This is a genomic window from Oceanospirillum sediminis, assembly GCF_014164585.1.
Taxonomy (GTDB): domain Bacteria; phylum Pseudomonadota; class Gammaproteobacteria; order Pseudomonadales; family Halomonadaceae; genus Oceanospirillum; species Oceanospirillum sediminis.
Genome location: NZ_JACJFM010000018.1, coordinates 1 through 100,212, shown reverse-complemented (window position 1 = coordinate 100,212; position 100,212 = coordinate 1). Strand labels below are relative to the sequence as shown.

Here is a 100,212-nt window from a genome sequence, read left to right as displayed (position 1 = left end):
ACAGCTTACCGCTCCTGGTCGAAATGATCCATGCCTGAATAGCTAATTTGTTTTAAAAACAGTCTATTAAGGGCTTTTCAGGGCTGACTAATTATGAGAAGTAGAGCATAATCGTTTTTTCCGACAAAACATCTCAGGATATAGCCATCCCGGCACTTATCTGTATATTTCTGATGAGAAAGAAATCTATCAAGATCCGGGGTTCTGGTTTCGTTTTATGGATTATATCGATGGTGCAATTGATATCACCGGAGATATAAGAGTCGATGGTATTGAAGGCCATTCTATGAATGATTGCCTGGAAGCTATTCTACACTGGTCCTTTAAGAGCTGACTTGCACTGTCGCCTGACACTTTGATAACTTCTGCTAAGAAATTGCAGAATATCAGATTAACCCCTGAACAAAAGTGCTTCTGCTCACAAAGAACGTACTATTCAGTTGCTGGCTGAGGAGCACCAGAATACCTTTGTTCAGGTATGAACAGAAAAAATGCTTTCAGAGTTTCAGAATAAAGTATCCTTGGCAGTTCATTGACCCCGGATATCCCGCTGCAATTTTATCAATTCAAACAAACTCATGATGAAACCCGGATACTGTAAATACCCGATATGCCTGAGCAATCTTTTGTTCTGTTTCTTCCAGAGTCATGAGCCCTTGTCTGAATAACCATTGGAACTTTTTTATTTCAAACTCCAGGTCGCTATCCGGATCAACATCACTATACCAGTGCAACAGCTGCTGCTTCCTTTTACATGCTAATAAGTGGATAATCTGATCATGTTGATGATCGTGCATAACCTGAATACAGCCGTGTTCAGTTGTAAAAACAGAATACTCTTTACGTGAAAGCTGGGCTGAAATAATGCAGCCAATGCCAGCAAGCAGCCAGCTATTCAGTTCAGAAAATGACACATCCATATTAATAGCGTAAATCATCTCAACAACACTGATCAGACAACAGAAATAACCAAAATTTCTCAACCATTCATTTTGTTCAGTATAAATTGAGACCTTATCCGGAAGCTCAGCATATGGAATCTCAACATAACCAAAGCCGGACCTCCCTAACCAGGAAAATCCAAGAAAATCATCATGAAACGTGAAACTATGTTTACGGGATTTGCATTTTTGAGTTAACTCCATAACCCCTCCCTGGCTTTACAGCATTACTGTCTGAGCAGATAGTTACATTATCGTCCGAGGAATATAAAGCCTAAACATTATCTGCTAATGATAATGACAATGGCCCACATGTTTACAATATCTTTACAGTTTATTAGTGAAAAACACGCCTTCATATCAGAAAAACGTAACTTTATGTATCTTGCGATAATACATGACAATATACGTCTAACTATTTTTTGATAAACCATCAGACAATTACTGTAATGCTTTTCCTTCTCTGAAAATAAACAATCGATCAGCCATTTCAAGAAAAGAAAACAACAAGTATGCCTGATGAAGCCATGAAAATACTAAGTATCTGAATATAGCTTCTTATGTAAATAATGACTTTTTCTCCAGCCAACAACCGGAGAATGTAGAAAGAATTCTGTTTATGCCAGTAATACTAAACCGGTCAAGTACTGGATTAAACTGCCCTTCAGTATCAGCTTCTTTTATCAGACAAGGACAATCCCTGTCTGATTTCCAGATCGTCGAATTTACTCAGGCCATGCCGTGGCTTGCGAGCAAGCTTCAACCCACAGTCTGTTTTCCCTGGTATCATTGCTGATATAGACCTGATTTACCGCGGACTGGTCAAAGGTAAACTTCTTGCACCGGGCACTCTGACCAGGACCAACGACGACTCTGGCACCCACTTTAATATCACAGTGAGTCATCACATCCAGGCTGCTCCAGGATGGGCAAATACCATTGTCCTTTCGGTATTTATCCTTAGGGCCAACGGGCTGCTCAAAAGACCACCAGCGACCATACTTTGTATAGTCCTTTTCGCTATTCCAGACCCGATACACCCTGACAGGCTGAGTCGCTTCAAATACCTGACCTGTACATAACTTTCCTTTACCCGGCTCACCTGATGCTTCTGCCAGCAGAGCCGGATCAGAAACAGGTGTCAGTCCATCAGGAATATTGTCAATCTGCCCCGTGCAAATATCGCCTTTTGTATAACCAATGGCAGATATCTCAGGAGAATCGTTAACCGAGGCACAACCCGAGATCAGCGTTACGGCCAGTACAGGTAACAGAATGAATTGTTTTTTCAGCATATAAATTCCTTTTACTGATAGTGTACTCATTTTACGAAACAGCCAGCTGTCAACCCGAGAGCTGAAACCGGACTGCCCAGAAAGCATAAAAAAACTGATTTGTCATAGGGAAGCATGCCTCTGAGGATATTAAGACATCAGATGAAGCAGAAAAAATGACATGCAAATCTGATGTGGAAACTGTTCCCCTTGCAGCAGATAAGTTTATTGCTGCAAGAGGTTATTTCGGGCGAGGAGTAAGTTCGACAGCTCTGAGATCTGTTTATCCAGGTCAGAATAAGCCTCTGGACGGCGTCAAAGCAGCTATCAGAATAAATCGACTTCTTCATTCACACGGGATTTACCACGTTTTTTTGTACTCCAGTCATTATCAGACACTTTAAAGTTACTAACCATGCTCTGAAGTTTCATGCTCATTTTTTTCATATCCTCTCCAAAACTGAATGTTAGCTGACCTGATTCAAGAGTTTCACGGAAATACTCATCCATCACATCAAAATTCTGCTCAACTTTAGAGAAGTTTTCACCCTGTAGCTGAATTGCATCCAGAATCTCCTCTGAACAAGAGCGAATATGCAAAATAGCGTCATTAATTTCATTCAGGCTACTCTGGCTAGCTTCAACAAGCTCCTTGCTTTCTCCTGCTGCATCAGCACTTTCCTGCATGATGCGGACAACCTCATGGGTTTCTGAACGAATGGCTTCAACCATAGACTGGACTTCAACCGTCGATTCATGGGTTTTACCCGCCAAACTACGAACTTCATCTGCTACAACGGCAAAACCTCTCCCGGCTTCACCTGCTCGGGCTGCTTCAATTGCTGCGTTTAATGCCAGTAAATTGGTTTGTTCTGCAATATTACTGATGACATCAATCACGCCTTCAATCCGCTCACTACTTTCCCGCAACCGGGATATCGCGGTTTCAGCACTGCCCACTTTTATTGACAGCTGCTCCATGGTCTGACTTGATTTCACCACAATATCAACACCATGACTGACTCTTTCATAGCCCTGTGTACTGGCTGAAGAGATACGCTCAACCGCTCCGGAAACAGAATCTGCTGCATTTTTCGTCGTCATCATACATTCATGAACACGCTTACTCTGCTCATTCTGTTTCATGACTCTGTCCTGAACATGAGTATTGGTATCAGATAGCTCTTCTGCCATCGGAATCAGACGCACTACAGATTTCATAATACTGGAAACAGTATGATCTGTTTTATCAATAAAGTGGTTAAACGAACGAGCCAGATCACCAATTTCATCTTTACGATCTTCAGGCAAACGCTGAGAAAGATCTCCATCTCCTTTGCCCAGCTCTTCAACCAGCCTGTGGACTCGATTAACAGGCTTAAGAACAAAGAACCACAGACCTGAGATCAGAGAAAAGATCAGCACGCCCAGAACAGAAGTAAACATTATACTGCTCTGCTCTGCCTGTTTTGCAGTAGCAATAGCTGCCGCCAGTGCCCGTTCAGTGCCCGATTGATGCTTATCCATCAGAGTGTCGATTCGACTGTAAATAGCCTCTGCTGATTTATCAAAGTCATCCATCATCAAATTGCCCGAAGATGGTCCACCGGCAATATAGCCCTCAGCCATCATCTGCCCGGCCATATAGTAATCTTCAAAGACAGGCAGAAGTGCTTTATAAAAATCAGCATTAGCTTTATCCAGCTGAATCATCTCCTCTGTCCTTTGACGGAACAGCTCAGCATTAGCTTCAGCTTCATCAAAGCCATCATTCAGTCCATCCAGACCTCGGGTAGCACTGATATCCGTCAGCCATTGCTGAACCTGTACCACTGCCATCTGCATATCACGGGCTTTTTCCAGTTGGGGTAGTTGTTCTTTAGCCAGCGCTTCAATTTCTCCGATAACCTCTTGAGTATCCCCTTTCAGGAAAAATATCTGGGTTAGCAGAAAAACAACTGAAGCTACTGCGAAAAAAAATGCTTTACTTTTCAGGGTCGACAGCATACGTCGTTCCAAACCTTTATTTTTCAGTTACAAACTGGTCAGATTATGACACATTAATCTGAATCCATACAAAATATGTCAAGCCGCATACCGGCAGTCATTAGCTATCCACCAGAATCCATAGATTGTATAGAATCTCATCAGGGTTTCAGCTTAATAGTGTAAAAGCTCAACTTTTTATCCGTTTTATCTGGCTTGCAGGAAAGAAGTCGGTCACCCAGGCCTGCTTCAGCAAATATAAACCTCCAGGACCGAATGCGACTCTGTCTGATATCAAGTAATGCCTGTTGCAGCTTTTCTTTATCACCTTCAAGCCTGGTCAATAACTCTTCTTCTTCAACTGAACTGTGTTTTTCACAGGTTTCCAGACTCAAACCTTTTTTATTGCGCATCAACGCTATCAGCTTTTCAGCATAATTTCTGTCTTCCGTCGTTAATTCTGATACACCAATTGGAAACTCAACCGGTTCAAGCATCATCCCTTTTCCCTTCAACAGACCACTACCCAGATCAGCCAGAGTTAACAAAGTACCATAGGGTTGAAGCATATATTTAAGATATGCCAATGCCCCCTTTTTACTCGCACTCATCATAAACTCAGTAATCAACGCGCCTGTCCCCACACTCAGTTCATCATGGCTCTTGTTAATCGACACGGGTAAACGAATATTATCATTACCATCTCGTAGTACAGATAGCGCCATCTGTAGTGGTGCGTTTTTGACTGACAGAGGGCCACCAAGCGACATATCGAGTCTACGCAGAACAAAATCCACTTTTCCTTTTAATCGATTTTCCTGCCATGACAAAGCAACTTTGGAATCCATTACACCTTGTTGGAATTCGATATCAGCATAGTGTTGGCTATACCCACTGATTGCAGGCAAATTTAAACTTTTCTGGGTACCATTCGCAGTTACCATAAGAGGAGATGGTATAAAGTCACCACTAAACAGCCATTGGCTCTGACCATCCAGCCACGCATTCAGAGACCAGGTTGCAGCATCCTGACCTGCCGTATTCAGCCGTTCCAAAGCAACCTGCTCAATAAGCAATTCTGTCTGAACAGGCTCCTTCAGATTATTATCCTGAAAAATAATCGTGTGTCTGGAAATATTCACTTTACCAAGTTGCAGTTTAGCCGGAAGACCTGATGTTCCTGCAGACGTACTAATATCCTGAGACACAGGAAGATGCTCAGGTGATGCTTTTCCCGTCACAGATGATTTACTATCAGTACGGATGGCTGATGTATCAGTTTGTTTTGGAATCAGAAAATTCAATCGTCCCTTGCCAACATTCAGCTCTTCCAACAGAATTTCAGGCTTGTCCAGCATCGCTACACTAAACTGCTGCAATGCCATTTGATCCAGCTGATAAGTCAGGTCTGCTGCCTTTAAATCAAAATGCTTTAATCCGAGTTGCGCAATACTGATCTGGTCAGAGTTTTCCGGACTGATGACTGAATCCGATTTAGCCGGGCTAATCGCTAAGCCTTCCATGCTGAAAGCATTAAGACTGGCTTCCGCGACCATTTTCTCTGCAGAACCTGAAGATATGCCGATTTGATGTCGGTTTAACTGGAAACTTTTCAGGGAAAGATCGACAGGTAACGTCTGTTTATTCTCAACTATATCGTTTGCTTCTGCATCTTGCTCAGAACCTGTCCCGACATTAGCAACTGACGCATTTTCAGTACTCCCCTGATGAACAGATACCGGATCGGTCGGGTATAATACCCCCTGGCCACCACTCAAAGTTAATGAATCAACGGCCACTTTCCACGGAGCACTACCTTCTGTGTTCACACTCAGGTTTTCAGACAATAACTGTTCCAGCTGATATGACAGCCGTTCATGCCTGATATTCAATTTTTCCAGCTGTAGGGAAGCCAGATCAAATTGCTCATCCAGTATCAGCTTATCGGCGGCAAAAATATCCAGCTGAACGCTATTATCCTGATCGATTAAAGACAGCCCGCCAGCTTTGACTGAAGCCTGAACAGATACAGGCAAACCGAAAACATGACGTTTATCTTTTGGCAACCTGAGTTTAACGGATGAAATATTCAGACTTTCTAAATTCAGTTGTTTTTTATCAGAAGTATCACCCTGCAATACTTTTAAAACAGATGCCTGAAGATTTGTATTCAGGCTTACCTCAGGAGCACTTTGTTGTGCTGAAAGCTGCTGCTTAAAATCAAGCTCCGTATTATCCAGAATCAAACGCTCCAGAGAGCCTTCTCCTACAGAATCAGACCAGGCAAGCATATTCGCTAACATACTCCCTTTGACCTTCAATACCAGATCATCCTGTTTATTCTGCAATAAACTAAGTCTGAGTGCAGATACGTCCAGCTTGTTCAGATCCAGCTGCATCTTGTCCGCAGAGCCCTCCTGCGATACTTTTAATACAGAAGCCAGAAGATTCCCACTCAGTTTTATCGCCGAGTCTTCCTTCTGATCTGAAAGGGGCTGTTTAATATTAAGCACCATGTTATTCAGGGCAAAACGGTTCAAAGAGGCTTTCAGCACCGGATCGGACCAGGCAAACTCATTCACCGAAATATCACCCTCAGTCTGTAGTGTCAGATCAGACGCCACAGATGCAGCGATTTTCAGCTCAGCCGACAACACACCCTGATAACTCTCAGGTACATAATGCAACCAGTTATGGCTTGGGCGAACACGTTTCAATTTCAAAGCGACGCTTTGTGTTTGATCCAGTTTAAATGGCATGATATCAGCAGAAAGTTTAATCTCCCCCCCTGCTGTTTTTAATAACAAACCGGCTTTTGCTGCTTGATTCGGGTTACTCAGATCAAGGTCAGTTAAAGAAATATCGTGAAAATCCAGTTCCGGCCAGCCAGATTGCTCGGGCTTCAGATGTGCCCGCTGAATTCTGAGAGAATTCAGTACAAACGCCAGAGGCTCGGACGTTTCCGCTGGTGTCGAAGGACTATCTGTATCCGCCGTATTTTTTTCATCTTCGGTACTGGCAAACAAGCTCTGCCATTGGGCCACTGTTTTTCCGGCTATTGCAGGCTTATGGCCGTCATATCCGACACGGACAGTACCGATAACCATATCAGCAGATGCTGGTTTGCCTTGTAAAAAACGCCAGTCTGAATCCAGACTCACGTTATCAATGGCTAAAACACTGTCTCCCTCTCCGGCAGATATACCTTTGATATCCGCTTTTAAAGACCAGAAATGAAATCTCAGCTCTTCCACTGAAACAGAGTAAGGTTCCGCCAGATAATTAACCAGAGGAGTAAGCACCCAACGACTGGTTATAAGGCTGCTGAGTAAAACAATCAGCACTAAACTGATAAGAAATCGTTTCATTCTGATATAAATCCTTGCCAGAAAGGCTATCATATTGAAATATAAACAAGTTATGACAAACCATGTTAATGGCTACGTCGGCTATCACACACATCTGAACAGAAATATTTTGATGTTTCCAGTCAGCTGGAAAATACAGCAACACTTAACAGAGAAATTTTGTTCAGGTGCTTACCAGGATATCCATTATGAGTATATCACCTAAAGGAATTATACCCGGCATTGCCATCGCCGCTTTATTGGCAGCCTGGCTTCCTGTTAATACCGGCAATACCGTACAGACTCAGTTAGAACAGGCAATCACAATAAATAATCAACAGGAAAATACTTTCCGGGTTGAGATACTGGAGTACGATAAGTCTCTCTGGTCCAGTGAGCTGATTACCCGTTTGACGCTGAACACGCCAGCAGAATCAGATAATGAAGCCTCATATATTGATATACGACATTTCATTGATCATGGTTTCATTTCAGCTGCTTTTAAATCAGAAGTCATTATTACTGAAGAGATCAGAGACACCCTGAAATTGACTGACGATCATCGTCCTCCGCTGCGCTTTGACGGTGAAATATCTTCCTCTGCAGCGTTGATCAATACTTACCTGGATAGAGTCAGCTTCCTGCCTGACTCAGGCGATGGCTCCATTGTGATAAATCCAGCAATGATTCGTCTGAACTATGATATCGAGCACAACGATTATCAGTTAGACGGCAGCTGGAATGGTGCTCAACTGGCAGCAGGGCAGGACAATCTGAACATAAAACCCTTATCGCTGACGGTTGAAGGAAAACAGGAAACCGATCTGTTGTGGAAATACCAGAGCCAGCTCAGGGCAGAAGGCTTTGCTTTTGGCAATCAGAACTTCAGCCTGAACAGTGAGAGCATTCGGGTATCTGACCAGTTTGATATTCACAGGGATAATCAGGGTAAAGATTCTATTTTCTATGACAGTACTCTGGAATTCAGCCACATCAATGCTTCCCAGAATCAGCTGTCTCTGCTGGATATGTCTCCGGCCACGCTGTCATATAACCTGAGCGGTCCGGATATTATGGCGACAGAAAGCCTGATTGCGGCCAGTCAGCGTATAAACTCTGAGACCATGACCCAGCAGGATATTGATACTCTGATGCCGCTATTCTCAGAATTTATTCGTCTGTTGAAGCTGGATATTTATCAGATAAACCTGGTGACGCAAGAAGGCAGTATTCGGGGCAATCTGAATATGAGCCTGGATGCCAGTCAACAGGATGTTATGCATGCTGTCAGTTTCCCACCGCTGCTGCTGAATATACTTGTTCTGGATAGTGATCTGACCATCAGTAAATCCCTGTTAGGCTCTATGTTACCTTTACAGATACTGGCCACTCAGCTTGACCAGAAAGATGCTTATCTGGAAACCGAAGACGATATGATTGTTAAAACAAAGATGCGTGACGGGCAGCTGACTCTGAACGACGTACCGTTTTAACCCGGACTGTATTAAAATACTCAGCCCTGAAATTCACCCGGACTGGAACAGATATGAAAACACCCCATATTGATGATCCGATGACCCCTGAGCTGGAAACGGGTCAGACAAAAAATGGTTTCCTGTGCCTGGTTTCCAAAATGGTATTTGACGAGCGTTTACCTCTGCGCTTTATGTATAAAACAGTACCAGACCATCTGAATGACACCGGATGGCGTATGTTCACAGGTTATGAAACCGAAGAGTTCCTGGCGGATGAAGTAACCAATATGATGCCAGTTCCTCTGGAAAGCATGTGTACTATCGACCCGACTATTATCGAGCTGGTTAAATACAATGCTGGCACGGTCTGGGAGCGCGTTCCAGGCAATGATGAAGATGGCTGGGAAAGAGTACATGATTATGTGATTCCATCACCACAGGTTGATGTTGAGATCACCAATAATCCGGATGAATTTAACGCAAAAAGCTGACACAGGACAGATTGAATGAGTCTTGCTGACAAAGTTCTGGCGGTCAATAATGACCTGCCAATTCGTACAGAAGCCCCGGTTCATAGTGGTAAAGTACGCTCCGTATACTGGCTGACAGAGGAAGACAGCCGTCGCCTGATCAAAGAGAAAGGCTACAACGTTACTTCGGATGCCCCGCTGGCTATTATGGTCATCAGTGATCGAATCTCTGCTTTTGAGTGCATCTGGCAGGGTGAAGGTGGTATGCAGGGTATTCCCGGTAAAGGTGCCGCACTGAATGCCATTTCTAATCACTGGTTCCGTTTGTTCAGAGAAAGTGGTCTGGCTGATAGCCATATTCTGGATATCCCGCACCCGTTTGTCTGGATTGTACAGAAAGCTCGTCCGGTCATGATCGAAGCGATCTGTCGACAGTACATTACAGGATCTATGTGGCGCTCTTACGAAAAAGGTGAACGTGAGTTCTGCGGTATTCAGCTGGATGAAGGTCTGCAAAAAGATCAGAAGCTGCCTGAGCTGTTGGTAACACCGTCTACCAAAGGCATTATTCAGGGTGTCGAAGGCATACCTGAAGTGGATGATGTTAATATCACACGTGATGATATCGTTAACAATTATGAAGCATTTAACTTCAGATCTGTTGACGATGTCAGCCATTATGAGAACCTGCTGAAAGAAGGCTTTAATGTGATCAGCCAGGCTCTGGGTGAGCTGGATCAGATTTTCGTTGATACGAAATTTGAGTTTGGCTATGTCACAGATGCCAGTGGTCAGGAAAAACTGATCTACATGGACGAAGTAGGTACACCGGATTCTTCTCGTATCTGGGATGGCCCTTCTTATCGTGAAGGCACTGTGATCGAGAAGTCCAAAGAAGAATTTCGCCAGGCACTACTGAATCACTTCCCCGATCCGGATATTTTGCTGAATAAAAACCGGATGGATGAGCGTTATGCTCTGGCGAACGATAACCTTCTGCCTGAGTCCCTGATGATGAAAGTATCAGAAACGTATGTGGGTATCGCTGAAAAAATTACAGGTGAGAAACTGGTTTTATCCGATAACCCTAAGGCAGAGATTGTGCAAATTCTGCGTGATGAGTACGATCTGATCGTGGATTAACAGAAAAGACTGATTGATTCTGAAAATGGCAGAGCCGGGGTATTCCCCGGCTTTATTTACATCCAGCGTATATGAGTATCCATCAGACATCTGCTGTCTGGCACATGCCCCCTTCCGGTATAATACTCCTCTATGGTGGGTCATATCAGGCTATTATTTAAGGATGACAAGATTCATAACCGCTAGCAGGGCCATTGCTCTGATCAACCAGCGAAACTGGTTCAGATTCATTTTAGCCATTAACCATCCTCCCGCCAGTCCCCCGACAATCAGCCCAGGAATTCCCATTATGCCCAATGTGAGCGTTTCCTGATTCAAAAAGCCCAGCATAAAAAGCACCGGCACTTTCGCCAGATTAATGAGCATAAAGGCCCATGCCCTGGTCGCGACACAGGCCTCTTTACTCAGTTTTTGCTCCATCAGATACAAACTCAGCAGAGGCCCGGCAGAGTTAGCGATGGTACTGACCAGCCCGGATACCAGCCCGGTCAACTGCCCGACAACCGGAAACTGCATCCATCTGGCTGGGTAGTACTCCAGCCAGACGCTCAGAGCCAGCATAAGAGCAATCAATACCGCCAGCATCCACGTGAATGCTGCCGGGTCAGTGCCACTCAGAATCCAGCCACCCAGTACAATTCCGGCCAGAGTCAAAGGAATCATATGAATCAGCACCTGATAATTAATTCCCTTCCGATACCTTGATGCAGACATCAGATCAGTCAGTACATACATCGGAATAATTACCCCCAGAGCCTCTGGCCCTGGTACAGCCACCATCACCAGAGGAAGAATTAACATCCCCATTCCTCCGGTTGAAAACTTAGATACGCCTGTTACAAAGGCCGCCAGAATAATCCATATCAGTTCACTATCCAGCATATTTATCTCCAGCATCAAACTTTATCATACGAATTGACTGATCCCAGTCAGAGAACGATGCAAGAATAAATACTTCAACAATCGAAAAATAACGATATATTTAAATCAATATAATCGTAAAAAACGATTATCTAAGATATAAATAGGATTTGACAAGCAAGCCAGACGTGTTTGCGCAAGGTATACTGACAAAGATACCAGGAGACCGATATGACATTCGAGCAACTCAGAGCCTTCGCTGCCGTTGTGCAATGCGGTACTTTCCGTGCAGCAGCGGAACATATCCACAAAACTCAGTCCACGGTCAGTGCTGCCATTCAATCACTGGAGAGGGAGTTTGACATTCAGTTACTGGACAGAAGCCAGTATCGACCTGTACTCACATCAGAAGGGAAAGCTTTCTATAAACAAGCCAGACAGTTGCTGGTCAGCTCATCTGATCTGGAACAGCTGGGCCATCAGCTTACCGCTGGTACACCACAACAACTGAACATTGCTCTGAGCGCTATGGGAACGGTTCCTGCAGAACTGAAGGCGATAAAAGAGTTTGCAGAACAAACACCCGATGTCAGTCTGAACATTACTACCCAGCATCTGTCCGGGTTGCCAGAGCAGTTGGATACAGATAAAGCGGACCTGGCCATCGGCCCTTATACCGGTCTGACCCAGGATTATGAGTTTAAAGAGCTTTTTTCAGTCAGATTAATATGTGTCGCTGCTCCGGGCTATATCAGAGAACAGACCCCTGATGGAGTACTTACACATAAAGTTATGCGCCAGTACCCTCATATACTGATTGCGGACAGCGGCACACGCCGGGCCTATGATCATGTCAATGTTATCCCAGGAGGCTTACGCTGGTATGCCGATGATTACCTGGTTAAAAAAGCCTTGCTGCTAAGCCGGAGTGGCTGGGCAAGAATTCCCTTGCATATGGTAAACCACGAACTCAAACAGGGTGACCTGGTGCCATTACAGGTAGAAAACTTTGCCAATCAGAGTGATGTGCCTATGTGCCTGATAAGGAAAAGAGATAAAGCTCATAGCCAACTGGCAATTGACCTTTGGGAAAGGTTTATTGCCCTTCGGGTCTGAAGACCAATCGAATAAATAACAATCCGCACAAATTTCTGAGCGAAGGGCTTCCGGTGATAGACTGCTGCAAATAAAAATCAGAAAAACAAGCTACCAGAAACCAGCAATGGCAGGAGATGATTCATAAAAAAGACACCAGGAGCCGGATAAAATCCAGCTCCGAAAAATAAGGCTTATTCTGCCTTTTCCAACCAAGGGTTAATTTCCCCTTTCAGCACTTTTGGGTGACTCAGATAAGCAAATGCTGTAGTAAAAGCTGTTTCCTGATACTGCTTCAGGCCAGTCTCACTAAAATCGACCGGCATAGGAGTATGTTTCAACTGTTCTTTAATATGGGATGGTGTCATAACCAATACGTCAAGATCTGCCAGTGCCTGCAAAGCACCTTCCATTTTAAAGCCCGCGGCACTGCCTGCAAATTTACCTTTATGAGGGCGCTGACGAATGACAACACGATCAACCTTGTAATCCTGCATCAGCTTCAAAAAAGACTGCTGAAAGTACCTCACTTGCTGCTGATCATCAATATGCTTAATGCTGAAACGGACCTGACGGCAGTCAGGAATATCAAACAGATCATCCGATCTGGCCAACAAACAAATTAAAGCTTCACTGCCTTTCAGTTCTACGCCACAAACTCTCATAACACACCTGTTAATTTAATGAACGGATATTATGCACTATTATCTTGTTTTCTCGTACCAATAAAGCAGAAAGATAATGACAACAATTCGACACTGCCAGACACATCAGTTACCGACTGACAGTCTGCTGATTATTTTCATTCATCATGATCTTATTACGGGTCAATCATCACAGGTACTGCATTCCGCTCGCGAACTGGCTCAGTTACTACCCGATGTCAGCTGGCGATATGTCAGTGATTTTGATGATCAACCGGTTTATACCAGCCGGGAGCACTCCTGGAGTGAGTGGCTACAACAATCCGATGTACTGCAGAAAAGTTTTTCTACAGCCAGCTTCCGATCTTTACTGATGGAGATGAAAAGCCAGGTTTTTGAACTGATCGCCAGTGCCAGTCAGTTGCTGACCTGGGAACAGGAACATAACTTTTGCAGCCGATGTGGCAGTAAGACCCGTATGCACTCTCATGAAAATGCCATGTGTTGCGATGCCTGTCACTATCGTCAGTATCCAAGAATCAACCCTTGCATCATAGCCCTGATCTATAAAGATAACGAAATTCTGCTGGCGCACAATGCCAGTTTTAAAGCAGGCTATTTCAGTTGTATCGCAGGCTTTATTGATCCAGGAGAAAGTGTTGAACAAGCAGTACACAGGGAAATATTTGAAGAAGTGGGTATTAAAGTTAAGCCCCCTCGTTATTTCTCCAGTCAGAGCTGGCCTTTTCCCCACTCTTTAATGCTGGGTTTTCTGTGTGAATATGATAGCGGCGATATTTGCGTTGATGGCCATGAAATTACCGAAGCTCGCTGGGGTACACCGGATGAATTTCCTCTTCGTCCGGGAACTGCCACAATTTCCGGTCAATTGATACAGGCTTTTATCGACGCCAGAGTGTAGAGTTATCAAACAGGCGGAGCAGCCTTTACATCATATCCAGCATCAGATGCTGAACCTGACCAGCCAGGAAATTGCCAGGGGTACTCAGGAACAGCATCAAGCACTGCTCACGGTTGATAGCAGTGCCCAACAAGTCCGGCCATTAGCCGATAATGTACAACGACATGCGCCTGTCTCTGAATCGGTTAATCAGCAACTGGATTCTATGGCCGAACACCTGAAACAGTTTTTATTAAGTTTTTGCCATTGACGCCTGAGTCATACGAACTCTCTGCTGTCATTATACGAATGCTATTCAGGTATTACATAAAGGAGGCAAAACGGCCTCCTTTATGCTGGACGCTTACAAGAAACGGGCATGGAACTCCAGATGATCATCAATAAAACTGCTGATGAAGTAATAGCTGTGGTCATAGCCTTTATGGCGATGTACTTCAACCGGATAATCCGCTTCTTTAGCAGCCTGTTCCAATGCTTCAGGCATTAGTTGCTGCTGAAGGAAATCATCATCTTCACCCTGATCAACACGGATATTCAGCCTATCAGATGCCTGGTTAACCGTTTGCCTGATCAGCTCACAGGAATCGTATTCCGCCCATAATGCCTGTTCACCAGCACCCAGATACGCCGAGAAGGCTTTCTGTCCCCATGGTGCTTTAACAGGGTGACAAATAGGACTGAATGCAGAAATTGAACTGTAACGTTCCGGATTTTTAAGGCCGATGGTAATAGCGCCATGCCCTCCCATAGAGTGACCGGCAATCGCTCTTTGCTGAGTCACAGGGAAGGTTTGCTCAACCAGCTCAGGCAGTTCTTTTACGATGTAGTCATACATCCGATAGTGCTTATCCCAGGGAGCCTGGGTCGCATTAAGATAAAAACCGGCACCTTTACCCAGGTCATAGCCTTCATCATCAGCGACATCATCCCCTCTTGGGCTGGTATCCGGTGCGACAATGGCAATGCCCAGCTCTGCAGCCTTACGAAACGCACCTGCTTTCTGCATAAAGTTTTCGTCGGTACAGGTTAGCCCTGACAGCCAGTACAGTACCGGTACAGGTTTTTCATTCGCCGCAGGAGGCAGATAAATAGCAAAACGCATTTCACAATTCAGTACACTGGATACATGACTATACTGCTTGTGCCAGCCACCGAAGCTTTTATTTTTACTGATATTTTCCACAGCGTATTCCTTCTCACATCAGAGTAAGTCCGATAAGAATCATCGAATAAACAGGCAAAATAAAAGCGCCATAACCGACGGCTATGGCGCTTCCTTATTACTTATCGTAGTGAATAACGCTACGGATACTCTTACCTTCATGCATCAGATCAAAGGCTTCATTGATCTCATCCAGTCCCATTGTATGGGTAATGAAATCATCCAGTCGGAAATCACCCCGCATGTATTGCTCAACAATTTCAGGCAACTCAGAACGACCTTTAACACCACCAAACGCAGTACCACGCCATACACGACCAGTTACCAGCTGGAATGGGCGTGTTGAAATCTCCTGACCGGCACCGGCCACACCGATAATAACCGACTCACCCCAACCTTTGTGGCAGCATTCCAGAGCAGAACGCATCACATTAACATTACCGATACATTCAAATGAGTAATCCACGCCACCATCGGTCAGCTCAACGATAACTTCCTGAATCGGTTTGTCATAGTCTTTTGGATTGATGCAATCAGTTGCACCCAGTTTACGGGCCAGTTCAAATTTACTTTCGTTAATATCAACCGCAATGATACGACTGGCTTTAGCCATAGTTGCACCAATCACTGCCGACAGACCAATACCGCCCATACCAAAGATGGCAACAGTTGCACCCTCTTCGACTTTGGCAGTATTCATGACTGCACCCATACCGGTTGTTACACCACAACCCAGCAGGCAGATCTCTTCCAGAGGCGCTTCTTTATTTACTTTTGCCAGTGAGATTTCTGGCAGCACCGTATACTCAGCAAATGTAGAACAGCCCATGTAGTGATAAATTGGCTGGCCATCTTTAGAGAAACGCGTGGTGCCATCTGGCATCAGGCCTTTACCCTGAGTTTCACGAATCTTCTGGCACAGGTTAGTTTTACCCGATTTACAGAACTTACACTCACCACATTCAGGGGTATACAGAGGAATAACGTGATCGCCGACAGCAACACTGGTGACACCTTCACCAATCGATTCAACAATACCGCCACCTTCGTGACCCAGAATCGCCGGAAAAATACCTTCAGGATCTTCACCAGATAACGTAAATGCATCAGTATGGCAAACACCCGTAGCCGTGATACGGATACGCACTTCGCCAGCCTGTGGTGGCATTACATCAACTTCTTCAATTGACAGTGGCTTACCCGCTTCCCACGCGATAGCAGCACGGCACTTGATCACTTCTGCACTCATTTTGATTCCTCATCAGAAATTTATTATCAACTCACCTTCAGTTTAGTTATTAAGCAGAGAAAGATAATCCCGATTTTTATAAAATGACTTTTTCCGTATTGTAATAATCAAACTGATAAACAGGGTTTCTGTCATTTTATGCAACAGTGGGAAGGATTAGCTGAATTTGTCGCTGTCGTTGAAACAGGAAGTTTTACCAAAGCTTCCCGACGACTCAATATATCAACCGCGCAGGTCAGTCGTCAGATTAGCCAGCTTGAACAGCGCATGGCCGTTAAGCTACTGTACAGGACAACACGTAAAGTCTCTGTTACCGAAGCTGGCCAGCTGTATTATCAGCATTGCCGCCCGTTACTGGATGGTCTTGAGGAAGCAGAACGTGCTGTTACCCAACTGCAATCCACACCTAAAGGAAAGTTAAATCTGACCGCCCCCATTATTTATGGTGAACAGATTATAGCGCCTCTGATCAATGATTTTGCCTGCCTTTATCCTGAACTGGATATTCGCTTACAACTGACAAATCAACAGCTGGATCTTGTTGAGAGTGGAACCGACCTGGCAATCCGCCTGGGGAGATTGCATGATTCCAGTATGATGGCCCGAAGGCTAACAGGTCGTCAGCTACACCTGTGTGCCAGCCCGGATTACATTGAAAGTCATGGAGAGCCCCATACTTTATCCGAACTCAATCAGCATAACTGCCTGCTGGGTACTCTGGATTACTGGCGTTTTAATGATATGGGACAAGAACGGCAGATGAAACTGACAGGCAGTATTCGCTGCAATAGCGGCAATGCGTTACTGGACGCCGCATTGAAACATATCGGAATTGTACAATTACCTGACTTTTATGTGCAGCAGGTGCTGGAGGAAGGCAGCTTAAAAGAGTTACTCAAAAAACATCGGCCATCAGCAGAAGGAGTCTGGGCGCTTTACCCACACAATCGACAGCTTTCACCTAAGGTCAGGCTACTCACTGACTTTCTGGCTGAGGCCCTGAAAAGTAATGAATCAGGTTGTTAAACACGAAAATATCTGTTGCCATAGTATTCCCTGATCAAGCCTTAATATCCCTTCAGATGATGAAGACTTACACTGTACGTTTGTAACTGGACATACGAACCATCTGTTCAAAACGAGCCCTGGCAACATCATCCTGTTCAGCATCCGCAAAAGGCATTCTGGACTGAATTTCAGCAAAAGATGAAGCCTGTACGCTGTACTCCTGAATCATGCGACGCAAATCAGGACTTTGTTCAAAGGCCTGTTTCATCTGATAGGCATATGGATAATCTGCAGGCAGAATCAGGTTGCCTTCAGCATCAAATGACAGCTCTTCTGGTGGTAACGGAATACCATACTGCAGCCGCACCTGATAAAACTTGCGTGCAGCATCCAGTGGTAAATCCTGTACCCCAATTGAGGTAAAAGACAGTTCACGACTATCTTTGAACTTTCGTTGGGAGATAACATCCTGTGCTCTGTCTTTGTATCTGTCAGACTCCCCCTGACGTCCCTGCCCGGCAACAGAGTGAGTGTAAATCTGTGAAAAATCTGTTCCGGCAGAACGGTCCACTGACATAGATCGACTGTCAGCAGCCATTTTACTTCTGGTATAAATTCTGAGATCCATAACCTGCCCCCTTACACAACACTGTGTGACCCGTATAAGGATATTTAGTTCGGAAAAAAAGATATTAACTATAGCCACGGACCATAGAGAAATTCTGGAACCGGAATAAAACACCGGTAATATGCACTATACCCTTTGAAAGATATATCGGAAAACATACGGCAGAACTTTAATACAAAGCTGTTTGTTTTTGTCACTTATATTGCATCACAGGGTAACAACATGTACAAACTATACCTGAAAAGAGAACTGGTTCTCAAAATATAAAGAAGCAAAAACAATATACCAATATATCAGACATGAAGTTTCAGAACAGGTTATGAATTTAAAGAAGGGTATAAATAATACATTTAAAAAATCACTACTTACTCGCATAACCATAAGATAAGTAGTGATTTATACATATCCGAAAACTATTTCATGACACTGAAGTCTTGTAAATAAGGTTTCCAAATATAGCACGAGCAATCAGGCGATAAATGCCATATCTTCCAGCTGATAAGTGAAAACATGCCAGGCATGATTCAGCAGTGCTTCAGCCTGTTCTGCAACCCAGGTATCATCCGGCACTAGCCAGCCACCAAAGTCTGCCCTGTCATCAACGCCTTCCAGCCAGTAAGTTTCACCATACTGACGTTGTTCAACCACAATGCCTGCCAGCTCTGATCCCAGAGTAGAATTGTCCATCAGACCGTTGTGATCACTCAGGAAATCACCTTTAACATTAAAATTGGTTACCGCCGTGGCGTTTGCAATATCAAGATTCAGGTTTGCGATTGTGCTGGCCGACAGGCCTGCAGCATCAAACACTATCGCTTCTTCTCCGGTAGCCAGTGCCGCAGCAGTGGCTAGTCCACCACCCAGACTATGTCCAGTGAAAGACAGCTCAATGGCATCCTCTCCCTGTAACCCATTATCCTGGTTATACTGAATCACACCGGCCTGCAGCTCTTTAGCCAGGTCTACAGCCTGTTCATATTGTTCAGACTGACCAAAAGCCTGCTCAACATCCTCTACCCAGTCAACAGCAGACAACGGCTCCGTTCCTCTGAAAGCAAGCACCAGATCTCCGTCATCTTCTTCAAACAGCACGTAATCCAACCCTTCACCACCAATCCAGTCGATATAACCTCCGCCATTTTCGATTCTGTGATAGTTATCTGTTGTGAAGTCCTGAGCTTTAATATCAGAGATTCCACTGAATACGTTTAATGCTACATTGACAACCAGGTAATCATCCCAGTCATAAGTCTGAGAAGCCAGACGGGCAAAGTCCAATGATTGTTGGTATTTTTCCTGGGAAAGGCCAGAAGGTAAGGTATTTGTGGTCATTAGTACTAACTCCTTGTCTGCATACGCAGTATTGGCCAGGCAACAGAACATCCAGGCAAAGGCTAACCAGATGAACGATAAACCTGATATTGTTTTTATTCTGCCAGCAACGTTATTCGAGCATTATTTGGAGATCAATACAGAAACATGTCATTTAAAGGCTAAAACCGACAATTTAACAGCATATTTGTTTTAAACATTTTAAAACTGTTACTGCAATCAGGCTGTTAGCCGTCAAAAAACAAAACAACTGTTTAAGATAAAATAATTAAACAAATGCATAATTAATTATATCCGACAGCTGACTACTTTTTTGTTCTGCAGGCAAGATAATGTGCAGGAGAGTCAGCAAAGACTCTGCGAAACATAGCAATAAAATTTGCCGGAGATGCATACCCGCAGGCCTCTGACACCTCAGTAACAGACACACCTCTGGAAAGCATTTCCAATGCATGGGCTAATCTTGCCTGCTGCCTCCATTGTGAAAAACTCATACCGGTTTCAGACAGCATCAACCTGCGTAGCGTCCGCGCAGAAACAGCGCCTATTGTCGCCCATTGCTCAACAGTACGGGCACTGCCCGGTTCTTTAAGCACCGCTCTGGTGATACATTCCAGACGACGATCCTGAGGTATTGGTAAATGTAATGACTCATGAGGAGATAAGCGAATCTCATCAAGAATGACATCCACAATCCGTTTCTGCTCCGGGATCAGTGGCATTGACTTCTCCCATCCTGATGCCCTCAACATCAATGCTCCAAGCACCTCGCTGATACTAATGACACAGGGGATATCAGGTAGCAGATCACACAGCTCAGGCCTGAACAGAAGGGAACGACCACTCAGATGGCTGGCAAAATGAACACTGTGCATGGCCCCTGGCGGTATCCAGCCCGCTCTTTGTGGTGGAAGTATCCAGCTCCCCTGCCCGGTTCTTACCTGAATCAGACCTGAATCAATACATAACAATTGCCCGCGCAGGTGTTGGTGCCAGTGGCTATGACGCCTGGCCGATTGCTCTGACAGACTCCCTTTATGCTCCCAGCATCGCACGATCAGTTCAGGGCCTTCCAGACATTCGCTGTAATCGGAATCATGAATCTCTTTAACTACATCAACCATGGCCACTTCTCATTACTTTATGTCAGAAGCACATTATACGGCCATTACTACAACTGAATACAATGGGGTCATCTATTTCCAGACATTGAGAAGGAAGACAAAATGATTGAACCTGTATTTATGCTCTATTACATAATAACCGGCATGGGAGTAGGGTTTCTTGCCGGCCTGGCAGGTGTTGGCGGCGGCGGTATGACAGTCCCTATTTTTACGATGTTATTTGCCATGCAGGGGGTTGACAGTGATCAGATTGTCCATCTCGCTCTGGGAAGCTCAATGGCCGGTATGGTGTTCACAACCTTTGGCAGTATGAAAGCTCATTATCAGAACCAGAATGTGGACACAGTGATTGCTGTCAGAATGATCACAGGTGTATTAGCAGGGACCTTTCTGGCCACATTTATTGCATCGTGGGTTCAAGGGGTATATCTGGCATTATTTTTCAGCATATTTATGATGTACGTTGCCTGGAAGATGTTCAGTAAACGGGGACAATCCCATAATGTCTCTCCTCATGGCACAAAGGGGAATTTACTGGCAGGCTCTGCAATCGGTTCGGTATCTGCCTTAGTATCTATCAGCGGTGCAGGACTGAGCGTTCCTTATCTGATTCAGCAGAATATGGAAGCTAAACGAGCCATAGGCACATCAGCAGCAATAGGGTTTCCCATTGCTCTATCCGGCACACTGGGCTATCTGATTAATGGCTGGGACAATACCAGTCAGGAGCAACTAATATTTGGCTATATTTACCTGCCTGCTGTTGTACTCTTTGCTGCCAGCAGCTACATCACTACAAGCTGGGGAGTTAAATACGCTACTCAGATGCCAGCAGAGAGGCTGAAAAAGATAGTAGGTATACTTTGTGTCATACTCAGCGTCAAAATGCTGATTGGTGTGCTCTGACAACTCGTTCCAGTATCATCAATAACTAACAGAGGCATCAGCCGATGCCTCTGCATACCTGAGTTAACCTTTCGTCTTCAGATGCTGATCAGTAATAGCATCTCTGGCTTCGCTTAACTGACCAAACGCTTCTCTTAAGTTATCGTTTTTAAAAGAAAACACCTTATCTTTGAATTTAATATTCGTGATATCGTTATCATCCAGTTCGTTGAAAATATAGTTGATCGACTTTGGTGTTCTGATAAGAAAAGCGGAACGTTTGGTATTTGTGCACACGTACCCATTAAATAAATCTATTGAGGTATAAACAGACAAGGTAAACGAGAGTCGGCCCAGTCACATGGACCGCCCCTTATTCAGATATCAGTCATCACTAAAAGAGATCGTTGGCGCAACTTGCACTGCGCCTTCAAGCTGCTCATTCATATTATCGGCAATCTGGCTGAAGAAGCCTGCAATATCGCCATCTGGTTCAGCAATAACAGAAGGAACGCCACTATCAGCCTGTTCCCGTACTTTTAAAGCCAGAGGAAGCTGCCCTAACAGCGCAGTATCATATTCTCTGGCAATACGGTCACCGCCGCCTTCACCAAATACAGGCTCGGAATGTCCACAATTACTACATGTGTGCAGACTCATATTTTCAACCACGCCCAGTACAGGGATTTTTACTTTGCGGAACATCTCGACACCTTTTTTGGCATCAAGCAAAGCGATATCCTGAGGTGTCGTCACAATAACGGCGCCAGCGACCTTAACTTTCTGGGACAGAGTCAGCTGGATATCGCCGGTTCCTGGCGGCATATCAATAAACAGATAATCCAGGTCAGGCCAATCTGTCTGAGTCAGAATCTGCTGAAACGCTCCACTCACCATAGGACCACGCCATACCATGGGGGTTTTTTCTGTGACCAGATAAGCCATAGACATAGTGTGCAGACCATGAGCCTCTACCGGCAAAAAGGTAGTTCCATCTTTCATCTGCGGGCGCACATCATCAGAAACACCCAGCATCAATGCCTGACTGGGGCCATATATATCCGCATCCAGAACACCTACTTTAAATCCCTTCTGAGACATCGCAAGCGCAAGATTAGCCGTCACGGTGGATTTACCAACACCGCCTTTCCCAGAAGCAACCGCAATCACATGTTTTACCGATTCCAGCATCTGTTTATCTCTCTTTCATCTAAGCAGAATATTCTTTATAGCTTACCACACTCAATAACCAAGTACATTACCAGGGTATTTTTCCTTCTTAAAACCGCAATCGACGGATGAAAAAAATCCTTTCTCTCGCTATAGTTAGCGAATTAACTTTTTATCAGGCAGAGGGTTATCCATCGGGAGCAGGCATCTGGCCAACTCCCTGGAAATCAGATGGAACTGCCTGAATTGTTTAACCTGGACCAGTTAAAGAGACACTATGTCATCAGCACGTAAAATTCTTGTTACCAGCGCACTACCCTATGCCAATGGCTCCATTCACCTGGGCCACCTGCTGGAGTATATCCAGACGGACATCTGGGTTCGTTTTCAGAAACAACGCGGTCATCAGTGCTCATATGTTTGTGCCGATGATGCTCACGGTACAGCAATCATGCTGCGCGCTGAGCAGGAAGGCATTACCTCTCAGCAGCTGATTGACAAAGTTAATGAAGAACATCGCGCAGACTTTGCAAAGTTCCTGGTGAACTTTGACAACTACTACTCAACTCACTCTGAGGAAAACCGTGAATTCTCAGAGCTGATCTATAAGCGCCTGCGTGAAAAGGGTCACATCGCTACCCGCAGCATCACTCAGATGTACGACCCCGATAAAGGCATGTTCCTGGCAGATCGCTTTATTAAAGGCACCTGCCCTAAATGTAAAGCAGATGACCAGTACGGTGATAACTGTGAATCCTGTGGTGCAACCTATAGCCCGGCAGAACTGATCGATCCGAAATCGGCTATCTCCGGCGCTACTCCGGTTGAAAAGGATTCTGAACACTACTTCTTCAAGTTGCCTGATTTCCAGAATATGCTGGAGGAATGGACACAAAGCGGCACTCTGCATGAGCAGATTGCCAACAAACTGAAGGAATGGCTGGACGTTGGTCTGCAAGAATGGGATATCAGCCGTGATGCACCTTACTTCGGTTTTGAAATTCCGGATGCTCCAGGCAAATATTTCTATGTCTGGCTGGACGCACCTATTGGTTATATGGCCAGCTTCAAAAATCTGTGCAGCCGTCAGGATGACCTGGAGTTTGATGAGTACTGGAAAGAAGGCTCTGATGCAGAGCTGTACCACTTTATCGGCAAGGATATCATCAACTTCCACGCGCTGTTCTGGCCAGCCATGCTGGAAGGCTCCGGCTTCCGTAAACCGAGTGCGGTTAATGCTCATGGCTTCCTGACAGTTAATGGTCAGAAGATGTCTAAGTCTCGTGGCACCTTTATTAAGGCACAGACTTACGCCGAGTTCCTGAACCCTGAATACCTGCGTTATTACTTTGCAGCAAAACTGACCAGTCGCCCTGAAGATCTGGACCTGAACCTGGAAGATTTTACCGCCCGCGTAAACTCTGATCTGATCGGCAAAGTGGTTAATATTGCCAGCCGCTGTGCCGGTTTTGTGAAAAAATCCGGCGGTAAACTGTCCGACAACTGCGCAGAGCAGGCAATGCTGGATGAAGCGATTGCTCTGGGCGACCAGATCGCTGAACACTACGAAAATCGCGAATTTGGCCGTGCAATCCGCCTGATTATGGAAATTGCCGATAAAGCCAACCAGTACATCGCAGATAAAGCCCCCTGGTCTCTGGCAAAAGAAGAAGGCAAAGATCAGGAAGTGCTGGACATCTGCTCTGTAGGTATCAATCTGTTCCGCCAGCTGGTAACTTACCTGGCACCAGTGCTGCCCGAGTTATCTGCTAAAGCAGCCGAATTCCTGAATCTGGATAACCTGGACTGGGATGCACGTAAAGAACTGCTGCTGGGTCATGAGATTCAGAAATTCAAACCCCTGATGACCCGTATCGAAAGCGATAAGATCGAAGCCATGATCGAAGCATCAAAAGAGGTTCTGGCAGAAGAAGAGAAACTGAAAAAAGGCCCTGTAGCTACAGGCCCTCTGGCAGATGATCCTATCAGCCCGGAAATCGAGTTTGATGATTTTGCCAAACTGGATCTGCGAGTCGCGACTATTGTTGAAGCGAATCATGTTAAAGGGGCTGATAAGCTGATTCAGCTGACCCTGGATCTGGGTGGCGAAACCCGCAACGTATTTGCGGGTATTAAGTCAGCGTACAACCCGGAAGATCTGGTAGGTCGTCAGACAGTTATGGTCGCAAACCTGAAACCACGCAAGATGCGCTTTGGCATGTCTGAGGGCATGGTCATGGCGGCAGGCCCTGGTGGTGAAGAAATCTTCCTGCTGACACCGGATGAAGGCGCTGTTAACGGTATGCGAGTTAAATAAAGGCACAGTCAAAACAGCACTGTGTGATTTGTAAAACACCATAAAAAACGGGGGCTTAGCCTCCGTTTTTTTATTCTTCATTAAGAAACCATTCTCACTTACTTATAACTAAAGCATATAAAATACCCTTTCTTTTTTCTTGTATGGAATAATTGAAAAAAAGATAATAGGCGCCTGCATGATGCGAATAGGTTTGACAACTTAAACATCTGAGCAAAAGTAACGACAACGCCACAACAGACGTTGCCGTATTCTCCGGCTATTGGCTGAACTACCCGGAAACGCTTTTGGCTCGGGTATATCGTACTCATGAAACCGTAAAACCTGAAACAGTTTTAACTCCGGGGTCTTATAACTAAAGACTGACCTCGTCGCAGTCGCTGCACTGATCTGTATCAGGAAAACATTTAATACTACTGATACAGTATTTGCCCACTGAAAAGTGAATCAGTATCAAAACATGCAAGAGCACCTAATGACAGATCGAATTTCTGGCATTCTGCGACAAATTGCCACAGGACGTCAGGTAACAAACGGGTAAAATCTCAGCCATCGGTGATGCTTCACCTTGCTAAAACACCGGGTTGATAAAAACCTTTGACAATTAAAACAGCTATGTAAGAAATCAGATGACTGAATATATTTTGCTGCTGGTCAGCACGATTCTGGTAAACAACTTTGTTCTGGTACAGTTCCTGGGACTATGTCCGTTTATGGGCGTATCCAACAAGCTGGAATCGGCTATGGGTATGTCCCTGGCAACGACATTTGTCCTGACGCTGTCATCTTCAAGCAGTTATCTGGTTTACCATTTCATCCTTGAACCTCTTGGTATTGAGTACCTGAAAACCATCGCTTTCATCATGATGATTGCCGTTGTGGTTCAATTCACTGAAATGGTTGTTCGGAAAACCAGTCCCCTGCTATACCGGGTACTGGGAATCTTCCTTCCTCTGATTACCACAAACTGCGCTGTTTTGGGTGTTGCCCTGCTCAGCCTGAACAGAAACAGTGGTTTTGTCGAAGCTACAATTTACGGTTTTGGTGCCTCTGTTGGCTTCTCTCTGGTACTGGTGCTTTTTGCAGCGATGCGTGAACGTATCGCCGTATCTGATGTACCGACACCATTCCAGGGGTCATCTATAGCCATGATTACAGCAGGCTTGATGTCTCTGGCCTTTCTGGGCTTCAGTGGACTGGTGCAGTTATAACACTTTGCCCTGTTCCGTAACCCATAACCCTGCTTATTCTGATATTGCAGGTTACCCGGACAGTTTTTTCGATTACGCGAATAGTCACCCTGTTATCTTCGCGTAATCTTGTTTATCAGACAGGATCAGGTAATAGAGCTGGATCAATGACGGAATTTTTTCTCAATCATCCTGTACTGGCTGCGGTTATAGGCCTTCTGGCATTAGCCGCCGCCTTTGGTGCTATGCTGGGCTACGCTTCCATTAAATTTAAGGTGGAAGGTAATCCTATTGTTGAGCAAATTGATAACCTGCTGCCCCAGACTCAATGTGGTCAGTGTGGTCATCCTGGTTGCCGCCCCTACGCAGAAGCTATAGCCAATGGCGATGACATTAATAAATGCCCACCAGGTGGTGAAAGCACGATGGAAGCACTGGCTGAGCTAATGGGCCGTGACCCTATGCCTCTGGATGCAGACCCGGAAGATATTGGCGTGAAAAAAGTCGCCTATATTCGTGAGGACGAGTGCATTGGCTGTACTAAATGTATTCAGGCCTGCCCGGTGGACGCTATCATTGGTGCCACTAAACTGATGCATACCGTAATTGAAAAAGAATGCACAGGCTGTGACCTGTGCGTGGAACCCTGTCCTGTAGATTGTATTGATATGCTGCCTGTTGAAACCACCATTAAAACCTGGAGCTGGGCATTGCCTGAAGGTCCTAACGCCCGATTCAAAGGCCAGGTCATCGCTACTGATGGAGGTCAGGCCTGATGCGTACAGTATGGGATTTTCATGGCGGTATTCACCCGGAAGAAAATAAACAGCAATCGACGCAATTTCCGATTGTTGATGCTCCTCTGCCAAAAAAGGTGATTCTGCCGCTACAGCAACATATTGGCGCCCCGGCAGAACCGGTTGTGCTGATAGGTGAAAAAGTCAGAACCGGGCAATTAATCGCTAAAGCTGACGGCTTTATCAGCGCTAATATCCACGCCACTATTTCTGGTACGGTTGTCGCGATTGAAGATCATGCCATTCCTCACGCCTCGGGTATGACAGATGAATGCATCATTATCGAATCCGACGGTCAGGATGAATGGATTGATCTGCATCCGGTAAAAGACTGGGAAAATGCCGATGTAGAGACTCTGCTCAATAAAATTGCAGAAGCCGGTATTGTTGGTATGGGCGGTGCTGGCTTCCCCACTGCGGTAAAAGCCAGAACCCGTGAGCGCCATGATATTGATACCCTGGTGATCAATGCAGCGGAGTGCGAGCCTTATATCACCTCTGATGATATGGCGATGCGTACCTATCCGGAACAGGTTATCGAAGGTGCTAAGATTCTTTGCCAGCTGGTAAACCCCAGTAGCTGTCTGATTGGTATTGAAGATAACAAACCAGAAGCCATTGCAGCTCTGGAAGCAGCGGCCAAAGGCACCCATATTGAAGTGGTGGTGGTTCCGACTAAATATCCATCTGGTGGTGAAAAGCAGCTGATCCGCATTCTGACCGGTCGTGAAGTACCTTCAGGTGGCCTGCCAGCAGATATTGGCGTGGTATGTCAGAACGTGGGCACCACTATAGCTATCTATAAGGCGATTGCCAAAGGAGAACCCCTGATCAGCCGTATCACTACACTGACCGGTAGTGCCTTTACCCGCCTGCAGAATTTTGAAGTACGCCTGGGAACGCCGATTAATGAGCTTCTGGAGCTGGGTGGCTTTAAAAACTCGCTTGCCAGTCGTCTGATCATGGGTGGTCCTATGATGGGTTTCTCACTTCAGGGTGATGAACTCCCCGTTGTAAAAACCACTAACTGCCTGCTGGCACCAACCCATCAGGAGTTTCCTGATCCTGAAATGGAAAATCCCTGCATCCGTTGCGGTATGTGCGAACAGGCCTGCCCGGCTGAACTGCTACCTCAACAGCTGCACTGGTTCTCTAAAGCTCAGGAGTTTGAAAAAGCTCAGTTATTCAATCTGTTCGACTGTATCGAATGTGGTGCCTGTGCTTTTGTCTGCCCGAGTCATATTCCCCTGGTACAGTATTACCGCTACGCGAAATCCGAGATTCGCCGGGAAGATGAGGAAGCGAAAAAAGCCGAACGGGCGAAGATTCGTTTCGAGCAGCGTCAGGCTCGCCTGGAACGTCAGGAAGCAGAAGCCGCAGCGCGCCGTAAAGCGCGTATGAGTGCATCGGCTAAACCTGCAGCGAAGCCAGCAGCAAAAGCCAATGAGGCCGCTACTACAGCAGTCGATGAGGCCGAGCAGAAGAAACTGAAGATTCAGCGGGCAGCTGCTGCAGTATCGGTTAAGAAAGCCGAAAAAGCACTGGCAGAAGCCAAAGAAAACAATACGGATAATCTGACTGAACTGGAACAGAATCTGAAGGGTGCTCAGCAGAAACTGGCAGATATTGATAGCAAGCTGGGCTCAGCGAAGCCTGCGGCCAAACCTGCCGCTTCAGCCAGTGGTCAGGTCACTGAAGAACATGAAAAAGCTCTGAAGCAGGCTAAAATTGCTGCCGCGGCCAGCAAAGCAGCCATTAAGAAAGCGGAAAAGGCACTGGCCACTGCTCAGGAAGCCGGTGATACCGATGAGATCAAAGCCAAAGAAAGCGATCTGGCCACCGCCAAAGCGAACGCTGAAAAAGCGGCGGATAAACTGAAACAATTGCAATCCACACCGCCTGCTGCACCACAGACCAACGCAGCCGCTTCAGAAGAACACGAGAAAGCACTGAAGCAGGCTAAAATCGCCGCTGCAGCCAGCAAAGCAGCTATTAAAAAAGCAGAAAAAGCACTGGCTACTGCCCAGGAAGCTGGCGACGCCGACGAGATCAAAGCCAAAGAAGAGACTCTGACTATAGCGAAGGCCAATGCAGAAAAAGCAGCAGATAAGCTGAAGCAACTACAGGCAGCTCCAGCCTCTGCGGTACAGCCAACAAGTGATTCTGCACAGCAAGCTTATGAAACCGCTAAAGCGGAACATGAAAAATCACTGAAACAAGCCAAAATTGCTGCCGCTGCCAGCAAAGCCGCCATCAAAAAAGCGGAAAAAGCACTGACGGCCGCTCAGGAAGCCGGCGATGCTGATGAGATCAAAGCGAAAGAAGACATTCTGAACACAGCACAAAGCAAAGCGGAAGCAGCAGCAAAAAAACTGGAGGAGTTGAAAAATAATCCTCCAGCGGCACCAGCTCCACAAACAGCAGCAAATGCGCAGACGCCTGAAGGTTCGCAGGCCGCTTCATCTACAGAAGACGATGTCGCAGCTCGTGAGAAAGCCCTTAAGCAGGCTAAAATCGCCGCAGCTGCCAGCAAAGCAGCGGTTAAAAAAGCGGAAAAAGCACTTCAGGCCGCTCAGGATAGCGGTGATGCTGCAACCATCAGTGAATGTGAGCAGACTCTGAGCCAGGCTCAGACAAAAGCTCAGACAGCCGCTGATAAGCTGGAAGCCGTAAAAGCATCTCAGGCTGTTGAAGCCTGATACGGACAGATACCGGATCAGATAACATTATCTGATCCGGAGAATACGATCTGACAGAACGATCTGAATAAGGTACTGAACAGTTATGGCGTTTACCCGAGTTTCATCGCCTCATCTACATCGCCCGCTAAGCACCCATCAGGTGATGCGATATGTTATCCTGGCGACCTTGCCAGGTCTGGCAGCACTGACCTGGGTGTTTGGCTGGGGTTCACTGATCAATGTCGTTATTGCCAGTCTGGCAGGCCTGGCGTTCGAAGCCGCGGTACTGATGCTGAGAAAGCGTAATCCGGTACCCGCTTTGAAAGATAACAGTGCCCTGCTGACCTGTGTCTTACTGGGCTTAGCCCTGCCACCACTGGCACCCTGGTGGCTATTGATTACCGGCAGCTTTGTCGCGATTGTGATAGCAAAACAGCTATATGGTGGCCTGGGGAATAACCCATTTAATCCGGCGATGATTGCCTATGCCCTGTTGCTGATCTCCTTCCCGGTGGAAATGACTCAGTGGATGATGCCTGCAGAACTACTGGAGAAACGGGTATCACTGGGGGCCAGCTTACAGGCTGTCTTTGCCGGACATCAGCAAGTAGCTGATGCCTTTACCATGGCAACACCTCTGGATGGTTTTAAACATAAAGGCGAACTGATGGCCGATGAGTACTGGCGTCAGAATGCATTTGTTGCTGAAAAAGTCTGGGGGAGCTGGGCCTTTGTTTCTGTCGGCTTTATGCTGGGCGGCCTGTTCCTGCTTTGGAAAAAGATCTTTACCTGGCATATTCCGGCCGCCATGCTAGGAAGCCTTGCGTTACTGTCAGCGATATTCTACGGCGGTGATCCAAGTAATTATGCCTCCCCTATGGTTCATCTGTTGTCTGGCGCGACTATGCTGGGCGCTTTCTTTATCGCTACCGACCCGGTAACAGCAGCGACCAGTAACAAAGGTAAGCTATGGTTTGGCGCTGGTATCGGTGTGCTGGTATATGTGATTCGTACCTGGGGTAACTATCCGGATGCCGTCGCATTTTCGGTGCTGCTGATGAACTTTGCAGCTCCTTTTATCGATTACTACACCCAGCCGCGTACATTCGGCCATAACAAAGCCCGTAAAGGCATTAAGCGTGACGCCTGAGCAACAGGCATAAACCGTTAAGGATTTTCAGATGCACGGTAACCCCAATCCTGACAACGCAGCAGCCACTGATCAGGCAGAAGAGAAAGAACAGACACTGATTGAGTCCATTCGACGCAGCAGTATTGGCCTGGGTATTTTCGCCGTCGTCACTGCAGGTATTATCGCAGTGACTCAGCTGGGCACAAAAGATGTGATCAGTGATAATATTCGCCAGGCACAGAGTCAGAGTCTGTTCGAGCTGATACCAGCCAGTGAAGTAGATAATGATCTGTTAAATGACACCTATGTGATTCAGCCGGACGATATTCTGGGTAATAAAGATCCGATTACAGTGAACATCGCCCGTAAAGACAATCAGATCCAGGCTATTTTCTTCCCGGTAACTACCCCTCATGGCTATAGTGGCAATATCAATATGCTGGTGGGCGTTAAGCGTAACGGTGAGATGGCTGGTGTTCGGGTACTCAGTCATAAAGAAACACCAGGGTTGGGTGATAAAGTGGAAACCAAAAAATCAGACTGGATTCACAGCCTGAGCGGTTTATCACTGGAAAATCCGGGCACAGAAAAGCTCAGAGTAAAAAAAGACGGCGGTATTATCGACCAGTTTACCGGAGCAACGATTACACCAAGGGCCATCGTGAATCAGAGTCGCTATGTACTGCAATACTTCAATAAGCATAAAGATGTACTGCTGGCGATTCCGGTACCGGAACAACAGAATCAGTAACTCAGACCTGCAAACGAGAAAACAGTATGAAAAGTTATCAGGAAATCTCTCTGGACGGTCTGTGGCATAATAACCCGGCGTTGGTCCAGTTATTAGGGCTCTGCCCACTACTGGCCGTGACGGGCTCTGTGGTGAATGCACTGGGCCTGGGCATCGCAACAATTCTGGTTCTGGTGGGCTCTAACCTGTCCGTATCTCTGATCAGAAACTATGTACCTGAGCAGGTACGCCTACCGGCTTTTGTGATGATTATCGCCAGTTTTGTAACCTGTGCCGAGCTTCTGATGCAAGCTTTCACCTATGAGCTGTATCAGATTCTGGGGATCTTTATTCCTCTGATCGTAACCAACTGTGCCATTCTGGGACGCGCAGATGCCTTTGCCAGTAAAAATCCACTGCTACCCTCTTTGGTGGATGGCATTATGATGGGGCTGGGTTTTACTGCTGTTCTGGTATTGCTGGGTGCAATGCGTGAGCTGCTGGGCCAGGGCACACTATTTGAAAATATGCAGCTGCTGTTTGGCCCTATGGCTGAGAACTGGAAAATCGTGGTTTTTGAAGACTACAGTTTCCTGTTTGCGATTCTGCCACCAGGGGCTTTTGTCGGCATGGGCATTCTGATTGCAATTAAGAATATGGTGGATAAGCAGCTGAAAGACAAAGCGGAAAAAGCGAAGAATAACCAGCCCAAAGAAAAGGTTGACCGCCGAATACGTGTGACAGGCTAATTTCATACGATTCATAACCTTTCTGAAACACAAAGAGCAGGCACTGCACCTGCTCTTTCTCGTTTTGCTTAGCTTTTTAGGTCCATTCAACCCTTAGCCGATCAATTCGAGCTGAGCTAACCCCCTCCACGGTGAGGCCCATCAGATTAGCTCTGCAATATTAATCCTGATCGTCTTCCCTGCGGCTATCATCATCCCTTTCCTGATCATTATCCTGACTTAATTGCACGTGACGTACATACATGCGGTAGGCAAAGATAGTAAACAAGGTGTAACACACGCCGAAGAAGACTCTTAACACGGCATCCATCACCACGCCCAGCGTATTATCTCCGAACAGCATAGATAGTCCTGACTCCAGGGTGAACAGAGTCATATAGATCACTCCAGCCCCGGTCAGAATCAGCCAGAAATCTGCTTTGGTATCCTGCCAGCTGAGTTTAAAAGCCGTAACAGGTTTTTTCTGCTCCAGCACACAGTAAAACTCAGCAAAGGTCATTCTGACCATCAGTATTAAACCTGGAATAATCAGCAACAATAAACCAGCCAGAATCGAGAAACCTATCATCAGATTCAGAATCAGAAGCGGTAACCAGAGACGCAACGCAGAGAAATAATAGGCTCCGGCCCCGGCAATCTGATGACCATTGATACGATCATGCATAAAACGGATCAGAGCTGCGTGATATAAGGGATAAGTCAGTGCATTAACAAAGGCTATGCTGGCATAAACCTGTGCCGCATTTGAGTTATCCTCCACGATCCACGCCTGTTCAGCAAACAGGCCAAAAATAGTAACAGGTAATAAAACAGGAAGAATAAGGGAAAGGATAACTGTAAAATTAGCAAAGAAAAACTCAAACGAATCCTTCAGCAAGCGGTTCAGGTCCTGAAACATATACGACTTCCGATCATGTTTATAATCAATTCAGGAAGGATTCTACTAAAAAGGCCGGATGACAGTCACCTCAACTCAGACACATTTGTTCAGATATGCTCGTTCAGGCCAGATCTGAATTAGTATCAATTAACTCCTAACCCATTTTTTTCTCAATCTGCTTTGCTACTACCTTAGGTAACTGCTCATTCAACTGATCAACCGCCTGACGTAATTTACCGAGAATAAGCTGTTTATTTTCCTGACTGGAAATCAGGGCTTCAGCTTTTGTCTGGCGTTTATCCAACTGTTCTTTCAGCGTTGCCATTTCCGCTGGTAGTTCAGCAAGATGCTCCAGTTCAGACTGAAAGTACTGGTCAAACTGGTTAATGGTTTCCTGCACTTCCTTTGCCAGCTGCTCAAACTGACTTTTTAACTCTCTGTTGACCATAATGGCTGAATCACCACCACTCTCTTCAATCAGCAGCCGATTCTGGAAATCCCGCAACTGCCCCTCAAAGTGCTCCAGTCGAAAGCGCATACCATCAATATTTTCATTGCACTCATCCTGAAAAGTATCCGCTTCAATGCCGAATGTTCGGTAGATTTCATCGTAATGGGAAAATTTTTCAAAAATAGCCGTGATTTGCAGCATCACCATATTAAGGGTCAGAGGCTCAGTCGCCTCTTCCTCATCGTCAGGAATTCCCACATACTTTTCATCAATATAAGCCACAAGCTCTGCTTTCAGGTCAGCGATGCCAGTATCAATCATCTGGCGAATCTGAAGCTCCAGTTCAGGAGAAATTGTCTGATTGTCACTCATATTTGACGTTAGCCTTATGTCAGATTTTGCAGCTTTTCGCTTCCTGCTCTTAGCATACAAACATTTTGTCTGTTTTTCCATGTCAGAACTCTGACGGAAAGTTTTTTAACTATCTGAAATAAAAAGAATAAAAAATATCTAAAAAAATACAGACTGCCAGAACAGTAATAATCTGACACATCAGGTATCCCATAAGAGCCTCAATGCAAACTTCCTGCATATTCGGTGTATGGCAGGTCAGACATTGCATGAAATGTGTACAGAAAAACAGAAAGAAACTGTCCGAAAAGACAGACTCATCAGACCATAAAAACAGAATTCAGATTAAATCACTATAAAAATCAGTGCAAAAGGAGAACTGGCACAGAATTTTCTAATCTCTCCTCGCCATACAATAAATCTAACAAGGAGCATGACCATGCATACGATCTTTCGACGTAAGTTGTTTTTACTCTCACTGTGTCTGGTTTCGGTTTTTATCTCATCAACTCACAGTTATGCCGGACAGACCTTATCCTACACTCTGCCCCAACAAGCTTATCCTGATTCTCGTAGTCGCCAGTACAAAGTTTATCTGCCCGATAATCTGACTTCACCTGCTCCTATGGTGATGACACTTCATGGGTGCAAACAAACTCATAATGATGTACTGAATGACTGGGGGATGAAAGAAGCTGCCGATCGTTACGGTTTCATTCTGGTAGCCCCATTCATTACCAGCTATGACGGGTTGAGAAATGAGAACTGCTGGGGTTTCTGGTTTGAACAGCACCGGCATGAAGGCGGCGGAGAGGTTGAAGACCTGCATCAGATCGCGTTACAGGTCGAAGCCGATCATAATATTGATCCGGCTCGTCGCTTTATTACCGGCTTGTCTTCCGGCGGCGCCATGACAATAGTAGCAGCCACCACACATAATGAGTACTGGACGGCTGCGGCCCCGGCTGCAGGCCTGCCTTATGGAGAAGATTCATCCTCTGTTTCTTTATCAGGACAATGTCCCGGTTATGCGTCTTTTCATAGCATCAGCCGTGTTGTCAGCGATATGCAGAGCGAACTGAACAGCACAACAGCGATTCCTATGCTGATTTTGCAGAATGAAAATGATTGTACCGTGCTGAAAACCGCAGCGGATAATACCCGTGATGCTCACCTGAAAGTATGGGGAGATAGCAGCCACGATACTCCTGCAGAAGCTTATGCCTCACAAAACAGCTGTACACCTTATTATCAGAATAACTTCTCCTGCACTCATACTCGCTACACTCGGGATGGTACTCTGAACACCCCATCCATTGTTGAAACAGTATATCTGGATGGCCCTTTAAGCACTCCCAATACTCAGGATACTGATCACGGCCACTACTGGGTAAGCGGTGAGCATGGCAATAATGGTAAATGGGCGATTCGTACCGGTCCCAGTTACCCGGATATCATCTGGGACTTTTTCAGTCGCCATAGTAATAGCTCTGGCGGGACACCGGTAATTACTCTGACAGGCGATAATCCGCTGTCTATTGCTCTGAATACAGCCTATACCGATCCAGGGGCAACCGCGAATGATGCTGAAGATGGCTCTCTGATTGTCGTAACAGACTGCCAGAACGTTAATACAACTGCCGTTGGTGACTATAGTTGCAGCTACTCGGCAACAGACAGCGATGGGAATTCTGGCTATGCCAGTCGAACGGTTTCTGTTTTTGACCCGAATGCTCCCGTTGAAACCTGTGATGAACAAACTGCATCGCCTTATGGCCACATTAATGCAGGCCGCGCTTATGCGGGTGGTACTTCCAACCTGAGAGCGCTGGCTAATGCTGATAATCAGGATATTGGTGGCTCTTTCGATAGCTGGAGTTCAGTGACTTTGTACGAAGGAGAGCCAGGTCAGTGGTACGCTGTAAAGCCTGCGGCTTGCTCCGGGAGTGGCGGCGGAGGTAACACCGGTTGCCAGGATTGGAATACAACCAACCTGTCCCATCAGGTTGCAGGGCGTGCTTATTATCAACTGGGTTACTACACCACAGGTGGCAATGAGTATCTGGGGGCTTTATCCGGCAGCACCAGCTGGATTAAAGAAGAAACAGCCGGTGTATTCCAGACAGGTCAGTGCCCATAACCTTCACTTCAATAGGTCAGATATCAATAAGTAAGTCAGATAAGCAGCAGTGTCTTACAGCTAGCTTATAACAGATACAGAGTCGATTTATTCGACTTTGTATTCTGCCCAACCAGTAGCAATCAGATCTCTTTGCTTATCTTCCACAGCAAACTCTCCTCTGGCACAACGTTCACTGGCTTCAATAATAAACTCTTTCACGGCATGGATAGCAGGTAAGCGGCGGTTATCTTTATGACTGGCAATCCAGACTGAAACATTTCTATGAGGCGGAATATTCAGCATACGAAGCCCGGAAATTTGCATACCATATTGTTGCTGAAGACTAATAATACCCAACCCCTGCCGGCAAGCATCAATTAGCAAGTCAGCATGATTACTGCGCATTATAATTTCATTGTTGTCAAAGTCCTGCAGTTGCTGAGAGTTATAACGGTACTTAATATGTTCAAATTTTAAGATCCGATGCCCTTGAAGCGGGACGGATTCATCTACCGGGTACTTATCCAGATAATCCGGGCTGGCAAAATAACTGTATTGAAATGTAATCAACTTACGCTGCACAATATCCAGCTGTTCAGAACGAATATATCTAAGCGCAATATCAGCCTCCATATGAGATAGACTGACCACCTCATCATTGCTGAGAAGAACCAGCTCTATGCCAGGGTAGCGCTGGCGAAATTCAGATAAAACAGGAGCAATCATATACCTGAGCACCATATCCGTTGAACTGACGACCACCTGTCCTTTCAATTCACTGCGCCGGTCATTAGCCTGCGCCCGTGCAATTTCTAACATATGAGCTTCCATCTTTCTGGCCTGCTCAATCAACAGATTTGCCTCATCAGTAAAAACATAACCTTTACGCTGCCGTTGCAACAACGGCTGACCATAATTCTGCTCCAGCTGACGCAGGCGTCTGGAAATAGTGGTCTGATTGATTCCTAAATGATCAGCAGCAGCAGACTGACTTCCGGTATTGGACACTGCCAGCAAAATCCGCAGATCATCCCAGTTCATATTATGCATATTTGCAGCTTCTTCCTGCTTTTATTGGGCTTTTAATGCGTAAGCGCATAAATTACATTGCTCATCGTGACAGAGCAAGCGCGCCTGCTCCTGACCTTGCATACCTTCAGGAGATGAAATATGTTGAAAACTATCTGGAAATGGCTGACCCGGCCGGGTCGGAAAGAGTGGGATAATCTTAGTGACCGACTGAAGCGGGATTGCTGGCCTGATTGATCGTATAAATACTGATGAAAATCCCGTCTGGTTATGCTGGGATATATCGGAGTGATCCAGTATGAGTAAATCACCGTAAACAAATATGTTTATTGTAACAGCCCCGTGCGGTGTCTGTTAAACACATTGCGGATTTTTGCATTGAATCCGGAAGTAACTCGCCCTGTTCATGGTTTGCTGACGAATGAACAGGGCTTTTTTATCCTTCAAATGATCCGTGTTAACGACTGGGTTCAGGATGATTAATGCTTACGCAGACGTATATTCCACTTCCCGTCATGTTCCCCTTTACATGCCTCCTCAGTATCAAAAAGTACATGTTTTCTGATATCTGTTAGCAGAATATCTGCCGCTTTTAGCTCACAATAGATCAACTCATATAAGGTGTCAGTACTGCCAGACAAGGTCGCTTTTTCAAGGATATCTACCGATTCAAAAATACAGATAATCGATAGTGAATCCGGGAAACTGTTGAAATTAGTCCGGTGTGTTAACCATTGAAAGCCTTCGACTCGATCAAGCGCCAAATCACAGACATGGGTTAACGCTGAGATCAGCTTCTTTTCAATTTTTTTATCTGTTTTCTTCATGCTTTTATCCATTGAGTATGCTGTGTACAAGCAGAAATTGGCCTCTGTCTGCTCAGGATTATTTTAGCCCCGTAGTGAAGTGTAAATCAGGTTCCACTGAATATATAAAGAGATAGCAGACCTGGATATGACCTTTTTTAGTCAGATTGAAGTATCCGCCAAGGCAGCAAATAGTTGAGAAGGGGGCTGAATAGTTACCATACAAAAACAATAAAGGATTAAGATACGTGGGATTAATGCAGGGGATACCTGTTAAAGATAAAACGTTTTTGCACCTGAACAGAATTCACTTATTACAACATCATGCAGTACCGTTTTTCAATTTCGACCTGTTACTGTTACTGTCTAAACGCATCTCCAACAATAAACACATGCAACCCTTTATTTTCACTATATTTTTCTTCTGACACCCAGTATCCTTAGCCGCTTTTTCAGGCAATGAATGCCTTTTCACTAATACACTGCGGAACACACCCAACCTGATATGTTGTACGAAAAAGAGTTACCTGTCAGATACCCGAAATCATCATTTGCGATGAATGTGGTTTATCTGCTGACCAGCGCATCGGTGCTAACATCCATTTTTTTCTCTCTGCTGCTTTTTCTTTCTATTGATGATGACTGGGTGATGATGGCCTTATTCGGCAGTCTGGCCATTATTTTTGAATTAGGTAAGTTTTTTGCCTGGTTTGAATTTGGTGAACGCCGTGCCCGTCGTAATTTTTCCGGAGCTCTGTCTGCACTGATTTTTTATGCCATTCTGGCAGCCATTTCAATTGGTGGTTCTATCGGCGGTATTAACAGTGCCACCAACACAGCCCAGAATCATGTGAATATTCAGCAGAGCAAAATCGATTCCTTTAATCGGGAAATTGAAGCGATTGAAGAACAGATTGAACTGAATAATGAGGCCGGACGACGCTATATCGAAATGAACCGTATCGCCATTGGTCTGGCCCGGATTCAGAAAGAAAATAGCGCTCTGCGTGACAAACAGAGACAACTGGCAGAACAAAGAGACAGCCTGCCGGTAGTGACTCAGGGATCGGTTCTGGGACTGATTGACAGCATGGCCCGAGCTCTGGGTACAGATTCTCAGACAGCCAAACTCTGGCTGGTTGTTTTTCTATCTGTCCTGCTGGACTTCTTTGCCGCTTTTTTTATTGGCCTGATTGGTGAAGAAAAGCGCTTCTGTCAGCAATTCCGTCACCAGCGTCCTGTGACCATTGAGCCTGAAATGCCAAAACTGCTGACTCACCAGCCTCAGCCAGAAACAGAGAGTAAATCCGATACAGGTGTTACTACGGCTGCAGACATCGTCGATCAGATACCTGTTAATTCTGATGCTGACAAAAATATACTGTCTGAGCAGGAACAAGCATTAATCGATAAAGTTTCTGATGCTCTGGATAACAAGCAGGTCAATTGCACCAAAAAGGCAGTGATGTCTTTTCTGAAAATTACTCAGGAAGAAACCGATGCTTTGTTTGCGTTACTCATGGAGCAAAATCTGGTCAGTCAAAAACCCAACAACCATTATCGATGGCATGGTAATAGCTGATTGCTTTTAAACCGTTCCAGGCAAAATAGCCCAGACCTTCTGAACACAGCCCTGATCAAGGTATCAGGGCTTTTAGTTTCATCCCCATAAAATTTCTTTTCATCAGTTCTCATTTCTACGTTTTTCCACACTTTATTACCTCCGGTGCCATTAGAGGACAAAACAACACTGACGTGTGAAATTTTCCCGCCTAGGATATTTTTAAAGAGTGATTTTTTCCCACAAAACATAACAACAAACACTCTTCCTATTGGTGGTTATCTTCACATGATGAGGTTTAATGATGAGTAAAATATCTCTTTCCCCAGTGATCAGATGGAGTTTGCCAGGAGTTATCTCTCTGGTGGTATTATCTGCAGACCCTGTACATGCCAGGGGCAAGCAAGGTAACCCTCCTGCTGCTTCGGACAATAATCAGCAAACGCAGCTGCACATTGAGCAAAGCGAACTGAATGCCCTGGCTCAATTCAGTCCATCAGAAGCGTTTGATACGGCGTTCGAGGTCGGAGATGGGCTATTTGAGCACAGATTCAAAGCTGACGAAGGTGTAGGCGCTAATGTTGGCAACGGCCAGCGCTTTACTCTGGTTCCCCGCGCCGATCTTACAGGCCATCAACAGTGGGCGACACACACACCTCGCCGCTTCACAGGACCCAATGCCCAGAGCTGTAATATCTGTCATGGCAAGCCTTTTGGGGATGGCGCCGGTCCGGTAGTAATGAATAATATCCAGGACCCTCTGCATATGGGGCTACCGGCATTTTTTATTAATCGCCAGACACCTCATCTGTTTGGTATAGGCGCATTGCAAAGGCTGGCGGAGGAGATGACCAGCGAACTGCATACATTAAGAGATGAAGCGATCAGCCAGGCCAGCATAACCGGAACGGATATTACTCAGCCTTTACAAACCAAAGAGGTCAGTTTTGGCAGTATCACTGTCTCCCCCGATGGCAGTATTGATACCAATGACCTGGACGGTATTGATGATGATCTGATCGTAAAACCTTTTGAGTGGAAAGGCATGGTCAGCCATGTCCGTGATTTTGTCAGGGGCGCAGCGCATAACGAACTTGGACTGCAAGCCACGGAAATGACCGGTCATAATATTGATGGCGATGGTGATGGCGTTGTAAATGAACTGAGCACCGGAGATATCACCGCACTGGTGATCTATCAGGCCGCTCAGCCTCGCCCGGTCACAAAGCTGGAGCTGTCACAACTGGGCCAACTCGACCCGTTGTCAGCACGACAGACCAATCAAATTGCTCTGGGTGAGCAATTATTCTCCGAGGCCGGTTGTGCCAGCTGCCATAAACCACAAATGACACTGAATGATCCTGTGTATTCTGAACCCAGTCTGCATACAAGCTATCGGGATTCCGTATTTCCTTCAGGACAATTTCCGGAAGATGAAGGCGTATCGGTCCAGACAGCGATCCAGTTTGATTTAACAGAAGACCTGCCAGACAACCCGATTCAGACCGGTAATAATACGCTGGGAAATTTTGAAAAAGATGGCAATGGCGGTGCCATTGTTCGCCTTTACGGCGACCTGAAACGCCATGATATGGGACAGGAACTTGCAGAATCAATTGATGCGGGAGGGATCAGTGCTTCAGTATTTCTTACCAAAGAACTCTGGGGAGCAGGCTCTACTGCGCCTTATCTGCATGATGGCCGAGCAACAACTCTGGAAGAGGCAATCGCATTTCATGGGGGAGAAAGCGCTTCATCCAGAGACAACTTCAACGCTTTATCGGCTAATGATCAGAGAGCAGTGATCGCGTTTCTGAAAAGCCTTGTGCTGTATAAAACAGAAGAGGAATAATCTGCCTCACTCTTGCCTGCCTTTAACTGATACAAGCGATCAGTTAAAGGCTAAACAATATAAAGGTAACCCGAAGCGGTATCGAATCAGAAATCCTCTGTGGCCTCTTCCTGTTCTATCTTTTCAGCCTCAGTAAAATCAGCATGCAGGCCTTTCAACTCATTCGCGGTCAGTTCGCGCCATTGCCCCGGTAACAGCTTACTATCCAGTGCCAGACTCCCCATAGAAAGCCGGTGTAGTGCCGTAACCCGATTGCGAAAATAGCCAAACATTCTTTTTACCTGATGATAACGTCCTTCCGTCAGAGTCATAATGCACTGATAAGGACTCAGGATCTCCAGCTCAGCAGGACGCGTTATCGTGTCCTCGTAGGCAAAATAGATACCTTGCTGAAAAACACGGGTATATTCATCGGTGACCGGATCGGCCAGCGTAACCAGATATCTCTTGCAGATATGGTAATCAGGATGGGTTAGCAACCGGGAAAAACGACCATCATTCGTCAGCAGCAGCAACCCGGAGGTATTCAAATCCAGGCGTCCCGCATGATGCAGGGAATCGCGGTGCGGATGATCGATCAGATCCATAACCGTCTGATGCTCATCATCTTTGACCGCCGTCACCACATCGACAGGCTTATTCAGCATGATATAAAGTGGCTGAGTATCAGCTAATACCTGACCATCCAGCTCAATGCGATTAAAGCCATCAACCACCTGATTAATACTACTGGCTGCGACGCCATCAATCAGAATACGTTGCTGAGCCAGTAACAGGCGAATATCTTTGCGATTAAAGCGGCTGTGCTGGCTGATAAAGCGATCCAACCGGTATCGACGAGCGGACATCAGAGGTTCATTTCCGAAAACAGGCATCAGATAAAAGAAAAGGTCCCGGCATAATACCAGAGACCTTTTCAAAACACAGAGAAAAGCCACTTCTATGTGTCGTTACAGCTTACAACATGGAGCTCAGGCTGGTTTATTCCACACCCTGACTCTTCAGATACTCTTCATAAGAGCCTTTGAAGTCGACCACTTCATCTTTTTTCAGCTCAATGACACGGGTTGCAATAGAGGATACGAACTCACGGTCATGGCTGACGAAAATCAGTGTGCCTTCGTAGTTTTCCAAAGCCAGGTTCAGAGACTCGATAGATTCCATATCCAGGTGGTTGGTTGGCTCATCCATCACCAGGATATTAGGGCGCTGCAGCATCATCTTACCGAACAGCATACGGCCCTGCTCTCCCCCTGAGATCACGGTGACCGACTTATCAATCTCTTTTTGTGAGAATAACAAGCGGCCCAGGGTACCACGAATAACCTGTTCATCATCCCCTTCCTGGCCCCATTGACTCATCCAGTCCAGTAGCGTCTTATCTTCTTCAAAATCAGCGGCATGATCCTGGGCATAGTAAGCCAGTTTATGATTCTCAGACCATTTCACTGTACCTGCATTCAGCTCTGTATCACCCACCAGACATTTAAGCAGCGTGGATTTACCAATACCGTTCTCACCGATTACCGCAATGCGCTCACCCACTTCAATCATGAGGTTCAGGCCAGACAGAATCGGCTCTTCATAGCTTTTGGATAAACCTTCCACCTCCAGTGCCAGACGGTGCAGCTTTTTCTCCTGCTCAAAGCGGATATAAGGGTTCTGACGGCTGGATGGTTTAATTTCATCCAGTTGGATTTTATCAATCTGCTTCGCCCGTGATGTTGCCTGTTTTGACTTAGAGGCATTAGCAGAGAAACGACTAACGAACGCTTTCAGTTCAGCAATCTGAGCTTTTTTCTTGGCATTGTCTGCCAACTGACGCTCTCTTACCTGAGTCGCCGCAGTCATGTATTCATCGTAGTTACCCGGGAACAGACGGAGTTCACCGTAATCCAGGTCTGCCATATGAGTACAGACACTGTTCAGGAAGTGCCGGTCGTGCGAGATGATGATCATGGTACAGTTGCGCTCACTGAGCACGCCTTCCAGCCAGCGGATAGTATTAATATCCAGGTTGTTGGTTGGCTCATCCAACAGCATGATATCAGGATCAGAGAACAGCACCTGGGCCAGCAGCACCCTCAGTTTCCAGCCAGGGGCCACTTCACTCATAGGGCCATAATGCTGCTCAATCGGAATACCCACACCCAGCAACAGCTCACCGGCACGGGATTCAGCGGTATAACCATCCATCTCCGCAAACTCACCTTCCAGCTCACCGGCACGGATACCATCCGCTTCAGTCATCTCCGCTTTTGCGTAAATAGCATCACGCTCAGCTTTAACTTTCCAGAGTTCGTCATGTCCCATAATAACGGTATCAATGACACTGAAAGCTTCATAGGCAAACTGATCCTGTTTCAGTTTACCGATACGTTCATTCGGGTCTTTCGACACGTTACCGCCGGTAGGCTCCAGGTCTCCACCCAGAATTTTCATAAAAGTTGACTTACCGCAACCGTTTGCCCCGATCAGGCCGTAACGATTACCCTGGCCAAACTTAACGGACACATTTTCAAATAGCGGCTTAGCGCCAAATTGCATTGTAATATTTGCAGTGGTCAGCAAGAGCGTATACCTGTAATAAAAGTCATGTCAGAAGAAAAATTTGAAGGAACATCAAAAATAAAAGCGGCAATTATGCCAGAACAGTGACACAGAGTGACAGACACTTTCTCCAGAGTAGCCAATCAATAGCAAAATATCTGAATATCGACTGCAATTACCAGATGAAACAGAGATTATTTCACTCTGTCTGCTGTTTTTCATTATGATAAAGGTGCTCTATATTAAGCATATCCGATACAATAGGAGCATTCATCAGAATTATTGACGCATTATCTGAATCACAATTGTCGATATTCTGCAGAAACACCAGATCATAGAGTTTGTCGGTATTAATGAGATCCGACACCAGGGAAAAAGGGAACTACTTGATGCCTCTCCGATCAGGCTTTCTATCTTTTCTGTTCTTCTCTGCCATGCTGCTGAGTTCATTATCTCAGGCTGCAGAGAAAGTAGTATTACAACTATCCTGGACTCATCAGTATGAGTTTGCCGGCTTTTATGCTGCATTGGAAAAAGGCTTTTATCGCCATGAAGGCCTGGATGTTACGATACGTCCTGGCGGTTTTAATGTGCGTTCATCTCTGGAAGAGGTACTCAGTGGCAAGGCCACTTTTGGCGTGACAGGTTCAGAACTGTTACTGGCCCGAACCAGCGGCCAGCCAGTGGTCGCGCTGGGAGTGATATTCCAGCACTCGGCAGCAGGTATCGCTACCCTGGCTGAATCAGGCATACTCACTCCTCAGGATTTTTCTGGAAAGCGTCTGGAAATCGGGGAGCTGACTAACGACGCCGAAACCTACGCCGTTCTTCTGGCTGAAGGTATCACCGACAAGCAGTATGAACACATCCCAAGCTCATTCAGTACTGCACAGCTGATCAGTCAAAAGTCAGATGCAGTATCGGTTTACACCACCAATCAACCCTATGAACTGGAAAAAGCAGGTATTCCTTACCGGCTGATTCTTCCCCGTTCCTATGGTATCGACTTTTATGGCGATACCATGTTTACCAGTGAGGACATGATTAATCAGAAACCCGAACTGGTAAAAGCCTTCGTCCGTGCCAGCCTTCGTGGCTGGAAATATGCCTTTGATCGTCCCGATGAAATTATTGATCTGATTCTGCAAAAATACAGTGACTTCCCCAATGCCCATACACGGGAACATCTTGAATTTGAATATCGACAGATGAAAGAGCTGATTCTTCCTGAACTGGTCGAACTGGGTCATATGAATGAAACCCGCTGGCGGCATATGGCCAATACTTTTGTCTCTCTTGGACTGCTACAACCGGATTATTCACTGGAAGGCTTTCAGTGGACACCCAAACAGGATCGCGAGAATCAGCGCCAGCTTTATCTTAAAATTGCGTTGATTGTTATTGCCAGCATTCTACTAATGTTGGTCTTACTGTTTTTCTATAATAGAAAGCTTCAGGAGCAGATTGCCCTGAAAGCAGAGATAGAACACGATTTGAAGGACAGTATCAAAAAGCAGGACATTATTCTCTGGGCCGGTGAATTAGGCTACTGGCGCTGGGACCGGGATAAAGGCGCTCTGTTCCTGGATGATATCAGTGCCAACCTGTTGGGTGGGTACCATGAATCAAGAGAGTTTGTGCTTAAAGAGCTATCAAACAACTCAGATATTGCATCGGTACGAAACTTTTTCAGCCACTTTGGCGATACCATACGGGAACATAAAGCCCGCTTTCAGATAGAAAATGATCTGATCGATGGAGAAGGCCAGCCACGGCATATTCTCTGCAAAGGCGAGCCGCTCAGTTTTACCGAAGAAGGTAAACTGGACTCTGCCCACGGTATTTTTACAGATATCACTGAGCAGAGAAAAAGTCAGCAACAGCTGGAACAGCTGGCGATTACCGATACCCTGACCGGCTTGCTTAATCGTCGCTACTATATGAGTCGCCTGAGCGCCTTTATGCAGCGAGTAAAGTTTGGCGAAGGGCATTTCAGTATTATCATCATTGATATTGATAATATGGAATCGGTTAACGCCGAGTATGGCGAGCATACCGGAGACCTGGTGATCGAAACCATCGCTGATATTCTTCAGCAACAAGTGCGCCCTCTTGATCTGGTCGCCCGCTACTCAGGTCAGGTTTTTGCCATATTGATGCCAGATATCTCTGCAACGGAGGCTTATACAACCTGTGAAAAAATTAACAGTTACATCTCACATTATCGCTTTGATACCAGTAACAAGAGCTTTTTTGTTTCAGTGACCGGTGGCATTGTCGATACTCAGGAGTTTTCATTAGCTGATCTGAACAGCAAACAGCTCTTCTATCTGGCAGAGGAAAGGGTTAAAGAAGGTAAGGCTCAGGGAAAACAACGCTTTATAATGAGCCGTACGCCTGGCCCTGATGGGCCTCTTTCCGATGAACAGACTTTAAGCTGACCTGACAATAACATAATGACCAGATCAATTCTTATTACAGGATGCTCCAGTGGCATTGGGCATCATGCTGCCCATGCCTTGCAGAAACGGGGTTATCGTGTTTTTGCAACCGCAAGAAAAGAAGAAGATGTACAACGACTGCTAGCAGAAGGACTGACAGATGCCTGTTTATTAGATCTGGACTGCAGTCATTCAATCACCAATGCAGTTGAACATATTCTGCAAAAGACCGGAGGCACGCTGGATGCCCTGTTTAATAACGGGGCCTATGGTATCCCCGGCGCCGTTGAAGATCTGAGCCGCGATAGCCTGAGGCAGCAGTTTGAAACCAATCTTTTTGGCTGGCATGAACTAACCTGCCAGGTACTTCCGATAATGAGGCAACAAGGGCATGGGCGTATTATACAAAACAGCTCTGTTCTGGGTCTGATCACTATGCAGTACAGAGGTGCCTATAATGCCTCTAAATTCGCCCTGGAAGGTTTGACCGATACACTTCGTCAGGAACTGAATGGTACTGGCATACATATCAGCCTGATCGAACCAGGTCCTATCACCAGTCGGTTCAGAGAAAATGCCTATCAGCAGTTTAAACAGCATATTGATCCGGCAAACAGCGCTCACAGGTCAGTGTATGAAGCTGTAGAACGCCGTCTTGCTACTGCAGATACCAAAGATGGCGGAGCTTTTACACTGGGACCAGAAGCGGTCACCAAATGCCTGATTCATGCTCTGGAAAACTCTTCTCCTAAGGCTCGCTATTACGTCACTTTTCCGACGTATCTTTTTGGCTGGCTCAGGCGTATTCTATCAACAAGAATGCTGGACCGAATTCTTCTGCGCGTCTCAGATGAAGAAAACCACTAATGGATCCCAGGGGCTGGTTATTACAAGCCGGTCCCGTTAAAGAACAGGGTCTTTCCAGTTTAACAGGCTCTGTTCAAGCGTTTCCAGATGTTCACCAGCCGCCTCAAACTCAAAACTCTCAACAGCATCCAGAGTTTTAGCTGCCAGATCCATTAGTACTTCATCCTGCTGACACAGCTCCAGCAATAAAGGCACCAGATCCAGCACCTCGGCATCTCCCTCTTCCAGCATAGGCTCAACTTTATCCAATAATTGCTGAATATCAGCCACAGGTAATGAGCCGCCAGATGATGGTTGCAGACTATTCACAAAAGCCTGATCACTCTGTTCACTGGTTCCCTGATCATTCGGAAATTTGCCTGTACATTGATATATAGCTTCCAGTACCTGATTCAGAGTAAACAGTAACTCTTCAGTTGCATCCAGAGACAGCGTGCCATCACTCTGAAATCTGAGTTCCATATCTCCGGCTATCGCAGCGACTTTATCAACCCCCAGAGTGGCTGAAGCGCCTTTTAGGGTATGCAACCAGATTGTCATAGCCCCCCAGTCCTCTCGCTGAATCATATCCGACAGTCGAGTTTCCGACGCTTGATAATCGTTCACAAACTGCAGCAATAGCTTTTTCAGCAAAGCTTTATTACCTGCGGTTGAGCGCAATGCCTGAAACATATCCAGATGCTCAATCTCGTCAGGTAACTCACTCTGAGATACGTTAGTCCGGGTACTATCGGAAAAATCACCAACAATGACTCTGGGTTCAATCCAGCGAATCAGCACATCTTTCAACCTGTCAGGGTCAATTGGCTTAGAGATGTGATCTGACATTCCAGCCTCATGACAACGCTTAATATCCTCTGTCATAGCATGGGCAGTCATCGCAATAACAGGAGGAATTTTAGGCAATGACATTGCCAGAATCTGACGAGTCGCCTCCATACCATCCAGCTCAGGCATCTGAATATCCGTCAGAATCAGATCAAACTGGGCTTGTTGCACGGCCTGAACCAGTTCAAGCCCGTTACTAACCAGAGTGACATCCATATCAAAGGGAGCCATCAGCCCCTGAATCACTTCCTGATTAATCTGATTATCTTCAGCAATCAGGACTCTGGCTCCTGCACGGGAGGAAATGTGTTGATTATCCCCCTGAGTAAAACCAATATTATGTCGTACAGAATATTCTGATCTGGTATTCAGGACATCTTGCAGAGACTCAACCAGCTGCTCACCGGATACAGGCTTAAGCAGTACAGCATCAAATAACGCAGAATTTACCCTGGACTGCAAACTCTCATCATTATGTGAAGTGATCAGAATAATAGCCGGTTGCTTAGGTAGCGCCGGATTATTTCTGATCGACTGTGCCACCTGGAAACCATCCAGCATCGGCATCTGCCAGTCCACTATCACCACATCAAATTCGGCCTGATCAGACAAGGAAGTATTCACCAGATGATTCAGACCATCGGGAGAGCTGCTTTCACCCACAGCTTCGATCCCTTCGGCCACACACAATTCCAGTACAGAGTTCAGAGCAATAGGATCATCGTCAATATACAGCACTCTGATTGCATTCAGGTCTGCATTATCTGCTTCAATTTGCTGATGACGCTTATTCTGAATAGTGAAAAAAAATTCGCTGCCCTCTCCCGGCTCAGAAAACACCCCAATCTGACCACCCATCAGCTCAGTCAGCTGCTTACTGATCGCCAGTCCTAACCCTGTTCCACCATACTGTCGTGTTGTCGAAACATCAGCCTGAGAAAATGCCTGGAATAGTGTTTGTTGCTGCTCACAACTAAGACCAATACCTGTATCCTTAACAGCAAAACGCAGGATAACCTGTTCATCCTTCTGGCTAATCAGTGATACATTAATCCGTACTTCGCCTGTATTCGTAAATTTGATCGCATTATTGACAAGATTCAGCAGTACTTGTCCCAGGCGCAAAGCATCGCCCTCCAGTGATAGAGGAACATCATCAGCTACGTTAAATATCACTGGCAGCTCTTTTTCAGACGCTTTAACTTCAACCACAGAAGCCAGGTTATTCAGCACGTTATCCAGCCTGTAGGCAGATTGTTCGACTTCCAGTTTACCTGCTTCTATCTTTGAAAAATCCAGAATATCATTAATAATGCCCAGCAGATTCTGAGCCGCAGTCTGAATTTTATCAATATAACCCTTTACACCCGGATCATCTGAATGCTGCAGAGCCAGATGACTCATACCGATAACAGCATTCATTGGTGTGCGAATCTCATGGCTCATATTGGCCAGAAACCCGCTTTTAGCCCGACTGGCCTCTTCAGCTTTCTCTTTTTCAGCCAGTAGCTCTGTCTCAATCTGTTTCTGGCGAGTGATATCTGTTCTGACTGAAATAATCGATTCCAGCTCTTCAAACCGATTAACAGCAGGCATAACAGTAGCATGAACCCAGTAATGTTCACCGGTCTTAGTGACATTACAGACATCGCCGTGCCAGACTTCATTTCTATGGACAGACTTCCACAAAGAAGCAAAAAAAGACTTAGGATGAATACCCGAATTAACCAGGCGATGAGTTTTCCCTATTAACTCTTCACTCCGATAACCGCTAATCTCAGTGAACTTCTTATTGACATATGTAATAACACCTTTTTTATCCGTAATACTGACGATAGCATGCTCATCCAGAGCACTTTTAAAACCTTCCAGCTGAGTATTTAACCTCTCCAGAGTCTTTTTCGACTTTCTGAGGTGCCATGTCACAATCACAATAATAAAAGACAGCACAACCACTATCTTAACCATCAGCAATAGATAATGGCTTTTTTCACGATACTGACTATCAACCTGATGCTCAAACGCCATTTCAAATTGTTCGAAAGCATAGTAGGCCGGAAGACTCATCAGCTCTCCGACAGCCATATGGATATTACGTACTGACTCTCGAACCTGACCTTCATACGCCATAACAGGGCTGAAAATACGATCAGCCTCAGCATGATCCGTGATAAGAGGGGATGTTCTGATAATATCAATATAGCTGTACAAACTGGTTGCCGCATCACCATCAGGCAAAGCGGAGAACCGGAAGCTGTACAGGAAAATTTCCGACAGAATTAACTGGTACTCATAAGTTTCCGCTGATGAAAACAGGTCATTATTCAGCTCCTCTTTAGCCTGCTGGAAAATTTCTTCTGACTTGAGTAGTAAACGGGTATGAGCAGATGAGTATGAGGATATCTGTTGAATCAGAGTATGAAAATCCTGATGATGTTTCTGATAGCGATTCCACAAAGGCAATACATCACTTAATCCACTTCCGTATAACGTCAGGCTACGAGCGATTTGCTCTGCACTATCATGATACAGCCTGATACTTGCCAATAACGTTTCTCCCGGATCATTTCTATGGCCAGAACTGAGTAATGCAGCCTCACGACGCATACTATTCATCAGTTCTCGATGCTCATTCAATCGATCCCGGGTCTCCAGTAACTGTATAACAGACTGAGATTGCGCTATGTACAACACAACCGGAGTCAGCATAACCAGCAGTATCAGGCTTAACCAGAGAATACTGTCTGGCAAACGCAGTCTGATTTTATCAGCAACACTCATTTTTGTTCTCGAGGCAGTAACGGGACAGAGGATAACGCATTCTGAAAGGAGGATCAGGCGTCTTTCTTTTTATGCAACGACACACTCATTTGTGAAATTGTGACACAAGGCATCGTGTAAAACTCATGGAAAAGTAACATACGTACAATTTTAAATACTGGAAGTTTCTTTTTGTAACAAGAAAGCAAACAATGATATTAATCAAAAATACCTCTTAAATAGAAACGAATAAGTATCGACTGCACAATGACTTACCCATTTTTATGACAATCATACTGATCGCTATATCAGCCTGAGCAGCACCTCAAGAAGGCGGCGAGTTTTTAACCTGTTCCATCTCTGTTATAGCTACCCAGCATTATCAACCAGTAGTTAACACTGAGTTAATTTTCAACTGGATTGTATCCTGACAGCAAATAGCGATAATCAAAATCAGAGCAATAAGTTAAGCACCGGAACAAAAGCCCCTGCTAACGATTGCTATATTCTCCGGCTGTTGACCGGAAAATAACAAAGTATCTTGTTCAGCCGTGTATGAGGTTTTTTGAAATGCTGGTTAATGGTCATTGGCAAAAAAAGTGGGATCCGGTACAAAAAACGGATAATGAAGGTCGCTTTCTTCGTCAGAACAGTGCATTCAAAGGTTCATTGTCAGAGCATCATCTTAAAAAAATCTCTGAGCAAAACGCTGAACCAGCAATTAAATTATACGTTGCCTATATCTGCCCCTGGGCAACACGCACTCTGATCGCCCGCTCGTTACTGGGACTGGAGAAATATATCCCTGTCAGTGTTGTGGCACCTGAAATTACAGATTTCGGTTGGCACTTTGCTCCATCAGACACTGTATTTCCCGGTAGCACTGCCGCTGAAAATGAAGAGATAGAGTATATTCATCAACTTTATACTCAATCTGATCAGAACTACACCGGACGTGCGACTGTTCCTGTTCTCTGGGATACCCAGGAGCAGATCATCATTAATAACGAATCAGAAGAGATTCTCAGGATATTTAATACCGAATTGCGTCCCCTTCATCAATCTGAACTGGATCTATATCCTGAAAACTTTCAGCAAGCGATAGACGCATTTAATAACAGTATTTATCACACTCTGAACAATGGTGTATATCGGGCAGGATTTGCTACCAGTCAACAAGCTTATGAAGAAGCCTTTGCAGAAGTGTTTTCTACTCTGGAAACTCTGGAAAAACACTTTACCAGACAGAAGTTTGCTGTTGCAGATCAGTTAACCGAAAGTGATATCAGGTTATTTGTCACCCTGATCCGCTTTGATCTGGCCTACTATGGGCTTTTTAAAACCAACCTGAAACGCATCGCCGACTATCCAGCGCTATCGGCTTATCTGGATCGTTTGATGCAGGTTCCGGCTTTCAGCCAGAATACCTGGCCAGACCATATTAAAGCGGGTTATTACTCAGTGAAGGCTCTGAACCCGACTGGGATCGTGCCCAAAGGCCCTGATCTGAAATGGTTTAAAGAATCGGTAAAAACAGGATAAAGAAATCATAGAATACACAACGGGCGGGTTTAATCTGGTGATCAGCTTTTAAACCCGCACTCCCCTTACTTGAGTCTGTGTATCAGACTTTAAGATCTATCTGCTGGACAGTGCCAACACCTCCGGATTCTTTCAGGAAGACGCCACTGCTACGTAATACTCCAAGGTTTTCATTATCAGAAGCACGATTTAACTGGAATTTGGTATCGGTATTCCCCAGATAAATAGCACCAACATCTTTATCCAGCAAAGCATACAGCTCACCACTGCCATCCTCTCCCGGAGTCCAGATCCTCAGCTGACTGAAGACAGAATCATCCTCGTCAATAAAGCCATCACCATCCTCATCCAACTCTCTTAAATCAGCAAAGCCATTACCACTTTGAGCACCAAATAATTCAGTACCATCATTAATGATGCCATCGCCATTGCGATCAAGTGCTAAAAAACCCGAGCCAGAGGTTAGCTGAGCAAGATCTTCTACCGTACCATCTGCATCTATATCAAAACGGAACGTTTGATTATCATCCAGGCCTACCGAAGGAGCATCAAAGTTTATTACCAGCGGGTCTTTAAGTGTGCCTGCAACCGCACTGATCACCGTTTCAGATTGAAAAGCTCTGCTTAACCCCAGTTCCAGATTCAGGTCTATTTCACGACCATCACCGGTCACCACCTTACCCTGAGCAGAAAAAGTAGTGTACTCTTCTTCATGGTAGGATTGAGATGCATGGTACTCCATGCGCCAGCCATGCTGAGGCTGCTCTCTTTCGGGATGCCCCTGGCTGACAACACTTTCCATTTTATCCGCAATTTCATTCATTTCCTGAGCATTTTCATCGATTCTCAGCATCTCGTCTTTATCGAGCAACTGGAATTTAGCCCCGAACATCTGCTCCATCATATGAACAAAGACGGATAACTTCAGCTCTTCAATAGAATCCGGAAAATCTCCACCCTCATCAACAACATCAACCTCATCAACGACTGGAGATTGATTGTTGAATTGCTCCTGGCCTGGAGGATTAGCAATTTGTAACCCAAGCCCCAGTCCTCTTCCACTTTGTCCGGGAAACTGAGGTAACCGCCCGGCTTCGACATCACCTAGTACCGCCTGCATACCAATTTCAACACCTGAAGAACGAGATTGTCGCTGATATTCTACGTTACGTTCACCATCCGGAGAGCGCTCAAAATATCTCAGAGATTCTTTCGTTTCAGTGTATGACTCTCGCCTATGAGCCGATGCCATAGAGATCTGTCCATGGTCAATTTTCATAATACCTCCTACCTGTCTGAAGTAAGGATAACTACAGCAAACAATCGGCAGATAAATAGATATCTCGAATGAAATATTTTCAGAAAAAAGACAACTAACGGGAGAAAAAAGGCAATTAACGCCTTTAAAACAAATATAAAATTTAAATCTTTACATGATAAACAGGTAACATTCAGTCCTCAGCTCTAAGGCCTTACGATCCGAAATAAGATCATTTTTGGTTCTTCGACGTTGCGTGTGGATTTGATTTACGGGCTGATTATTTGCTCAGCTCGGAATCAAGGCAGATTCTGCCCCGTCTCTCTGCCACGCTTCACACTCAGTTTCCGCAACTCTCGGGCTCAGGCAAGGACTACTCGGGCTTTCAGCCCTGTGTTCCTCCAGGCCTGCTTCCTCGCTTATGTGGAAAATTGGCTTTGCGAGGCGACGATGACGGGCAGATACATTTCAATAAATCCACACCTAACGTCGAGGAGCCTTAAAGAGGCAGCGCTGCTGCCCCCTTACCTTATTTCAACGAATCACCCTTCGGCTTCAATTCTCTCCACACTAACCCTTAATTGAAACAAACTCGCTTCCCCGGCGCGATCATCATTACTGGCCTGATCCGGTTTACCATCCCGCACAATCACGTGACCACCCTGACCATTACGGCCGCCAATAACACTACCCACCAGATAACTCGGGAAGATACTCGGGTCATTTTCGTAGTTCGGGTTGTGAATCAGACCAACCATCTGGAAGCGGCCACGAGTGTTACGCAGGGATTCCAGTGAGTCTTCAATCAGTTTTTTGTGAGATAGTTTACTGAACAGACCATCCAGAATAATCACGCTTTCGCGGCTGGCTTGTTCGCGTTTGCGTTTCGGGCTGGCGCTCTGGCGCATATCCCGTTCGATAGCAAATTCCGACAGTTTCACCAACCACATCAGGGATACCGCTTCGCGCTGACCTTCACTCATCTGTTCATTCAGGCTGAACAGGCGGCCGTGAGCACGAATAGCAGTATGGCGCAGGCGGATAGCGATATTGCGGAACAGGGAGCGGTAGATACGGCGACGAATCAGTTCCTGCAGTTCTTTTTGTTGTTTTTCTTCGCTGTAGCTTTCCGGGTTCTGCTGCTGGCGTTTACGGCTGATCTCCTGATGGGTTTCAATTTCGGTCAGCAGCCCTGCGACCATTTCAGAAATGGCGTTATCGTCGATGACTTCGGCCTGAATATCAAAGTGAGCGCCTTCATCCCGGCCATGGTTACGGGCGACCCGTTTCAGAATCTGCAGGTTTCCGGCCGCGTCGGCAATAATACGACTCAGGCGTTCCTGTAGTCCGGCTTCAACCTGGCTTTGGGAGTCTTTCAGCTGTTCCACCCGGCTCAGGTGTTGTTGCAGCTGACTCTGAAGGGTGATTTCCAGTGCTTTCAGATCGCTGATCGCCTGGTCGCCAAAGCTTTCCAGTGCGGTCAGTCGGGCTTTTTCTGTGGTGTTAAACAGTCTGGCTTCCGACAGAGCCTGTTTAAGTTGTGCGCCGAGTTGTTCGTGCAGTTGCTGAATCAGTTTTTCCTGACGGGTCAGTTCTTTGCCGCGTTCGTTAAGCTGTTCATCTCGCAGGGATTCGATCAGGCGGGATTGCAGGATGCTGAGGGCATCCAGTTCGGAGTCTTCTTCCTGATAGCCAGAGCGGTATTGACTGAACAGCTGGTACAGTTCGCTGTCTTCAATGGCTTCGGTCAGTGGAATAATCTGGTTGCCGCTGAATTCCAGTTCGCGCAGTTGTTCCAGCCATTCCATCGCCAGTTCGTCGGTCAGTTTCATCACCTGTTCGGCATGACTGATACTGGTGCGCAGCTGTTCGATACGTTGTTGCAGTTCTTTGCGCTCCTGCTTGAGCTGCTTCAGAGTTTTATCCAGCTGAGCCAGTTTTTTATCCAGACTCTGGTCGTTACCGTTATCACCACGCAGGGCCAGGTAGTCACGGATACGCTGGAAGTTCCAGCGGGCGCGACGGGTAGCCGTTTCCTGAGCGGTCAGCAGTTGTTGTTCCTGCTGTTCCCGGTTGGCCATAAACAGCTGTTCGCCGCTGTCCTGGTACTGACACAGGCGTTGCAGTCGGGCCTGTTCGCCGTCGGCAAAAATCTGCGACAGCTGGCGTTCCAGTGTCTGGCGTTGCTGGTTGGCGTTTTCCTGTTGTTGCTGAGTCTGGTTCAGCTGTTCTTCCAGTCGCGCCAGTTCCAGTTCATTGGCCGATTGCTGATTGAGCAGGGCCTGATACTGATCTTCACCCCCGGCTTTGACATAGTTTTCTGCTTCTAATGCCTGACGCTGAGACTGGTGCAGTACCTGTTCCACTTCACTCAGTCGAGAGAGCAGGGGTTGCAGGATCAGTTCCTGTTCCTGAATGGTTTCCAGCGCTTCGGTCAGGCTGGCATCACCACCCAGTTCCAGATAATGCTGGTAATCACTGATCATGCTCAGCGCTTCAGGTTCAATCTGATCCTGCAGGTCATCCAGCTGGTCTTCGGCTATAGCCAGTTCATCTTCCAGCATATCCTGTCGCTGCGGTGCTTTTTCTGTCAGCGCTTTAGCGGCTTGTTCCACCAGCGCGAAGGCGTCACCATACGGGTCATACAGACTTTGCTCAGTTTGCAGTCGATCCTGTTGCTGATTCAGCTGTTGGATACGTTGCTGAACCTGTTCTCTCAGCAGATTAATATTGTTCGGGTCGGTAGCGGCTTTTACCGCCAGAGTTTCGTAACCCAGTACCGAGCCCAGGATATTCTGACCCTGCGTAATGCAGGTAACCAGTTCATTGTGGCTGAATACTGGCAGGGCGAATTGTTTTTGCAGTAGCAGTTTAACCGCTTGAGAGGCCTGTTCATTATCTGGCAATACCGGGGCGAACAGGAAGGCGGCAGCCTGTGTCAGCCACTGCTGTTTCTGGATTAGAAGCGAGTCGTGAGAGCCCTGCTGTTCGGCAATTTCGGTCAGGCTGACATGCAGTGGTGTAGCGGCTAAGCCCTGTTGTTGCAGCAGATCCAGTGCTTGTTGTTCCTGCTCACTGGCCGCCAGCGGGTCGGTATCCAGGTGCTTAAGATAATGTTCTAAACGGGGCAGTTCCTTGCGGGTCTGTTCCAGTTCGGTCAGCACCTGCGGATAACGTTGCTGCGCATGCTCCAGCCACTGAGCCGGTGTCTGATTATCGTGTTCGTCCTGATAGGTTTCCAGAGCGTCATTCAGGCTTTGTAGCTGATGAATCTCGCTGGAATACTGTTCTATTTGCTGTTGCAGCTGACGTTCCTGATTCAGCAGATCTTCTTTCAGACCAACGGGTTTGGCGTCCCCGAAAATCTGCTGGAAGCGGTCCCGTTGCAGTGCAAGGGGTTGAATCTGGCCCAGTTGCTGACGGGCGTTATTCAGCGCCTGTTCAGCGGGTTGTTTTTGTGCCAGCAGGGTCTGGTGTTCCTGCTGAATACGCTGAATAAAGCCATCCGGTGTCTGATCCGGGAACTGCTGGCAGAAAGCTTCGTAAGCGCTGCGGTTCTGCTCCAGCTGGGTCAGGTCTGTTTGCAGGCGATGGGTATTCTGTTCCGCCTGATTAAGGGCTTGTTGTTGCGTCTGAATGGCCTGATTGTGCTGTTGCAGCTGTTCCTGCAGTGCCTGATGGTTGTCCTGCAATTCACTGTGCCGGGCTTCTTTCTCTTCCAGCAGCAGTTGAGGCGTCATATCCGGGTGCAACTGGCTAAAGTTCTGCCACCAGGATTCAACCTGTTCCAGTTGTCCGGTTTTACGCTGGTGTTCACTCAGCTGCTGACGGGCCTGATCGGCTTCCTGTTGCGTGGTTTTTTCCAGCGTGTCAGGTTGTTCCAGTTCTTGTTCGGTAAACAAACCTTCACTCAGGGCGTCACGGTAGTAGCTCTGGTTATCGATAAAGGCCTGCGAGCGGCTGTTAAGGGATTCTTTATCCTGCTCACACTGTTCCAGACGTTGTTCGGTCTCGGCCAGCTCCTGCTGGCTGTTATGCAGGAACAGCTGATCGGCCAGGTAATCCTCGCGGGCCTGGTTAGAGTCCCATTCCAGGAAAGTGTCACAGGCGTCTTCCAGATCCTGCAGGGCTTCCAGACGGGCAGCGTCATCTTCAAAGCTCTGGCTGTCAGAGATCAGCTGACGGGTTTTCTCCAGCGGGTAGGTGTTAACTTTACGATCCGATACCCAGCGTGCCGCTGGATGATGCAACAGACGGCGCGTTGGATTGCCACTTAAACCGGCCTGATCCATATAAGCCTGGGCGCGGGTCAGGGACAGGTTCAGCAGTTTTGCAATCAGGCTGCCTGCGACCACAGGTTCCGTCTGGCCGGGCAGCAAGGCAAAGTTCAGTGCGGGGTGTTTGTCATCAATTACCTCTTCTGTGAACGGAATACCCGGCAGAGGAGACTGGGCGATAAGCAGCAGAGTGTCCCGGCTGGTGGCCATCTCGGCTTGCTGGCGATTCAGTTCACTACGAGCACCTTGCAGCTCTTCCGCTTTTTCATTCAGATTATGCAGCTGAACCACTTTCTTTTCGGCGCGTTGCTGATCCTGCTCAGCAGCATCGATACGATGACGTAACTCAGACACTTTCTGGCCTGAGTTAATAATCACCTCTTCGATAAATTCTTCGCCTTCGTCGGTTTCACCCTGGGTCGCACCGGCCAGAATCTGTGGGGCCAGCACTTCATAGAAGAAAGCCTGATCCGGTTTCTCGCCGGGACGGGGGCGAATTGCGTTAAAGATCTGACTTTTATCCGCGCCACCTTCTTTCTGGAAGCTGGCCAGCTGTTCCAGTTCTTTACGGCTGATATGGCGACTGATGGATTCCAGCCACTCATCCCGGTTACCGGGGCGCACCACTTTGATTGAACGGGCCGCTTTCAGAAAATCCCGGTTGCTGTACAGGCGGACTTTGCCATCCAGACTGGTGTCTGTTACCGGACAATCTTCCAGTGTTCCCTGGTAGTAGTAAAAGTGGCTGTCGCCGTCGCTATGGCCGTACATACCGAATACCCAGTTTTCACCGGAGACTTCTTCTCCCGCCTGAGCCAGCAGGTCATCCTGATTATCTTCTTTTGCCGTATGGTTGCGGAATTCGACCCGGATATGGCTCCATGGGCGTTCCTGCCCCTGAACCCGCGATGGGCTCATTTTACGGCGGCTGTTAGACATCAGTCGGCGGTCACGGGACAACATACCGATCAGGGCATCACTCAGAGTGGTTTTACCGAAACCATTTTCCATGCTGATGGCTGTGGATTGTCCCTGCAGGTTCAGCAGCAGGTGACGCATTTTCGGTTCCCAGGGACTGGCCACATCACCGTGTTTGTTCAGCAGATTGGCAATTTCGATGCGGTTAATCACAGACATCAGTGATTCTCCTGGTTGGATGGATCGGTCGTATCGGGTGCTGTCAGTGGCAGATCGGTATCCAGCTCGGATAACAGGTCAGCCGGTGCGGATGCATATTCCGGTGCCTGATAGCTTTCTGTCTGAGATGGCAGGGCACTATTATATTCTGACGGGCCATCTTCTGACGGGCCATCTTCTGACGGGCCATCTTCTGACGGGCCATCTTCTGACGGGCCATCTTCTGACGGGGATTCCCGACTATCAGAGTCTGCTGATCCGGATTCTGGCAGGGTATTCAGATCATTCAACAGATGGTGCAGGTGATGCAGTCCGATCTGCTCCGCTTCTAACGCGCCCAATAACGTCTGCTGATAGCTGGCGTGTAACGGGCCGGATGTTTCTGTTTCTTCGGTGTCGCTTTTATCATTACAGCGCTGCAGATGTCCGGCCTGTTCCATCAGTTCGACAAAGACGCGGACGCGACGGGGAATATCTTCCCCTTTTTCATCAATCAGTACGCGTACAGCAGGGGAGACCTGCTCACCCTGAACGCCGCTCTGACGCAGTTGTTCGATATGCTGGCGCATCGCCGATACCAGTTCCTGTATACTGATAACCGCTTCCTGGTAGTGGCTGACATCGGTCAGAGAGCGGTTGTTTCGGGTATACAGCAGGCCCATCAGTAATAGCCACAGATGCAGGAACCAGAGTGCGATCTCTTCCTGACTTTCCTGACGTAAGCGCATGCTGGCATATACAGGTTGTTGGCTGAACATAGAGGGCAGGTCGGATTCTGGCAGGCGCTGCAGTATATACATACGACCACCCGCTGCAATGCCCGGATAATCCGCCGCATCGACAAACACCAGCTGCAGGCCCTGTCCGTTTAAAAACTGACGGAACTGGCTGATCTCTTCTTCACTGGCCTGAGCCAGTACCGCGCAGACATCCCGTTCGGAGATCAGACCGGCACGAGAAGCCCGGCGGTTGCGCTGTGCAGGGCGGCTTTCCGCCATACGGTAACGTAGCAGGTAGGCGTACACTTCGCCCATTTCACTCATATTCATGGTTCAGATTATTCCGGGCGTGGTTCACGTAACATAAGAATTGGATTGTCGCCTTTCAGCACCCGGCCATCGGGCAGGCGGATCTCCAGCGTTTGTTCTGGGTCAAGGGCGACCACTAAATCAGGCTGTAGCTGTTCCGGGTCAACATACATATTCAGCAGTTGTGGCAGAAAATCTTCGCCTTCGATCTGGTGCCAGCCATTATTCAGCGCATCAGCCAGTGTCAGGGGCTGTTTTTCAATATGCTGACACATTAATTCTGATCGGTGCTGCAGGAAGGTATGCAACGCAGTGTCCTGATAATCATCTTCACTGATGCTATCGAAGATCAGGGCTTCTTCACTGCGTTCACTGCGCTGATCCAGCAGGTTGCTGGTAAAGTCATTTGGTGACGGGAACATGGTTTGTACATAAAACGGCATACAACGCTCTGATACGGCATCGATCAGCGCCTGTACTGGCGGCTGAACAGCGATATCCTGTGCCAGCTGGGTAAAGTCGATCACGCCCATACTGCGGATACGGCCATCGGCAATATCGGTCAGCAGTTCGGTCAGGCGGCGACTCAGGTTTTCAATGGCGTTCATAACGCGGTTCAGGCTCTGGGTCAGCATGAGCAGATCCCAGTCCTGATGATTCTGCTGCTGCCAGGCTTCAAAGCGGCTCTGTTGTTCAGGCAATAGCAGCTGTGCCCGACAATCCAGAATAGTGCGCTGAATACTGTTCAGGGCGTTGTGGTAATGGCGCTGATGTTCCTGAAAGGCGGTCAGTTTACTCTCGCGGGTCGGGTTTTCCCGGATTGTACGGATCTCCTGAGTCAGGCCGCGAATCGCCAGCAAAATGGTATTACAGATATCCGGCACACGGGCGTAATCGCCACGGGTGATGGCGGTCAGTGCTTTTGCAGCATCGTATTCACTGTACAGCAGGTCTTCCACCTGACCGGCCAGATTCACGGCCTGTCGACCCGCCTGGGTCAGACGCACATGGCCGGTTTGCGCCTGTTTCTCGATCAGAGCGGTGCGTTTGGTACTGGCAATGGATTGTACTTTATCCGGAGATTCACCCGGCTGGCGATTGATATAAAACAGCTCACTGGGTGTCGACAGACTGTTGATTACAAACTGGAGATCATCATTACTGCAGTCAGGATAATACTCACGGGTAAATTCAAGACAACGGTTAAAGCGGATAAAGCCACCGTTGCTGATAAAGTCTTCTTCCAGCAGATAATCCAGCAGCAGACAGGCCAGATCCAGCCAGTAGCCATCTTTCAGGCCCGGTCTTGGCATCTGTGCAACGCGCACATAGGGAGAGCCTCGTTCGTGGCTGCTGTCATGAAGATCCAGCAAGCGAACGGTGGTGATCAGTAGGTTAGTCCACGGTGTCATAGCGTTTCTACCTGCGATAGCTTTTGTATCAGTGATAGCTCTTGTACCGGTGATGATGTTATTACCGGCGATCGTGCTGCCAGCGGTGATAGAAGTAAAACATCTGCCAATATCATGAAGTCCTGTCTTTTTCCTGTACTGTCGAAACTGAGCGCTATTTTTCAGCCCGATTGGAACTGAACCGTGCATTTATGGATCAGAGAATAAAAGCGTATGTGTTTCGCTGGCTATTATGCCACAAACGTATAATGGGTCAGTAAAATACTGTCTGAAAAAACAGTGAAATATGTAACACCCGGTCAGGCAGGTGTGAATTTAATTTTCATCAGAAAAAAGAGGGAAATCAGTATCGACGGTTGATGGGCATCCGGTTCAGGAATATCTGGGTGTCGTGGTAGGAGAGGCGATTCTGGGGGCTAATGTATTTAAAGATATCTTTGGTGCGGTTCGGGATATTGTGGGTGGTCGTTCCGGGGCTTATGAAAAAGAGATGGGCCGGGCCAGGAAAATTGCGTTTGCTGAGATGCAGAAAGATGCTCAGTCTTTAGGTGCGGATGGCATTATCGGGATTGATATCGATTATGAAGTGGTCGGGCCTAAAGGTGGGATGATGATGGTTAGTGTCAGTGGAACAGCAGTCCGATTCCGTTAACTACAATATTGTATTGCGGTGCATCAGAAGCCGTTTTGCTGAATCAGCTGCAGAGATTAAAAGTATCCTGATAAGGCTCAGACTGTTTCGGGCTGTTCCCCTTCTGTTTCTGGTGCCTTCAGAGGCAGCATCAGCTGGCAGCGGCAGCCATGCTCGCTGGTAATTTCGATTTCACCACCCAGTACTCCGGTGACAATGTTATAAACAAAACTGAGTCCTAATCCTGAGCTGCCTTGCCCTATTTGAGTGGTGAAAAAAGGATCGAACAGCTTGTTCAGGTACTTCTCTTCAATACCGCAACCATTATCCCGGAACTCGAGACGAAGTTTGTCATCAACCAGAGAGCAAACAATATGAATAGCCGGTAATTCTTCTTTTTTAAAGCCATGCCGCAGGGCATTGTTCAGTAGGTGATTCAGCACTTCGGTCAAGGCTCCGGGAAAGCTGTGCATGATAATGTCATCTGTGCCGGTCAGTGTGATTTCGATGGCTCTTTTGTTCAGTTCTTTCTGATGGCACAGTACCAGCTCATCCAGCACCTCGCTCAGGTAAAACGCACGTCGTTGAGATTGCCCCTGATCAAGAGCAATTTTTTTAAAGCTGTTCGTCAGATGTACAGCCCGGTTCAGAGAACGCTCCAGAACCTCCAGTGACTCCTGATGATCCTGTACGAACTGTTGCAGAGACTCTTCTGTCAGCTGACCGGCTCTGACAGCCTGAGCAAGGGCCTGGCCTTCCTCCTTCATAACGCTGGTGGCGGTAATAGCGATACCCAAAGGGGTGTTCATTTCATGGGACAGTCCACTAACCAGAGCGCCGAGAGAGGCAACTTTTTCGGACTGGACCAGCTGACATTGTGTTTTTTCCAGAAGGTGCAATGTATCTTCCAGTTCCTGGTTGCTTTGCTGCAATGAGCGGGTACGAGCTTTAATCTGACTTTTCAGTATAAAGATAGTAATCAGACCAGCGACAAAGATGAAGGCCAGAAATAGCCCGGTTCCGGCCCAGAATATGGAACGCATACGCCCCTGGGTCAGATAGATAATCTCATGTTTCTCCCATTGTTCGGTCAGCCGGTCAATGGTGCCATCTTTTTTAAGCTTTTTGATTGCCAGATTCAGCTCGGTACGTAAACGGGTATGACCTTTTCGGACACCCAGATGAGTGGGCTTGATATGAATCGCAGGCTCAACATATTTAATACCTCGAATTTTATGGCGCTGAATGGTATATGCACCAACCCATTTGGTGGTGGCCAGGGCATCAATGTCACCCGCCAGTAGTTGATGAAAACCTGTCGGATGGTCCTTAACAATGACTTGTTCGGCGTTGCTGTTCTGTGAGAGAAAGTTTTGCAGGTAGCTTCCTTTTGTCAGTCCTGTCCGTATTCCATCCAGATCGGTCAGGTTATGAATGGTCAGATTATCGTCTCTGACAAACAGGCTCATTTCAAACTGCAGGAAACCATCGACAAAATCAAAATCTTTTCTTCTTTCTTCATTCGGGCTGAAGACTGTCAGTACATCAATACGGCCTTCAAGCACAGCATCCTGGGCCTGCTCCCAATCCATCAGGTGATATTCAATGCGGCGGTTCATGACTCTGGCCAGATCAGGCAATACTGAAGGAAATATCCCTTTAGCTTTGTCGCCTTCAAGCCATTCAATTGGCGGGTAATCTTTGTCACCGGCAATTCTGACAGGAGGCATATTATTACTTTCTCCGTAGATAAAAACCTTTGACTGAGCCATTGCCGGACTATTTGCAAAGCACAGTAAGACCATCAGTACAGAGGGCAGGCTCGTACGCATAAAGACATCCTTATTCGTGACCATGCTGGCAAGTATAGTTAAGGATTGCGCTTTCAGCCTGAAGGTGGGCATAAAACGGCTGTGTATGTAAGAGCCGGTATGGCATGTCAGGCATTTTTAATACCGACTATCATAAAGTTACAGCGTTTATGGCTTGCAATAGTGCCCATAGACTGGAAAACTTAGTGCCATTTATTTCTGGATTAAGTATCAGGGAATCCATGATTACAACTGCACTTAGGAATCTGGCTTCTGGTGTAATGCTGGGGCTGATCAGTACTGTACTGTCTTTATCTTTTGCCTCTCTTATTTTTGGGACGGGCAATCTGGCGGATTTACAATCCGGTATCTCTATTTTTTTAATGACGGCAATTGTCGGAACTCTGGCCATTGGCTTGCTTAGCTCCGGTAAGGGCGTGGCTGCTATTCCATTACCTGCGGCGGCGATGATTGCTGCTTTATCTGTCAGTCAGGATCTATCGCCAGGTGATACCCGGTTAATGATGATCAGCCTGGCGGTACTGACGGTCACTACCATGTTCTTAGTTGGACAGTCTGGTGTCGGACGTATCACACGGTATCTGCCTCTGCCCGTTGTTACAGGATTAATGGCAGGTATTGGCTGGCTGTTTCTCTATGGTGGTCTGAGTCTGGCTGAACCTGCTTTGCTATCAGTATCCGGGTTAATGAGTCCTACTGTCTGGATGGTTATCGGCTTTGCTGCTCTGCTATTTTTTCTGCAGAAAAAGCTGGGTGGTTCTTTGATTTTACCCACGGGTTTTCTGATTCTGGTTTTTCTGTTTAATCTGTTAGGCGCAGGCATGCCAGACTGGTCCGGTAACTGGTTTGTAACGGGTAAGGCACAATCTTTCTTCTCTATGGGCTGGTTACCGGCCTATGCAAATTATGATCTGGACGGTTTTACCGGGTTACCATGGGGTGGAGTAGTGGCTGCTGCTGTTATCAGTGTTCTGGTAATGCTGGTGCAGGCCTCTGCGTTGGAGAATGAAACCGGAGTCGACCTGGATCTGAACCGGGAGCTGTATATCTCAGCCGGAGCAGGTTTTGTAACCGGAGCCGTAGGCGGAAGTGTTTCTGCTTTGTCGCTGGAACAGACTCAGCTGAATCAGCAGCTGGGTGGTGAAGGTAAAGCACCGGCTATTATCGCGGCGGTGATTATTTTACTGATCTGTCTGGCTGGAAGTGCGGCCTGGCAGTATCTGCCACTACCAGCGGTGGCTGTGATACTGGTTTATCTTGGATTCCGTTACCTGGATCAGTGGCTGATCAGTGCCAGAAACCGTTTCAATCCTATGGATTATCAGCTGGTTGTTGTTTTGTTTGTGGCTATGGCTGCAGGTGGTGTTCAGCTGGCAGCTTTACTGGCTGTACTGGTTACAGTACCTCTGCTAGCCAGACAGTTCAGTAAACAGAGAAGTATTCATCTGAGTGCTGATGCGACGGTTCTGCATAGCCTGGTCGAGCGTCCTCTGCGTCATAACAAAGCACTGGAAAAATACGGTGATCGCGTCAGAACTGTACGCCTGAAAGGTGATCTGGCGTTTGGTGCTGCATACAGCCTGCAGGATGACCTTGAACCGTACCTGCAGGCTCCATGCGTATTCGTTATTCTGGATTTTGCCCGTGCCCAGGGCTTTGATGCTTCTACCGCCAGCGTATTACAGAGATTGCATAACCAGTGTCAGCAGAGAAAAATTATTCTGCTGCTATCCTCTTTGCCACCAGGGCTGAAAGATATACTGGTTTCTTCTGGTATGGGTATTATGGATGACAGCGCAGAGGGAGCAAAACTGACAACCCGTGGGCTGATGAAAGTGGCCGGTCAGTTCAGTGACTGGGATCGTGCACTGGAGTGGTGTGAAAGTGAACTGCTAAGCCGTTTGCCGACAACGGAATCCGGTGAGTTTACTCTGGAATCTTTACTGAAAGAGCGTATGGATATTCTGCCATACGAAGTGGTGCATCTGGTGCGCTATTTTGAGCCGGTATCAGTAAAAGAGGGAGAGTACTTTATTCGCCAGGGTCAGAATGCAGATGCTATGTATCTTATTACTAAGGGTAAAGTTGAGATTCAGCTGGACCTGGGTGAAGAGCGGTATCAGCGTCTGAAAACCATGATGCCAGGAACCATTATTGGTGAGACCGGCTTATATGCCAGTTCTGTGCGTACTATATCTGCTAAGGCGCTTGAAAATGCAGAGTTGATGAAGCTGGATGCTCAGGCTCTGAAAGAGATGGAAGCTAATAATCAGTTGATGGCGATTCGCCTGCATCGTTTCGTTGTACTTCTGATGAATGACAGACTATCCGCGTCTGAGAAAGTGCTTAAAGAGCTGTTCTGAGTCGGCTATAGCTGTATAAGCTATATAGTCTGAGGCTCTTACTCTTTGGACATAGCCATATTTCAGATCAGGAAAATAGCCTGTCAGAATTGATAAAGCCCCGATGTATAGGTTACGTTGGGGCTTTTTCATATCGTCATACTTACCCGATCAGGTCGCAGAATGTACTCTTCTGCTAATCACTGATAAATTAGGATGTCCTGATGTGATCTGAATGGAATGAGCCAGGAGGCCTTAAAAGTGAAAAGATTTATTACGTTAACTTTCGCACTAATTTTCTCGTCCTGTGTTTTTGCTGAAACTGCGTGGATTGATGTCAGGACAGATGCAGAATACAGCGCAGGCCATGTTGATGGGGCGATCAGAATTCCATATCAGGATATCGGATCAGAGATAGGATCGCTGTTTCAGAATAAAGAGCAAGAGATTATCCTGTACTGCCGGAGTGGCAGAAGAGCTGGCGTTGCACTTAATACTCTGAAGGAGATGGGCTATACCAATGTCAGAAACGTCGGCAGCCTCAGTAATGCTAAGAGATTACATGCTTCTCAGCGGCAATAAGTTTCTCTGCCAGAAGAATATTAATCATGGTTGAGTGCATAAGGATCGTTATTGAACAGACCATCTTGCATAAGACCTGGTATGTCATACAAAAAAGCGACAAAGTCAGAAAATAACTGGCACAAAAAAGCCCGGAATCACTTCCGGGCTTTGTGTTTACCACAGTAAAATCTGATTGATACTTAGCTTACAGAGCAGCCAGAGCGTCATTCAGGGTTTTACTTGGACGCATTACTGCATCAACTTTAGCCATGTCAGGGTGGTAGTAACCGCCCAGGTCTGCTGCCTGGCCTTGTGCGTCTGCCAGTTCCTGAACGATTTTAGCTTCGTTTTCAGTCAGCGCCTTAGCCAGAGGTGCGAAGCGGGCCGCCAGATCAGCATTTTCAGTCTGCTCTGCCAGGTACTGTGCCCAGTACATTGCCAGGTAGAAGTGGCTGCCACGGTTATCCAGCTCGCCCACTTTACGGGAAGGAGACTTGTTGTTCTCCAGCAGTTGACCCGTTGCAGCGTCCAGCGCTTTAGCCATCAGTTCGGCTTGTGGGTTGTCATTTTTGATACCCAGCTCTTCCAGAGATACAGCCAGTGCCAGGAACTCACCCAGAGAATCCCAACGCAGGTGGTTCTCTTCCTGCACCTGCTGTACGTGCTTAGGTGCAGAACCACCCGCACCCGTCTCGTACATGCCACCGCCGTTCAGCATAGGAACGATAGACAGCATCTTAGCTGACGTACCCAGCTCCATGATTGGGAACAGGTCAGTCAGGTAGTCACGCAGTACGTTACCGGATACAGAGATGGTATCTTTACCGCGGATCATACGCTCCATAGAGGTACGGATCGCACGGCTGTAGCCCATGATACGCAGGTCCAGACCTTCTGTGTCATGTTCTTTCAGGTACTTTTCAACTTTCAGACGCAGCTGACGGTCGTGAGCACGCTCAGCGTCCAGCCAGAAGATCGCAGGAGTGTCAGACTGACGGGAACGAGTGACGGCCAGTTTAACCCAGTCACGCACTGCAGCGTCTTTAGTCTGACATGCACGCCAGATATCGCCTTTCTCAACGTCGTGCTGCATCAGTACAGTACCGTCGGCTTTAACCACACGCATGGTACCGTCCTGAGACATTTCGAACGTTTTGTCGTGAGAGCCGTACTCTTCGGCTTTCATTGCCATCAGACCTACGTTTGGTACAGAGCCCATAGTGGTTGGGTCGAATGCACCATTGGTACGACAGAAGTGAATCATTTCCTGGTAGATACGCGCGTAGGTCGACTCAGGCATGACTGCTTTAGTGTCTTTAACCTTGCCATCGCGGCCCCACATCTTACCGGAGTTACGGATCATCGCAGGCATAGATGCATCAACGATAACGTCACTTGGAATGTGCAGGTTGGTGATACCTTTAACGGAATCAACCATTGCCATTTCAGGACGGTGCTCGTAGCAAGCGTGAATCGCTTCTTCGATCTCTTCCTGCTGAGACTGAGGCAGTGTTTTGATCTTCTCATAAACACTGTTCATACCATTGTTCGGGTTTACACCCAGCTCTTCGAACAGCTCGCCGTATTTCTCGAATACTTCACGATAGAATACACGTACAGCATGACCGAATACGATTGGGTGAGATACCTTCATCATGGTCGCTTTAACGTGCAGAGACCACATTACGCCATCTGCTTTACATTCTTGCAGAGTGCGCTCGAAGAAGCTGTCCAGCGCTTTAGCGCTCATGAACATGCTGTCGAATACTTCGCCTTCCTGCAGGGCGACAGTCTTTTTAACTTCAACATTGCCGTCTTTATCTACGAACTCCAGACGCACATCGCCTGCTTCTTCCATAGTGACAGACTGTTCACTGGAGAAGAAGTCACCGCCGCGCATGTAGTCAGCATGAGAACGGGAAGCCTTACTCCACTCACCCATAGAGTGAGGGAATTTACGTGCGAATGCTTTAACAGCCGGTGGCGCACGACGATCAGAGTTACCCTGACGCAGAACCGGGTTTACTGCGCTACCCAGAACTTTAGAGTAACGCGCCTGAATATCTTTCTCTTCGTCAGTAGAAGGCTCATCAGGATAATCAGGGATGTCATAACCCTGAGACTGCAGTTCTGCAATAGCAGCTTTCAGCTGAGGGATAGATGCAGAAATGTTTGGCAGTTTGATCAGATTACAGGATGGGTCTTTAGTCAGTTCACCCAGCTCTGCCAGAGTGTCTGTGACTTGCTGCTCTTCAGTCAGACGCTCAGGAAAACCAGCCAGAACACGTGCTGCAACAGAAATGTCACTGGTTTCTACTTTGATACCTGCAGCAGAAGTGAAAGCACGAACGATAGGCAGGAAAGAGCCTGTCGCCAGAAACGGTGCTTCGTCTGTCAGGGTGTAAACGATTTTTTGCTCGGAAGTTGGAGTTGTCATTTTTATCCCTATTAGTTATGGCTTGTGGGCCAAGTACCTAACACATGATGACTTGTGATCATCTTCGGCTAAAGGAGTTATTCTGTCTGTTGCCAGGATTATACTGAAAACTTACCCGCTTTTATACGGGCATCTCTTACACTTAAGCATAGTTGCCTTGCAGAGCAGATGCTGAAGGCAATTTTTATGTCACTGATTTGACAGGGATTGATGTTCTGGAAAAGATCAATGCTGATCGTTGGTAACGGGTGTCGACTATCCGGTAATGTCTGTTAATCTATTCTTTCTTTATATGACTGTTTGTTTTAAAGTCTATAACAGTTGATTACGTTTTATGACCTTCTGAATGCTGTTGTTTCCTTAAAAGCTTTTGATAATGTAAGTCAAGTGGGAACGCCTTCCTTATAGTTATTGTTCAGCAGTACTGTTTTATTTGTTACTTCTGTTAATTATTCAGGATGTGACAAGATATGGACTATCTGCATGATGATATTTCTAAACTAATTCGCTTTATTGATAAAAACGGACTTCCGGATTTTCTTCAGGAACTTATTGAAATTATTGGCTATGATGGTGCGTACCGGCTCACTCAGAGGTATGGCGGCCAGATAAAATATGTTGCTAAATCTGCGGGGCGTTCATCGATGCGAGAAATCCTGTCAGAGAAAGAGCTGATCGCTCTGTGCGGGTACTACGGTGGTGAGACTCTGGAAATTCCTAAAGCAGATCACTTTTATAAGCAGGTACGCAATATCCGGATTATGCAGGCTCTGGCCAGTGGTAAGTCAAGAGCACAGGTTGCTAAAGAATTCAGTCTTGGTATACGTCAGATTGGTAATATAAAGAAAGAATATAAACATCATGATTACTCTTCGATATCTGAAATAATGAACTCATGGACGGGGCGTATGAATATCTGATTACAAAAGATGACGCATATTACAAAATGTGACATTGCTTACAGTTCATAACGCCGCCAGACATGACAGAGAGTAATAAAAAGGGCAGAGGAGGTGTCATCCATCTTTAATCTTTAACTGTGTCAATCATTCAGAAAGAGGAGAAATCTTTCAGTATTTTTGCAGCTTTAGTTCCCACGTCACTGAAGTGTTCGGCCCCATTTTTAGCTACACTTTCTGCTGCTTTAATAACTTCTACATATGTTGGATCTTTGGTTTCCAGAAACTTTGCCAGAGCAACACCTATGGTTGTTGTGGATAAGGTATTGAGATTCCGAAGATTATCTGCTGCATCCTGAACAGCAATTGCTGTACTTTGCGCAACGGCTTTCTGTGCATTTTGCTGAGCAGTTTTATCGGCAGACATAAGAATTTAATGAGCCTTTTTGAGAAATTTTTTAACCGCCACCCTGTTTCAGAATCAGGGCACAACCACTGGCAACAGAAGTGTTGGTCACAATCTGCATACTTTGTTGTATTGATACCGCATTCTGCATCATCAGGCTGATAGTATCTTCCAGACTGGTTGAGCTTAAGTCCTGTATTGATGATTCGTCCTGAGCCTGTTGACTATCTGATGATTCTGACATCTTTTATTGACCTGCAGCTGATGTGACATATATCAGAACAAAAGCATTTTGCCTCTCTGGTAAACGGCTGGAGAATACAACCGTTTTCTGAAAGAAACGTTTGTTCTGGCGTTCAGCGTTATGAAATAAAGGATGCTTGTTTCTCATGTGCAGATTAAAGAAAGAAACAACCATCCTGAAATTTCGTATAATGTTTGTGGTGGAATATATATCAGAGCAAAATATTTCGATATTTATCAGTCGGCAGCCGGGAATACGATGATATTTTGCACAGACATTTTTCAGGCACCGAAGCGATCAGCCTTTTTCCACTACGCCTTCACTGGATCGTCCGATAACTGCAGTGCCCAGAGAGGTCATCGAGTTGATGCCCTGTATGGTTGCAGTTTGAACGATAGTACTGGTATGCATCTGATTAGAAGTCGCATTTTGTGCCGCATTGGATAGCGCCTGAGACATTGCTGTCATCAGATTTCCCATCGCCATAGACGGTACATCTCCGACAACTTTGGTATTTGCCTGAGTGACAGAATCAGTGATTTGTTCGTTAACGGTTGGCATAGTATTTCCTTATTTCATCTTGTGACGCCGGAGCAAAAGCGCCGGTCAGGGTTATAGACACGCGTTGATACATAGCTGAAAATATGTTGTGTTTTCCTGGCTGTCAGCGGAAAAACCAGGTCACTTTTACGTTTTACAGAGAAACTTTTTTCCTGCGCTTAAGCAGCTGCGCTATAACAGCATTTCCGGTTGCCTGTATTGAATTAACGCCCTGAGTGGTAACGGCCTGCATAAGGGCATAGCCTTGCTGTTGAGCCTGCGTCGAATTGTGGGCAGCCTGTGCCAGCGCATGACTGCTGCTGATAAACAGATTTGCCATTGTCATAGCGGGAGTAACAGCCAGTGTCCCGGTGCTGGTTTGAGTGATGGCATCTGTAATAAGAAGATTTGTGTCCATAAGACTTTCCGGTGTCTGTATCAACAAAGCTGGATTGATTCAGGATAAACTGAGTTACTACGATAAGCTTTTAATCTGTTTACTCAGCAAATCCATCGCTTTTTCCAGTTCCTGGTTCACATTCTGGTACAGCGCATCCATCTGTTCGTCCAGAGGTTGTTGATGCTCTGGCATTGAGGGTTGCCAGGTATCCAGATCCTGTTGGGTTTTATCGATCAGCTCAGCCACTTTTTGTTGCTGGGCATCACTGAGCTTCTGTACTTTAGCCAGATACTGATCAACACCTGACATCTTTTCTGAGCTGGATGACATATAAACCTCCTATGCTGTCTGTTTCATCAGTGGCTAATCGGATTTCTTGCTTGCAACCCCAATAAGCGGCTGAAAAAGCCCGTTTTTTTAGCCGCGGTATCAGCACTGATAACTTCCAGGTCATGAACTGATGGGGCTTGCACCGGTTGTACCGATTGAACGACCGGATGCATAGCCGATGGAGACTCAGCCGTTTGTTCATGAGGCAGTGTATAGTGATCCTGAGCGGGAGGATAATGGCTGGCAGAATTCATATCTGGCGGTAATCCCTGGTCATTCGCAGTCCATTGCTGATGATTGCCTTCAATTGTATAAGCGTTCTGAGGTGACGTATCGTTTTGTTGAACAGGGGTGGTTGCTTCTGTTTGAGGTAACCCTGTATCAGGGGTTTCCGGTTGTGTCGTATCCGTCGGTTGATCCGCAGATTCTGGTGCTGACATGGAGTGTGCTGAACTTTTAAGAATCCTGTTACACGCTGAAGTAACAGATGTTGATGCCGCCATCTGTGAGTTCATTTGAGAGGTGATAGCATTATGCATGGCCAGCCCCAGGGTTTCTGCAAAAGTAGCATCAACAAAGCCCGTTGCCTGATGATCAAATGCCTGTAATACGGTTGAGTTCTGGTTGTTTTCTGCGTTTTTATCAGGTGTATCACTCATAATCAGAGCCTCTGATTGAAGTCGGTTTTGTTTAACATTGCTATCTCAGGCATAGCCTGAGTACCTTCATTGATCCTAATGGAATACCAGAAAATAGATCGGCAAAAACAATGGGGTTACCGGTTTTTTATGAGCAGCCCGCTTTAAATACTTCGGTTGCTTTTTGCCCCACGGTGTTGAAATTCTCAGCGCCCGTAGTGACAATCTTCTGAGCTTCTGCAATCATTCCTGCATATTTGGGATCTCCGGTTTCAATAAACTGGGACAGGGCCACACCAATGGCTGTTGTGCTGAGAGTATTGAGGTTTCTCAGATTGTCCGTAGCATCAGATACCGCCAGAGCTGTGGATTGAGCGATAGACTGACGAGCACTGTCTTCTGCAGGAGAGGCTGGGGCTGGTTGAGCTGGAGTATTCATTGGGTATTTCCTTATCTGATCGGGCCTGATCCGACGGGCTGAATACCAGAGGTCAGAAAGAAGGCCCGTGAGTTATTTTTGTTGATTCAAAGGGGATTGACTGAACAGTGCATTCAATCCCTGAATGGTTGTTGTCTGGAGTTGAATATCGGATTGCATCTGTCCGGCTTCTGCTGCATGAGCCTGGTTAGACAAAGCCTGACTGGTGCTCAAATTCACATTATTTTGTGCCAGGGCTGCAATGCTGTGATCGCAGGACTCCTGAAATATTGCATCCTGACTTTGTGCCGGGCAGTCCGACTCAGCTGGTGATGGCTTGGCCGGTGCTTTTTTTTCTGTTGAACGTTTGGCTTTAACCCGGCGTGGCGTTGGTTTTTTAGCTGCACTCATAAGCTTAATCTCCTGATAATGGCGTACGGTGCTACGTCAGATTATGACCGTATTCACCATTATCCTTCCGTTAACCCTTCAGGATGAATTACGCTTCTGATGGTGGATCACCAGCAGAGTTGCTGAGGATGCGGGCAGTTATGCTGGCCCCCTGGCTGAACAGTGCATTCAGGTTCTGAATGGTGGCTGTGTGATTGACGATAGCACTTTGCTGATTATTCGATTCAGCATTCCAGGCCGCTCCTGACAAGGCATGGCTCACTGCCATCTGCAGATTACCCTGACCTGATCCGGGAGCAGTACCGACATTCATGGTATTAACCTGGGTGACTGAATCGGTGACGGCATCATTGACTGACATTATCTTATTACTCCGATCTGATACGGTTTAACCCGGATATCCGGGAGTCGTAGTGAGTAGAGATGGCAAGAAGACTTCTTGCCATCCTGTGGTCAGCAATAAATTACTGATCAGCCTTTTTCAATGATGCTTTCAGCACTACGGCCGATAACCGCTGAGCCGGTAGACATCAGAGAGTTAACACCCTGAACAGTCGCTGCCTGCATGGTGACACTGGACTGCTGCTGGTTATACGTTGCGTTATGGGCAGCGTTAGCCAGCGCCTGGCTGGTGGACATCAGCAGATTGCCCATTGCCATAGCCGGCGTTTCACCAACTACTTTAGTGTTTACCTGAGTTACAGAATCAGTAATTTGCTCATTTACTGGCATGATTTATTTCCTTATTTCATGGTTAAACGGACAGGCAGGTAAGTCTGCCTGCCGGTAGCTCACAGTGGTGTGTGCTTATTTTTCAATAATTTCTTCAGCGCTGCGGCCAATCACTGCAGACCCTGTTGCCATCAGAGAATTAACACCCTGAACAGTGGCCGCCTGCATAGTGATGCTGGCCTGCTGCTGGTTGTAAGTTGCATTATGAGCGGCGTTAGCCAGCGCCTGGCTGGTAGACATTAGCAGGTTGCCCATCGCCATAGCCGGAGTTTCACCAACTACTTTAGTGTTTACCTGAGTTACAGAATCAGTAATTTGCTCATTTACTGGCATGTTTAAGCTTCCTTATGCACTAGGGTTGAGCCGGACCGGTGTTGATCCGACATCGGATTGATCTGAATCCTGCCCGGATTCAGACGAAATCAGTTTTTTTCAATAATCTCTTCAGCGCTGCGGCCCACAATAGCTGAACCCGTCGACATGATAGAGTTAATGCCCTGAACAGTCGCTGCTTGCATAGTGATGCTGGCCTGCTGCAGATTATTGGTTGCACCGTGACCAGAGTTACCCAGCGCCTGACTGGTAGACATCAGTACATTGCCCATTGCCATCGCTGGCGTTTCACCAACCACTTTGGTATTTACCTGAGTAACAGAGTCTGTAATTTGCTCATTTACTGGCATGTTTCACTTCCTTTTATCGGGATTGACTGATCTTCCTGTTTATTGAAAGACCGTTGGGTTAAAGGGATTACCCCTTATCGAGAATATTTCTGGCGCTTGAACCGGTCACCGCTGCCCCGGTTGCCAGCAGGGCGTTAATGCCCTGAACAGTAGCCGCTTGCCAGGCGATATTGGCCTGCTGCTGGTTGTAAGTGGCATTATGAGCGGCGTTAGACAGTGCCTGACTGGTGGACATCAGAAGATTACCCATCGCCATAGCAGGTGTTTCCCCAACCACTTTGGTATTTACCTGAGTCACTGAATCTGTGATCTGTTCATTTACTGGCATCGCACTTTCCTTTGTTCTGAGCGTATTATTGACGGGTAATCTGGACGCCCATCATCTGTAATAAAGCAACAGAGTTACTGGTTGCTGTATGCAGAGTGATATTGGCTTGTTGCTGTTTCCAGGTCGCATTATGGGCTGTATTAGCCAGAGCCTGGGCTGTAGCCTGAAGCAGCATGCTGCGGGCTACAGGGGTAGAATAATCTGTCAGCAGCTTATTCAGGTCTTCTTCAGACGAGTTATTGTCCGACATAAAAACAAACCTTGCATTAGTATTGACGCTTGTACTAATTTCAGATGATTTAATATCATCACTAATCTTTTGATCTGGTACTGTATTGCCTTTCCATGTGTTCTATTTAACTATTATTTAAAAATGAATAATCGGGGAGAACGGAGTGCTATACGGTTTAATCTGGTTTAGTAACGTGTTTTTGGGGAGAGGATGCTTTTTCTGGTGGTTTATCAATCCATTGCTTAATGCTTTCTATAAAACGGTCCATAATTGAAAATAAGATATCGACGTTGTAACCCATAAGAAAAGCCAGTGCCATAGGAGATAAAGCGGTCAGAGTATCCATGTCATCAGGCTTCAGAAACCAGCCAACAATCATGCCTCCCAAAGAGCCCAGCGTCAGTCTTAGTCGGTAGCGGATATCTGAGTCAGAGGTATAGGTCAGAGAACGTATTTCTAATAACAGGGTGCGTAATACAAAAATAAAAGCACCTAATAAACCATATAGTAAAGGCAGAACAAAGCTTTGCAGGATTTCAATAGCAAAGGCAGCAGCCAGAGTATTACTGAAAAATAGCATACGTGACTGATGTCGTGTTTTTTCCAGCTCCAGGCTGGTGATAGACTGATTATACGTTCGGATTTCATTATCTGAAATATTATGCCCTTGTGTCTCAGTTGCTACTGTATTATCCGTAGTCTGCTGTCTATAACGTTGTAATTCATTTAATCGGGCTTCATATTGCTTTTTCAGATAAGGAGGTAACTCTGATTTAAACTGATACCCCGTCAGCCATATCTTGTTCCAGAACTCCAGCAGAATCAGATTAGAATCCAGTTTCTGATTCAGCACCGCATGTTCATGTTTGAGACGATTCAGTTCAATCAGGTCTTTATCTGTGGAGGATAAATTCTGTGGATCGGCTGGCTGGCTGCCCTGGTAAACAGGGTCCAGTCTGGCAATTTGCAGACTGATGTCTTCTCTTTGTTTAAACAGAGTATTCAGGTCGTGTAGCAAGTTATTGCCTAATAACCAGTAAAACTGAGTCATCAGAAGGATAACCAAAGCCAGAATGGTCAGATGTCGATACCAGTGCACGGCCTTTTCAGCCCGTGTTCTCTTTTGTGAGTGCTCACTCACAGGAGGTGGTTTAATGGCATTGATACTTTCAAGTGATACCGGATAGATATGGGAAATCAGAGTATCGTAGCTGATCAGAAAACGGGTTTCCGTTTCTGAATTCCATTGTCCACTGGTCGCCTGATATCTGGCCTGAATCAACTGCCGGGTGACCTCCGGGTCCAGTTTACTGTCTCCGTCTTTTGCAATGTACTTTAAAAGACGTTGGGCATCTTCGACTGATTGTTTCATTTCTGGTGTCAGGGAATTAGGCAGGGCAGATCCGGGTACTGTCATCTGATTCGACGTGATTGGTTTTTCACCCTGTTTTATAGCTGATTTCTGGACTTGTTTCTGTAGTTGAGGGGGATTACCTGCAACAGGCTGTCCAGGCTGTGGCTGGTTTTGATGCATCATATCAGTATCCTCAGGAAAACTCCTGCCATCAGCACGGAAGATGTCTGTGTCTTTTCTATAAGGCGAGTATGTTAAGCACAGTATGATCTGTTGCCCAGACAGGTGGTTTGATAGTAATGAGATGAATTGGAGGAATGTAAAAGAAGCGCTGCTATAAAAGCAGCGCAGGACAATAACGGTTCAGAGTGCAACGCCGTCTTTGTAGTGCAGCTCAGAGACTAACTGCTGGCGATAATCGTATAAACGTCCGATATCTTCTTTGTTGTTCCAGATTGCTGTTCGACTGTTGAAAGAGAAACCACCGCATTCCGGGACGGCTTTATTTGTGAACACTTTAATCGCTCCGCCAGGTTCCAGAACGGTATTATCAGGGAAAGTAAAATCCTGATTCTTTCCGGCACTGATGGTCCAGCCAGAGATTTCTGCCGGAATATCGCCATGATTAGTGATTTCAACATACTCGTCGGCTTCCTCGCGGCCTTCAATACCATCAAACTGGATTTCAGTAATCGTTACGAAAGGGGCCGCGGCAGAGCCATAGCATAACGCTGAGATTTGCTTTTCCTCATTGTTATAGAGTAATGCCGTATCGCCACGATTGTTCCAGACTGGTCGGTGACTGTTGAATGAATAAGGCTTGTCCTGATCAAAAGTCCAGACTGCCAGCTTTTCTTCTGGTGCAAGGTAAGTATTGTCAGGAAAGACAAAATCCTGATCTGCACCGGCGTTCAGGCGCCATCCTGAAAGGTCAGCAATAACAGGACCTGTATTTTCAATTACTACGCACTCTTCATGTTTATTTTTTTCGCTGGCCCCTTCTGCTTTGACTGCTGATATAACGATCTGATGCAGGCGAACAAGAGCACAAATCTCCTGCCAGAATGCATTCAGATATTCTTTATCAAGCAGACCTGTTGCAGGTGTATTCAATGAGCCTTTATCAGCCAGATCTTTCAACTGAGCACGTAGTGCATTTTTAGGATGATCTCCGATCATGATCCATTTCCTTTTCCTGTGATGAACGTTAATCCGGTATCAGCCCGGAGTGACGGTAATTCCTGAGGTGCAGAGTAAAGGTATTGTCTGATTTGATCCCGGATAAATCGATTAATTGTACGGGATCTTCTTTCATTGGGGGCATGAAGGGTTAAAACACTGCGTTCAGAGAACACTTTCCTGTAATCAGCTTGTTTATGAACAGGATTTCCTGAGTTTGAACCGGGCAGATCCGGCAGTATGCGAGAAAGGTAATGTGCAGATGTGTGGACTGCTGTTACCCGGTTTCGGGATAGATTACCCGGTTGTATTTGACCGGATAAAAGGATGCCCGGAGAGTTCTCGATTGTTAAAGGATACTTTTTTATGGCTGCATTATCTGTTGCCTGTCGGTCATCAGCATTTCTGGCCTGTTTATGGCAAAAAAACAGTGTACTGGCTGGCTGGTTTCTCAGTGCTCTGATTCCCTTTCTGTTTTACTTATGGCTACCCGGACTATTGCCGGAAAACGGATCAGATAAGGAAGAAATTTTTCTGACTCTGGTCTCCGGGGCTGTATGTCTCTGGTTATTCAGGCTGACGCCGAACTTTGTACCTGCGATGCTGGTAACGATGCTTTGTGTCTTGCTGAATGTTGCTCCCAGAGAGACGGTCATGCTGGGATTCAGTTCGGATGTATTGTTTCTGGTATTGGGGATGTTTCTGTTTGCCGCTTTGATCAGTGTCTCAGGATTAACCCGCAGAGTGGCGATCTGGCTGGTATTGAGATTGCCCGATAACCGTTATACGCAACCATTATTGCTTTTTTGTATTGGCACTTTTCTATCCGGGTTAATTCCCTCTCCTTTGGGGCGATCAGCCATGATGACACCGTTGGCGATAGATCTGTCCCGACTATCAGATGATCCGGCCCGGCAAGCTACGCTTCAGGTTTGTGCTCTTCAGGGGGGCTTTCTGCTGTGTACTGTGTTTCTGACAGGCAATCCGCTCAATTTTGTCATGCTGGGTTTTCTGGATCCGCAGGTGCAATTCTATTTTCAGTGGGCCAACTGGTTGAAAAGTACTCTGGTTGTCGGCGTTGTACTGATCAGCTTTTTTATGCTCTGGCTGTTCTGGCGTTGTCGTTCTGAACAGGGTATCAGCCGGGATGAGCGAGATTTCCTGCATACTGAATATCATAAACTAGGGCCTCTTAATAATCGGGAAATCGGCGCAATTCTTTCGATGACTGCGCTGATACTCGCTATTCTGACGATGTCTGTACACCATATATCGCTTGCCTGGGTGACGATGTTTATTGCTCTGGCACTTTTTCTGTTCAGCGGTCTGGATACAGAGGATATGAGGCGGCATGTTGACTGGCCAACACTGATCTTTATTGCTGCAATTGTCGCCTGGGGACCGGTGATTCAGCATCTTCAGCTGGATCAGATTATTACTCAGAATCTGCAGTGGTTAGGGGAGCTGTTTGTCGATAATCCGTTAACAGGATTTCTGGCACTGGCACTGGTCGTTTTTGTGATCAGATTGTTATTTCCCGGTGCACCGACTTTTGTCATTCTGATGAGCGTACTGATCTCTGTATCTGAAGGAACGGCGATATCTCCCTGGGTGCTTGGGTTTGGTCTGCTGCTGCTTAGTGAGAGTTTTATTCTGCCGCATCAACATGGCGTGTCATCCCAGGTGGAATCCGAGCTGACTAATGCCGGAATGATGACTTCGCAGATGAGACGCACTTTTCTTACCTCGAATATCTGGTTCACACTGGCCCGGATTATCGCTTTGTGTGTCACTTTACCGTACTGGATCAGCCTGGCACTAATCTGAAACAGGGATAGATTATGACGATTATTAATATTTCAATCCGGCTGATCATTGTCTTTATGATCAGTGCGATGATATGGCTGATCTGGGATCACAATCAGAGACAGCCCAGAGTCTTTGTTATTCATTCCTACAATACAGACCTGAACTGGGTGAATTCCATTGATGAAGGGATCGATCAGAAACTGAAAGAGGTGCTGCCATCGGCCAAAGTACGCCATCATTATATGGATCTTAAAAATCATAATGGCTGTAACTTCCGGCGCAGATCAACCCGTGATGTGCTTTATGGAATAAGTGACTGGAAACCAGATTATCTGCTGCTGGTCGATGATCTGGCCCAGGAATTAGTCGGGGCACATTATCTGGCTTATAACGATGGCATTTTTCCCCAAAAAAGCCTTGCTGAACAGTTATTTGCGAAACGTTGTCCAGAGCAGGACCTGGAGTTTTATCAAAGAACTTACATCACTGATGTGCAGCAATTACCAGAAATTGTATTTGCCGGTGTGAATTACAGTGTTGAACCTTACGGTTATTTCCGGGCAATGAATACACAGGGCATTTATGAGCATAAAAACTTCACTGCGCTGGTCGAAACACTGAAAGACCTGAGTCAGTACTGCGGTGAACAAAGAGCTGTGGGCGTCTTACCACTGAATGATTATTCCGCCACAGCAAGGCGTGAACAAGTCAGTTTTCAGCGTTTTAACTGGTATCCATTAGAGCTGCTCGAACCGGCAACGGTCAGGTCGTTTGATGAGTGGAAGGCTCAGGTTACGCTGGCCAATCAGAAGAAAGCGATGCTGGTCATTGCTAACTATCAGCAAGTACCTGAAAAGCCCGGTAGCAAGCAATATGTCACGCCTGCCAGGCTGATTCAATGGACAACAGAAAATGCCCATTACCCCGTGTTGGGAGCCGGAACCAATTTTGTTGATGATGGTGGCATGATCACTGTAGCGATTGCAGGCCTTGAACAGGGTAAAACTCTGGTTGAGCTGATAACTCTGCCAGTGCAGAGAAAACCACTGAAAGATAAGGATGTCAGGCGGGGGGAGCAGTTTCTGGTTGGGCTGGCAGCCAGGAAGCTGAAGCAGTATTGCAGTAATCAGATGCCTAAAATTTATCAGGCCTATGCCAAACAGACAGGCCTTTATCGTTATGAAAACGTATCGGAGGTGCTTTATGTTGAACCCTGATCGTACTCTGCAATGTCGTTTGATTGTGTTTGATATGGATGGTGTCCTGGTGAATAGCATCGATGTTATGAAAATGGCATTTTCCGCTGCATTACGTGAATGTTGCTCTGATCTGCAACTACATGATTGTGAAAGACTATTCAGTATCTATCGGCAACATCTGGGTAAAGGTTTTCTGCAGATTATGACTGAGCTGGGACTTCCGGAGACTCTGCACGAACCTTTTAAAAAACACAGCCGGTATCTGGCTCCTTATGTGGCGGTATATCCTGGTGTCGAGGCGCTTTTGCATTCGTTAAAAGAGCAGGGTATCAGGCTGACAGTCGCGACTGGCAAAGATGGAAGCCGAGCCAGGGAGCTTCTGGAGCGATTGCAGCTGGCAGAATACTTTGACGAAGTCACTGGCTCAGATCAGGCTGCGCCTAAACCGGCTCCTGATGTTATTAACTTTCATAGAGCTAAGTTTGATGTTGCCCGGCAGGAAACTCTGATGGTAGGGGATTCACCTGTCGATCTGTTATGTGCCAGGTCTGCGGGAGTGCATTCTGCTGCAGCGCTATGGGGATATAGCAATTACCATGTACTGGAAAGCTGCTTACCGGATTATTTTTTTTCTGCACCTTATTCAATGACCGAAAAAATACAGGGATATTAAGTATGGGCAGGCATTTGATACTGCAGTGGATAGCAGTGAGTATTGCGGTTCTATGGTCTGGCGTTGTGCAGGCCCAGTGCCAGAAAGTCGATGCGTTCTGGACAGAACAGCCTCTGCGAGTAGCGGTAAAGTTTTCACCTCCTTTCGTATTTGAAGCTAATGTTGCAACACAAAATAATGGCGGCTGGGATGGCCTGGCTGTTGAATTGTGGCAATCTATTGCAGCCTGTTTAAAAGCTGACAGTATTTTTATTGAATATACCAATGATTCGAACTTATTACGTGATGTACAGAATGGCGCTGTAGATCTCGCGATTGGCCCTTTTGTTCCCAGCTCTGATGCAGAGGTTATTGTTGATTTCAGCCATAGTTTTTTTCAGGGGCATTTGGGAGTCATGGTGGCAAATCAATCCGGGCTTAGTAGTATTGGTCGACTATTTGCGGAATTTCCTTTGACTGAAACCTTATCTGTACTGGGAATGCTGCTGCTGTTGATGCTATTAACCGCCTTGTTGTACTGGCGAGCTGAATATTCAAAGGCAAACCCTCTGTTTACTAAAGGACCGCTAAGAGGATTCTACAACGCTATGATCTGGGCTACTTTGCTGGTGTTTTCCGGGCAGGGCAATCCTTTTGAGATCAAGCATCGTGGTGGCCAGGTTCTGGTGATTCTATTGATGTTTTTTGGTGTCAGTATAGTGTCTATTGTGACGGCTTTACTGACATCTGCGCTGACTTTACAAGGGCTGGGGTCCCAGATTACCTCTGTCGATGAACTGGCAGCTAAAAAAGTAGCCTATATGGAATCTATTCACTCGGAAACAACGGGCCCCCATGTTGATCACTGGTTGAGAGAAAACGGTGTGAACCACCCAATAAGAGTTTTATCCTGGCCTCAGGCTGTTTCTGCGTTGCAGGATAATCGGCTGGAAGCTCTGGTTCATTCCAGGGAGGTGATGCAATATCTGGTAAAAGCAGACTATATCCGTGGTACCAGTGTACTTCCTCTCAGTCTTAGTCAGACTGATTATGCTTTTATTCTGCCTGAAGGTAGCCCACTGACAGAGAATATTAATCGACAATTACTATCTCAGGTTAAAACAGAGCTCTGGCAACAGAGGCAGGAGGTTTACCTGAAAGAATGAGTTGTTTGCTTTTGTCTTTATACCTGGAGGGCTACCGCCACTTTCCTGGAATACCTCATTTTATCACGCTGTGTAATTGTTCGTAATTGATGTGTTTTGATGGTCAGAGGCATATTGTCTTTGAAAATAATATATGAATATGTGTTTGTTGTTAATGGTGTTTGTGTTTTAGATTGCTATTGGCTGTTTTTACCGTGTATAAAAGTTTGTTTTTTAATATGTTCTATTTGTTAGGCGGCTAGTTTGAAGTTGACCGTGGAAAATATCCCTGTTTTCCGTACGTTGCCTGAATGAAATCAATTAAATGGAGTGTTATATGGAATTTGTCAGTCCAGAACAGTTACAAAAAATAATGCCTGGTGCTAAACAGGAACATATTGAGTTATATCTGCACGGTATTAATAAAGCATGTGGTGACTTTGGTATTAATACACCTCTTCGGGTTGCACATTTTCTGGCCCAGCTTGCCCATGAAAGTGGTTCTTTACGCTATGTCTCTGAAAACCTGAATTACAGTGCTAAAGCGCTCAGAGCTGTTTTTGGTAAATATTTTCCAACAGACCAGGAGGCTGAGGCGTTTGCCCGTCAACCAGAAAAAATTGCTAACAGAGTTTACGCAGATCGCATGGGGAATGGTGATGAAGCGTCGGGTGATGGCTGGAGTTATCGTGGTCGGGGGCTGATTCAACTGACTGGAAAAGATAATTATCAACGCTTTTCTCAGGCTGTTGGTCAGGATGCCGTGGCGAGCCCTGATCTGCTGGCAGAGAATCCTGACCTGGCGGTAGCCACTGCAGGCTGGTACTGGAACTCTCGCAGTCTGAATGAGTACGCAGATCAGGACGACATTAAGCAGATTACCCGTCGTATTAACGGTGGTTATAATGGGTTGGAAGATCGTGAAGAGTATCTGGTCAGAGCTAAAAATGTTCTGGGTGTCTGAAACCTTGATAATTGTTATATTCTGAATTAATTGAAAGCCATTACATACAATGTGATGGCTTTTTAATTTTGTGTAGAGGGCAGAGTTGATCTATCTTAATAGAGTTGTTTCGATAATTGTTTGTAAAAAAATTTACTTATAACTCCTTTGCCTCTCCGGCTTCGGGCCGGAGAGGAAAGAAAATTTATATCGGGGTGTGTAACTGGAGAGTGAAAGTGTTGTTTTCAGACATATTCCAGAGAGTGCTGGAGAATATTATTCTGAATATTTTTACTTCGGCTGATACGCGGGTCGCTCACTATTTATATTTTTTTGATTAATAGCAGCTATTGCTTTAGGGTTAGTAATGATGATGGTACGAGTTGACTGATCCTGTTTTGTCATACGGTCTTTGTTTCTGCGTCCCTGATCTTCTCTGATTCGTTTTCGATAATCTCTTGGAGAGATGCCAAAATATCGTCGGAAGACTTTCTCAAAGTGACTCAGATCAAAAAAGCCAGCTTCCAGAGAGACATCGGTAATCATACGCCCTGGGTCATGGTTTATCAGGGTAGCTGCGTGACGTAAACGTAACTCTGTCAGAATGGCTTTAAATCGGAGACCGAGGTGGACTCTGAACAGATAAGACAGGTGAGAGCTGCTGACAAAAGAGTGTTCAGCAACTTCATCCAGTAATAGAGAGCGATGGTAATGCTGCGAAATATAGATCAAGGCCCTTTTCAGGGCCGGTTGCATGCCATCCAGAAAAGCCAGATTATCACGGTAAAGTTCAAGAGTAATCTGATGGAATGGACTTGGTGTGCCAGTTGTACTGGCCGGAATGCTGTTCGTTATTTTCATCCTTTTTTTCCCTGTTCCTGTGATTAATAAACAGATGTCAACAGGCAACAGGTTGACAGTGAGATCAAAGGGGAAACAGAAGGAAATAACTCCCGGGTGATGAAGTATTTCCTTTATATCTGTGGTGTATGAGGCCGGAATATTATCGTGGCTATAGCCCTGAGGCACTGAATAGGAGAGAATAGGTGTCTGTTACCGGGAGAGTTTTCAGAACAGAGTAATCTGAGCAGGCACTCATTTTCAACTGAAGAGAACTAACGGGCCTGTGCTCCTGTCAGTAGATAGTAGTAGCAATATTTTGTCAGCACTGCATTCTTTTAAGTTACAGGTTTTTTATTTATATGAGTTTAAGCAACAGAGAGCAGGAACAAGCCGTTGCTCTTGCCGGGGTTTTCCAGGCTGCGGCACTGGTCCATCAGCTGGCTAATAAAGGAATGGTTTCTCAGGATAGTTTTGAAACCAGTATTGGCAGCATCCTGAATACCGATCCTGAATCGACACTGGCTGTCTATGGCGATAATACTTATGGTCTGAATCTTGGTATGCGGACTTTGCGCAGTTTTATGAATAAAGAGTCTGATGCCAATACACATGTGCTGCGTTATGCCATGTCGATTCTTTATCTGGAAAAGCGCCTGAGAAAAAATCCGGATATGCTGAACGCTATTGGTCAGCGTCTTGATCAGATTAAAATGCAGAGTAACCACTTTTCGACAACGCACGAAAATGTCATTGCCAGTATTGCCAGCCTGTATCAGGATACCATCAGTACTTTTTCTTTTCGTATCCAGGTTCAGGGAGAGCCTGATATTCTCCGCAGACCCGGCAATGCTGATAAAGTCCGTGCATTACTGTTTGCAGGCATTCGTTCCGGTATTTTATGGCATCAGCTAGGCGGCCGTCGCTGGAAGCTGCTGTTTGGTCGGAAAAAAGTCATCAGAGCACTGGATGATGCTACCAGAAGTGGTATGCACTAATTGCTAGCCGTATTCTGGTCCGGGAATTTTGTTCCAGTTCCGGATATATTCGTATTGGTTAACTTTAACTCTGTATTTATCTGTCATTGTCGATAAATACAGAGTTATAGTGCACGGGTACTGATTAATACTGCCCCTGCATGCTAATGTTAGCATCAACTATTAACGCATTTTCTGCGAATTTACCTGCAATATTCTGATAATTTCCTACAATATTAAAGGCCTTCGTTAAGAGTGTGTAATCTACTGTTAATTCAGGTATGATGGCGCCTTTCATGAAATCAGCATAAGAGAGCAGTAACAAACAATGCAGCTTTCCAGCCTAACCGCAATATCCCCCGTTGATGGCCGCTATGGCTCAAAAACCGCTGACCTGCGTCCATGGGTTAGTGAATTTGGCCTGATCCGTGCCCGTGTTGAAGTTGAGATTCGCTGGTTGCAGCGTCTGGCTGAACACGACCAGATTGCAGAAGTGCCTGCACTGAGTGCAGAAGCAAACCAGCTGTTGAATGATCTGGTAGCCAACTTCAGTGAAGAAGATGCGCAACGAATCAAAGACATTGAGCGTACCACCAACCACGATGTTAAAGCGGTTGAGTACTTCATTAAAGAACGCATTGAAGTTAACGAAGAGCTGAAAGCGATTACTGAGTTTGTTCACTTCGCTTGTACTTCTGAAGACATCAATAACCTGTCCCATGCCCTGATGCTGAAAGGTGCTCTGGGTAACGTGATGCTGCCGACGATGAAAGAAGTCGTTGAAGCTATCCGCCAGCTGGCACTGGCCAATGCTGAGCAGCCTATGTTGTCACGTACTCATGGTCAGACGGCATCTCCGTCGACTCTGGGTAAAGAGATGGCTAACGTAGCTGCACGTCTGCAGCGTCAGGTTAAACAGGCTGAATCTGTTGAACTGCTGGGTAAAATTAATGGTGCAGTAGGTAACTACAATGCACATATGTCTGCTTATCCGGATGTGGACTGGCAAGCAAATGCTCAAGTATTTGTTGAAAGCCTGGGTCTGACCTGGAACCCGTACACCACTCAGATTGAGCCGCACGATTATATTGCAGAGCTGTTTGATGCTGTAGCGCGTTTTAATACTATTCTGATCGATTTTGATCGTGATGTCTGGGGTTATATCTCTCTGGGTTACTTCAAGCAGCGTACGATTGCCGGTGAGGTAGGTTCTTCTACTATGCCTCATAAAGTTAACCCGATTGACTTCGAGAACTCCGAAGGTAATCTGGGTATTGCTAATGCAATCATGCAGCACCTGGCCGCTAAACTGCCAATTTCTCGCTGGCAGCGTGACCTGACTGATTCTACTGTTCTGCGTAATCTGGGTGTTGGTTTTGGCCAGTCTTTGATCGCTTATCAGGCTTCACTGAAAGGTATCAGCAAGCTGCAGACTAACGCAGATCGTCTGAATGAAGATCTGGAGAACAGCTGGGAAGTACTGGCTGAACCAATTCAGACGGTTATGCGTCGCTATAATATTGAAAAGCCTTATGAGAAGCTGAAAGAGCTGACTCGCGGTAAGGCGATTACAAAAGAAACTCTGCAGGAATTTGTGGCTACTCTGGATATGCCTCAGGAAGCAAAAGATGAACTGCTGGAGCTGACGCCGCATAACTATATAGGTAATGCTATTGATCAGGCGAAAGCTATCTGATTGATAAATGTCAGCGGGAATAATTCCCGGTTCTGATATTAAAAGGCCCTGATATTAATATATCAGGGCCTTTTTCATGTTGTTTGTTTTATCTCTGAGCATCTGAATAGAGACAGAAGGGATTTTTTTGCCCGTTTTCTGGTAAAACTGTCCCGTGTCATCGTCTGGTTATGCTTATCGCTTTAGATTTCCTCTGAATGACTTCACTTTTTATATAACGTTTTTTTATCCGGATATTTTATCTATGATGCAATTGCCTGAATGCCTGCTGGGCCATATCAGTTATGAAGAGTTTCTGCGTGATTACTGGCAGAAGAAACCTTTGTTTATTAAAAATGCTATTCCTGACTTTCAGTCTCCCATTGATGAGCATGAACTGGCGGGTATGGCGTTGGAAGAGCAGGTTGAATCACGCCTGGTAATGGAAACAGGGCCTGAAGGTCAGCCCTGGCATTTGGAAAATGGGCCTTTCCCGGCGGAGCGCTTTAATGATCTGCCTGAAGAAGACTGGACATTACTGGTACAGGCTGTTGATCATTTTGTTCCAGAGGTTGCCAGCGTGATAGAGGCATTTGATTTTATTCCAAGCTGGCGGGTCGATGACATTATGATCAGTTATGCCCCTGAAGGCGGCAGCGTCGGACCTCATCTGGATTATTATGATGTGTTCCTGCTACAGGCCAAAGGCACACGTCACTGGCAGCTGGGTGGTTTTGCTGATGATAATACTCCGATTGTCCAGGGCGTTCCTCTGCGTATTCTGCAGGAGTTCAATGGTAGCGAAAGCTTCATCTGTGAACCTGGCGATTTGTTGTATCTGCCTCCTCAAATGGCGCATTATGGCGTTTCGCAGTCCAGTGATTGCATGACCTGGTCTGTGGGTTTCAGGGCTCCATCTGCTGATGAAGTGGTGACATCACTGGCAGATTATGTTGGCGGTGAACTGTCAGAAGATGAGCGTTATACCGACCCTGATCTGGAACTGCAGGCCTGTAACAGTCAGATTGGTCTGGATGCCATTGCCCGTGTAAAGCAGTTGGTTCTGGATAAGCTATCTGACGAGCGTGTGATCAATGCCTGGTTTGGCCGATATATGACACAGCCTAAGTATATGGACCAGTTAATTCCTGCTGATCCTGCTATTTCTGTTGAGGATTTGCAGGAAATTCTGGATGAAGGTGCGACTTTCAGTGTGAGTGAAGGGAGTCGACTGGCATTTTCGACAGAAAATAATGAGATTATTCTGTTTGCAGATGGCGAAGGTTACCCTATTGATCCTGGAGACAAGGCCGCGATGATTCGTTTAACTGAGCAAAAATACCTTGATTCAAATGAAATAAATTCATGCTCTAGAAGATTTAAGATTAAAATTGTTGATATTTTTAACCGGGGTACTCTTCATTTGAGTGACTGAACCCATTGTCGACAGTCACTGTTTTTTTACGGTGACTGTCCCTTGTCATTTTTTCTTAACTTCTTCCTTCTGATTTCCACTCTGATTCATTTTGTCTGACGAATAGAGCCTTAACTGTGCTTCTTTACTTTTTCATGACATTTTTCGCATCTGATCTTTTTCCGTATCCAACTGAAAGACACGCTATTATCATGATTGTCGACAATCTCGTGTTTTACGACATTTTTTGTCTTATTTTTTGTCATCAGAAAGTAAGTAAAACTACAAAATGCTGTGCTGCAATAAGTTAAAAAAAGGAATTACTGTAGTCAGATTACAGAAATAAATTTGTAGTTTATTTACAACGACTTATAAGTCCAAAGTAGCGTTTGCAATAGTGGCTCTGGCTTGGCATAGTGTAAAACACACAACGGCAAACACCCGTTTGAAATGCTCGGAAAAGCTTTATAGACGAATGGGTAAATTGACGAAGTGTTATTAAACAAGTCAGTATAAAAACAGAAAATGATTCTGAACTGACAAAAGCTGGTAGTTAAGATTAAAACAACAAGTTTGATTATTTATCTGAACTAATTGAATTAGATTTCTTCAACTATTAGTTATTAACACTTTTGTCATGCTTATCTGTGATAAGTCTGCTCAGGCACAAAAAAGCAGAATATAGCACAGGCACTGTATGACCATCGCGAAACCGGCAGGAGTTGTTCTGTATATAACTCTGGTTTTGCAGGCAAAGAATTTATCTGGATCAAACGGCACATTTGGCCAGATATCAACGGACACCTGATCAGTTTGTTTTAACGTAGGTCAGGCGATTAACCCTAACAGGTACACTGTAGAGGAAAAACCATGTCAACTCTGAATAAAGACATCGATGCGGTAGCAACACTGAAAGAAGCCCACGGTTCCCCATGGGATGCGATCAACCCAGAGTCTGCTGCACGTATGCGTGCACAGAACAAATTTAAAACTGGCCTGGATATCGCTAAGTACACTGCAGGCATCATGCGTCGCGACATGGCTGAATTTGATAAAGACAAAACCAAGTACACTCAGTCTCTGGGTTGCTGGCACGGTTTTGTTGGTCAGCAGAAGCTGATCTCTATCAAGAAGCACTTTGGTTCAACTGAACGTCGTTACCTGTATCTGTCAGGCTGGATGGTTGCGGCTCTGCGCTCTGACTTCGGTCCTCTGCCAGATCAGTCTATGCACGAAAAAACTGCAGTAGCTTCTCTGGTAGAAGAACTGTACACCTTCCTGCGTCAGGCTGATGCGCGTGAACTGGGCGGTCTGTTCCGTGAGCTGGACAAAGCACGTGAAGCGGGTGATGCGGCTCTGGAAGCTGAAATTCAGGACAAGATCGACAACCACGAAACTCACGTAGTACCGATTGTTGCAGATATCGATGCTGGTTTTGGTAACGCTGAAGCGACTTATCTGATGGCTAAGCAGATGATCGAGGCGGGTGCTTGCTGTCTGCAGATCGAAAACCAGGTGGCTGACGAGAAGCAATGTGGCCACCAGGACGGTAAAGTAACGGTTCCTCACGCTGACTTCCACGCTAAGCTGCGCGCTCTGCGTTACGCATTCCTGGAGCTGGGTGTAGATGACGGTGTTATCGTTGCTCGTACTGACTCTGAAGGTGCTGGTCTGACTAAAGAGATCGCTGTTGTACGTGAGCCAGGCGATCAGGGTGACGTATACAACTCTTACCTGGACGTTGAAGAAGTAGCTCCGGAAGATACTGCTGAAGGTGATGTACTGATCAGCCGTAACGGTAAGCTGGTTCGTCCTAAGCGTCTGCCTTCTGGTCTGTATCAGTTCCGTCAGGGCACTGGCCATGAGCGTTGTGTATTTGACTGTATCGAAGCAATCAATGCGGGTGCTGATCTGCTGTGGATCGAAACGGCAGTACCTACAGTACACGAAATTAAAGGCATGATGGACGAAGTACGTAAAGTACACCCGGATGCGAAACTGGTGTACAACAACTCTCCATCTTTCAACTGGACCCTGAACTTCCGTCAGCAGACTTACGATGCATGGAAAGCAGAAGGTAAAGACGTTTCTGCATACGATCGTGACAACCTGATGTCTGCAGAGTACGACGATACTGAACTGTCTGCAGCCGCTGACGCTCGTGTTCAGACTTTCCAGGCGGATACTGCTCGTGAAGCAAACGTATTCCACCACCTGATCACTCTGCCTACTTATCACACAACTGCACTGTCTGTTGATAACCTGGCTAAAGAGTACTTCGGTGACAAAGCGATGCTGGGTTACGTTGAAGGTGTTCAGCGTAAAGAGATCCGTCAGGGTATTGCATGTGTGAAACACCAGAACATGGCTGGTTCTGATCTGGGTGACGATCACAAAGAATACTACGCTGGTGAGAATGCTCTGAAAGCGGGTGGCGCGAAGAATACTTCTAACCAGTTCAGCTAAGAACTGATGGATAATCACCTGTGATCGCTTAAGAGAAGCGGGTGGTTTTCCCTGAAGTTAAAAGAGGCGGCACCTTTTCCTGAGGTGCCGCTTTTTATATGGGGCAGAGTTTTTCAGATGGCAGATATCTTTGAAGCATACCTGGGTTCATAAAGATTAACATCTGAAGCAGATCATGGCTTTTTACGCAGGGAATATAATAGGTTAGAGTTACATTCTGCTTTCTATTGTGAATTGATTAAATGGTTTTGAATATGATTGATACACCTGCTTTTCTTAAAGATGCTAAAGACCTGCTGACCCAACAGGGTTTTACAGCAAGCAATATCTGGTATCACGGCACATCGTCGGCGCTGGTTGAGTCAATCAAGGAGCAGGGATTATTACGCTCTGGTGATAAGGCTTTAAAAGAAGCGGCTAAAAAGACCATGGCGACGATTGGTAATCATTACACTGAAACAACGGAACCGGTTTTTCTGACTCAGAGTAAAGAGCTGGCGTTTTACTGGGCGCAGCAAACTGTACGTGATCGTAGTGTTCGTATTGACGGTGATGAATTGCCTGTTGTATTACAAGTGGTGCTGTCAGAAGACGTTAACGGCAAAGTAAAGCCGGATGTGGGGGCTGCGAGCTTATTGTTATTGCCTGAGGGTGAGAATTATATGGCATATCTTGCTGGTATCTATCAGGACAGTGGCATTGAAGCCCCGGCAATTGATCTGATGAAAGCTGATCGCATGGATTATCAGAATAAACTGGGTATGGTGTATCTGGATGCCGACGTGGATGCATCTGATATACAGCTTATTGCAGAGTAATTTTCTATATTCGTGGGGCTTTCCGAAGTTGATTGCTCCCACACGGATATCGGGTGAAATGAACGCAATGTTCATCCCTTAGTCTCCTTAGCAGCCACTGTAGTGATCCTATTTATCCTGTAGTCATCGTTTTTTCTTAAGCGCTTCTGGTAACTCTGCCTGTTTTCCTGAATAGAATTGTTTACAGATAATCTGCCTTCCTGTAGGTAGTTTTTCTTGCTATCTGATTTTGCCGAATGTTATAAACCCTGCTTTCCCATCCTGGGTAGTAAAATTTCCTGTTGTTCTTATTTATTTGGGGTTGTTGTGAATACACAGCTTAGTAAGGCCGATATGTTTGGCCTGGGTTTTATGACATTTGCATTTTTTCTTGGCGCTGGAAATATTATTTTTCCACCCAAAGCTGGCATGCTGGCAGGGGCTGAAGTCTTACCTGTGATGCTGGGTTTCTTATTGACTGCAGTTGGATTGCCTCTATTGGGTTTATTTGCTGTTGCCAGGGCTGGAGGAGGAATACCAGCCATGACCCGGATGTTGCCGCCGTTTATCGGGGTTCTGATTTCAGTCGCAATCTTTATTATTATCGGGCCGCTGATTGCTGCACCACGTACCGCTCTGGTGGCCTATGAGTTGGGTGTTCAGCCTTTCAGTAGTGAGCCTGTTATCAGTCAGTGGCTATATTCCGCTGTTTTTTTTGTTATTGCTGCTTTGCTATCTCTTTATCCGGGTAAACTGATGGATTCCGTGGGTAAAGTACTGACACCAGCATTAATTATTTTGCTGGTTGGGCTGGGTGTTTCTGTACTGTTTGCCAGTGGCGGCGAAGTGTTGCCTGTTGATCCGGCGTATGCTGCTTCACCTTTTACAAAAGGTGTTCTGGATGGATATAACACTATGGATGCTCTGGCATCTATTATGTTCGGTATGCTGATTATTGATCTGTTACGTAAAAAAGGTGTGACTGATTTTTCTCAGCAATCCCGTTATCTGGTCGTTGCTGCTGTGATTGCTGCTGCAGGACTGGCTTTTGTATATATCGCCCTGTTTATGCTAGGAGCCAACTTTGGTGTCGTTGGAGCTGCAAATGGTGGAGAAATCCTGGTGCATTATGTACAGAACAAGTTTGGTATGGCAGGCCTTGTTGCTCTTGCCGGGGTGATTACACTGGCTTGTCTGACAACAGCAGTAGGTTTGCTGAGTGCCTGTTCTGATTACTTTGCCAGCCTGAGCAGTCGCCTGAGTTACGGGCATTTTGTCATTGTTAATGCGGTCTTTTGTTTCATAATGGCTAATCTGGAGCTGGGTGTATTAATTGAGCTGAGTATTCCCGTACTGGTTGCTGTATACCCCATTTCAGTTGCTCTGATACTTTACAGCCTTTCTGCCTCTCAGCCAGGGATGTCACGAACTGCCCTGATTATCACTCTGTTGGTTTCGTCTTTATTTGGCATATTGGAAGGTGTGAAAGCTGCCGGGGGGAATCTCGATATGCTGGCGTTTTTACCGCTTTTTGATCAGGGGCTGGCATGGGTTATTCCGGTTCTTTCCGTTTTATCGTTATTTTTATTATCCGGCCAGCTGAAAAATAAAAAAGTAGCCGTTATGGAGTAAAGATTTTATATCTTCAGCCGACTAATAAATGCTGGAACCGCATCCGAATGATGCGGTTCTGGCATTTTAGCTGACTGTATTTACAGGATTTTGTCAGGTGTCTCCAGACAAAATGTGATATTTTCTGTATATGGCGCATCAGTTATATAGTGTCGCAGCTCTGAGTTTGTGCGCTGATCTTAAAAAAGAAACCCTTTTTTTGAATCTTTTCTTAAATATGTTGTAAAGCGTAATTTAAATCATAGGCATCTCAGAGTATTATTGTAACATTTCGTATTCCGGGTGCCATTGCATCCATGTGTTGAATCAGAGTTCTGGGCAGGTCAAATACGGTAATGAGTAATAATACAAACCAGGGAATTTCAGTCATTCTGGTTGAGGATGATGTAGTATTGAGTGCCAGTCTGACAGAGTACCTGAGTCTGATGGGCTTTCAGGTTAAAGCTGTGGCCAATGGCAAAGAGTTTTTTAAAGCACTATCTGAACAGGCATTCACTGTCGCAGTGATTGATCTTGGTTTGCCTGATCAATCCGGGGAGGTACTGGTTGATTATGCTCGTCAGAATAGTTCTATGTCGTTGGTGGTGATCACAGCAAATGATGACCTGAATGCTCGGGTAGGAAGTTATCAATCAGGTGCTGATCTGTTTATGGGGAAGCCTGTTGATGGTCGTGAGCTGGCAGCAGCACTGACAAGCCTGGCTTCAAGACAAAAGGCAAGGCAAACCAGAGATCAGATAGAGAAAGCAGATGATACCTGGCTGCTTGATAATAAAAACTGGGTGCTGGTGACTCCGGATCAACAGCGTATTGAATGCACCAGTAAAGAGTTCCGCCTGCTTGAGCTGTTGTCTGAAAAGCCAACTGAAGCCGTGAAGCGCAGCCATATTCTTGATGTGTTGTACGCAAGAGATGACCACAGTGCGCAAAGGGCTCTGGATACGCTGGTTCGAAGAGTGCGTCAGAAGATTGCAGGTGTATATGAAGGTGGTGCTCCGATCAGAACGGCATATAGTATAGGTTATATTTTTGCTGCACCTATCCTTCCCATCCGATGAGGATAGAGAATATCAGATAAACGCTGAGTTAATCGCTATTATCTGAACCTGACTGTACTTTTACTCTGCTGTGCCGGGCAGGCTAAAACCTGCTTAAGATACTTATCGCATTCGTCGGTAATGTCTGCTTTGTATTTAGCCTGCCTGTCTGGCAGTGCTTATTCGCTATAAGATTCTGATTTTTCCTGATTTTTTCTTATCCCTTATGCTTTTTTCCTCTTGTAAAGCTGATGATTACTCTTTATCGCTGGTTTGTCTCATACCGCTGGTCCGGTATTGCCGGAAAAAAACGTATGTAATGTATTGATCCTTGGTGATGCGTCCTGTGATCTCTGAATCAAAACAGTACTGCTCTGGGCGTAGCGCTCTGGTAACTGAAATACTGTGACACCGGAATGGGACGTAAGCATCAGAACCGATTCAGGTATCAAAGCGATACCAGATCCTGCTGAAACGCAGGCTATAATGGCGTGATATGAGTTCATTTCCAGATGATTTCTGATTACTCCACCCATATCGATAATCCAGTTTTCCAGTTTTTTTCTGTAGGCGCATCCAGAACGGAATGTAATCAGCTTCTCGTTTAACAAGGCGTCCAGCGAGCAAAATTGCTTATGGGAGGCACATATCAGCACCAGGTTTTCCTGGAAAACTGGTGTTGAAATCAGGGTACTCTGATCAATGTCAGTAGAGGCAACAAAAGCTACATCCAGCTGATACTGGGTCACCTGAGCGATGAGGCTTTCGGTTGTATCTGTGGTCAGGGTGATCTGTACTTCTGGATATTGCTGATGATAGCTGGCCAGCAAACCGGGTAAGCGAGATGCCGCAGTGCTTTCCATACTGCCAACTTTCAGGTTGCCGCTTACTGGATGATGCCGGAAGAGGTTGTCTGTCTCATTTGCCAGATTCAGAAGCTGATTGGCGTAGGGTAATAACAGTTTGCCGTCACTGGTCAGCTCAAGTGTTCTGCTAATCCGGTGAAACAGGGAAACGCCTAACCGTTCTTCCAGTTGAATGATACGGGTGCTGATATTAGATTGTACCCGATGCAGCTGATTGGCTGCCTTTGTGATACTGCCTTCGCTGGCAACAGTCCGGAAAATCTCCAGAGTATCCAGATCGATATTGTTCAGGCTCATCTTTTTTTGAGATATCTATATCTTGATTGATCATTTTTTGTGATGGTTATCATAGTTTATTATCGTGGTTTTGAGTACTAGTCCAGAGAAAAATAATGATGATATCTTCTGTACCATCTGAGCGTTCAAAACACTTTTTACCTTCAGAACTTCCTGTTATTCAGGCTCCAATGGCCGGTTCTCAGGGGAGTGCGCTGGTTGTTGCTGTATCTGAAGCCGGAGGACTGGGCTCACTGCCCTGCGCTATGTTGTCGTCAGAGCAGCTGGACCTTGAGCTGAGTAGAATTACACAAGCGACAGCCCGTGCGTTTAACGTGAATTTTTTCTGCCATCTTCAGCCTGAACCCGACCCGACCAGAGAGCAAAAGTGGCTTGAGAGAATGTCTGTTTTTTACCGGGAGTTTGATATTGATCCGGCCAGTATCAAACCAGCGGCTGGTCGTTTGCCTTTTAGTGCTGAATCAGCAGAAATACTGGAGTGTTATAAACCTGCCGTTGTGAGCTTTCACTTTGGTTTACCTGCAAAAGCGTTACTGAACAGAGTGAAGTCATGGGGAAGTATGGTTTTATCATCGGCAACGACGGTAGAAGAAGCGGTCTGGTTACAGGAGCATGGTGTGGATGCCATTATCGCTCAAGGGGTTGAGGCCGGTGGTCACAGAGGTATGTTTCTGACTGATGATCTGAATTCTCAATCAGGCACGGAGACTTTGCTGCGTAATATTCTTCAGTCAACAGATCTGCCCGTTATTGCCGCAGGAGGTATTGCAAATGAAAACGATGTTAAACAGCTGATTGATGCGGGTGCCAGTGCTGTTCAGGCCGGTACGGCTTATCTGTTGTGCCCTGAGGCTGCGACATCAGAAATACACAGAGCCGCTCTGCAGTCTGATGCTGCCTGTAATACTGAATTAACGAATTTATTTTCTGGGCGCCCGGCACGTGGTATCCGTAACCATTTCATGGAGCAGGTCGGGCCGCTCAGCGCTGATGTGCCTGTTTTTCCTCGGGCAACATCGTTTGTTGCGCCGTTAAGGGCCGCAGCGGAGAAACAGCAGTCAGGAGATTTTTCTCCCTTATGGGCAGGACAGAATGCATTAAACTGCGAGGCTTTGCCAGCTGCAGAACTGACCCGGAAACTGGTTAGCCGGGTATCTTTCTGATCCGATGCACAGATGGCCAGTGTAATTTTAACTGGCTATCCTGTCTCTTCTGTATCTGAACGCGTTAATGAAAGTGAACTTGTGTCATAAGTACCGGTCAGAGACGATATCCTTGTGAATCTCCCCGCTATCCGGGGTATAAATTGTGATATGTCAGTATGGGCGGAGATTGATGGGCTGACAAATTCATACATTCTGATGCTTGATGTATATGAAAAATCATATATTGTTTTCATTCTTAATCTGGATTTGGAGTAGACTTGTGGATGCCGTTCAGTTTTTTAAATGCCTTGCTGATGACACCCGTCTCAGATGTATACTGCTTATTGAGAAAGAAGATGAACTTTGTGTTTGCGAGCTGATGGCTGCTCTGGGTGATAGCCAGCCAAAAATATCCCGGCATCTGGCACTGTTACGTAAGAGTGGTTTATTGCAGGACAGAAGGCAGGGGCAGTGGGTGTTTTATCAACTGGCCCCCTCTTTACCTGAGTGGTGTAAACAGTTGTTGCATGATGCTACTGAAGCTAATGAGGCGATGTTGCAGGAAAATCTGGAAAACCTGAAAAAAATGGGTGACAGTCGGCCTGAGCGTGTTCTTGTTTGTTGCGATTAAAAAAATTTGTCTTATGATATATGGAAATTCATATATTATTTTTTTCATATTTGATCAGGGTATAAAATAAATCTCTCATCTGTTCAGATGGCTGTTATCCGAAGGCAGAGATAGAGATGACTCTTCGGATTCGAAAATAAATAATTCGTACATTTTGTCAGAGGTGATAGCGTGAAAAGAGCGTTGAAGGTCGGTATTAATGGCTTTGGCCGTATGGGGCGCCTGGTGATGAGAGCATCCTGGGACTGGCCTGAAATAGAGTTTGTTCATATTAATGACCCCGCTGGGGATGTTGAAACTCTGGCTCATCTGATTACATTTGATTCGGTACATGGGCGCTGGAAAGAGGCTGTTGCCTCTGACAATCAAATGATCATTGACGGGCAGGTTGTCAGTGTGTCGGGTAATAAAACTATTGCAGAGACAGACTGGTCCGGTTGCGATCTGGTGATTGAAGCATCGGGTAAAATGAAAACAAAAGCCTTACTTCAGGCATATCTGGATCAGGGCGTTAAAAGAGTTGTAGTAACGGCACCTGTGAAAGAGGAGGGTGTACTGAATGTGGTGATGGGGGTGAATCATCAGCTTTATAATCCGGATGAGTATCCGATTATCACAGCAGCTTCCTGCACTACGAACTGTCTGGCGCCCGTTGTTAAAGTGATTCATGAGAAGCTGGGCATCAAACATGGTTCGATGACAACCATCCATGATATTACTAACACTCAGACTATTCTGGATGCTCCCCATAAAGATCTGCGCCGGGCCCGTGCCTGTGGTATGAGTCTGATACCGACCACAACAGGCTCTGCGACGGCCATTACGCATATTTTCCCTGAATTAAAAGGCAAGCTGAACGGACATGCTGTTCGTGTGCCTCTGGCCAATGCCTCTCTGACGGACTGTGTGTTTGAGGTTGAGCGGGAAACCAGTGTGGATGAAGTTAACCAGTTGCTGAAACAAGCTGCGGAGAATGAACTGGATGGTATTCTGGGCTTTGAAGAACGTCCTCTGGTATCTATCGATTATCGAACAGACCCTCGCTCCAGTGTGATTGATGCACTGTCCACTATGGTGATCAACGGCACCCAGGTGAAGCTGTATACCTGGTATGACAACGAGTGGGGCTATGCAAACCGAACGGCTGAACTGGCGCGTATGGTTGGCCTGAAAGATCTGTCCGGAACCTGACTGGCAGACTAAAGAGAGGAGAGTCGTCGGTTATGTTGAACCAGCTGGCACCTGAAATACGTCAGTATTTGATTGTGACGGGAAACTACTGGGCTTTTACTCTGACAGACGGAGCGCTGAGAATGCTGGTTGTCCTGCATTTTCACAGTCTGGGCTATAGTCCGTTAGAAATTGCACTTTTATTCCTGTTTTATGAATTCTTTGGGGTGGTGACGAATCTGGTCGGGGGCTGGCTGGGAGCTCATCTGGGGCTGAATCGTACCATGAATATCGGATTAGGCCTGCAGATTATTGCTCTGACGATGCTGCTGGTTCCGGCATCATTATTGACTGTGCCTTGGGTGATGGCTGCTCAGGCTTTATCCGGTATTGCCAAAGATCTGAATAAGATGAGCGCCAAAAGCTCTATCAAGCTACTGGTACCTGAAAATGCCCAGGGGAGTTTGTACCAATGGGTTGCGATGCTGACAGGATCTAAAAATGCCTTAAAGGGTGTTGGTTTTTTCCTGGGAGGTTTTTTGCTGGCATGGGAGGGCTTTTCAGGGGCGGTAATGATCATGGCTATTATGCTGGTCATTGTCTGGGTATTCAGCATCGGGGCGCTGAAAAAGGACCTGGGTAAGGCGAAAAGTAAGCCTGAGTTTACTGATATGCTGTCCAAGAGTCGTCCTGTTAATCTTTTATCTGCTGCCCGTCTGTTTCTGTTTGGTGCCAGAGATGTCTGGTTTGTCGTGGCTTTACCTGTATGGCTGGCTGCGGAGTTTGGCTGGGATCATGCTTATGTCGGCGGCTTTCTGGCATTATGGGTAATTGGCTATGGTGCTGTACAGTCTGTGGCCCCATGGCTGACGGGTAAGCGCCAGGGAAAAGTGCCGGATGGCAGGGTGGCCGTCATCTGGGCATGTGCTCTGGCAGGCATTCCAGCGATGATTGCTCTTGGGCTGCAACAGGGCTATTCGTCTGATGTTGTGGTTCTGGGAGGGCTGATGTTATTCGGCGCATTATTTGCCGTCAATTCATCGCTTCATAGCTATCTTATTGTCAGTTATGCGGGAAGAGACGGTGTGTCCCTGGATGTTGGTTTTTATTATATGGCTAATGCTGCAGGGCGTTTACTGGGTACTGTGTTGTCTGGCTGGGTTTACCAGGTTGCGGGGTTAGAAGCTTGTTTGTGGATTTCGGCAATGATGCTATTTACTGCCGCTTTCATATCCACACGTTTGCCTGCACTTCGTCGCTCTTCTCTCTGACTATTCATTGTGATCAGATATTTTCCAGATTGAAACCTGGAAAATATCTGATTTCTTTCTTTTATACATTGCTCCGTTTTCTCCCCTTTATTTAGTCAGCCCTGAAAAGCCCTTAATAGACTGTTTTTAAAACAAATTAGCTATTCAGGCATGGATCATTTCGACCAGGAGCGGTAAGCTGT

General features: G+C 46.2%; 84 protein-coding genes and 1 pseudogene. 41 read left to right on the top strand and 44 right to left on the bottom strand.

Annotation, left to right across the window (positions count from 1 at the left end):
* Window positions 1–566: 566 nt before the first annotated feature.
* The 4 genes from H4O21_RS14270 to H4O21_RS14255 form a co-directional block, all read right to left on the bottom strand.
* The gene (locus H4O21_RS14270) at window positions 567–1,145 is read right to left on the bottom strand and encodes a hypothetical protein (RefSeq protein ID WP_182809549.1); all 579 of its coding nucleotides are present in this window, start codon (window positions 1,143–1,145) and stop codon (window positions 567–569) included.
* 521 nt (window positions 1,146–1,666) lie between these two features.
* Entirely contained in the window at window positions 1,667–2,236 is a 570-nt protein-coding gene (locus H4O21_RS14265) for a hypothetical protein (RefSeq protein ID WP_182809548.1), read from the bottom strand.
* Window positions 2,237–2,542: 306 nt separating this feature from the next.
* Window positions 2,543–4,234 (bottom strand): methyl-accepting chemotaxis protein, encoded by a 1,692-nt coding sequence (locus tag H4O21_RS14260; RefSeq protein ID WP_182809547.1) that lies wholly within the window; start codon window positions 4,232–4,234, stop codon window positions 2,543–2,545.
* Between the two features lie 128 nt (window positions 4,235–4,362).
* The gene (locus tag H4O21_RS14255; protein ID WP_182809546.1) at window positions 4,363–7,569 is read right to left on the bottom strand and encodes a DUF748 domain-containing protein; all 3,207 of its coding nucleotides are present in this window, start codon (window positions 7,567–7,569) and stop codon (window positions 4,363–4,365) included.
* A 188-nt stretch (window positions 7,570–7,757) separates the two neighbouring features.
* On the opposite strand from H4O21_RS14255, the gene H4O21_RS14250 reads away from it, so the two are divergent.
* Genes H4O21_RS14250 through H4O21_RS14240 form a run of 3 tightly spaced genes read left to right on the top strand, consistent with a single transcriptional unit; the run spans window position 7,758 to window position 10,636 of the window.
* Complete coding sequence (locus H4O21_RS14250) at window positions 7,758–9,041, top strand: DUF945 family protein (RefSeq protein ID WP_182809545.1); 1,284 nt, start codon at window positions 7,758–7,760, stop codon at window positions 9,039–9,041.
* A 53-nt stretch (window positions 9,042–9,094) separates the two neighbouring features.
* The gene (locus tag H4O21_RS14245) at window positions 9,095–9,514 is read left to right on the top strand and encodes a DUF2185 domain-containing protein (RefSeq protein WP_182809544.1); all 420 of its coding nucleotides are present in this window, start codon (window positions 9,095–9,097) and stop codon (window positions 9,512–9,514) included.
* Between the two features lie 15 nt (window positions 9,515–9,529).
* Window positions 9,530–10,636, top strand: a complete 1,107-nt coding sequence (locus H4O21_RS14240; protein WP_182809543.1) for a phosphoribosylaminoimidazolesuccinocarboxamide synthase — start codon at window positions 9,530–9,532, stop codon at window positions 10,634–10,636.
* A 153-nt stretch (window positions 10,637–10,789) separates the two neighbouring features.
* Here H4O21_RS14240 and H4O21_RS14235 read toward each other — a convergent pair whose 3' ends face one another.
* Window positions 10,790–11,518: a sulfite exporter TauE/SafE family protein gene (locus tag H4O21_RS14235; protein WP_182809542.1), complete on the bottom strand. Its 729-nt coding sequence runs from the start codon at window positions 11,516–11,518 to the stop codon at window positions 10,790–10,792.
* Window positions 11,519–11,728: 210 nt separating this feature from the next.
* Here H4O21_RS14235 and H4O21_RS14230 point away from each other — a divergent pair, with 210 nt between their 5' ends.
* A complete protein-coding gene (locus H4O21_RS14230; RefSeq protein WP_182809541.1) occupies window positions 11,729–12,613 on the top strand; it encodes a LysR family transcriptional regulator in 885 nt (294 codons plus the stop codon).
* 173 nt (window positions 12,614–12,786) lie between these two features.
* On the opposite strand, the gene H4O21_RS14225 is transcribed toward H4O21_RS14230, so the two are convergent.
* A complete protein-coding gene (locus H4O21_RS14225; protein ID WP_182809540.1) occupies window positions 12,787–13,257 on the bottom strand; it encodes a DUF3010 family protein in 471 nt (156 codons plus the stop codon).
* A gap of 76 nt (window positions 13,258–13,333) precedes the next feature.
* Here H4O21_RS14225 and nudC point away from each other — a divergent pair, with 76 nt between their 5' ends.
* Both nudC and H4O21_RS14215 read left to right on the top strand, forming a co-directional pair.
* Complete coding sequence (gene nudC, locus H4O21_RS14220) at window positions 13,334–14,158, top strand: NAD(+) diphosphatase (RefSeq protein WP_182809539.1); 825 nt, start codon at window positions 13,334–13,336, stop codon at window positions 14,156–14,158.
* Between the two features lie 46 nt (window positions 14,159–14,204).
* The gene (locus H4O21_RS14215; RefSeq protein ID WP_182809538.1) at window positions 14,205–14,408 is read left to right on the top strand and encodes a hypothetical protein; all 204 of its coding nucleotides are present in this window, start codon (window positions 14,205–14,207) and stop codon (window positions 14,406–14,408) included.
* 93 nt (window positions 14,409–14,501) lie between these two features.
* Here the strand turns inward: H4O21_RS14215 and fghA are convergent, their stop codons facing one another.
* A complete protein-coding gene (gene fghA / locus H4O21_RS14210) occupies window positions 14,502–15,341 on the bottom strand; it encodes an S-formylglutathione hydrolase (RefSeq protein WP_182809537.1) in 840 nt (279 codons plus the stop codon).
* Between the two features lie 97 nt (window positions 15,342–15,438).
* Window positions 15,439–16,569 carry an S-(hydroxymethyl)glutathione dehydrogenase/class III alcohol dehydrogenase gene (locus H4O21_RS14205; RefSeq protein ID WP_220495673.1) on the bottom strand — a complete coding sequence of 377 codons (1,131 nt, stop codon included), beginning with the start codon at window positions 16,567–16,569 and terminating at the stop codon, window positions 15,439–15,441.
* Window positions 16,570–16,707: 138 nt separating this feature from the next.
* On the opposite strand from H4O21_RS14205, the gene H4O21_RS14200 reads away from it, so the two are divergent.
* Window positions 16,708–17,595, top strand: coding sequence for a LysR substrate-binding domain-containing protein (locus H4O21_RS14200; RefSeq protein WP_182809536.1), 888 nt, complete (start codon window positions 16,708–16,710; stop codon window positions 17,593–17,595).
* 67 nt (window positions 17,596–17,662) lie between these two features.
* On the opposite strand, the gene H4O21_RS14195 is transcribed toward H4O21_RS14200, so the two are convergent.
* The 3 genes from H4O21_RS14195 to H4O21_RS14185 form a co-directional block, all read right to left on the bottom strand.
* Window positions 17,663–18,205 (bottom strand): hypothetical protein, encoded by a 543-nt coding sequence (locus tag H4O21_RS14195; RefSeq protein WP_182809535.1) that lies wholly within the window; start codon window positions 18,203–18,205, stop codon window positions 17,663–17,665.
* Window positions 18,206–18,673: 468 nt separating this feature from the next.
* On the bottom strand, window positions 18,674–19,537 hold the full coding sequence (locus H4O21_RS14190; RefSeq protein WP_182809534.1) for a Tle-like phospholipase domain-containing protein: 864 nt from the start codon (window positions 19,535–19,537) through the stop codon (window positions 18,674–18,676).
* 305 nt (window positions 19,538–19,842) lie between these two features.
* Window positions 19,843–20,661: an AraC family transcriptional regulator gene (locus H4O21_RS14185; protein ID WP_182809533.1), complete on the bottom strand. Its 819-nt coding sequence runs from the start codon at window positions 20,659–20,661 to the stop codon at window positions 19,843–19,845.
* A 102-nt stretch (window positions 20,662–20,763) separates the two neighbouring features.
* On the opposite strand from H4O21_RS14185, the gene H4O21_RS14180 reads away from it, so the two are divergent.
* Window positions 20,764–21,567: a sulfite exporter TauE/SafE family protein gene (locus tag H4O21_RS14180; protein ID WP_182809532.1), complete on the top strand. Its 804-nt coding sequence runs from the start codon at window positions 20,764–20,766 to the stop codon at window positions 21,565–21,567.
* Window positions 21,568–21,630: 63 nt separating this feature from the next.
* Here the strand turns inward: H4O21_RS14180 and H4O21_RS14175 are convergent, their stop codons facing one another.
* Both H4O21_RS14175 and apbC read right to left on the bottom strand, forming a co-directional pair.
* A complete protein-coding gene (locus H4O21_RS14175) occupies window positions 21,631–21,843 on the bottom strand; it encodes a hypothetical protein (protein ID WP_182809531.1) in 213 nt (70 codons plus the stop codon).
* Window positions 21,844–21,930: 87 nt separating this feature from the next.
* Entirely contained in the window at window positions 21,931–22,737 is an 807-nt protein-coding gene (gene apbC / locus H4O21_RS14170) for an iron-sulfur cluster carrier protein ApbC (protein ID WP_182809530.1), read from the bottom strand.
* Between the two features lie 256 nt (window positions 22,738–22,993).
* Between apbC and metG the strand changes: the two genes are divergently transcribed.
* From metG to H4O21_RS14135, 7 genes are all read left to right on the top strand, one after another.
* Entirely contained in the window at window positions 22,994–25,033 is a 2,040-nt protein-coding gene (gene metG, locus H4O21_RS14165) for a methionine--tRNA ligase (RefSeq protein ID WP_182809529.1), read from the top strand.
* 629 nt (window positions 25,034–25,662) lie between these two features.
* Window positions 25,663–26,244, top strand: a complete 582-nt coding sequence (rsxA, locus tag H4O21_RS14160) for an electron transport complex subunit RsxA (RefSeq protein WP_182809528.1) — start codon at window positions 25,663–25,665, stop codon at window positions 26,242–26,244.
* A 146-nt stretch (window positions 26,245–26,390) separates the two neighbouring features.
* Window positions 26,391–26,999, top strand: coding sequence for an electron transport complex subunit RsxB (gene rsxB, locus H4O21_RS14155; RefSeq protein WP_182809527.1), 609 nt, complete (start codon window positions 26,391–26,393; stop codon window positions 26,997–26,999).
* Window positions 26,999–29,719: an electron transport complex subunit RsxC gene (gene rsxC, locus H4O21_RS14150; protein ID WP_182809526.1), complete on the top strand. Its 2,721-nt coding sequence runs from the start codon at window positions 26,999–27,001 to the stop codon at window positions 29,717–29,719. Before rsxB ends, rsxC begins: the two co-directional genes overlap by 1 nt.
* Before the next feature lie 85 nt (window positions 29,720–29,804).
* A complete protein-coding gene (rsxD, locus tag H4O21_RS14145; protein WP_182809525.1) occupies window positions 29,805–30,851 on the top strand; it encodes an electron transport complex subunit RsxD in 1,047 nt (348 codons plus the stop codon).
* A gap of 31 nt (window positions 30,852–30,882) precedes the next feature.
* Window positions 30,883–31,584: an electron transport complex subunit RsxG gene (gene rsxG, locus H4O21_RS14140; RefSeq protein WP_182809524.1), complete on the top strand. Its 702-nt coding sequence runs from the start codon at window positions 30,883–30,885 to the stop codon at window positions 31,582–31,584.
* A 26-nt stretch (window positions 31,585–31,610) separates the two neighbouring features.
* Window positions 31,611–32,312, top strand: a complete 702-nt coding sequence (locus H4O21_RS14135; RefSeq protein ID WP_182809523.1) for an electron transport complex subunit E — start codon at window positions 31,611–31,613, stop codon at window positions 32,310–32,312.
* 160 nt (window positions 32,313–32,472) lie between these two features.
* Here H4O21_RS14135 and H4O21_RS14130 read toward each other — a convergent pair whose 3' ends face one another.
* Window positions 32,473–33,210 carry a hypothetical protein gene (locus H4O21_RS14130; protein ID WP_182809522.1) on the bottom strand — a complete coding sequence of 246 codons (738 nt, stop codon included), beginning with the start codon at window positions 33,208–33,210 and terminating at the stop codon, window positions 32,473–32,475.
* 136 nt (window positions 33,211–33,346) lie between these two features.
* Entirely contained in the window at window positions 33,347–34,015 is a 669-nt protein-coding gene (locus H4O21_RS14125; protein WP_182809521.1) for a hypothetical protein, read from the bottom strand.
* Window positions 34,016–34,433: 418 nt separating this feature from the next.
* On the opposite strand from H4O21_RS14125, the gene H4O21_RS14120 reads away from it, so the two are divergent.
* Entirely contained in the window at window positions 34,434–36,134 is a 1,701-nt protein-coding gene (locus tag H4O21_RS14120) for an extracellular catalytic domain type 1 short-chain-length polyhydroxyalkanoate depolymerase (protein WP_220495672.1), read from the top strand.
* An 87-nt stretch (window positions 36,135–36,221) separates the two neighbouring features.
* Here H4O21_RS14120 and H4O21_RS14115 read toward each other — a convergent pair whose 3' ends face one another.
* Window positions 36,222–37,166, bottom strand: a complete 945-nt coding sequence (locus H4O21_RS14115; protein WP_182809519.1) for a LysR family transcriptional regulator — start codon at window positions 37,164–37,166, stop codon at window positions 36,222–36,224.
* A 458-nt stretch (window positions 37,167–37,624) separates the two neighbouring features.
* On the bottom strand, window positions 37,625–37,972 hold the full coding sequence (locus H4O21_RS14110; protein WP_182809518.1) for a Fis family transcriptional regulator: 348 nt from the start codon (window positions 37,970–37,972) through the stop codon (window positions 37,625–37,627).
* A 484-nt stretch (window positions 37,973–38,456) separates the two neighbouring features.
* Between H4O21_RS14110 and H4O21_RS14105 the strand changes: the two genes are divergently transcribed.
* Together H4O21_RS14105 and H4O21_RS26205 are read left to right on the top strand one after the other, a co-directional pair.
* On the top strand, window positions 38,457–39,533 hold the full coding sequence (locus H4O21_RS14105) for a Preprotein translocase subunit SecY (protein WP_182809517.1): 1,077 nt from the start codon (window positions 38,457–38,459) through the stop codon (window positions 39,531–39,533).
* 343 nt (window positions 39,534–39,876) lie between these two features.
* Window positions 39,877–41,364 carry a di-heme oxidoredictase family protein gene (locus H4O21_RS26205; RefSeq protein WP_182809516.1) on the top strand — a complete coding sequence of 496 codons (1,488 nt, stop codon included), beginning with the start codon at window positions 39,877–39,879 and terminating at the stop codon, window positions 41,362–41,364.
* Between the two features lie 86 nt (window positions 41,365–41,450).
* On the opposite strand, the gene H4O21_RS14095 is transcribed toward H4O21_RS26205, so the two are convergent.
* Together H4O21_RS14095 and H4O21_RS14090 are read right to left on the bottom strand one after the other, a co-directional pair.
* Entirely contained in the window at window positions 41,451–42,212 is a 762-nt protein-coding gene (locus H4O21_RS14095; RefSeq protein WP_182809515.1) for a pseudouridine synthase, read from the bottom strand.
* A 133-nt stretch (window positions 42,213–42,345) separates the two neighbouring features.
* Window positions 42,346–43,935 (bottom strand): ABC-F family ATPase, encoded by a 1,590-nt coding sequence (locus tag H4O21_RS14090; protein WP_182809514.1) that lies wholly within the window; start codon window positions 43,933–43,935, stop codon window positions 42,346–42,348.
* Between the two features lie 368 nt (window positions 43,936–44,303).
* Here H4O21_RS14090 and H4O21_RS14085 point away from each other — a divergent pair, with 368 nt between their 5' ends.
* Together H4O21_RS14085 and H4O21_RS14080 are read left to right on the top strand one after the other, a co-directional pair.
* The gene (locus H4O21_RS14085; RefSeq protein WP_182809513.1) at window positions 44,304–46,355 is read left to right on the top strand and encodes an ABC transporter substrate-binding protein; all 2,052 of its coding nucleotides are present in this window, start codon (window positions 44,304–44,306) and stop codon (window positions 46,353–46,355) included.
* 15 nt (window positions 46,356–46,370) lie between these two features.
* Complete coding sequence (locus H4O21_RS14080; RefSeq protein WP_182809512.1) at window positions 46,371–47,222, top strand: SDR family oxidoreductase; 852 nt, start codon at window positions 46,371–46,373, stop codon at window positions 47,220–47,222.
* 36 nt (window positions 47,223–47,258) lie between these two features.
* Here the strand turns inward: H4O21_RS14080 and H4O21_RS14075 are convergent, their stop codons facing one another.
* The gene (locus H4O21_RS14075; RefSeq protein ID WP_182809511.1) at window positions 47,259–50,831 is read right to left on the bottom strand and encodes a hybrid sensor histidine kinase/response regulator; all 3,573 of its coding nucleotides are present in this window, start codon (window positions 50,829–50,831) and stop codon (window positions 47,259–47,261) included.
* Between the two features lie 549 nt (window positions 50,832–51,380).
* Here H4O21_RS14075 and H4O21_RS14070 point away from each other — a divergent pair.
* Window positions 51,381–52,352, top strand: coding sequence for a glutathione S-transferase family protein (locus H4O21_RS14070; RefSeq protein WP_182809510.1), 972 nt, complete (start codon window positions 51,381–51,383; stop codon window positions 52,350–52,352).
* Between the two features lie 82 nt (window positions 52,353–52,434).
* On the opposite strand, the gene H4O21_RS14065 is transcribed toward H4O21_RS14070, so the two are convergent.
* The 4 genes from H4O21_RS14065 to H4O21_RS14050 all read right to left on the bottom strand — a co-directional run bounded on the left by H4O21_RS14065 (window position 52,435) and on the right by H4O21_RS14050 (window position 61,464).
* A complete protein-coding gene (locus H4O21_RS14065; RefSeq protein ID WP_182809509.1) occupies window positions 52,435–53,631 on the bottom strand; it encodes an SPM autocatalytic domain-containing protein in 1,197 nt (398 codons plus the stop codon).
* A 521-nt stretch (window positions 53,632–54,152) separates the two neighbouring features.
* Window positions 54,153–59,024 carry a coiled-coil domain-containing protein gene (locus tag H4O21_RS14060; RefSeq protein WP_182809508.1) on the bottom strand — a complete coding sequence of 1,624 codons (4,872 nt, stop codon included), beginning with the start codon at window positions 59,022–59,024 and terminating at the stop codon, window positions 54,153–54,155.
* The gene (locus H4O21_RS14055) at window positions 59,024–60,073 is read right to left on the bottom strand and encodes a hypothetical protein (RefSeq protein WP_182809507.1); all 1,050 of its coding nucleotides are present in this window, start codon (window positions 60,071–60,073) and stop codon (window positions 59,024–59,026) included. The genes H4O21_RS14060 and H4O21_RS14055 overlap by 1 nt, the downstream gene beginning before the upstream one ends.
* An 8-nt stretch (window positions 60,074–60,081) precedes the next feature.
* A complete protein-coding gene (locus H4O21_RS14050) occupies window positions 60,082–61,464 on the bottom strand; it encodes a hypothetical protein (RefSeq protein WP_182809506.1) in 1,383 nt (460 codons plus the stop codon).
* Between the two features lie 361 nt (window positions 61,465–61,825).
* Here H4O21_RS14050 and H4O21_RS14045 point away from each other — a divergent pair.
* Window positions 61,826–62,116, top strand: a pseudogene (locus H4O21_RS14045) (heavy metal-binding domain-containing protein); the annotation flags it as partial.
* A gap of 77 nt (window positions 62,117–62,193) precedes the next feature.
* On the opposite strand, the gene H4O21_RS14040 reads toward H4O21_RS14045, so the two are convergent.
* On the bottom strand, window positions 62,194–63,927 hold the full coding sequence (locus tag H4O21_RS14040; RefSeq protein ID WP_182809505.1) for a transporter substrate-binding domain-containing protein: 1,734 nt from the start codon (window positions 63,925–63,927) through the stop codon (window positions 62,194–62,196).
* A 221-nt stretch (window positions 63,928–64,148) separates the two neighbouring features.
* Here H4O21_RS14040 and H4O21_RS14035 point away from each other — a divergent pair, with 221 nt between their 5' ends.
* Together H4O21_RS14035 and H4O21_RS14030 are read left to right on the top strand one after the other, a co-directional pair.
* Complete coding sequence (locus tag H4O21_RS14035) at window positions 64,149–66,290, top strand: cyclic nucleotide-binding domain-containing protein (RefSeq protein WP_182809504.1); 2,142 nt, start codon at window positions 64,149–64,151, stop codon at window positions 66,288–66,290.
* Between the two features lie 240 nt (window positions 66,291–66,530).
* Window positions 66,531–66,851 carry a rhodanese-like domain-containing protein gene (locus H4O21_RS14030; RefSeq protein WP_368737555.1) on the top strand — a complete coding sequence of 107 codons (321 nt, stop codon included), beginning with the start codon at window positions 66,531–66,533 and terminating at the stop codon, window positions 66,849–66,851.
* 187 nt (window positions 66,852–67,038) lie between these two features.
* Here H4O21_RS14030 and H4O21_RS14025 read toward each other — a convergent pair whose 3' ends face one another.
* Window positions 67,039–69,270 (bottom strand): NADP-dependent isocitrate dehydrogenase, encoded by a 2,232-nt coding sequence (locus tag H4O21_RS14025; protein ID WP_182809502.1) that lies wholly within the window; start codon window positions 69,268–69,270, stop codon window positions 67,039–67,041.
* A 470-nt stretch (window positions 69,271–69,740) separates the two neighbouring features.
* On the opposite strand from H4O21_RS14025, the gene H4O21_RS14020 reads away from it, so the two are divergent.
* Window positions 69,741–70,190: a transcriptional regulator gene (locus tag H4O21_RS14020; protein ID WP_182809501.1), complete on the top strand. Its 450-nt coding sequence runs from the start codon at window positions 69,741–69,743 to the stop codon at window positions 70,188–70,190.
* Window positions 70,191–70,320: 130 nt separating this feature from the next.
* Here the strand turns inward: H4O21_RS14020 and H4O21_RS14015 are convergent, their stop codons facing one another.
* The 16 genes from H4O21_RS14015 to H4O21_RS13940 form a co-directional block, all read right to left on the bottom strand.
* Complete coding sequence (locus H4O21_RS14015; RefSeq protein ID WP_182809500.1) at window positions 70,321–70,596, bottom strand: hypothetical protein; 276 nt, start codon at window positions 70,594–70,596, stop codon at window positions 70,321–70,323.
* A 31-nt stretch (window positions 70,597–70,627) separates the two neighbouring features.
* Window positions 70,628–70,819 (bottom strand): RebB family R body protein, encoded by a 192-nt coding sequence (locus H4O21_RS14010; protein WP_182809499.1) that lies wholly within the window; start codon window positions 70,817–70,819, stop codon window positions 70,628–70,630.
* Window positions 70,820–71,116: 297 nt separating this feature from the next.
* Entirely contained in the window at window positions 71,117–71,380 is a 264-nt protein-coding gene (locus tag H4O21_RS14005) for a RebB family R body protein (RefSeq protein WP_182809498.1), read from the bottom strand.
* Between the two features lie 133 nt (window positions 71,381–71,513).
* On the bottom strand, window positions 71,514–71,777 hold the full coding sequence (locus H4O21_RS14000) for a RebB family R body protein (protein WP_182809497.1): 264 nt from the start codon (window positions 71,775–71,777) through the stop codon (window positions 71,514–71,516).
* Window positions 71,778–71,834: 57 nt separating this feature from the next.
* A complete protein-coding gene (locus tag H4O21_RS13995) occupies window positions 71,835–72,089 on the bottom strand; it encodes a hypothetical protein (RefSeq protein WP_182809496.1) in 255 nt (84 codons plus the stop codon).
* A 26-nt stretch (window positions 72,090–72,115) separates the two neighbouring features.
* Window positions 72,116–72,748, bottom strand: coding sequence for a RebB family R body protein (locus tag H4O21_RS13990; RefSeq protein WP_182809495.1), 633 nt, complete (start codon window positions 72,746–72,748; stop codon window positions 72,116–72,118).
* A 127-nt stretch (window positions 72,749–72,875) separates the two neighbouring features.
* Window positions 72,876–73,166 carry a hypothetical protein gene (locus tag H4O21_RS13985; RefSeq protein WP_182809494.1) on the bottom strand — a complete coding sequence of 97 codons (291 nt, stop codon included), beginning with the start codon at window positions 73,164–73,166 and terminating at the stop codon, window positions 72,876–72,878.
* 72 nt (window positions 73,167–73,238) lie between these two features.
* Window positions 73,239–73,556: a glycerol-3-phosphate dehydrogenase subunit C gene (locus H4O21_RS13980; protein WP_182809493.1), complete on the bottom strand. Its 318-nt coding sequence runs from the start codon at window positions 73,554–73,556 to the stop codon at window positions 73,239–73,241.
* An 88-nt stretch (window positions 73,557–73,644) separates the two neighbouring features.
* A complete protein-coding gene (locus tag H4O21_RS13975) occupies window positions 73,645–73,917 on the bottom strand; it encodes a RebB family R body protein (protein WP_182809492.1) in 273 nt (90 codons plus the stop codon).
* Between the two features lie 110 nt (window positions 73,918–74,027).
* Window positions 74,028–74,288 carry a RebB family R body protein gene (locus H4O21_RS13970; protein ID WP_182809491.1) on the bottom strand — a complete coding sequence of 87 codons (261 nt, stop codon included), beginning with the start codon at window positions 74,286–74,288 and terminating at the stop codon, window positions 74,028–74,030.
* 75 nt (window positions 74,289–74,363) lie between these two features.
* Window positions 74,364–74,621: a RebB family R body protein gene (locus H4O21_RS13965; RefSeq protein ID WP_182809490.1), complete on the bottom strand. Its 258-nt coding sequence runs from the start codon at window positions 74,619–74,621 to the stop codon at window positions 74,364–74,366.
* A gap of 89 nt (window positions 74,622–74,710) precedes the next feature.
* On the bottom strand, window positions 74,711–74,971 hold the full coding sequence (locus H4O21_RS13960; protein WP_182809489.1) for a RebB family R body protein: 261 nt from the start codon (window positions 74,969–74,971) through the stop codon (window positions 74,711–74,713).
* A 67-nt stretch (window positions 74,972–75,038) separates the two neighbouring features.
* Window positions 75,039–75,299 (bottom strand): RebB family R body protein, encoded by a 261-nt coding sequence (locus H4O21_RS13955; protein ID WP_182809488.1) that lies wholly within the window; start codon window positions 75,297–75,299, stop codon window positions 75,039–75,041.
* Window positions 75,300–75,324: 25 nt separating this feature from the next.
* Window positions 75,325–75,549, bottom strand: a complete 225-nt coding sequence (locus tag H4O21_RS13950; protein ID WP_182809487.1) for a RebB family R body protein — start codon at window positions 75,547–75,549, stop codon at window positions 75,325–75,327.
* Between the two features lie 157 nt (window positions 75,550–75,706).
* On the bottom strand, window positions 75,707–77,068 hold the full coding sequence (locus H4O21_RS13945) for a hypothetical protein (RefSeq protein ID WP_182809486.1): 1,362 nt from the start codon (window positions 77,066–77,068) through the stop codon (window positions 75,707–75,709).
* A gap of 180 nt (window positions 77,069–77,248) precedes the next feature.
* Window positions 77,249–78,064 carry a lamin tail domain-containing protein gene (locus H4O21_RS13940; RefSeq protein WP_182809485.1) on the bottom strand — a complete coding sequence of 272 codons (816 nt, stop codon included), beginning with the start codon at window positions 78,062–78,064 and terminating at the stop codon, window positions 77,249–77,251.
* A 366-nt stretch (window positions 78,065–78,430) separates the two neighbouring features.
* Here H4O21_RS13940 and H4O21_RS13935 point away from each other — a divergent pair, with 366 nt between their 5' ends.
* The 5 genes from H4O21_RS13935 (at window position 78,431) to H4O21_RS13915 (ending at window position 83,833) form a co-directional block, all read left to right on the top strand.
* Window positions 78,431–79,891: an SLC13 family permease gene (locus tag H4O21_RS13935; protein WP_182809484.1), complete on the top strand. Its 1,461-nt coding sequence runs from the start codon at window positions 78,431–78,433 to the stop codon at window positions 79,889–79,891.
* A gap of 14 nt (window positions 79,892–79,905) precedes the next feature.
* Entirely contained in the window at window positions 79,906–81,090 is a 1,185-nt protein-coding gene (locus tag H4O21_RS13930; RefSeq protein WP_182809483.1) for a hypothetical protein, read from the top strand.
* Window positions 81,077–81,745 (top strand): HAD family hydrolase, encoded by a 669-nt coding sequence (locus tag H4O21_RS13925; RefSeq protein ID WP_182809482.1) that lies wholly within the window; start codon window positions 81,077–81,079, stop codon window positions 81,743–81,745. The genes H4O21_RS13930 and H4O21_RS13925 overlap by 14 nt, the downstream gene beginning before the upstream one ends.
* Before the next feature lie 2 nt (window positions 81,746–81,747).
* Window positions 81,748–82,890 (top strand): transporter substrate-binding domain-containing protein, encoded by a 1,143-nt coding sequence (locus tag H4O21_RS13920; RefSeq protein ID WP_182809481.1) that lies wholly within the window; start codon window positions 81,748–81,750, stop codon window positions 82,888–82,890.
* Between the two features lie 316 nt (window positions 82,891–83,206).
* Window positions 83,207–83,833: a glycoside hydrolase family 19 protein gene (locus H4O21_RS13915; RefSeq protein WP_182809480.1), complete on the top strand. Its 627-nt coding sequence runs from the start codon at window positions 83,207–83,209 to the stop codon at window positions 83,831–83,833.
* A 270-nt stretch (window positions 83,834–84,103) separates the two neighbouring features.
* On the opposite strand, the gene H4O21_RS13910 is transcribed toward H4O21_RS13915, so the two are convergent.
* Window positions 84,104–84,673, bottom strand: a complete 570-nt coding sequence (locus H4O21_RS13910; protein WP_182809479.1) for a helix-turn-helix transcriptional regulator — start codon at window positions 84,671–84,673, stop codon at window positions 84,104–84,106.
* 341 nt (window positions 84,674–85,014) lie between these two features.
* On the opposite strand from H4O21_RS13910, the gene hflD reads away from it, so the two are divergent.
* From hflD to H4O21_RS13875, 7 genes are all read left to right on the top strand, one after another.
* Window positions 85,015–85,650, top strand: coding sequence for a high frequency lysogenization protein HflD (gene hflD, locus H4O21_RS13905; protein ID WP_182809478.1), 636 nt, complete (start codon window positions 85,015–85,017; stop codon window positions 85,648–85,650).
* Between the two features lie 307 nt (window positions 85,651–85,957).
* A complete protein-coding gene (gene purB, locus H4O21_RS13900) occupies window positions 85,958–87,325 on the top strand; it encodes an adenylosuccinate lyase (RefSeq protein ID WP_182809477.1) in 1,368 nt (455 codons plus the stop codon).
* A 244-nt stretch (window positions 87,326–87,569) separates the two neighbouring features.
* The gene (locus tag H4O21_RS13895) at window positions 87,570–88,739 is read left to right on the top strand and encodes a JmjC domain-containing protein (protein WP_182809476.1); all 1,170 of its coding nucleotides are present in this window, start codon (window positions 87,570–87,572) and stop codon (window positions 88,737–88,739) included.
* Window positions 88,740–89,588: 849 nt separating this feature from the next.
* Window positions 89,589–91,184 carry an isocitrate lyase gene (locus H4O21_RS13890; protein ID WP_182809475.1) on the top strand — a complete coding sequence of 532 codons (1,596 nt, stop codon included), beginning with the start codon at window positions 89,589–89,591 and terminating at the stop codon, window positions 91,182–91,184.
* A gap of 254 nt (window positions 91,185–91,438) precedes the next feature.
* Window positions 91,439–92,002, top strand: a complete 564-nt coding sequence (locus H4O21_RS13885; protein ID WP_182809474.1) for a hypothetical protein — start codon at window positions 91,439–91,441, stop codon at window positions 92,000–92,002.
* A gap of 306 nt (window positions 92,003–92,308) precedes the next feature.
* Window positions 92,309–93,613, top strand: coding sequence for a branched-chain amino acid transport system II carrier protein (gene brnQ / locus H4O21_RS13880; protein WP_220495671.1), 1,305 nt, complete (start codon window positions 92,309–92,311; stop codon window positions 93,611–93,613).
* 335 nt (window positions 93,614–93,948) lie between these two features.
* Window positions 93,949–94,671 (top strand): response regulator transcription factor, encoded by a 723-nt coding sequence (locus tag H4O21_RS13875; protein WP_182809473.1) that lies wholly within the window; start codon window positions 93,949–93,951, stop codon window positions 94,669–94,671.
* A gap of 257 nt (window positions 94,672–94,928) precedes the next feature.
* Here H4O21_RS13875 and H4O21_RS13870 read toward each other — a convergent pair whose 3' ends face one another.
* Window positions 94,929–95,813: a LysR family transcriptional regulator gene (locus H4O21_RS13870; RefSeq protein ID WP_182809472.1), complete on the bottom strand. Its 885-nt coding sequence runs from the start codon at window positions 95,811–95,813 to the stop codon at window positions 94,929–94,931.
* A gap of 95 nt (window positions 95,814–95,908) precedes the next feature.
* Here H4O21_RS13870 and H4O21_RS13865 point away from each other — a divergent pair, with 95 nt between their 5' ends.
* From H4O21_RS13865 to arsJ, 4 genes are all read left to right on the top strand, one after another.
* On the top strand, window positions 95,909–96,976 hold the full coding sequence (locus tag H4O21_RS13865; protein WP_255487307.1) for an NAD(P)H-dependent flavin oxidoreductase: 1,068 nt from the start codon (window positions 95,909–95,911) through the stop codon (window positions 96,974–96,976).
* 262 nt (window positions 96,977–97,238) lie between these two features.
* Window positions 97,239–97,589 (top strand): metalloregulator ArsR/SmtB family transcription factor, encoded by a 351-nt coding sequence (locus H4O21_RS13860; protein ID WP_182809471.1) that lies wholly within the window; start codon window positions 97,239–97,241, stop codon window positions 97,587–97,589.
* A 213-nt stretch (window positions 97,590–97,802) separates the two neighbouring features.
* Window positions 97,803–98,780: an ArsJ-associated glyceraldehyde-3-phosphate dehydrogenase gene (locus tag H4O21_RS13855; protein WP_182809550.1), complete on the top strand. Its 978-nt coding sequence runs from the start codon at window positions 97,803–97,805 to the stop codon at window positions 98,778–98,780.
* Window positions 98,781–98,812: 32 nt separating this feature from the next.
* On the top strand, window positions 98,813–100,030 hold the full coding sequence (gene arsJ, locus H4O21_RS13850; protein WP_182809470.1) for an organoarsenical effux MFS transporter ArsJ: 1,218 nt from the start codon (window positions 98,813–98,815) through the stop codon (window positions 100,028–100,030).
* Window positions 100,031–100,212 lie beyond the last annotated feature (182 nt).

Bases quoted from the DNA above. Each gene is read 5' to 3' on its own strand.
- H4O21_RS14270 (WP_182809549.1), bottom strand. From the start codon at position 1,145: ATGGAGTTAACTCAAAAATGCAAATCCCGTAAACATAGTTTCACGTTT.
- H4O21_RS14265 (WP_182809548.1), bottom strand. From the start codon at position 2,236: ATGCTGAAAAAACAATTCATTCTGTTACCTGTACTGGCCGTAACGCTG.
- H4O21_RS14255 (WP_182809546.1), bottom strand. From the start codon at position 7,569: ATGAAACGATTTCTTATCAGTTTAGTGCTGATTGTTTTACTCAGCAGC.
- H4O21_RS14250 (WP_182809545.1), top strand. From the start codon at position 7,758: ATGAGTATATCACCTAAAGGAATTATACCCGGCATTGCCATCGCCGCT.
- H4O21_RS14245 (WP_182809544.1), top strand. From the start codon at position 9,095: ATGAAAACACCCCATATTGATGATCCGATGACCCCTGAGCTGGAAACG.
- H4O21_RS14240 (WP_182809543.1), top strand. From the start codon at position 9,530: ATGAGTCTTGCTGACAAAGTTCTGGCGGTCAATAATGACCTGCCAATT.
- H4O21_RS14235 (WP_182809542.1), bottom strand. From the start codon at position 11,518: ATGCTGGATAGTGAACTGATATGGATTATTCTGGCGGCCTTTGTAACA.
- H4O21_RS14230 (WP_182809541.1), top strand. From the start codon at position 11,729: ATGACATTCGAGCAACTCAGAGCCTTCGCTGCCGTTGTGCAATGCGGT.
- H4O21_RS14225 (WP_182809540.1), bottom strand. From the start codon at position 13,257: ATGAGAGTTTGTGGCGTAGAACTGAAAGGCAGTGAAGCTTTAATTTGT.
- nudC (WP_182809539.1), top strand. From the start codon at position 13,334: ATGACAACAATTCGACACTGCCAGACACATCAGTTACCGACTGACAGT.
- H4O21_RS14215 (WP_182809538.1), top strand. From the start codon at position 14,205: ATGCTGAACCTGACCAGCCAGGAAATTGCCAGGGGTACTCAGGAACAG.
- H4O21_RS14205 (WP_220495673.1), bottom strand. From the start codon at position 16,569: ATGAGTGCAGAAGTGATCAAGTGCCGTGCTGCTATCGCGTGGGAAGCG.
- H4O21_RS14200 (WP_182809536.1), top strand. From the start codon at position 16,708: ATGCAACAGTGGGAAGGATTAGCTGAATTTGTCGCTGTCGTTGAAACA.
- H4O21_RS14195 (WP_182809535.1), bottom strand. From the start codon at position 18,205: ATGGATCTCAGAATTTATACCAGAAGTAAAATGGCTGCTGACAGTCGA.
- H4O21_RS14190 (WP_182809534.1), bottom strand. From the start codon at position 19,537: ATGACCACAAATACCTTACCTTCTGGCCTTTCCCAGGAAAAATACCAA.
- H4O21_RS14185 (WP_182809533.1), bottom strand. From the start codon at position 20,661: ATGGTTGATGTAGTTAAAGAGATTCATGATTCCGATTACAGCGAATGT.
- H4O21_RS14180 (WP_182809532.1), top strand. From the start codon at position 20,764: ATGATTGAACCTGTATTTATGCTCTATTACATAATAACCGGCATGGGA.
- apbC (WP_182809530.1), bottom strand. From the start codon at position 22,737: ATGCTGGAATCGGTAAAACATGTGATTGCGGTTGCTTCTGGGAAAGGC.
- metG (WP_182809529.1), top strand. From the start codon at position 22,994: ATGTCATCAGCACGTAAAATTCTTGTTACCAGCGCACTACCCTATGCC.
- rsxA (WP_182809528.1), top strand. From the start codon at position 25,663: ATGACTGAATATATTTTGCTGCTGGTCAGCACGATTCTGGTAAACAAC.
- rsxB (WP_182809527.1), top strand. From the start codon at position 26,391: ATGACGGAATTTTTTCTCAATCATCCTGTACTGGCTGCGGTTATAGGC.
- rsxC (WP_182809526.1), top strand. From the start codon at position 26,999: ATGCGTACAGTATGGGATTTTCATGGCGGTATTCACCCGGAAGAAAAT.
- rsxD (WP_182809525.1), top strand. From the start codon at position 29,805: ATGGCGTTTACCCGAGTTTCATCGCCTCATCTACATCGCCCGCTAAGC.
- rsxG (WP_182809524.1), top strand. From the start codon at position 30,883: ATGCACGGTAACCCCAATCCTGACAACGCAGCAGCCACTGATCAGGCA.
- H4O21_RS14135 (WP_182809523.1), top strand. From the start codon at position 31,611: ATGAAAAGTTATCAGGAAATCTCTCTGGACGGTCTGTGGCATAATAAC.
- H4O21_RS14130 (WP_182809522.1), bottom strand. From the start codon at position 33,210: ATGTTTCAGGACCTGAACCGCTTGCTGAAGGATTCGTTTGAGTTTTTC.
- H4O21_RS14125 (WP_182809521.1), bottom strand. From the start codon at position 34,015: ATGAGTGACAATCAGACAATTTCTCCTGAACTGGAGCTTCAGATTCGC.
- H4O21_RS14120 (WP_220495672.1), top strand. From the start codon at position 34,434: ATGCATACGATCTTTCGACGTAAGTTGTTTTTACTCTCACTGTGTCTG.
- H4O21_RS14115 (WP_182809519.1), bottom strand. From the start codon at position 37,166: ATGCATAATATGAACTGGGATGATCTGCGGATTTTGCTGGCAGTGTCC.
- H4O21_RS14110 (WP_182809518.1), bottom strand. From the start codon at position 37,972: ATGAAGAAAACAGATAAAAAAATTGAAAAGAAGCTGATCTCAGCGTTA.
- H4O21_RS14105 (WP_182809517.1), top strand. From the start codon at position 38,457: ATGTTGTACGAAAAAGAGTTACCTGTCAGATACCCGAAATCATCATTT.
- H4O21_RS14095 (WP_182809515.1), bottom strand. From the start codon at position 42,212: ATGTCCGCTCGTCGATACCGGTTGGATCGCTTTATCAGCCAGCACAGC.
- H4O21_RS14085 (WP_182809513.1), top strand. From the start codon at position 44,304: ATGCCTCTCCGATCAGGCTTTCTATCTTTTCTGTTCTTCTCTGCCATG.
- H4O21_RS14080 (WP_182809512.1), top strand. From the start codon at position 46,371: ATGACCAGATCAATTCTTATTACAGGATGCTCCAGTGGCATTGGGCAT.
- H4O21_RS14075 (WP_182809511.1), bottom strand. From the start codon at position 50,831: ATGAGTGTTGCTGATAAAATCAGACTGCGTTTGCCAGACAGTATTCTC.
- H4O21_RS14070 (WP_182809510.1), top strand. From the start codon at position 51,381: ATGCTGGTTAATGGTCATTGGCAAAAAAAGTGGGATCCGGTACAAAAA.
- H4O21_RS14065 (WP_182809509.1), bottom strand. From the start codon at position 53,631: ATGAAAATTGACCATGGACAGATCTCTATGGCATCGGCTCATAGGCGA.
- H4O21_RS14060 (WP_182809508.1), bottom strand. From the start codon at position 59,024: ATGTCTGTGATTAACCGCATCGAAATTGCCAATCTGCTGAACAAACAC.
- H4O21_RS14055 (WP_182809507.1), bottom strand. From the start codon at position 60,073: ATGAATATGAGTGAAATGGGCGAAGTGTACGCCTACCTGCTACGTTAC.
- H4O21_RS14050 (WP_182809506.1), bottom strand. From the start codon at position 61,464: ATGACACCGTGGACTAACCTACTGATCACCACCGTTCGCTTGCTGGAT.
- H4O21_RS14040 (WP_182809505.1), bottom strand. From the start codon at position 63,927: ATGCGTACGAGCCTGCCCTCTGTACTGATGGTCTTACTGTGCTTTGCA.
- H4O21_RS14035 (WP_182809504.1), top strand. From the start codon at position 64,149: ATGATTACAACTGCACTTAGGAATCTGGCTTCTGGTGTAATGCTGGGG.
- H4O21_RS14025 (WP_182809502.1), bottom strand. From the start codon at position 69,270: ATGACAACTCCAACTTCCGAGCAAAAAATCGTTTACACCCTGACAGAC.
- H4O21_RS14020 (WP_182809501.1), top strand. From the start codon at position 69,741: ATGGACTATCTGCATGATGATATTTCTAAACTAATTCGCTTTATTGAT.
- H4O21_RS14015 (WP_182809500.1), bottom strand. From the start codon at position 70,596: ATGTCTGCCGATAAAACTGCTCAGCAAAATGCACAGAAAGCCGTTGCG.
- H4O21_RS14010 (WP_182809499.1), bottom strand. From the start codon at position 70,819: ATGTCAGAATCATCAGATAGTCAACAGGCTCAGGACGAATCATCAATA.
- H4O21_RS14005 (WP_182809498.1), bottom strand. From the start codon at position 71,380: ATGCCAACCGTTAACGAACAAATCACTGATTCTGTCACTCAGGCAAAT.
- H4O21_RS14000 (WP_182809497.1), bottom strand. From the start codon at position 71,777: ATGGACACAAATCTTCTTATTACAGATGCCATCACTCAAACCAGCACC.
- H4O21_RS13995 (WP_182809496.1), bottom strand. From the start codon at position 72,089: ATGTCATCCAGCTCAGAAAAGATGTCAGGTGTTGATCAGTATCTGGCT.
- H4O21_RS13990 (WP_182809495.1), bottom strand. From the start codon at position 72,748: ATGAGTGATACACCTGATAAAAACGCAGAAAACAACCAGAACTCAACC.
- H4O21_RS13985 (WP_182809494.1), bottom strand. From the start codon at position 73,166: ATGAATACTCCAGCTCAACCAGCCCCAGCCTCTCCTGCAGAAGACAGT.
- H4O21_RS13980 (WP_182809493.1), bottom strand. From the start codon at position 73,556: ATGAGTGCAGCTAAAAAACCAACGCCACGCCGGGTTAAAGCCAAACGT.
- H4O21_RS13975 (WP_182809492.1), bottom strand. From the start codon at position 73,917: ATGTCAGTCAATGATGCCGTCACCGATTCAGTCACCCAGGTTAATACC.
- H4O21_RS13970 (WP_182809491.1), bottom strand. From the start codon at position 74,288: ATGCCAGTAAATGAGCAAATTACTGATTCTGTAACTCAGGTAAACACT.
- H4O21_RS13965 (WP_182809490.1), bottom strand. From the start codon at position 74,621: ATGCCAGTAAATGAGCAAATTACTGATTCTGTAACTCAGGTAAACACT.
- H4O21_RS13960 (WP_182809489.1), bottom strand. From the start codon at position 74,971: ATGCCAGTAAATGAGCAAATTACAGACTCTGTTACTCAGGTAAATACC.
- H4O21_RS13955 (WP_182809488.1), bottom strand. From the start codon at position 75,299: ATGCCAGTAAATGAACAGATCACAGATTCAGTGACTCAGGTAAATACC.
- H4O21_RS13950 (WP_182809487.1), bottom strand. From the start codon at position 75,549: ATGTCGGACAATAACTCGTCTGAAGAAGACCTGAATAAGCTGCTGACA.
- H4O21_RS13945 (WP_182809486.1), bottom strand. From the start codon at position 77,068: ATGATGCATCAAAACCAGCCACAGCCTGGACAGCCTGTTGCAGGTAAT.
- H4O21_RS13940 (WP_182809485.1), bottom strand. From the start codon at position 78,064: ATGATCGGAGATCATCCTAAAAATGCACTACGTGCTCAGTTGAAAGAT.
- H4O21_RS13935 (WP_182809484.1), top strand. From the start codon at position 78,431: ATGGCTGCATTATCTGTTGCCTGTCGGTCATCAGCATTTCTGGCCTGT.
- H4O21_RS13930 (WP_182809483.1), top strand. From the start codon at position 79,906: ATGACGATTATTAATATTTCAATCCGGCTGATCATTGTCTTTATGATC.
- H4O21_RS13925 (WP_182809482.1), top strand. From the start codon at position 81,077: ATGTTGAACCCTGATCGTACTCTGCAATGTCGTTTGATTGTGTTTGAT.
- H4O21_RS13920 (WP_182809481.1), top strand. From the start codon at position 81,748: ATGGGCAGGCATTTGATACTGCAGTGGATAGCAGTGAGTATTGCGGTT.
- H4O21_RS13915 (WP_182809480.1), top strand. From the start codon at position 83,207: ATGGAATTTGTCAGTCCAGAACAGTTACAAAAAATAATGCCTGGTGCT.
- H4O21_RS13910 (WP_182809479.1), bottom strand. From the start codon at position 84,673: ATGAAAATAACGAACAGCATTCCGGCCAGTACAACTGGCACACCAAGT.
- hflD (WP_182809478.1), top strand. From the start codon at position 85,015: ATGAGTTTAAGCAACAGAGAGCAGGAACAAGCCGTTGCTCTTGCCGGG.
- purB (WP_182809477.1), top strand. From the start codon at position 85,958: ATGCAGCTTTCCAGCCTAACCGCAATATCCCCCGTTGATGGCCGCTAT.
- H4O21_RS13895 (WP_182809476.1), top strand. From the start codon at position 87,570: ATGATGCAATTGCCTGAATGCCTGCTGGGCCATATCAGTTATGAAGAG.
- H4O21_RS13890 (WP_182809475.1), top strand. From the start codon at position 89,589: ATGTCAACTCTGAATAAAGACATCGATGCGGTAGCAACACTGAAAGAA.
- H4O21_RS13885 (WP_182809474.1), top strand. From the start codon at position 91,439: ATGATTGATACACCTGCTTTTCTTAAAGATGCTAAAGACCTGCTGACC.
- H4O21_RS13875 (WP_182809473.1), top strand. From the start codon at position 93,949: ATGAGTAATAATACAAACCAGGGAATTTCAGTCATTCTGGTTGAGGAT.
- H4O21_RS13870 (WP_182809472.1), bottom strand. From the start codon at position 95,813: ATGAGCCTGAACAATATCGATCTGGATACTCTGGAGATTTTCCGGACT.
- H4O21_RS13865 (WP_255487307.1), top strand. From the start codon at position 95,909: ATGATGATATCTTCTGTACCATCTGAGCGTTCAAAACACTTTTTACCT.
- H4O21_RS13855 (WP_182809550.1), top strand. From the start codon at position 97,803: ATGGGGCGCCTGGTGATGAGAGCATCCTGGGACTGGCCTGAAATAGAG.
- arsJ (WP_182809470.1), top strand. From the start codon at position 98,813: ATGTTGAACCAGCTGGCACCTGAAATACGTCAGTATTTGATTGTGACG.